The organism is Lentzea roselyniae (genome assembly GCF_039537795.1).
GTDB classification, from domain to species: Bacteria; Actinomycetota; Actinomycetes; order Mycobacteriales; family Pseudonocardiaceae; genus Lentzea; species Lentzea atacamensis.
The window spans coordinates 1-109,967 of sequence record NZ_BAABBE010000012.1; the positions used below are offsets into that span (position 1 = coordinate 1).

Annotated in this window: 123 protein-coding genes, 2 tRNA genes and 4 pseudogenes (1 of these 129 running past the window's edge); 75 read left to right on the forward strand and 54 right to left on the reverse strand. The window is 68.4% G+C overall.

From position 1 onward, the window contains the following. Positions 1-170: 170 nt before the first annotated feature. Positions 171-944, reverse strand: coding sequence for an enoyl-CoA hydratase-related protein (locus ABFX45_RS21865; protein WP_346131919.1), 774 nt, complete (start codon positions 942-944; stop codon positions 171-173). A 62-nt stretch (positions 945-1,006) separates the two neighbouring features. Between ABFX45_RS21865 and ABFX45_RS21870 the strand changes: the two genes are divergently transcribed. After that, a complete protein-coding gene (locus tag ABFX45_RS21870) occupies positions 1,007-1,624 on the forward strand; it encodes a DJ-1/PfpI family protein (protein ID WP_346131817.1) in 618 nt (205 codons plus the stop codon). After that, positions 1,611-2,045, forward strand: coding sequence for a MarR family winged helix-turn-helix transcriptional regulator (locus tag ABFX45_RS21875; protein ID WP_233440303.1), 435 nt, complete (start codon positions 1,611-1,613; stop codon positions 2,043-2,045). The genes ABFX45_RS21870 and ABFX45_RS21875 overlap by 14 nt, the downstream gene beginning before the upstream one ends. A 30-nt stretch (positions 2,046-2,075) precedes the next feature. Here the strand turns inward: ABFX45_RS21875 and ABFX45_RS21880 are convergent, their stop codons facing one another. From ABFX45_RS21880 to ABFX45_RS46550, 11 genes are all read right to left on the reverse strand, one after another. Continuing rightward, positions 2,076-2,690 (reverse strand): cyclase, encoded by a 615-nt coding sequence (locus tag ABFX45_RS21880; protein ID WP_109642935.1) that lies wholly within the window; start codon positions 2,688-2,690, stop codon positions 2,076-2,078. Positions 2,691-2,901: 211 nt separating this feature from the next. Continuing rightward, a complete protein-coding gene (locus ABFX45_RS21885) occupies positions 2,902-3,597 on the reverse strand; it encodes a sirohydrochlorin chelatase (RefSeq protein ID WP_112229089.1) in 696 nt (231 codons plus the stop codon). Then, positions 3,594-4,466, reverse strand: a complete 873-nt coding sequence (locus ABFX45_RS21890; protein ID WP_109641087.1) for an ABC transporter permease — start codon at positions 4,464-4,466, stop codon at positions 3,594-3,596. Before ABFX45_RS21890 ends, ABFX45_RS21885 begins: the two co-directional genes overlap by 4 nt. Then, complete coding sequence (locus ABFX45_RS21895) at positions 4,450-5,226, reverse strand: ABC transporter ATP-binding protein (protein WP_112229090.1); 777 nt, start codon at positions 5,224-5,226, stop codon at positions 4,450-4,452. Before ABFX45_RS21895 ends, ABFX45_RS21890 begins: the two co-directional genes overlap by 17 nt. An 18-nt stretch (positions 5,227-5,244) precedes the next feature. Next, positions 5,245-6,291 (reverse strand): ABC transporter substrate-binding protein, encoded by a 1,047-nt coding sequence (locus tag ABFX45_RS21900; RefSeq protein ID WP_109641089.1) that lies wholly within the window; start codon positions 6,289-6,291, stop codon positions 5,245-5,247. An 11-nt stretch (positions 6,292-6,302) separates the two neighbouring features. After that, positions 6,303-7,643 (reverse strand): sulfate adenylyltransferase subunit 1, encoded by a 1,341-nt coding sequence (locus ABFX45_RS21905; RefSeq protein WP_346131818.1) that lies wholly within the window; start codon positions 7,641-7,643, stop codon positions 6,303-6,305. After that, positions 7,644-8,543 (reverse strand): sulfate adenylyltransferase subunit CysD, encoded by a 900-nt coding sequence (gene cysD, locus ABFX45_RS21910; protein WP_211337685.1) that lies wholly within the window; start codon positions 8,541-8,543, stop codon positions 7,644-7,646. Then, positions 8,540-9,235, reverse strand: a complete 696-nt coding sequence (locus ABFX45_RS21915) for a phosphoadenylyl-sulfate reductase (RefSeq protein ID WP_109641092.1) — start codon at positions 9,233-9,235, stop codon at positions 8,540-8,542. Before ABFX45_RS21915 ends, cysD begins: the two co-directional genes overlap by 4 nt. Further along, positions 9,232-9,390 (reverse strand): Insertion element protein, encoded by a 159-nt coding sequence (locus tag ABFX45_RS21920; protein WP_112229091.1) that lies wholly within the window; start codon positions 9,388-9,390, stop codon positions 9,232-9,234. The genes ABFX45_RS21915 and ABFX45_RS21920 overlap by 4 nt, the downstream gene beginning before the upstream one ends. Beyond that, positions 9,387-11,066, reverse strand: a complete 1,680-nt coding sequence (locus ABFX45_RS21925) for a nitrite/sulfite reductase (protein WP_325051085.1) — start codon at positions 11,064-11,066, stop codon at positions 9,387-9,389. The genes ABFX45_RS21920 and ABFX45_RS21925 overlap by 4 nt, the downstream gene beginning before the upstream one ends. A gap of 109 nt (positions 11,067-11,175) precedes the next feature. Further along, positions 11,176-11,262: a putative leader peptide gene (locus ABFX45_RS46550; protein WP_376770691.1), complete on the reverse strand. Its 87-nt coding sequence runs from the start codon at positions 11,260-11,262 to the stop codon at positions 11,176-11,178. A 172-nt stretch (positions 11,263-11,434) separates the two neighbouring features. Here ABFX45_RS46550 and hemW point away from each other — a divergent pair, with 172 nt between their 5' ends. Next, positions 11,435-12,643, forward strand: a complete 1,209-nt coding sequence (hemW, locus tag ABFX45_RS21930) for a radical SAM family heme chaperone HemW (protein WP_112229322.1) — start codon at positions 11,435-11,437, stop codon at positions 12,641-12,643. Here the strand turns inward: hemW and ABFX45_RS21935 are convergent, their stop codons facing one another. After that, positions 12,644-12,904, reverse strand: coding sequence for a hypothetical protein (locus ABFX45_RS21935; protein ID WP_346131819.1), 261 nt, complete (start codon positions 12,902-12,904; stop codon positions 12,644-12,646). 193 nt (positions 12,905-13,097) lie between these two features. Next, positions 13,098-14,855, reverse strand: a complete 1,758-nt coding sequence (locus ABFX45_RS21940; protein ID WP_346131820.1) for a hypothetical protein — start codon at positions 14,853-14,855, stop codon at positions 13,098-13,100. A gap of 232 nt (positions 14,856-15,087) precedes the next feature. On the opposite strand from ABFX45_RS21940, the gene hrcA reads away from it, so the two are divergent. From hrcA to ABFX45_RS21970, 6 genes are all read left to right on the forward strand, one after another. After that, entirely contained in the window at positions 15,088-16,110 is a 1,023-nt protein-coding gene (gene hrcA, locus ABFX45_RS21945) for a heat-inducible transcriptional repressor HrcA (protein ID WP_346131821.1), read from the forward strand. Positions 16,111-16,165: 55 nt separating this feature from the next. Continuing rightward, on the forward strand, positions 16,166-17,317 hold the full coding sequence (dnaJ, locus tag ABFX45_RS21950) for a molecular chaperone DnaJ (protein WP_109641280.1): 1,152 nt from the start codon (positions 16,166-16,168) through the stop codon (positions 17,315-17,317). Further along, entirely contained in the window at positions 17,314-18,045 is a 732-nt protein-coding gene (locus tag ABFX45_RS21955; protein ID WP_346131822.1) for a 16S rRNA (uracil(1498)-N(3))-methyltransferase, read from the forward strand. The genes dnaJ and ABFX45_RS21955 overlap by 4 nt, the downstream gene beginning before the upstream one ends. Before the next feature lie 940 nt (positions 18,046-18,985). Continuing rightward, a complete protein-coding gene (locus ABFX45_RS21960; RefSeq protein WP_346131823.1) occupies positions 18,986-19,642 on the forward strand; it encodes an alpha/beta hydrolase family protein in 657 nt (218 codons plus the stop codon). A gap of 9 nt (positions 19,643-19,651) precedes the next feature. Beyond that, positions 19,652-20,242 (forward strand): TetR/AcrR family transcriptional regulator, encoded by a 591-nt coding sequence (locus ABFX45_RS21965; RefSeq protein ID WP_109641099.1) that lies wholly within the window; start codon positions 19,652-19,654, stop codon positions 20,240-20,242. 37 nt (positions 20,243-20,279) lie between these two features. Beyond that, positions 20,280-20,597, forward strand: coding sequence for a histidine triad nucleotide-binding protein (locus ABFX45_RS21970; protein WP_346131824.1), 318 nt, complete (start codon positions 20,280-20,282; stop codon positions 20,595-20,597). Here ABFX45_RS21970 and ABFX45_RS21975 read toward each other — a convergent pair. Both ABFX45_RS21975 and ABFX45_RS21980 read right to left on the reverse strand, forming a co-directional pair. Continuing rightward, positions 20,594-21,376: a GNAT family N-acetyltransferase gene (locus ABFX45_RS21975; protein ID WP_346131825.1), complete on the reverse strand. Its 783-nt coding sequence runs from the start codon at positions 21,374-21,376 to the stop codon at positions 20,594-20,596. The genes ABFX45_RS21970 and ABFX45_RS21975 overlap by 4 nt on opposite strands. A gap of 13 nt (positions 21,377-21,389) precedes the next feature. Continuing rightward, the gene (locus tag ABFX45_RS21980) at positions 21,390-22,136 is read right to left on the reverse strand and encodes a hypothetical protein (protein WP_346131826.1); all 747 of its coding nucleotides are present in this window, start codon (positions 22,134-22,136) and stop codon (positions 21,390-21,392) included. A 145-nt stretch (positions 22,137-22,281) separates the two neighbouring features. Between ABFX45_RS21980 and ABFX45_RS21985 the strand changes: the two are divergent. The 14 genes and pseudogenes from ABFX45_RS21985 to ABFX45_RS22050 form a co-directional block, all read left to right on the forward strand. After that, positions 22,282-22,974: pseudogene (locus tag ABFX45_RS21985) on the forward strand (PhoH family protein); the annotation flags it as partial. Positions 22,975-23,541: 567 nt separating this feature from the next. After that, positions 23,542-23,772, forward strand: a pseudogene (locus ABFX45_RS21990) (LAGLIDADG family homing endonuclease); the annotation flags it as partial. Between the two features lie 282 nt (positions 23,773-24,054). Further along, a pseudogene (locus tag ABFX45_RS21995) lies at positions 24,055-24,411 on the forward strand (PhoH family protein); the annotation flags it as partial. A 4-nt stretch (positions 24,412-24,415) separates the two neighbouring features. Continuing rightward, positions 24,416-24,976 (forward strand): rRNA maturation RNase YbeY, encoded by a 561-nt coding sequence (ybeY, locus tag ABFX45_RS22000; RefSeq protein WP_109641104.1) that lies wholly within the window; start codon positions 24,416-24,418, stop codon positions 24,974-24,976. A gap of 5 nt (positions 24,977-24,981) precedes the next feature. Next, positions 24,982-26,274 (forward strand): hemolysin family protein, encoded by a 1,293-nt coding sequence (locus ABFX45_RS22005; RefSeq protein ID WP_109641105.1) that lies wholly within the window; start codon positions 24,982-24,984, stop codon positions 26,272-26,274. Further along, on the forward strand, positions 26,264-26,602 hold the full coding sequence (locus ABFX45_RS22010) for a cytidine deaminase (RefSeq protein ID WP_346131827.1): 339 nt from the start codon (positions 26,264-26,266) through the stop codon (positions 26,600-26,602). The genes ABFX45_RS22005 and ABFX45_RS22010 overlap by 11 nt, the downstream gene beginning before the upstream one ends. Positions 26,603-26,798: 196 nt before the next feature. Further along, positions 26,799-26,921, forward strand: coding sequence for a hypothetical protein (locus ABFX45_RS22015; RefSeq protein ID WP_346131828.1), 123 nt, complete (start codon positions 26,799-26,801; stop codon positions 26,919-26,921). Between the two features lie 65 nt (positions 26,922-26,986). Then, positions 26,987-27,883 (forward strand): GTPase Era, encoded by an 897-nt coding sequence (gene era / locus ABFX45_RS22020; RefSeq protein ID WP_109641107.1) that lies wholly within the window; start codon positions 26,987-26,989, stop codon positions 27,881-27,883. Between the two features lie 163 nt (positions 27,884-28,046). Next, positions 28,047-28,805, forward strand: a complete 759-nt coding sequence (recO, locus tag ABFX45_RS22025) for a DNA repair protein RecO (protein ID WP_109641108.1) — start codon at positions 28,047-28,049, stop codon at positions 28,803-28,805. Positions 28,806-28,910: 105 nt separating this feature from the next. Then, positions 28,911-29,729 (forward strand): isoprenyl transferase, encoded by an 819-nt coding sequence (locus ABFX45_RS22030; protein ID WP_109641109.1) that lies wholly within the window; start codon positions 28,911-28,913, stop codon positions 29,727-29,729. Beyond that, positions 29,726-30,124, forward strand: coding sequence for a YbjN domain-containing protein (locus ABFX45_RS22035; RefSeq protein ID WP_109641110.1), 399 nt, complete (start codon positions 29,726-29,728; stop codon positions 30,122-30,124). Before ABFX45_RS22030 ends, ABFX45_RS22035 begins: the two co-directional genes overlap by 4 nt. Positions 30,125-30,137: 13 nt before the next feature. Continuing rightward, positions 30,138-30,572, forward strand: a complete 435-nt coding sequence (locus tag ABFX45_RS22040) for a hypothetical protein (RefSeq protein WP_112229096.1) — start codon at positions 30,138-30,140, stop codon at positions 30,570-30,572. Then, a complete protein-coding gene (locus tag ABFX45_RS22045) occupies positions 30,569-31,579 on the forward strand; it encodes a permease (protein ID WP_346131829.1) in 1,011 nt (336 codons plus the stop codon). The genes ABFX45_RS22040 and ABFX45_RS22045 overlap by 4 nt, the downstream gene beginning before the upstream one ends. Then, positions 31,576-32,280 carry a TIGR03943 family putative permease subunit gene (locus tag ABFX45_RS22050; protein WP_112229098.1) on the forward strand — a complete coding sequence of 235 codons (705 nt, stop codon included), beginning with the start codon at positions 31,576-31,578 and terminating at the stop codon, positions 32,278-32,280. The genes ABFX45_RS22045 and ABFX45_RS22050 overlap by 4 nt, the downstream gene beginning before the upstream one ends. Positions 32,281-32,334: 54 nt before the next feature. Here ABFX45_RS22050 and ABFX45_RS22055 read toward each other — a convergent pair whose 3' ends face one another. From ABFX45_RS22055 to ABFX45_RS22065, 3 genes are read right to left on the reverse strand one after another with little or no spacing between them, the layout of a single operon-like run. Beyond that, the gene (locus tag ABFX45_RS22055; RefSeq protein ID WP_109641114.1) at positions 32,335-32,736 is read right to left on the reverse strand and encodes a Fur family transcriptional regulator; all 402 of its coding nucleotides are present in this window, start codon (positions 32,734-32,736) and stop codon (positions 32,335-32,337) included. Beyond that, positions 32,733-33,083 (reverse strand): ArsR/SmtB family transcription factor, encoded by a 351-nt coding sequence (locus ABFX45_RS22060; protein ID WP_109641115.1) that lies wholly within the window; start codon positions 33,081-33,083, stop codon positions 32,733-32,735. The genes ABFX45_RS22055 and ABFX45_RS22060 overlap by 4 nt, the downstream gene beginning before the upstream one ends. Positions 33,084-33,094: 11 nt before the next feature. Next, positions 33,095-33,373, reverse strand: a complete 279-nt coding sequence (locus ABFX45_RS22065; protein WP_109641116.1) for a hypothetical protein — start codon at positions 33,371-33,373, stop codon at positions 33,095-33,097. A gap of 17 nt (positions 33,374-33,390) precedes the next feature. Between ABFX45_RS22065 and ABFX45_RS22070 the strand changes: the two genes are divergently transcribed. Further along, positions 33,391-33,768: an antibiotic biosynthesis monooxygenase family protein gene (locus ABFX45_RS22070; protein ID WP_109641117.1), complete on the forward strand. Its 378-nt coding sequence runs from the start codon at positions 33,391-33,393 to the stop codon at positions 33,766-33,768. On the opposite strand, the gene ABFX45_RS22075 is transcribed toward ABFX45_RS22070, so the two are convergent. Beyond that, positions 33,765-34,442, reverse strand: coding sequence for a tetratricopeptide repeat protein (locus ABFX45_RS22075; protein ID WP_346131830.1), 678 nt, complete (start codon positions 34,440-34,442; stop codon positions 33,765-33,767). The genes ABFX45_RS22070 and ABFX45_RS22075 overlap by 4 nt on opposite strands. Positions 34,443-34,535: 93 nt before the next feature. Here ABFX45_RS22075 and ABFX45_RS22080 point away from each other — a divergent pair, with 93 nt between their 5' ends. From ABFX45_RS22080 to ABFX45_RS22100, 5 genes are all read left to right on the forward strand, one after another. Beyond that, entirely contained in the window at positions 34,536-35,921 is a 1,386-nt protein-coding gene (locus ABFX45_RS22080; protein ID WP_109641281.1) for a glycine--tRNA ligase, read from the forward strand. A gap of 77 nt (positions 35,922-35,998) precedes the next feature. Next, complete coding sequence (locus tag ABFX45_RS22085) at positions 35,999-36,700, forward strand: hypothetical protein (protein ID WP_346131831.1); 702 nt, start codon at positions 35,999-36,001, stop codon at positions 36,698-36,700. Next, positions 36,697-37,017 carry a hypothetical protein gene (locus ABFX45_RS22090; protein WP_346131832.1) on the forward strand — a complete coding sequence of 107 codons (321 nt, stop codon included), beginning with the start codon at positions 36,697-36,699 and terminating at the stop codon, positions 37,015-37,017. The genes ABFX45_RS22085 and ABFX45_RS22090 overlap by 4 nt, the downstream gene beginning before the upstream one ends. Beyond that, positions 37,014-37,220, forward strand: a complete 207-nt coding sequence (locus ABFX45_RS22095) for a hypothetical protein (RefSeq protein WP_346131833.1) — start codon at positions 37,014-37,016, stop codon at positions 37,218-37,220. Before ABFX45_RS22090 ends, ABFX45_RS22095 begins: the two co-directional genes overlap by 4 nt. Then, complete coding sequence (locus ABFX45_RS22100; RefSeq protein WP_346131834.1) at positions 37,217-37,723, forward strand: hypothetical protein; 507 nt, start codon at positions 37,217-37,219, stop codon at positions 37,721-37,723. The genes ABFX45_RS22095 and ABFX45_RS22100 overlap by 4 nt, the downstream gene beginning before the upstream one ends. 166 nt (positions 37,724-37,889) lie before the next feature. On the opposite strand, the gene ABFX45_RS22105 is transcribed toward ABFX45_RS22100, so the two are convergent. Together ABFX45_RS22105 and ABFX45_RS22110 are read right to left on the reverse strand one after the other, a co-directional pair. Then, entirely contained in the window at positions 37,890-38,786 is an 897-nt protein-coding gene (locus ABFX45_RS22105) for a serine hydrolase (protein WP_346131835.1), read from the reverse strand. Positions 38,787-38,802: 16 nt separating this feature from the next. After that, the gene (locus ABFX45_RS22110) at positions 38,803-39,534 is read right to left on the reverse strand and encodes a Type 1 glutamine amidotransferase-like domain-containing protein (RefSeq protein WP_109641121.1); all 732 of its coding nucleotides are present in this window, start codon (positions 39,532-39,534) and stop codon (positions 38,803-38,805) included. Between the two features lie 51 nt (positions 39,535-39,585). Here ABFX45_RS22110 and ABFX45_RS22115 point away from each other — a divergent pair, with 51 nt between their 5' ends. The 5 genes from ABFX45_RS22115 (at position 39,586) to ABFX45_RS22135 (ending at position 43,961) form a co-directional block, all read left to right on the forward strand. Next, positions 39,586-40,260: a YdcF family protein gene (locus tag ABFX45_RS22115; protein WP_109641122.1), complete on the forward strand. Its 675-nt coding sequence runs from the start codon at positions 39,586-39,588 to the stop codon at positions 40,258-40,260. Continuing rightward, positions 40,260-41,498 carry a deoxyguanosinetriphosphate triphosphohydrolase gene (locus tag ABFX45_RS22120; protein WP_112229103.1) on the forward strand — a complete coding sequence of 413 codons (1,239 nt, stop codon included), beginning with the start codon at positions 40,260-40,262 and terminating at the stop codon, positions 41,496-41,498. The genes ABFX45_RS22115 and ABFX45_RS22120 overlap by 1 nt, the downstream gene beginning before the upstream one ends. A gap of 251 nt (positions 41,499-41,749) precedes the next feature. Further along, complete coding sequence (locus ABFX45_RS22125) at positions 41,750-42,757, forward strand: serpin family protein (RefSeq protein WP_346131836.1); 1,008 nt, start codon at positions 41,750-41,752, stop codon at positions 42,755-42,757. Between the two features lie 97 nt (positions 42,758-42,854). Continuing rightward, positions 42,855-42,992, forward strand: a complete 138-nt coding sequence (locus ABFX45_RS22130; RefSeq protein ID WP_170155285.1) for a hypothetical protein — start codon at positions 42,855-42,857, stop codon at positions 42,990-42,992. 450 nt (positions 42,993-43,442) lie between these two features. Beyond that, positions 43,443-43,961, forward strand: a complete 519-nt coding sequence (locus ABFX45_RS22135; protein ID WP_109641125.1) for a Scr1 family TA system antitoxin-like transcriptional regulator — start codon at positions 43,443-43,445, stop codon at positions 43,959-43,961. Here the strand turns inward: ABFX45_RS22135 and ABFX45_RS22140 are convergent. Continuing rightward, positions 43,958-44,137 (reverse strand): hypothetical protein, encoded by a 180-nt coding sequence (locus ABFX45_RS22140; RefSeq protein WP_030472123.1) that lies wholly within the window; start codon positions 44,135-44,137, stop codon positions 43,958-43,960. The genes ABFX45_RS22135 and ABFX45_RS22140 overlap by 4 nt on opposite strands. 94 nt (positions 44,138-44,231) lie before the next feature. On the opposite strand from ABFX45_RS22140, the gene ABFX45_RS22145 reads away from it, so the two are divergent. Together ABFX45_RS22145 and ABFX45_RS22150 are read left to right on the forward strand one after the other, a co-directional pair. Beyond that, a complete protein-coding gene (locus tag ABFX45_RS22145) occupies positions 44,232-44,789 on the forward strand; it encodes a carboxymuconolactone decarboxylase family protein (RefSeq protein ID WP_346131837.1) in 558 nt (185 codons plus the stop codon). Positions 44,790-44,793: 4 nt separating this feature from the next. Continuing rightward, positions 44,794-45,606: a class I SAM-dependent methyltransferase gene (locus ABFX45_RS22150; RefSeq protein ID WP_346131838.1), complete on the forward strand. Its 813-nt coding sequence runs from the start codon at positions 44,794-44,796 to the stop codon at positions 45,604-45,606. Here ABFX45_RS22150 and ABFX45_RS22155 read toward each other — a convergent pair whose 3' ends face one another. Both ABFX45_RS22155 and ABFX45_RS22160 read right to left on the reverse strand, forming a co-directional pair. Then, the gene (locus ABFX45_RS22155) at positions 45,607-46,233 is read right to left on the reverse strand and encodes a dioxygenase family protein (protein ID WP_346131839.1); all 627 of its coding nucleotides are present in this window, start codon (positions 46,231-46,233) and stop codon (positions 45,607-45,609) included. It abuts the gene before it with no gap. 95 nt (positions 46,234-46,328) lie between these two features. Continuing rightward, on the reverse strand, positions 46,329-47,216 hold the full coding sequence (locus ABFX45_RS22160) for a sigma-70 family RNA polymerase sigma factor (RefSeq protein WP_109641127.1): 888 nt from the start codon (positions 47,214-47,216) through the stop codon (positions 46,329-46,331). 26 nt (positions 47,217-47,242) lie between these two features. On the opposite strand from ABFX45_RS22160, the gene dnaG reads away from it, so the two are divergent. From dnaG to ABFX45_RS22175, 3 genes are read left to right on the forward strand one after another with little or no spacing between them, the layout of a single operon-like run. Beyond that, positions 47,243-49,132, forward strand: a complete 1,890-nt coding sequence (gene dnaG, locus ABFX45_RS22165; protein ID WP_109641128.1) for a DNA primase — start codon at positions 47,243-47,245, stop codon at positions 49,130-49,132. Further along, positions 49,132-49,623, forward strand: a complete 492-nt coding sequence (locus tag ABFX45_RS22170; RefSeq protein ID WP_346131840.1) for a hypothetical protein — start codon at positions 49,132-49,134, stop codon at positions 49,621-49,623. Before dnaG ends, ABFX45_RS22170 begins: the two co-directional genes overlap by 1 nt. Before the next feature lie 24 nt (positions 49,624-49,647). After that, positions 49,648-50,388, forward strand: coding sequence for a trans-aconitate 2-methyltransferase (locus tag ABFX45_RS22175; RefSeq protein ID WP_109641130.1), 741 nt, complete (start codon positions 49,648-49,650; stop codon positions 50,386-50,388). Positions 50,389-50,394: 6 nt separating this feature from the next. Here the strand turns inward: ABFX45_RS22175 and ABFX45_RS22180 are convergent, their stop codons facing one another. Continuing rightward, positions 50,395-50,676 carry a YtxH domain-containing protein gene (locus tag ABFX45_RS22180; RefSeq protein ID WP_109641131.1) on the reverse strand — a complete coding sequence of 94 codons (282 nt, stop codon included), beginning with the start codon at positions 50,674-50,676 and terminating at the stop codon, positions 50,395-50,397. Between the two features lie 143 nt (positions 50,677-50,819). Between ABFX45_RS22180 and ABFX45_RS22185 the strand changes: the two genes are divergently transcribed. After that, positions 50,820-50,892: transfer RNA gene (locus ABFX45_RS22185), tRNA-Asn, on the forward strand. Positions 50,893-50,958: 66 nt separating this feature from the next. After that, positions 50,959-51,816: an oxygenase MpaB family protein gene (locus ABFX45_RS22190; RefSeq protein ID WP_346131841.1), complete on the forward strand. Its 858-nt coding sequence runs from the start codon at positions 50,959-50,961 to the stop codon at positions 51,814-51,816. On the opposite strand, the gene ABFX45_RS22195 is transcribed toward ABFX45_RS22190, so the two are convergent. Continuing rightward, on the reverse strand, positions 51,771-52,232 hold the full coding sequence (locus ABFX45_RS22195) for a GNAT family N-acetyltransferase (protein ID WP_346131842.1): 462 nt from the start codon (positions 52,230-52,232) through the stop codon (positions 51,771-51,773). The two genes, ABFX45_RS22190 and ABFX45_RS22195, sit on opposite strands and share 46 nt — an antisense overlap. 105 nt (positions 52,233-52,337) lie before the next feature. Between ABFX45_RS22195 and ABFX45_RS22200 the strand changes: the two genes are divergently transcribed. Continuing rightward, positions 52,338-52,412: transfer RNA gene (locus tag ABFX45_RS22200), tRNA-Ile, on the forward strand. Between the two features lie 365 nt (positions 52,413-52,777). On the opposite strand, the gene ABFX45_RS22205 is transcribed toward ABFX45_RS22200, so the two are convergent. Beyond that, positions 52,778-53,341, reverse strand: coding sequence for a TetR/AcrR family transcriptional regulator (locus ABFX45_RS22205; protein WP_346131843.1), 564 nt, complete (start codon positions 53,339-53,341; stop codon positions 52,778-52,780). Between the two features lie 154 nt (positions 53,342-53,495). On the opposite strand from ABFX45_RS22205, the pseudogene ABFX45_RS22210 reads away from it, so the two are divergent. Together ABFX45_RS22210 and ABFX45_RS22215 are read left to right on the forward strand one after the other, a co-directional pair. Then, positions 53,496-53,609: pseudogene (locus ABFX45_RS22210) on the forward strand (SDR family NAD(P)-dependent oxidoreductase); the annotation flags it as partial. 110 nt (positions 53,610-53,719) lie between these two features. After that, positions 53,720-54,151, forward strand: coding sequence for an SDR family oxidoreductase (locus tag ABFX45_RS22215; protein WP_346131924.1), 432 nt, complete (start codon positions 53,720-53,722; stop codon positions 54,149-54,151). Here ABFX45_RS22215 and ABFX45_RS22220 read toward each other — a convergent pair. Next, complete coding sequence (locus tag ABFX45_RS22220; protein ID WP_346131844.1) at positions 54,148-54,879, reverse strand: AraC family transcriptional regulator; 732 nt, start codon at positions 54,877-54,879, stop codon at positions 54,148-54,150. The two genes, ABFX45_RS22215 and ABFX45_RS22220, sit on opposite strands and share 4 nt — an antisense overlap. A 75-nt stretch (positions 54,880-54,954) precedes the next feature. On the opposite strand from ABFX45_RS22220, the gene ABFX45_RS22225 reads away from it, so the two are divergent. Beyond that, positions 54,955-56,091 (forward strand): MFS transporter, encoded by a 1,137-nt coding sequence (locus tag ABFX45_RS22225; RefSeq protein ID WP_428834182.1) that lies wholly within the window; start codon positions 54,955-54,957, stop codon positions 56,089-56,091. 4 nt (positions 56,092-56,095) lie between these two features. Then, positions 56,096-56,956, forward strand: coding sequence for an exodeoxyribonuclease III (locus ABFX45_RS22230; protein WP_346131846.1), 861 nt, complete (start codon positions 56,096-56,098; stop codon positions 56,954-56,956). 15 nt (positions 56,957-56,971) lie between these two features. Here ABFX45_RS22230 and ABFX45_RS22235 read toward each other — a convergent pair whose 3' ends face one another. The 3 genes from ABFX45_RS22235 to ABFX45_RS22245 form a co-directional block, all read right to left on the reverse strand. Further along, complete coding sequence (locus ABFX45_RS22235; protein ID WP_346131847.1) at positions 56,972-57,619, reverse strand: protein NO VEIN domain-containing protein; 648 nt, start codon at positions 57,617-57,619, stop codon at positions 56,972-56,974. 193 nt (positions 57,620-57,812) lie between these two features. Then, on the reverse strand, positions 57,813-59,639 hold the full coding sequence (locus tag ABFX45_RS22240; protein ID WP_346131848.1) for a DEAD/DEAH box helicase: 1,827 nt from the start codon (positions 59,637-59,639) through the stop codon (positions 57,813-57,815). Next, positions 59,639-61,048 carry a ParB N-terminal domain-containing protein gene (locus tag ABFX45_RS22245; protein ID WP_109641226.1) on the reverse strand — a complete coding sequence of 470 codons (1,410 nt, stop codon included), beginning with the start codon at positions 61,046-61,048 and terminating at the stop codon, positions 59,639-59,641. Before ABFX45_RS22245 ends, ABFX45_RS22240 begins: the two co-directional genes overlap by 1 nt. A gap of 113 nt (positions 61,049-61,161) precedes the next feature. On the opposite strand from ABFX45_RS22245, the gene ABFX45_RS22250 reads away from it, so the two are divergent. Continuing rightward, positions 61,162-61,860 carry a hypothetical protein gene (locus tag ABFX45_RS22250; protein ID WP_211337691.1) on the forward strand — a complete coding sequence of 233 codons (699 nt, stop codon included), beginning with the start codon at positions 61,162-61,164 and terminating at the stop codon, positions 61,858-61,860. 60 nt (positions 61,861-61,920) lie between these two features. Then, the gene (locus ABFX45_RS22255; protein ID WP_233440165.1) at positions 61,921-62,856 is read left to right on the forward strand and encodes a NaeI family type II restriction endonuclease; all 936 of its coding nucleotides are present in this window, start codon (positions 61,921-61,923) and stop codon (positions 62,854-62,856) included. 39 nt (positions 62,857-62,895) lie between these two features. On the opposite strand, the gene ABFX45_RS22260 is transcribed toward ABFX45_RS22255, so the two are convergent. After that, entirely contained in the window at positions 62,896-63,393 is a 498-nt protein-coding gene (locus tag ABFX45_RS22260) for a very short patch repair endonuclease (RefSeq protein WP_109641228.1), read from the reverse strand. A gap of 104 nt (positions 63,394-63,497) precedes the next feature. Between ABFX45_RS22260 and ABFX45_RS22265 the strand changes: the two genes are divergently transcribed. After that, a complete protein-coding gene (locus ABFX45_RS22265) occupies positions 63,498-64,742 on the forward strand; it encodes a DNA cytosine methyltransferase (RefSeq protein ID WP_109641229.1) in 1,245 nt (414 codons plus the stop codon). On the opposite strand, the gene ABFX45_RS22270 is transcribed toward ABFX45_RS22265, so the two are convergent. The 5 genes from ABFX45_RS22270 to ABFX45_RS22290 form a co-directional block, all read right to left on the reverse strand. Continuing rightward, a complete protein-coding gene (locus tag ABFX45_RS22270; protein ID WP_346131849.1) occupies positions 64,739-66,064 on the reverse strand; it encodes a HAMP domain-containing sensor histidine kinase in 1,326 nt (441 codons plus the stop codon). The genes ABFX45_RS22265 and ABFX45_RS22270 overlap by 4 nt on opposite strands. Next, on the reverse strand, positions 66,061-66,732 hold the full coding sequence (locus tag ABFX45_RS22275; protein ID WP_346131850.1) for a response regulator transcription factor: 672 nt from the start codon (positions 66,730-66,732) through the stop codon (positions 66,061-66,063). Before ABFX45_RS22275 ends, ABFX45_RS22270 begins: the two co-directional genes overlap by 4 nt. 4 nt (positions 66,733-66,736) lie before the next feature. Then, positions 66,737-66,868, reverse strand: coding sequence for a hypothetical protein (locus ABFX45_RS22280; RefSeq protein ID WP_267900110.1), 132 nt, complete (start codon positions 66,866-66,868; stop codon positions 66,737-66,739). After that, positions 66,865-67,227, reverse strand: a complete 363-nt coding sequence (locus ABFX45_RS22285) for a hypothetical protein (RefSeq protein WP_146231845.1) — start codon at positions 67,225-67,227, stop codon at positions 66,865-66,867. Before ABFX45_RS22285 ends, ABFX45_RS22280 begins: the two co-directional genes overlap by 4 nt. A 65-nt stretch (positions 67,228-67,292) precedes the next feature. Next, positions 67,293-68,165: an NsdA family TPR-like regulatory protein gene (locus ABFX45_RS22290; protein WP_346131851.1), complete on the reverse strand. Its 873-nt coding sequence runs from the start codon at positions 68,163-68,165 to the stop codon at positions 67,293-67,295. 158 nt (positions 68,166-68,323) lie between these two features. Here ABFX45_RS22290 and ABFX45_RS22295 point away from each other — a divergent pair, with 158 nt between their 5' ends. Then, positions 68,324-68,683 carry a hypothetical protein gene (locus tag ABFX45_RS22295; RefSeq protein WP_112229131.1) on the forward strand — a complete coding sequence of 120 codons (360 nt, stop codon included), beginning with the start codon at positions 68,324-68,326 and terminating at the stop codon, positions 68,681-68,683. Positions 68,684-68,698: 15 nt separating this feature from the next. Here ABFX45_RS22295 and ABFX45_RS22300 read toward each other — a convergent pair whose 3' ends face one another. Beyond that, complete coding sequence (locus tag ABFX45_RS22300) at positions 68,699-69,475, reverse strand: STAS domain-containing protein (RefSeq protein WP_346131852.1); 777 nt, start codon at positions 69,473-69,475, stop codon at positions 68,699-68,701. 232 nt (positions 69,476-69,707) lie between these two features. Here ABFX45_RS22300 and ABFX45_RS22305 point away from each other — a divergent pair, with 232 nt between their 5' ends. Further along, on the forward strand, positions 69,708-71,888 hold the full coding sequence (locus tag ABFX45_RS22305; RefSeq protein ID WP_170166625.1) for an ATP-binding protein: 2,181 nt from the start codon (positions 69,708-69,710) through the stop codon (positions 71,886-71,888). Here ABFX45_RS22305 and ABFX45_RS22310 read toward each other — a convergent pair. Continuing rightward, positions 71,885-72,952 (reverse strand): LCP family protein, encoded by a 1,068-nt coding sequence (locus ABFX45_RS22310; RefSeq protein WP_346131853.1) that lies wholly within the window; start codon positions 72,950-72,952, stop codon positions 71,885-71,887. The two genes, ABFX45_RS22305 and ABFX45_RS22310, sit on opposite strands and share 4 nt — an antisense overlap. A gap of 34 nt (positions 72,953-72,986) precedes the next feature. On the opposite strand from ABFX45_RS22310, the gene ABFX45_RS22315 reads away from it, so the two are divergent. From ABFX45_RS22315 to ABFX45_RS22350, 8 genes are all read left to right on the forward strand, one after another. After that, positions 72,987-73,397, forward strand: coding sequence for a DUF6542 domain-containing protein (locus tag ABFX45_RS22315; protein WP_346131854.1), 411 nt, complete (start codon positions 72,987-72,989; stop codon positions 73,395-73,397). Further along, complete coding sequence (locus ABFX45_RS22320; RefSeq protein ID WP_267899892.1) at positions 73,366-73,491, forward strand: hypothetical protein; 126 nt, start codon at positions 73,366-73,368, stop codon at positions 73,489-73,491. The genes ABFX45_RS22315 and ABFX45_RS22320 overlap by 32 nt, the downstream gene beginning before the upstream one ends. Beyond that, positions 73,488-75,380: a bifunctional polysaccharide deacetylase/glycosyltransferase family 2 protein gene (locus ABFX45_RS22325; protein WP_346131855.1), complete on the forward strand. Its 1,893-nt coding sequence runs from the start codon at positions 73,488-73,490 to the stop codon at positions 75,378-75,380. The genes ABFX45_RS22320 and ABFX45_RS22325 overlap by 4 nt, the downstream gene beginning before the upstream one ends. A 21-nt stretch (positions 75,381-75,401) precedes the next feature. Further along, positions 75,402-75,950 carry a TetR/AcrR family transcriptional regulator gene (locus ABFX45_RS22330; RefSeq protein WP_109641238.1) on the forward strand — a complete coding sequence of 183 codons (549 nt, stop codon included), beginning with the start codon at positions 75,402-75,404 and terminating at the stop codon, positions 75,948-75,950. 92 nt (positions 75,951-76,042) lie between these two features. Then, the gene (locus ABFX45_RS22335; RefSeq protein WP_346131856.1) at positions 76,043-77,236 is read left to right on the forward strand and encodes a cytochrome P450; all 1,194 of its coding nucleotides are present in this window, start codon (positions 76,043-76,045) and stop codon (positions 77,234-77,236) included. Then, positions 77,236-77,430, forward strand: a complete 195-nt coding sequence (locus tag ABFX45_RS22340; protein ID WP_109641291.1) for a ferredoxin — start codon at positions 77,236-77,238, stop codon at positions 77,428-77,430. Before ABFX45_RS22335 ends, ABFX45_RS22340 begins: the two co-directional genes overlap by 1 nt. A 68-nt stretch (positions 77,431-77,498) precedes the next feature. Then, positions 77,499-78,668, forward strand: coding sequence for an NsdA family TPR-like regulatory protein (locus tag ABFX45_RS22345; RefSeq protein ID WP_487047088.1), 1,170 nt, complete (start codon positions 77,499-77,501; stop codon positions 78,666-78,668). 292 nt (positions 78,669-78,960) lie between these two features. After that, complete coding sequence (locus tag ABFX45_RS22350; RefSeq protein WP_109641241.1) at positions 78,961-81,885, forward strand: AfsR/SARP family transcriptional regulator; 2,925 nt, start codon at positions 78,961-78,963, stop codon at positions 81,883-81,885. A gap of 99 nt (positions 81,886-81,984) precedes the next feature. On the opposite strand, the gene ABFX45_RS22355 is transcribed toward ABFX45_RS22350, so the two are convergent. Continuing rightward, positions 81,985-82,785 carry an LURP-one-related family protein gene (locus tag ABFX45_RS22355; RefSeq protein WP_109641242.1) on the reverse strand — a complete coding sequence of 267 codons (801 nt, stop codon included), beginning with the start codon at positions 82,783-82,785 and terminating at the stop codon, positions 81,985-81,987. Between the two features lie 49 nt (positions 82,786-82,834). Between ABFX45_RS22355 and ABFX45_RS22360 the strand changes: the two genes are divergently transcribed. Beyond that, positions 82,835-83,470, forward strand: coding sequence for a TNT domain-containing protein (locus tag ABFX45_RS22360; protein WP_346131857.1), 636 nt, complete (start codon positions 82,835-82,837; stop codon positions 83,468-83,470). Here ABFX45_RS22360 and ABFX45_RS22365 read toward each other — a convergent pair. The 4 genes from ABFX45_RS22365 to ABFX45_RS22380 form a co-directional block, all read right to left on the reverse strand. Continuing rightward, complete coding sequence (locus ABFX45_RS22365; protein ID WP_112229330.1) at positions 83,463-83,654, reverse strand: ferredoxin; 192 nt, start codon at positions 83,652-83,654, stop codon at positions 83,463-83,465. The genes ABFX45_RS22360 and ABFX45_RS22365 overlap by 8 nt on opposite strands. Continuing rightward, positions 83,651-84,868, reverse strand: coding sequence for a cytochrome P450 (locus ABFX45_RS22370; protein WP_346131858.1), 1,218 nt, complete (start codon positions 84,866-84,868; stop codon positions 83,651-83,653). The genes ABFX45_RS22365 and ABFX45_RS22370 overlap by 4 nt, the downstream gene beginning before the upstream one ends. 19 nt (positions 84,869-84,887) lie before the next feature. Further along, positions 84,888-86,459 (reverse strand): ABC-F family ATP-binding cassette domain-containing protein, encoded by a 1,572-nt coding sequence (locus ABFX45_RS22375; protein WP_109641244.1) that lies wholly within the window; start codon positions 86,457-86,459, stop codon positions 84,888-84,890. A gap of 107 nt (positions 86,460-86,566) precedes the next feature. After that, the gene (locus ABFX45_RS22380; protein WP_215732524.1) at positions 86,567-87,103 is read right to left on the reverse strand and encodes a TetR/AcrR family transcriptional regulator; all 537 of its coding nucleotides are present in this window, start codon (positions 87,101-87,103) and stop codon (positions 86,567-86,569) included. 70 nt (positions 87,104-87,173) lie between these two features. Between ABFX45_RS22380 and ABFX45_RS22385 the strand changes: the two genes are divergently transcribed. From ABFX45_RS22385 to ABFX45_RS22415, 7 genes are all read left to right on the forward strand, one after another. Then, entirely contained in the window at positions 87,174-88,220 is a 1,047-nt protein-coding gene (locus tag ABFX45_RS22385; protein ID WP_109641246.1) for an FAD-dependent monooxygenase, read from the forward strand. Positions 88,221-88,317: 97 nt separating this feature from the next. After that, complete coding sequence (locus ABFX45_RS22390; RefSeq protein ID WP_346131859.1) at positions 88,318-88,512, forward strand: hypothetical protein; 195 nt, start codon at positions 88,318-88,320, stop codon at positions 88,510-88,512. A gap of 187 nt (positions 88,513-88,699) precedes the next feature. Continuing rightward, on the forward strand, positions 88,700-89,878 hold the full coding sequence (locus tag ABFX45_RS22395) for a nitric oxide synthase oxygenase (RefSeq protein ID WP_428834181.1): 1,179 nt from the start codon (positions 88,700-88,702) through the stop codon (positions 89,876-89,878). A 10-nt stretch (positions 89,879-89,888) separates the two neighbouring features. Further along, on the forward strand, positions 89,889-90,953 hold the full coding sequence (locus tag ABFX45_RS22400; protein ID WP_211337695.1) for an APC family permease: 1,065 nt from the start codon (positions 89,889-89,891) through the stop codon (positions 90,951-90,953). Positions 90,954-90,992: 39 nt separating this feature from the next. Further along, positions 90,993-92,090 carry an NAD(P) transhydrogenase subunit alpha gene (locus tag ABFX45_RS22405; RefSeq protein ID WP_109641249.1) on the forward strand — a complete coding sequence of 366 codons (1,098 nt, stop codon included), beginning with the start codon at positions 90,993-90,995 and terminating at the stop codon, positions 92,088-92,090. After that, positions 92,087-92,353 (forward strand): NAD(P) transhydrogenase subunit alpha part 2, encoded by a 267-nt coding sequence (locus ABFX45_RS22410; protein ID WP_045309221.1) that lies wholly within the window; start codon positions 92,087-92,089, stop codon positions 92,351-92,353. The genes ABFX45_RS22405 and ABFX45_RS22410 overlap by 4 nt, the downstream gene beginning before the upstream one ends. Next, entirely contained in the window at positions 92,350-93,708 is a 1,359-nt protein-coding gene (locus ABFX45_RS22415) for an NAD(P)(+) transhydrogenase (Re/Si-specific) subunit beta (protein WP_109641250.1), read from the forward strand. Before ABFX45_RS22410 ends, ABFX45_RS22415 begins: the two co-directional genes overlap by 4 nt. Here the strand turns inward: ABFX45_RS22415 and ABFX45_RS22420 are convergent. Further along, positions 93,674-95,647: a diguanylate cyclase domain-containing protein gene (locus ABFX45_RS22420; protein WP_109641251.1), complete on the reverse strand. Its 1,974-nt coding sequence runs from the start codon at positions 95,645-95,647 to the stop codon at positions 93,674-93,676. The genes ABFX45_RS22415 and ABFX45_RS22420 overlap by 35 nt on opposite strands. A gap of 65 nt (positions 95,648-95,712) precedes the next feature. After that, a complete protein-coding gene (locus ABFX45_RS22425) occupies positions 95,713-96,516 on the reverse strand; it encodes an SAM-dependent methyltransferase (protein ID WP_346131860.1) in 804 nt (267 codons plus the stop codon). A gap of 176 nt (positions 96,517-96,692) precedes the next feature. Between ABFX45_RS22425 and ABFX45_RS22430 the strand changes: the two genes are divergently transcribed. Genes ABFX45_RS22430 through crcB form a run of 3 tightly spaced genes read left to right on the forward strand, consistent with a single transcriptional unit; the run spans position 96,693 to position 97,823 of the window. Next, complete coding sequence (locus tag ABFX45_RS22430) at positions 96,693-97,133, forward strand: MarR family winged helix-turn-helix transcriptional regulator (RefSeq protein WP_109641253.1); 441 nt, start codon at positions 96,693-96,695, stop codon at positions 97,131-97,133. Then, a complete protein-coding gene (locus ABFX45_RS22435; RefSeq protein WP_346131861.1) occupies positions 97,117-97,488 on the forward strand; it encodes a fluoride efflux transporter FluC in 372 nt (123 codons plus the stop codon). The genes ABFX45_RS22430 and ABFX45_RS22435 overlap by 17 nt, the downstream gene beginning before the upstream one ends. After that, positions 97,485-97,823, forward strand: a complete 339-nt coding sequence (crcB, locus tag ABFX45_RS22440; protein WP_109641255.1) for a fluoride efflux transporter CrcB — start codon at positions 97,485-97,487, stop codon at positions 97,821-97,823. Before ABFX45_RS22435 ends, crcB begins: the two co-directional genes overlap by 4 nt. Here the strand turns inward: crcB and ABFX45_RS22445 are convergent. The 3 genes from ABFX45_RS22445 to ABFX45_RS22455 all read right to left on the reverse strand — a co-directional run bounded on the left by ABFX45_RS22445 (position 97,768) and on the right by ABFX45_RS22455 (position 102,343). Beyond that, a complete protein-coding gene (locus tag ABFX45_RS22445) occupies positions 97,768-99,540 on the reverse strand; it encodes a hypothetical protein (RefSeq protein ID WP_346131862.1) in 1,773 nt (590 codons plus the stop codon). The two genes, crcB and ABFX45_RS22445, sit on opposite strands and share 56 nt — an antisense overlap. Positions 99,541-99,556: 16 nt before the next feature. Next, complete coding sequence (locus ABFX45_RS22450; RefSeq protein WP_233440169.1) at positions 99,557-101,824, reverse strand: HelD family protein; 2,268 nt, start codon at positions 101,822-101,824, stop codon at positions 99,557-99,559. Positions 101,825-101,914: 90 nt separating this feature from the next. Next, positions 101,915-102,343 (reverse strand): MarR family winged helix-turn-helix transcriptional regulator, encoded by a 429-nt coding sequence (locus ABFX45_RS22455; RefSeq protein WP_346131863.1) that lies wholly within the window; start codon positions 102,341-102,343, stop codon positions 101,915-101,917. Positions 102,344-102,478: 135 nt separating this feature from the next. On the opposite strand from ABFX45_RS22455, the gene ABFX45_RS22460 reads away from it, so the two are divergent. The 3 genes from ABFX45_RS22460 to ABFX45_RS22470 all read left to right on the forward strand — a co-directional run bounded on the left by ABFX45_RS22460 (position 102,479) and on the right by ABFX45_RS22470 (position 104,020). Then, positions 102,479-103,081: a hypothetical protein gene (locus ABFX45_RS22460; RefSeq protein WP_112229143.1), complete on the forward strand. Its 603-nt coding sequence runs from the start codon at positions 102,479-102,481 to the stop codon at positions 103,079-103,081. Position 103,082: 1 nt separating this feature from the next. Then, a complete protein-coding gene (locus ABFX45_RS22465; protein WP_229813372.1) occupies positions 103,083-103,301 on the forward strand; it encodes a DUF6343 family protein in 219 nt (72 codons plus the stop codon). Positions 103,302-103,396: 95 nt separating this feature from the next. Beyond that, positions 103,397-104,020 (forward strand): TetR/AcrR family transcriptional regulator, encoded by a 624-nt coding sequence (locus ABFX45_RS22470; protein WP_109641260.1) that lies wholly within the window; start codon positions 103,397-103,399, stop codon positions 104,018-104,020. Here ABFX45_RS22470 and ABFX45_RS22475 read toward each other — a convergent pair. From ABFX45_RS22475 to ABFX45_RS22485, 3 genes are read right to left on the reverse strand one after another with little or no spacing between them, the layout of a single operon-like run. Continuing rightward, entirely contained in the window at positions 104,008-105,348 is a 1,341-nt protein-coding gene (locus ABFX45_RS22475; RefSeq protein ID WP_112229332.1) for a dihydrolipoyl dehydrogenase family protein, read from the reverse strand. The genes ABFX45_RS22470 and ABFX45_RS22475 overlap by 13 nt on opposite strands. Positions 105,349-105,369: 21 nt before the next feature. Continuing rightward, a complete protein-coding gene (locus ABFX45_RS22480; protein ID WP_109641262.1) occupies positions 105,370-105,729 on the reverse strand; it encodes a VOC family protein in 360 nt (119 codons plus the stop codon). A 12-nt stretch (positions 105,730-105,741) separates the two neighbouring features. Next, a complete protein-coding gene (locus tag ABFX45_RS22485) occupies positions 105,742-106,977 on the reverse strand; it encodes a hypothetical protein (protein ID WP_346131864.1) in 1,236 nt (411 codons plus the stop codon). Positions 106,978-107,120: 143 nt separating this feature from the next. On the opposite strand from ABFX45_RS22485, the gene ABFX45_RS22490 reads away from it, so the two are divergent. Continuing rightward, a complete protein-coding gene (locus ABFX45_RS22490) occupies positions 107,121-108,464 on the forward strand; it encodes a S8 family peptidase (protein ID WP_346131865.1) in 1,344 nt (447 codons plus the stop codon). 200 nt (positions 108,465-108,664) lie between these two features. After that, positions 108,665-109,168 (forward strand): DUF3145 domain-containing protein, encoded by a 504-nt coding sequence (locus ABFX45_RS22495; RefSeq protein ID WP_109641265.1) that lies wholly within the window; start codon positions 108,665-108,667, stop codon positions 109,166-109,168. Between the two features lie 16 nt (positions 109,169-109,184). Here the strand turns inward: ABFX45_RS22495 and ABFX45_RS22500 are convergent, their stop codons facing one another. After that, a protein-coding gene (locus ABFX45_RS22500; protein ID WP_346131866.1) for an ABC transporter ATP-binding protein crosses the window boundary here: on the reverse strand, positions 109,185-109,967 show its 3' portion. The gene runs 936 nt beyond the window's last position; only the last 783 of its 1,719 coding nucleotides appear in the window; its start codon lies beyond the right edge, outside the window — the gene reads right to left on this strand; it ends in the stop codon at positions 109,185-109,187.

Here is a 109,967-nt window from a genome sequence, read left to right on the forward strand (position 1 = left end):
CTGCGAACCGGGCGAACAGGTCGTCGAACCCGGCCCGCCACGCGTCCAGGTCTAAGATCGGCAACGCGGCCACCGTTTCGCTTCGAGTCCCAACACACCTCGAAGTTGATCACGGTGGCCGTCTCACGTCACCACGCCATCGACCAAGATCACGCCATGCGGCTGTAGTACTAGTCGGCGGGAACCCAGGAGGGCCTGCGCTTCTCCTTGAACGCCGCGATGCCCTCCTGGCCCTCCGGTCCGCCGAAGTGCCGCGCGGACAGCTCGAGCATGTCCGCGAAGACCTCGCCGAGGTTCGTCGACCGCTCCTGCTGCAGCATCTCCTTGGTGGCGGCGAGGGCGTTGGGCGCGCCGAGCGCGAGCATGTCGGTGTAGCGGCGGACCTCGGCGTCGACGCCGTCGACCGGCACCGCGGAGTTGAGCAGGCCGATCTCCTTCGCGCGGCGGGCGTCGAACGTCTCACCGGTGAGGAACAGCTCGTGGGCCTGGCGGGGGAGCAGGCGCGGCAGCACGGTCACCGAGATGACCGCGGGCACGACGCCGATCCTGACCTCGCTGAACGCGAACGTGGCCTCGTTCGCGGCGATGGCGATGTCGCAGGCCGCCACGATGCCGACACCGCCCGCGCGGGCCGGTCCCCTGAGTGCGGCGACGACCGGTTTCGGGCTGGTCCAGAGCTGCTCGAGGATCGCGGGGAACTCGTTGACGCCCTGATCTCCCGCGCTCGCGCCGGCGGCCTCCTTGAGGTCCATTCCGGAGCAGAACACGGAGCCCGTGTGTGTCAGCACGACCACACGCACCTGGTCGTCCCGCTTCGCCGCGGTCAGGTGCTCCTTGAGCTCCCTGCGCAGCTGCGCGGACAGCGCGTTGCGGTTGTGGGGGGAGTCCAGCGTGATCGTCGCGATGCCACGCTGCACCTCGTAGTGGACCAGCTCGTCTGCCATGTCGCTGACCTTAGCCGTGAGGCTCATTGACAGCATGCTGTCATGTATGACAGTCTACTGTCATGACAACGCAGACGGTGTACCTGGCTCTGGTCGACGGTCTTTCGGACTGGGAGTACGGCCACGCCGCGGCTCAGATCAACATTCAGACCTTCCAGCAGCAGCCGGGCCGTTACGAGATCAAGACCGTGGCCGCGTCGCTGGAGCCGGTGCGGACGATCGGCGGCGTGCGGATGCTGCCGGACGTGGTGATCGAAGACGTGGACGTCGACGGCGCGGCGATGCTGATGCTGATCGGCAGCGACTCGTGGGAGGCGGGGGAGAACGCGGCGCTGGGCCGGCTGGCGCGGCGGTTCCGCGAGGCCGGCAAGCCGGTGGCGGCGATCTGCGGCGCGACGATCGGGCTCGCGCGTGAAGGCCTGCTGGACGACGTCAAGCACACGTCGAACTTCCCCGGCGAGCTCGGCACGTACGGCGGTTCGGCGCTGTACCAGGACGCTCGGGTCGTGCGGGACCAGGGCGTGATCACGGCCGGTGGCGCGAGCTCGATGGAGTGGACACGCGAGATCCTGCTCGAACTGGAGGCCTACCGGCCGCAGACCGTCGACGCCTGGTACGAGTTGTACCGCGAGGACAGCATGGCGGCGTTCGAAAGGCTGATGGCGAGTGTCCAGGACTGAGGCGGGCGACGTGCTGACCGACGTCGTGATGCGGACTTTCCGTTTGTACGGAGCGTTTCTCGACGCGGCCGAGGTCATGACGAAGCCTGTCGGCCTGACCGCGGCCTGGTGGCAGGTGCTGGGCGCGGTGCTGCGCGAGCCGTTGTCGGTCTCGGGCATCGCGCGGGAGATGGGCCTCGCCCGGCAGTCGGTGCAGCGGATCGCAGACCTGTTGGTGGACAAGGGTTTGGCGGAGTACCTGCCGAACCCCGCCCATCAACGCGCGAAGCTCGTCCGGCCCACGGCTGAGGGTTTTGCCGCTATCGCCCGGTTGCGGGAGGCGCAGCACGAGTTCGCGAACCGCGTCGGTGCGCAGGTCCCGTTGGAGGACCTGCGCACGACGCTCGCCACGATGAACAAACTGATCGCGGCTATTTCCTGATGCCCGGCAGGGGTGGGGGCACCAGGTGTGTCAGCCGATCGTGGTCGTCGTCAGCACGGGGCTGGGGTCCGGATAGCCCTTCGCGGCGGCGTTGACCGGGAACCCGATGACCGTGACGACGGCGGTGAAGGTGAGGCCGGGCGTGTCGTAGCTGGTGCCGCCCAGCTTGGTGGTGATGGTGCCGGTGCCGCCGGCCTGCAGGTTGATCGTGACCGTCGGCAGCTCGAAGTCGGCGCCACCCTTGATCGGGCCGGGCACGCTCAGCACGACGTCGTTGCCCTGCAAGGCAACCGACGGCGTGCCACCCAAGCCGGCACCGCCCGACAGCGACGCGGACTGGAACTTCGAGTTGGCCGGCACCGGCAGCTTCAGCGCGAGACCCTTGATCTCACGCACCTGCCGCCCACCGGCCTCGGCGGGAATCTTGTTGGGCGCGGGGTCGATGGTGACCTTGACCGTGCCGTTGGGCGCGACACTCGCCGGAGCCGACGCGTCGACACCTTGGTCGAGCGTGAAGTCCGACGACTGCCCGGCGGCGCTCGCCCGCAGTTTGTAGGTGATCGTCTGTGGTGCTGCGGCTGACGCGTTGGTGGCGAACATGAGCATCGGTACCAGTAGCAGGGACCCGATTCCGGCTAGTTTCATGGCCTCTCCCCGATGAGTGGTCGAGGGGCATTTCCAGCACGCGGCGTAATCACCTGCCTACTCATGAGTAGGTTTCACGTCAACGGTTCACACTTCACATCGACCGAACGGCCGTGCGCATTCGATCTTGTGGCGGCGCCCGGAAGTGGAGCGTCGCTGACCCGGGCGCGCGCTCGTCGGGCGGATGGACGTGCTCGTAGATGCCTATGGCCTAGGCGGCGACGGTCTGGCGCGCCAAGGCCTCGTCGTACCGGTCCAACACCAGCTGAGCCACCTCGACGTCGTCCCCCAGCGGCCGCGCCACCACAGCATCTCCCGCCAGCGACGCCACCTTGTCCGGCAACAACCCCGGAGCCAGGAACCAGGACGCGACAGCGATCCGCGTAGCCCCTCGCGCCTTCAACCGCTCAACCGCCTCAGGCACGGCAGGCGAGGCGATCGAAGCGAACGCCGCCTCAACCCCGGCCCACCCGGACTCCCGAGCCCACCGCCGGGCCACGCGAGCCACGGCCTCGTTCGCCGGCTCGTGCGACGACCCGGCGCCGGCCAGTACGACTCCCAGCGACCGGTCCCCGAACGACACCCCGGCCTCGGACAGCCGCCTCAACGCAGCCGACTCCAGCCGCGGATCCGGCCCCAGCACGTCGGAAACCACAGCGGGAACCCGAGCCTCGGCAACAGCAGCCGGCACGTCGACCCGAGCGTGGAAAGCCTTACCCAGCAACAACGGCACCACAACAGCCGGGCCGCGCAACACATCGCTCAACCGAGGCGCGCAGAGGTCCAGGAAGGCACCCCGGACGTCCAGCTCAGGGCGCAACGACCGCACGACGTCCAGCAACGCGTGGATCGACGCGGCAGAGCGCGGATCACGACTGCCGTGTGCGACAGCGACAAGCGACGTCACAGCGCCCCCGTCAATCCGCGAGCCCGCAGTACGGCACGCTCCAGCGGCCGGAACAGCATCAGCTCGATCCCGATGCCCACCAACAGGATCAAGAAGATCGCCGCGATCACCATGTTGATGTCGTTCAACGACGACCCGTTGTGCAGGTACTGCCCGAGGCCGGTCCCCAGCTGGGGCGACGTCGCGATGATCTCCGCGGCCATCAGCGACCGCCACGAGAACGCCCAGCCCTGCTTCAACCCGGCCAGATACCCGGGCAGAGCCGCCGGCAACAGGATGTGCCGAGCCGAAGCCAGCCGACCGGCCCCCAACGCGCGCCCAACTCGGGGCAGCAGTGGCGGAATCTGGTCGATGCCGGCCACCAGGCCGTTGGCGATCGACGGCACCGAACCCATCAGCACCACGAAGTAGATGGTGGAAGGCGTCACGCCGAACCACAGGATCGCGGCCGGAACCCAGGCCACGGAAGGAAGTGACTGCAGGCCCGTCAGCAGCGAGCCGATCGCCGCGCGCACCACGCGGACCTTGGCGATCAGCAACCCCAGTGGTGTCGCGATCAGCACTGCCGCGATGAACCCGAACACCGCGCGGTGCAACGAGGTCCACAGGATGCTGAACGCCTCGCCCGTGCCGATGCTGCGGACGAGCTCGTTCCACACGGTGAGCGGGGCGGGCAGCTGGAACTCCGGCAGCAGAGCCGATGCCCACAACCCCTGCCACACGCCCAGGAGCAGGGCGAAGGCGATGATCGGTGGCACGCCCGTCTTGAGGAACCGGCGCCACATCGGCGCCTTGTGCGCCTCTACGGGCACGTCCAGCGCGTCGAGGCCGGCGCCGACCTTGTCGAGGGTGTCAGGAGGCGTGGCCACTGATGACCTCTCGGAGGTGGGTGTTGATCTCGTTGAGCACTGCGTCCGAGGAGTCCGTGACGTCCCACTCGCGCACCACGCGGCCGGGGCGCGAGGACAGCAGCACGACGCGCTGGCCCAGGCGCACTGCTTCGCGGACGTCGTGCGTCACGAAGATGATCGCGGTGTTCGTGGTCTCCCACACGCGCAACAGTTCGCTCTGCAGCACGTCGCGCGTGATGGCGTCCAGCGCCGCGAACGGCTCGTCCATCAGCAGCAGGGCGGGTGCGCCGTCCGCGGAGACGGTGGTGGACGCCAGCGCGCGAGCCAGGGCCACGCGCTGACGCATGCCGCCGGAGAGCTCGTGCGGGCGCTTGTCGGCGACGTCGCCGAGCCGCACCAGCTTCAGCAGCTCCAGCGCGCGACGCTTGCGGGCCAGGCGGCCGACGCCGGCGAAGCGCAGCGCCAGTTCGACGTTGCGGGCGGCGGTGAGCCACGGCATGAGCGCGGGCTCCTGGAACATCACGGCCGGGCGCGAGGTGTTGAGCTGCAACGAGCCCGACGTCGCGCCGTCGAGGCCGGCGACGATGTTCAGCAGCGTGCTCTTGCCGCAGCCCGAGGCGCCGAGGAGACACACGAACTCGCCGGGCTTGACCTTCAGGTCGACCCCGTCGAGCGCCACCACGGCCGAGTTGCCGTGGCCGAACACCTTGCGAACGCCGGCCAGTTCAACGGCAGTGTCCACAGTAGACAAAACAGTGGTCTCGAGCGTGGCGGTCATATCCGTGTCCCCTCAGAGCTACTTCTGGTCGAGTCCGGCTGCTTGCACCTGCGGCTTGCCCTGTGCCTGAAGAACCTTGTTCAGCACCGTGAAGTCGGCGTACCCGGCGACGTTCGCGGCCTCCTTGGCCACGCCCGCGGTCACCGCGTCCTCCGCGAGCTGCGGGAAGTGCTTGGCCTGCGCGTCGGTCGTCAGCTCGATGTTGTCCCACGCGGCGTCGAGGACCTTCTGACCGAGCTTCTTCGACGTGAGCTTTTCCAGAGCGGCGTTGACCGTGGTCTTGGCCTCGGCGGAGTTGGCCACCGCCCAGTCCGTCGCGGCGACGTGGCCCTTGAGCACGGCCTCGACGGTCTCCGGGTGCTCCTGCAGGAACTTCGTCCGCACGATGATCACCGTGGTCGGGAACTTCCCGCCCTCCCACAGGGACTTCTCGTCCAGCAGCACCTTCGCGCCCGCTTCGGCGACCAGGCGCGCCGACCACGGCTGCGGTGCCCAGGTGGCCTGGATGTCGCCCTTCTTGAACAGGTCGAGCGACTGGGCGTTCTCCACGTTCTGCACCGTCACCTGGCCGGTGAGGTTCTTCTCCGCCAGGTACTTCTTCAGCGCGACGTCCTGGGTGTTCGCGAGCTGCGGCGTGGCGACGGTCTTGCCCTTGAGGTCCTCGATCGAGTTGATCTCGGGCTTCACCACGAGCTGCGCGCCACCGGACGTGGCACCGGCGATGAGCTTGACGGCCTCGCCCTTGGACTTCGCGTAGGCGTTGATCGCCGGTCCGGAACCGATGTAGGCGATGTCGAGCGACTCGCCCAGCAACGCGTTCACCTCTTCCGGGCCGGCGTTGAACGTCTGTGTCGTGAGCTTGGTGGTGCCGAGCTCCTTGGCGAACAAGCCCTTCTCGACACCGATCAGCGCGGCGGCGTGGGTCACGTTCGGGAAGTACCCGAGGCGCACCTCGCTCGCGGCGCCCTTCGCCTGGACGGGTCCGTCGTCAGTGCCTCGACGGGTGCAACCCGACAGTGCTGTCAGTGCGATGAGCGCGATGGCGATCGCGGGCTTGAGATTCACGAGAAGGCCTTTCAAGGACCGGGGGAGACGAGGGCGCGGTTGTCCTGGGCGGCGGTGTCGCCATCCTCGGTACAGCTCTCCGCGTCCAGCTCCGGCAGCGGCGCCCCGACCAGCCCGGCGGCGAGCGTGCTGCCGTCCGAGGGGTCGATCACCAGGAAGGACCCGGTGCGCCGGCTGAAGCTGTAGTCGTCCAGCGGAACAGGCTCGGCCAGGCGCAGTGACACCCGGCCGATCTCGTTGAGCTCCAGCGAGCCGGGCGAGTCCACACTGGACAGTGCCTGCTCGTCGAAGCGGTCGCGCAGTTCGGTGACCATCGCCTGCACGGTGCGCGTGCCGTGCTTGACGAGAACCCGTGCACCCGGCCGCAGCGGCTTCTCCGCGAGCCAGCAGAGGGTGGCCTCGAAGTCGTCCGTGACGGTCGGCGCATTGCCCGCGGAGGCGATCAGGTCGCCGCGCGAGATGTCGATGTCGTCGGCCAGCAGCAGCGTGACGGACTGGCCGGCCGCGGCTTCCGTCAGCTCGCCGTCCGCCGTGTCGATCTTCGTGACGGTGGTGCGGCGGCCCGACGGCAGCACGACGATCTCGTCGCCCGGCTTGACCGTGCCCGCCGCGACCAGACCGGCGTACCCGCGGTAGTCGAGGTGCTCGGCGGTGCGCGGACGGATCACGTACTGCACCGGGAAGCGGAACGGCGCGTCGTGCGGGTCGGGCTCGACCGGCACGGTCTCCAGGTGCTCCAGCAGTGTCGGGCCGGAGTACCACGGCGTGTTCGCGGACTTCTCCACGACGTTGTCGCCGGCCAGCGCCGACACCGGGATCTCGACCACGGCGTCCTCGGTGTACCCGAGAGCCGTGGCGTGCACCGTGAACTCCTTGGCGATGCGGGAGAACGTCACCTCGTCGTAGTCCACGAGGTCGATCTTGTTGACCGCCAGCACGAGGCGCGGCACACCGAGCAGCGCGAGAACCGCGGCGTGGCGGCGGGTCTGTTCGATGACGCCCTTGCGCGCGTCGACGAGCAGGACCGCGAGCTGCGCGGTGGAGGCACCGGTGACGGTGTTGCGGGTGTACTGCACGTGGCCCGGGGTGTCCGCGAGCACGAACGATCGCTTGGGCGTCGCGAAGTACCGGTACGCCACGTCGATCGTGATGCCCTGCTCCCGCTCCGACCGCAGGCCGTCGACCAGCAGCGACAGGTCCGGGGTGGCGAGACCGCGGTCGGCGCTCGCGCGGTGCACGGCGTCGAGCGTGTCCGCGAGCACCGACTTGGTGTCGTAGAGCAGCCTGCCGACGAGCGTGGACTTGCCGTCGTCCACGCTGCCTGCGGTAGCCAGCCTCAACAGGTCGCTCATTTAGAAGTAACCCTCCCGCTTGCGGTCTTCCATGGCGGCCTCGGACAGCCGGTCGTCGGCACGCGTGGCGCCGCGCTCGGTCAGTCGTGACGCGGCGACCTCGGCGATCACCGCGTGGATGTCGGCGGCGTCGGACTCGACGGCACCGGTGCAGGAGCCGTCACCGACCGTGCGGTAGCGAACCGTCTTGCGCACCAACGTCTCGCCGTCACGCGCGGTGCCCCACGGGCCCTCGGCGAGCCACATGCCGTCGCGCAGGAACACCTCGCGCTCGTGCGCGTAGTAGATGTCCGGTAGCTCCACGCCCTCGCGCTCGATGTAGTTCCACACGTCGAGCTCGGTCCAGTTGGACAGCGGGAACACGCGGACGTGCTCGCCGGGGCGGTGCCGGCCGTTGTAGAGGTTCCACAGCTCCGGACGCTGGCGCTTCGGATCCCACTGGCCGAACGCCGTGCGCAGGCTGAAGATCCGCTCCTTGGCGCGGGCGCGCTCCTCGTCCCTGCGGCCGCCGCCGAACACGGCGTCGAACTTGTGCTGCGTGATGGTGTCCAGCAACGGCACGGTCTGCAACGGGTTGCGCGTGCCGTCCGGGCGCTCCTGCAGGCGGCCGTCGTCGATCCAGTCCTGGACCTTAGCGACCTCGAGACGCAGACCGTGTTGTGCCACAACGCGATCGCGGAACTCGATGACCTCGTCGAAGTTGTGCCCGGTGTCGACGTGCAGCAGCGGGAACGGCACCGGTGCCGGGTAGAACGCCTTGATCGCGAGGTGCAGCAGGAGCGTCGAGTCCTTGCCGCCGGAGAAGAGGATCACCGGCCGGTCGAACTCGCCCGCGACCTCGCGGAAGATGTGGATCGCCTCCGATTCGAGGCGTCCCAAGGTGTCGAGCGCGAGTGTCATCCGTGCAACCCACATTCCGTCTTCGACTGGCCGGCCCACCGGCCGCTGCGGGCGTCCTGCCCCGGCAACGGCTTCGACGTGCACGGCAGACAGCCGATGGAGGGATATCCCTCCTGCACCAGCAAGTTCTCGAGGATCCCCTTCTCGCGGATGTAGGCGTTGAACTCGTCATCGCTCCACGGCGCGATCGGGTTGATCTTGACCAGGCCGTTGCGCTCGTCCCACTGCACGATCGGCGTGTTCGCGCGGGTGGGAGCGTCCACGCGGCGCACACCGGTGACCCACGCGTCGTACTTCGCGAGCTCACGGCGCAGCGGCACGACCTTGCGCAGGTTGCAGCACTTGGCCGGATCCGTCTGGTACAGGAGGCCGAACTCGGCCTCCTGGTCGGCAACCGACTGCTCGGCCTCGGCGTTGACGATCCGCACCTCCGGGTAGACGACGCCGACCGCGTCGCGCACGCCGATGGTCTCCGGGAAGTGGTAGCCCGTCTGCAGGAACAGCACGTCGAAGTTCGGCTTCACCTTGGCGGCGAGGTCGATCAGCACGGCGTCCTGCATGTTCGACGCGACGATGTAGTTGTCGCCGAACGTCCGCGCGGTCCACTCCAGCGCTTCGATCGCCGTGGCGTCACGGAGCTCCTGTTCCGCGGCCTCGGCGACGATCTTGAGGTCTTCCTTCAGATCGCTCACTTCTTCACCTCCTGCGGCAGGTTGAGCCCGACGAACTGGACCTTGAAGACGCGGCGGCACCCGGTGCACAGCCACGCGTAGCTGGGTTCCTCCTGCGGCCGGAGGTCCTCGTCGCCGCAGTAGGGGCAGTAGAAGGGCGTCGCCCGTTCGCTCACTTGAGAGCACCCTCTTCCGCGCGGGCGACCCACTGGGCGAAGCGCTCGTCCTCTTCGCGCTGTGCCACGAAGTTCCGCACGACCCGCTCGACGTACTCGGGCAGTTCGGCGGCGGTCACCTTGTGGCCGCGCAACTTCCGGCCGAAGCCAGCGTCGAGACCGAGGCCGCCGCCGAGGTGCACCTGGAAGCCCTCGACCTGGTTGCCCTCGTCGTCCGTGACGATCTGGCCCTTGAGACCGATGTCCGCGGTCTGGATGCGGGCGCAGGAGTTGGGGCAGCCGTTGATGTGCACGGTGATCGGCGCGGTCACGCCGTCGACGATGTCCGCGAGGTTGGCCTCGAGCTTGCTGACGAGGTCGTTGGCGCGGGCCTTGGTCTCGACGATCGCGAGCTTGCAGAACTCGATGCCGGTGCAGGCCATCACGCCGCGCCGCCACGGCGACGGCTCCGACTGCAGGCCCAGCTTGGCGAGGTCCGCCTGGAGCGTCTTGACCTCGCCCTCGGGGACGTCCAGCACGACGATCTTCTGCTGCGGCGTGAGGCGGACCCGTGAGCTGCCGGCCCGTTCGACGATCTTCGCGACCTCGACCAGCGTGCTGCCGGAGACCCGGCCCGCGATCGGCGCCGCGCCGACGTAGAACAGGCCGTCCTTCTGCCGGTGCACGCCGATGTGGTCACGTTGCTGGTTCAGGGTTTCCGGCGCCGGGCCGTCGAGCATCTTGCGCTTGAGGTACTCGTCCTCCATGACCTGGCGGAACTTCTCCGGGCCCCAGTCGGCGACGAGGAACTTGATGCGCGCGCGGTGCCGCAGCCTGCGGTAGCCGTAGTCGCGGAAGACGCTGATGACGGCTTCCCACACGTCCGGCACCTCGTCGAGCGGCACCCAGACGCCGAGCCGCTTGCCCAGCATGGGGTTCGTGGACAGGCCGCCGCCGACCCAGAGGTCGAAGCCGGGCCCGTGCTCGGGGTGGTTCACGCCGACGAACGCGACGTCGTGGATCTCGTGGGCGACGTCCTGCAGACCGGAGATGGCGGTCTTGAACTTGCGCGGCAGGTTGGAGAACCGCGGGTCACCGATGTAGCGCTCGAGGATGACGTCGATCGCCGGCTGCCCGTTGATGATCTCGTCCTCGGCGATGCCCGCGACCGGCGAGCCGAGGATGACGCGCGGGCTGTCGCCACACGCCTCCATCGTGGTGAGCCCGACCGCTTCCAGCTTCTGCCAGATCGTGGGAACGTCCTCGATCCGGATCCAGTGGTACTGGATGTTCTGCCGGTCCGTGATGTCCGCGGTGTCGCGCGCATACGTCTGCGAGATCTCGCCGAGGACGGTCAGCTGCTGCGTGGTGAGCGCACCGCCGTCGCTGCGCACGCGCATCATGAAGTACTCGTCGTCCAGCTCTTCGGGCTCGAGCGTGGCCGTGCGGCCGCCGTCGATGCCGGGCTTGCGCTGGGTGTAGAGGCCGTACCACCGGAAACGTCCGCGCAGGTCAGCCGGGTCGATGGCGTCGAAGCCCCGGTGGGCGTAGATGTTCTCGATGCGGGCGCGGACGTTGAGCGGGTTGTCGTCCTTCTTGCTCCGCTCGTTGGGGTTCAGCGGCTCTCGGTAACCGAGCGCCCACTGCCCCTCGCCGCGACGCTGCTTGGCGCGCGGTGACGTCTGCGGCGGGACCATCGCCATCCTCCGGGGTTTCGAGGCGCCGAGTGCGCGTGCGAGCCCAGAGGTGCTGTGGTGGGGGTCTCGTCAGCGCACCAAGCGCCGACGGGAACAAATCAGCGCGAGGTCATGCCGTGCAACGGCACATCGCGCTGGAGACACGACGGAAGTCGACGTGGCGGCGGGCCACGAGGCGGACTCCAGTCGAAGGCATGGGACCAGTGTGCCTGGCGTCCAGAGCATGGTCCACCGCCAACCGAATGCTGGGATTCTCCTGGCGAAGTTGACATCGTCAACCGGTTTCGCTCAGTGATGCTTCTGTCACCGACAGAGATGTGTCCTGGCTGGGCACCGCCGTTCGTGGCCCGTGGTGGACACTGAGCGTCATGCCCTCCGCTTTGCCCGAAGGCGAGCCCGCGCCCGCCGACGGTTCGCTCCCCGCCTCCGCACTCGCCGGCCTCGGCTCCCGCCCGTTCGGCATCTACGTGCACGTGCCGTTCTGCGCCACCCGGTGCGGGTACTGCGACTTCAACACCTACACGCCGGGTGAGCTGGGCTCGTCCGCGTCGCCGGAGTCGTGGCTGGAGGGCCTGCGCCGCGAACTGGACCTCGCCGCGTCCGTGCTGGGATCCGCTCCGCCCGCCTCGACCGTCTTCGTCGGCGGTGGCACGCCCTCGCTGCTGGGTGCTTCCGGTCTGGCTGATGTGTTGGATGCGGTACATCAGTCGTTCGGCCTAGCTCCGGGTGCCGAGGTGACGACGGAATCCAACCCGGAGTCGACGTCGGCGTCGTTCTTCGCCGGTATACGTGATGCGGGATACACACGCGTCTCGCTCGGTATGCAGTCCGCCGCGCGCCACGTGCTCGCCATCCTGGACCGCAAGCACACCCCCGGTCGTCCGATCGACGCCGCACGTGAGGCGCGCGCGGCCGGGTTCGAGCACGTGAACCTCGACCTGATCTACGGGACGCCGGGGGAGAAGCCCGCTGACCTGTCGGCCTCGCTGGACGCGGTGCTGGAAGCAGGCGTCGACCACGTGTCCGCCTACGCGTTGATCGTGGAGGACGGCACGGGCCTGGCCCGCCGCATCCGGCGCGGCGACCTGCCGATGCCGGACGACGACGTGCTGGCGTCGTCGTACGAGATGGTCGACTCGGTGCTGTCCTCGGCCGGCTTCTCCTGGTACGAGGTCTCCAACTGGGCGACGTCGGTCTCCGCGCGGTGTCAGCACAACGTCCTGTACTGGAAGGGCGCCGACTGGTGGGGCTTCGGGCCGGGTGCGCACAGCCACGTCGGCGGCGTCCGCTTCTGGAACGTGAAGCACCCGGCGCGCTACTCGTCGCTGCTCGCGGAGGGCAAGTCACCCGCCGCCGGGCGCGAGGTGCTGTCGGACGAGGACCGGCGGGTCGAGCGGGTGCTGCTGGAGCTGCGGCTCGCCGAGGGTCTGCCGGCCGATGTGCTGGATGGCGCGGGCCGTGCGGAGGCTCGTACGGCGATCGCCGACGGCCTGCTCGAACCGCTGGACGACCGGTGCGTGCTGACGGACCGCGGCCGCCTGCTCGCCGATGCCGTGGTCAGGCGTCTGCTGCCGTGATCAGCGGGCGCGGATGTCGTGCTGGCTGCGCACCTCGGTGACCATCTGCCCCTGCTTGCGGTACGTCACCGTCGCCCACCACAACCCGTCCGGCCGCCGCGACGACTCCCAGATCAGCGTGCCCTCCCACCACCGGTCGTCACTCATGACCAGGCACGGCTTCTCCGACACCTGCGCCCTGCCGTGCCGTTCGAGCCACGCGGGCGCGCAGCAGTGGTCGCACGGCTGGAGCTGGCCGGGGCCGACGTCCGCCCACCGCACCGGGACGACCTCGTGCGTGTCCTTGCCGATCAGCCGCAGCCGGTTCTGGCCCTTCTGGAGCCACTCGCAGCCCGGATCGTTGTGGTACGTCCGGCCGCCCTTGGTGCGCAGCCCTGTTCGAGCACACCAGGTGGTGGTCGGCGCTCTTCGTCTCTCACCGCGGTCCCCACCTCAGATTCGGATGGTTTGGACCCTAGCGACCAGTACCGACAAAAACAGGGCGTGGCACCTTGATGTTGGAATAGCGGTCCCAGCCCTCTGAGATCCGCTTGAGGTAGAGGTCGGCCTGGGCGGCGTCGATCACCCAGTTCCACTCCCCGGTCGGCGGTGCCGGGTACGCCCGTACTCGGGCGGCGACGGCTTGCGCCTCGTCGAGACCGTCCCAAATAGAGCGTGCGAGCTCGGTGGACGGCTGCTGGACGTAGATCCGGTAGCCGAAGTACGCCTTGGCGACCGCCCTGTGCAGCTCCGCGGTCAGCACGGTGCGTTCGAAATAGGACTTCAGTTGCGTGTAGTCGTTGGGGCGCAGAAACTTCCGGACGCGTTCGACGTCGCGCAGGGAGGCCTTGGCGAGGTTGACGCCGTGGTTCTTCTCGATGTTGAGGTGGTCGAGGTACTCCTGCGTCATCAGGTTGCCGGGCGTGACCCAGCCGCGGTCCAGCACGTAGCCGGCCTCGCGGCGCAGGACGCCGTCGGTCTTGCAGTGCGGTGGTGCGAGGTGGTTCGCGACGTCGATCCAGTAGTGGAACCTCTTGTTCACGCCGTGGCGCACGAACGTCTCGGGCGGGTCGACCCACTTGCCGGAGACGCTGCGGTGGTAGCTGGAGCAGTACGGGTCGTAGTCCAGCCGCGAGTGGTTGGCGCTGTTGCTGCCCAACGTGTAGAGCGTCGAGGTGATGATCTCCGGCGAACGTGCGAGGGCTCTGGCGACGTGCGGTGCGGCCGGCAGGCCGTACTTGCGGGCGGCGAACTCGAAGTAGATCCGGGAGTTCGAGGCGCCTTCCGAGGCGCGCTTCAGGGCGAACAGGTTGATCTCGGTGGGGGTGTTGACGATGCGGGACTCGTCGTAGCGGTCGGTGCGGGCCACGTAGCCGATCACGTTGGGGAGCTTGCGGTAGTGGCGCAGGCGGTCGGCGTGCTCGGCGACGAACGCGTTGGCGATCTTGCCCTGGCCGTTGTACTCGCCGGCGGTGTCGTACTCGATGAGCACCGGGCGTTTGATGCGCGGGACGGTGACGTCGATCGGGTGCGTGAGGAAGAAGTCGTGGGGCTGTGCCTTGGCCATCACGCGGATGCGCTGGTTCCGGACGCGGTCGATCGCGCCGATCGTGCGTTCCATCTCGGCGGGGTAGTAGCCGAACGTGCGCAGGTACAGCAGCATGCCGCGCTCGTCGATCACGGACGCGACCTGGTCGACGAGGTGGGCGAGCTTCTCCTCGGCGGTTTTGAGGCGGGTGGAGTGCTGGTTCTCCACACGGGCGCCGGTCTCGACGAACGTCAGGATGATCGAGTCGACGTCCGGGACGAGGTCGAGCATCTGGCGGTAGTCGGCCTTGAACCACTCCCAGAACGCCGGGTTGTCGAGGTCGATCGTGCCGTTCGGGCCGGTGCGGAACTCGGCTGGGTAATAGGCGAGGTTGTAGAGGGCGTGGTCCCAGGCGGCGACCTCCCTGATGCCCGACGTGTGGGCGAGGTCGGTGAGGCGGTTCACCTGGGCCTGTCTGCGCGGGTCGCGGACCTCGCGCAGGTCGTGCACGACGTCGTGGGACAGCTGCAGGTGGTTGATCCGGTAGCGCTTCGCCGAGGCGATCACCTCGTCGGCGCCCGCGTCGCTGTCGGAGAGGATCGTCCAGCCGCGGATGTTGCGGGAGATCGAGCCCTGATCCGCAGTGGCGACGCCGGGCTGGATCAGCAGTGCCGCCACCAGGAGCAGACAGATGACTCTGCGCATGCGCACCCTCACGGGACCGGGGCGGCGGCGCCATCTACCCAACGGTTGACTGAATCGTCAGTCAAGAGGGCGGCGGAGTTCTGCGTTGTTTACATCGCAGGCGTCGCGGGTAAGAGTGATATCCAATATATCAGCTTGAACTTGAGTTCGGGTTCAGCAACGCAACAGAGCTGGCTCCCGGCAGGAAACCGCCTGGGTAAACTCGGGAGCACGGGACACGGAGGTGACAGCGGTGAACGCCGATGAGCGTCGGTTCGAGGTGCTGCGCGCCATCGTCGCCGACTACGTGTCCAACCAGGAGCCCGTCGGGTCGAAAGCGCTGGTGGAGCGGCACAACCTGGGTGTGTCGAGCGCGACCGTGCGCAACGACATGGCCGCGCTGGAGGACGAGGGCTACATCGCCCAGCCGCACACCAGCGCGGGTCGTGTGCCGACGGACAAGGGCTACCGGCTCTTCGTCGACAGGCTGAGCGAGATCAAGCCGCTCTCGCAGGCCGAGAAGCGGGCCATCCGCAGCTTCCTCGACGGAGCGCTCGACCTCGACGACGTGATGCGCCGCAGCGTCCGGTTGCTCGCGCAGCTCACCCGGCAGGTCGCGGTGATCCAGGTGCCGACCCTGTCCCGCGCGGCCGTGCGGCACCTCGAGGTGCTGTCGATCACGCCGTCGCGGCTGATGCTGGTGCTGATCACCGACACCGGCCGCGTCGACCAGCGGATCGTCGAGCTGGGTGACGTGATCAGTGAAGAGGACACGGCCCACCTGCGCGGCGTGCTGAACCAGGCCATGTCGGGGCAGCGGCTGGCTGACGCGAGCGCCAAGGTCGCGGAGCTGCCCGACGAGGTGCGTCAGGACCTGCGCGACCCGATGCTGAGGGTCGCCACGGTGCTGATCGAGACGCTGGTCGAGCACCCGGAGGAACGGCTCGTGCTCGGCGGCACCGCGAACCTCACCCGCAACGTCGCGGACTTCCCCGGCTCGCTCCGGCAGGTGCTGGAGGCGCTCGAGGAACAGGTGATCGTGCTCAAGCTGCTCGCCGCCTCCCGCGATCCCGGTCGCGTGCTGGTGCGCATCGGCGAGGAGAACGAGGCAGCTGAGATGCGCAGCACTTCCGTGGTGTCCATCGGCTACGGCAGCCGTGACAATCCGCTGGGCGGCCTCGGTGTCGTCGGACCCACGCGCATGGACTACCCGGGAACGATGGCGGCCGTGCGTGCGGTCGCCAACTACGTCGGTGAGATCCTGACCGGTCGTTGAACGAGAACTGCACCCGAGAACTTTTCTCTGAAAGATGAACACGAAAGCGAACAAGGTGGCCAGGGATTACTACGGCATCCTCGGTGTCGCGCAGAACGCGACACAGGATGAGATCAAGCGCGCCTATCGCAAGCTCGCCAGGCAGCTGCACCCGGACGTCAATCCCAGCGAGGAGGCCCGCTTCAAGGAGGTCACGGCCGCCTACGAGGTGTTGTCGAACCCCGAGAAGCGCCGCATCGTCGACCTGGGCGGCGACCCGCTCGACTCGGGCGGCGGCGGTGGACGCGCCGGCGGCGACCCGTTCGCGGGCTTCGGTCTCGGCGACATCATGGACGCCTTCTTCGGTGCCTCGTCCGGCGGCGGCCGCGGTCCCCGCAGCCGCGTGCAACCGGGTTCCGACGCGCTGATCCGGCTCGACATGACGCTGGAGGAGTGCGCGGCGGGCGCCACCCGTGAGCTCACCGTCGACACCGCGATCCTCTGCGACCGCTGCCACGGCGCCGGCACGTCCGGCGACTCCAAGCCGATCCGCTGCGACACGTGCAACGGCCGCGGCGAGGTCCAGTCGGTGCAGCGCTCGTTCCTCGGCCAGGTCGTGACGTCGCGCCCGTGCCCGGTGTGCCGCGGCTACGGCGAGGTCATCCCCGACCCGTGCCAGCAGTGCAGTGGCGACGGCCGCGTCCGCTCGCGCCGCACGATCTCCGTGAACATCCCCGCCGGTGTCGCCGAGGGCATGCGCGTGCGCCTCGCGGGCCAGGGCGAGGTCGGTCCCGGCGGTGGCCCGGCCGGCGACCTCTACGTCGAGGTCGAGGAGCACCCGCACGAGATCTTCGAACGCGACGGCGCCGACCTGCACTGCGTGGTGCAGATTCCGATGACGACGGCTGCTCTGGGCGCCACCCTGCCCCTGAAGACGCTGGACGGCGAGGAAGAACTGCAGATCGAGCCCGGCACGCAGCCGAACACGCAGCTCGTGCTGACGGGCCGCGGCATGCCGAAGCTGCGTTCCACCGGCCGCGTCGACGGCCGCGGCGACCTGCACGTGCACCTCGAAGTCGTCGTGCCCACGAAGCTCGACGCCGCCCAGGCCGCACTGCTGCGCGACCTCGCCGAGATGCGCGGCGAGAACGAGCCTTCGTTGTCCCACAACGGCAAGGGCGGCGGCGGGCTGTTCTCCCGCCTGCGCGCCTCACGCGGCAACCGATGACCCTGCCCGTCTTCCTCGTGCCCGCGCTCCCGGCGGGCGAGGAGTTCGTGCTGGACGGCCCGGAAGGCCGCCACGCCGCGACCGTGAAGCGCCTGCGCGTGGGTGAGGAACTCGTCCTGTCCGACGGTTCCGGCACCCTCGTGCGGTGCGCCGTGGTGGCGGTGGAACGGGATGCGTTGTCGCTGAAGGTGCTCGAACGCTCCGTGGAGCCAGAACCGACGCCACGCGTCGTCCTCGCGCAGGCGTTGGTGAAGGGCGACCGCGGCGAGCTCGCGGTCGAACTGGCCACCGAGGCCGGAGTGGACGGTGTGGTGCCGTGGCGCGCTTCCCGTTGCGTGGCGAAGTGGGAAGACGGCCCGCGCGGCGCCAAAGCGTTGGGGCGTTGGCGTTCCACGGTTCGGGAGGCGGCGAAGCAAGCCCGGCGCTCACGAGTGCCTTTCGTCGACGAACCCGTGACCACGGCGCAGCTTTCGCAGCGCGTGTCGTCGTCGGCGCTCACGCTCGTGCTGCACGAGAGCGCGACCGACCGACTGTCCGATGTCGACCTTCCGGCATCCGGAGACGTCCTGCTCGTCGTCGGTCCGGAAGGCGGAATCACGCCAGAGGAACTGGACGCCTTGCGTTCTTCGGGTGCCCGGATCGTCCGATTGGGCCCAACCGTTCTGCGTGCATCTACCGCTGCGGCCGTTGCTCTTGGTGCCCTCGGGGTGCTCACCTCTCGCTGGTGACCCAGTTCACTCCGAAGGTGAACATCGGATGGATTGGCTTGACGCAAGTTGTAGCGAACCGCAGGCGGTTGGGGTTACTCTAGTTGCAGAGGGGCTCAATTGGTCTAGCCGGAAACGGAGTAGACGATTAGGCCTTTCTAACCAAAGGACTCGCCGGACACCTCCCCCCTCGGTCCGGCGTCGGCGCCTCGCGGCGAAGCGACCCCCAGGCTTCGGACCGCGAGGCGCCCCTTTATCTCTCGGTCTCGCTTGCTCGGTGCCTTCGGCACCTTCGCCGCTCGTCGATAAAGCGTGTCTTGTGGGGGCCGAGCCCCCACACCCCAGCCGGGGGCAAGCCCCCGGACCCCCGGCCGCCTCGCCTTCGGCTTCGGCAGGCCATCCCCTTTCGCTTCGCGTTACGTCACGTCGCGTTGCGTCGGTCCCGCCGCGCCTCGCTTCGCCTCGCGCTGGCCTTGCCGCGCCTCGCTTCGCCTCGCGTTGCCTCACTTCGCCTTTGCCTTGTGTCCCCCGGCCTTGCCCCGCTTCGCCTTGCGCCGCCTCGCTTTGCCTCGTCTTGCGTCGCCAGGCCTCGTCGCGCCCCCGGCCTGCCAGGCCTCGCCACGCGTCGCCACGCGTCGCCTCGCCTCGCCTCGCCACGCGTCGCCACGCGTCGCCACGCGTCGCCACGCGTCGCCACGCGTCGCCACGCGTCGCCACGCGTCGCCACGCGTCGCCACGCCACGCGTCGCCTCGCCACGCGTCGCCTTGTCTCGCTTCGCTTGCGCCGCCCCGCCTTGCCTTGTGTCGCCACGTGTTGGCACGCCCCGCTTTGCTCTTGCCACGGTCGCCTTGTGTCGCCTTGCCTTGGTTGGTTTGTGTTGTTTGCGGTGGGTGCCTTGTTGGGGTGGATTGTGGGTGTTTGGGGCGTGGGTGGGGTTTGTTGGTCGCGTAGGTTCTGGGGGTGCAGCGGATTGCTTATGGGGAGCACCCCAGTCAGTTCGGCGAGCTTTGGCTTCCCGACGGGGTTGCTGAGGGTGCTGTTGTCGTCATTCACGGTGGTTTTTGGCACCAGAGGTATGGGCTGGAGCTTGGGCGGCCGCTGGCGGAAGTGCTTGTGAAGGACGGATTTGCCGTCTGGAACATCGAGTACCGGCGTGTTGGTGGTGACGGTGGGTGGCCTGCCACCGGACAGGACGTGTTGGCGGCCATCGAGGCTGTCGACATCGGACCCGTGGTGGCGCTCGGACACAGCGCTGGAGGGCATCTCGCTGTGTGGGCGGCCAGACACAGCGAGCGAGTGATCGGAGCTGTGGGGCAGGCGGCGGTGCTCGACTTCACGAAGCACATCACGTCGCGGGCGCTGGAGCTGTGTTCCGAGGAGCAGTTCGCTGAGGCCTCGCCGGCGGCGCTGGTGCCCATCGGCAAGCCGGTGATCTGCGTGCACGGTGATCTTGACGAGGACGTGCCGGTGGAGCAGAGCGTCGATTTCTGTGCTCTGGAGCCGCAAGCGGAGCTCGTCGTGGTGGAGGGCGGCGGGCACATGGACATGATCACGCCGGGCACCGAGTCGTGGGAGGAGTGCCGCAGGGCGGTCGTTCGGCTTGCGAGAGGCTGCTAGAAAGAGCCGGTGCCGAAGGTTGTCGACCACGAGGAACGTCGCCGCGAGCTGGCCGAGGCCGTGTGGCGCATCGTGCAACGGGACGGGATCGACCACGCGTCGGTGCGGGCCGTCGCGGCCGAGTCCGGGTGGTCGAGCGGGTCGTTGCGCCACTACTTCCCCACGCAGGACTCGTTGCTGGGGTTCGCGATGGAGCTCGCGTACCGGCGGTTCATCGCGCGGCTGGAGAAGATCGACACCTCGGTCGGCAACCGGGAGCTGGTGAGGGCCTTCGCCCACGAGATGCTCGCGCTGGACGACGAGCGGCGGGTCGAGGCCGCTGTGCTGTTGTCGTTCCTGCCGCGGGCGATGGTGGAGCCGTCGTTGCACGAGTTGGAGCGCTACGGCACGCGGGAGCTCTACGGCGAGATCGCTCGGGTGCTCACGGCGGCCCAGGAGGCGGGGGAGCTGCGGGACGGCGTGGTGCCGATGAAGGCCGCGCGGCGGACGATCGTGCTGATCGACGGGCTCAACATCCACCACCAGCTCGGGCCGGACGAGCTCACGGCCGAGGACATGATCGAGGCCGTCGACGAGCACCTGGACCGGCTGTTCATCTGACGAGCCGGTCGCCCGGTGCGGCACTAGCGTGCAGGGCATGTCCTGTTTGTTCTGCCGGATCGTCGACGGTGAGATTCCCGCGACGGTCGTGCACGAGACCAAGACGACGCTGGCGTTCCGCGACATCCACCCCAAGGCGCCGGTGCACGTGCTGATCATTCCGCGCGAGCACGTGCCGAACGCCGTCGACCTCGACGGCGACCAGCTCGGCGACCTCTTCGCCGCCGCGAAGGAGATCGCCGAGGCCGAAGGTGTCTCGGAGACCGGCTACCGGCTGCTGTTCAACACCGGGCCGGACAGCGGGCAGGAGGTCTTCCACGCCCATCTGCACCTGCTCGGTGGGGCACGTCTCTAGCCCAGGGCCTGCAGGATCGGTGCGTGGTAACGGGCTCGGTCGCCGGGCAGCTGGTCCGCGTTCCTGACCATCGAGGCGCTCTCGCCCCACGACTCCATGCCGTGTGCACGAACGAACGCGACCACCTCCGGATCGTGCACGTCGACGCGCGCGCGGCCGTTGCCGGCGGCGGAGTCGGCGATGAGCGCGCACGCGTCGGCGGGCGAGTCCGCGATCACCGGGCCGATCAGCAGCAGGTCGTCGGCGACGCGCCACGAACCCGTCACGCCGTTCGCGGACAGCCGCACGGATCCCATGGCGAGCAACGACTCCCACAGGAACGGGCGCGTGATGCCGGTGACCTTGGCGTCGAGCGCGACGAGTTCGTCTAGGTCAGCGGACACGGCGAGATGTGATGTATTGGATACCGGTCCCGTGAACACGCCCGCGTGGATGTCGGTGAAGCCGACGGCGCGGAAGCCCAGCTGTTCGTAGAGCGGGCGGCCCATCTCAGTCGCGAACAGTGTGGAGACGCCCGTATCCAGTACATGGGATACCAGCCGGCGGCCGTGGCCTTGGCGCGCACAACGTTCAGCCACCAGCACCATGCTGATCGACGCCAGTTCCGGGTAGCGCGTCACGACCGTCGTGCCGGCGAGGCCTTGGTCGTCGAACAGGCCCCAGCCTTCGCTGTGCGTCAGCAGGAACGCCCACTTGCTTTCCTCGCGGGGCCACGACCGGCTCTCGGCCAGGTCGGAGCACGCGGTGAGGTCGTCCAGCGTCAGTCGTCGCAGTTCCACAGATCCCCCCAGATCATCCAAGTGCGTGCGAGGCGGGCACGAAGTAGCGCGACCGGTCGCCAGGCACGTTCGCGGCGCCGCGCACCATCAGCGTGCAGCCGCCGCCGAGCTTCTCGAAGCCCTGTTCCAGCAGGAAGGCGCCCACTTCCGCGTTGTCCGTGTTCACGCGGACCTGACCGGCGCCGACGGCCACGTCCGAGATCATGCCGCAGGCCACCGAGGCGGACGGGGCGATCAACGGGCCGATGATCGACCCCACGGGGCTCGGCCGGGTGGCGATCACGCCGGACTCCGACATCCGCACCGTGTACGGCGTCGTCGGGTCGAGCATCCGTTCCCAGAGCAACGGCCGGGTGAACCCGCTCACCTCGTGGTCGAGCGCCACCAACAGGTCCAGGTCGGCCGGGGTGGCCGCCCTGGTCACGCCGGGAGCGGCGCGGAGCACACCCTGGTACTCGGTGGTGGCCCCGACAGGGTGAAACCCGAGCCTCGTGTAGAGCGGCTCACCCATGGAGGTCGCATACAGTGTCGACGCACCGATATCCAATATATTGGACATCAGCCGGGTGCCGATGCCCCGGCGACCTGCCCACGACGCGACCAGCACGCCGCTGATCGCCTGCATCTCGGGATACGGCGTCGTCAACGCCGTGCCGAGCAATCCCGTCGAGTCGAACGCGCCCCACCCCGGACCCAGCTCGAGCATCAGCTCCCACTGCGCGGGCGTCCACGCCCAACCTCGGTCCGTGATGAGCTTCATGCACTCGGGTATGTCGTCGACACCAAGCCTGCGGATCTCCACAGCCCCTGAGCACACACGGTGAGCAATCCGGTAGCCACCCATTTTCGGCCGGACTAGCATCGACGCCACCAGATCCGAGCGACAGGAAGCAGGCCGGGGCCACGTGGCCGAAGAAACACAGCAGAGCATCAAGGAAGGTCAGTCCCGGTTCGCCGTGCCCGACGGCGCGGTGCTCAGCCTGCTGGGGTCGCGAGACGAGAACCTCCGGCTCGCGGAGGAGCTGCTCGACGCCGACGTGCACGTGCGCGGGAACGAGATCACGCTGTCCGGCGCCCCCGCGGACGTGGCCTTCGCGGAACGGGTCTTCAGCGAGCTCGTCACCCTCGCCAGCCGTGGCCAGGCCATCGACCAGAACACCGTGCGCCGCACGGTCGCGATGCTCTCCGCCAACGCCGACTCCTCGCCCGCCGAGGTCCTGAGCCTCGACATCATCAGCCGCCGCGGCCGCACGATCAGGCCGAAGACGCTGAACCAGAAGCACTACGTCGACGCGATCGACAAGAACACCGTCGTGTTCGGCATCGGCCCCGCCGGCACCGGCAAGACCTACCTCGCCATGGCCAAGGCCGTGCAGGCGCTGCAGTCCAAGCAGGTCAACCGCATCATCCTGACCCGCCCGGCGGTCGAGGCCGGTGAGCGGCTCGGCTACCTGCCCGGCACGCTCTACGAGAAGATCGACCCGTACCTGCGCCCGCTCTACGACGCGCTGCACGACATGGTCGACCCGGAGTCGATCCCGCGCCTCACCCAGGCGGGCACGATCGAGGTCGCCCCGCTCGCATACATGCGTGGGCGAGCCCAGCCGATCTTCACTCCGGTGCTGACTCCGGACGGCTACCGGCCGATCGGATCGCTGCAGGTCGGTGATCTCGTCATCGGCTCCAACGGCGAGCCGACTCCGGTGCTGGGCGTCTACCCGCAGGGTGAAAAGGACGTCTACCGCGTCACGGCTCAGGACGGCTCTTCGACCCTCGCCTGCGGGGAGCACCTGTGGACTGTGCGGACTGCGTCCGACCGGCGCCGCAACAAGCCGTGGCGGGTGCTCGAGACGAAGGAGATGATCGGCAACCTGCGGGCCGCGCACGCCCGGCGCTATGAGCTTCCGCTCCTCAGCGCGCCGGTGTGCCTGCCGGAACGCGAAGTGCCGATGAACCCGTATGCCCTGGGTCTGTTGCTCGGCGACGGCTGCATCACCGGCTCGACGACTCCGTCGTTCTCCACCTCCGATCCGGCGCTCGCCTTCGCGCTCCAGGTGGCGCTCGAGCCGATCGCGGTGATGAGGAAGAACCAGGTCGACTACACGTTGAACCGCGTGAAGGCGCCTGGCGACGTGGTGACGCTGGAGAACCCGGTCACGGCGGTGATGCGTCAGCTGGAGCTGCACGGCACGCGGTCGCACGCCAAGTTCGTGCCTGAGCTCTATCTCCACAACAGCGCTGACGTGCGGCTGGCCCTGCTTCAGGGCCTGCTCGACTCGGACGGTGGACCGGTCACCCAGGCCGGTAGGACCTGCCGCATCCAGTACACGACGACGTCCGAACGGTTGCGGGACGACGTCGTCACTCTCGTTCGCTCGCTCGGTGGCGTGGCCTACTGGCGCTGCCGTCCGGCCGAGGGACGCAAGCCGGGCATGGCGAAGGGGCGTGAGGTCGGCTACCGCCACGACGCGTACGTCCTCGACATCAGACTGCCTGAGGGCGTCGAGCCGTTCCGGCTCAAGCGCAAGCGGGAGAAGTACCACGCCGCCGGTGGTGGTGGGCGTCCGATGCGGTTCATCGACAGCATCGAGCCCGCAGGGCGGACGGAAACGGTGTGCATCCAGGTGGCGGCGCAGGACTCGCTGTACGTCACCGAGGACTACCTGCTGACCCACAACACGCTCAACGACGCGTTCATCATCCTCGACGAGGCGCAGAACACGACGCCCGAGCAGATGAAGATGTTCCTCACGCGACTCGGCTTCGGCTCGAAGATCGTCGTGACCGGCGACATCACCCAGGTCGACCTCCCCGGCGGCCAGCGCAGCGGCCTGAAGGTCGTCAAGGACATCCTCGAAGGCGTCGAAGACGTGCACTTCTCGGTCCTGACCAGCCAGGACGTGGTGCGTCACCGCCTGGTCGGCGACATCGTCGACGCGTACGAGAAGTGGCACGTCGAGCAGGACACCATCGACCAGGACGGGCGACACCACGGACCCGGTGCACGCCGGGGGAACCAGCGCCGGGGACGATAGGCGCGTGAGCATCGAGATCGCCAACGAGTCGGGCGTCGCGGTGGACGAGGGTTCCATCGTCTCCGCCGCCCGCTTCGCGCTGGACCGCATGGGCGTGAGCCCGCTGGCCGAGCTGTCCGTCCTGCTCGTCGAGCTGGACGTGATGGCCGACCTGCACGAGCGCTGGATGGACCTGCCCGGCCCGACGGACGTCATGGCCTTCCCCATGGACGAGCTGGACTCCGCGCGCCGGCCCGACGCCGCGGGCCTCGGCCCTGCGTTGCTCGGGGACATCGTGCTGTGCCCGGCGTTCGCCAAGGACCAGGCCAAGAAGGCGGGCCACGGCCTGCTGGACGAGCTGCACCTGCTGACCGTCCACGGCGTGCTGCACCTGCTCGGCTACGACCACGCCGAGCCTGCGGAGGAACGCGAGATGTTCACCCTGCAGAACCGCATCCTCGCGGACTTCCGCACCGCGCGTGACGAGGCCGAGCGGGCCGCGCACCAGCGCAGCACCGACGACAAGGTGCTCGGCGCGGTCGGCCTGGACGAGCAGAAGCCTCTCCAGCATCCCGAAGAAGACTGACGCGCATGAGCGAGAACCCAGCCGGCGTCATTGTGCTGGCCGTCTTGCTCGTGCTCGCCGCCGGTGTCTTCGCGTGTGTGGACGCAGCCCTCGGCACGGTGTCACGCGCACGGGTCGAGGCCCTGCAACGGCAGGGCCGCTGGGGCACCGGGCAGCTGCTGCAGGTCCTCAACGACCGTCCGCGGCACGTCAACCTGTTGCTGTTGCTGCGCCTGTTCTGCGAGATGCTGGCGGCGGTCCTGGTCACGACGGTGTTCCTGCAGTACGTCGACCAGCTCTGGACGGCCGTCCTGTACTCGTGCCTGAGCATGCTCGTCGTGTCGTACGTGCTCGTCGGTGTCGGACCGCGCACCATCGGCCGTCAGCATCCGTACGGCGTGAGCCTGCTCGCTGCGGGCACGGTCCGTCAGCTCGGCCGCGTGCTCGGGCCGCTCAGCAAGCTGCTGATCCTCATCGGTAACGCGATCACGCCCGGCAAGGGCTTCCGCGAGGGCCCGTTCTCCTCCGAGGTGGAGCTGCGCGAGCTCGTCGACATGGCGCAGGAACGCGGCGTCGTCGACGAGGGCGAGCGCGAGATGATCCACTCGGTGTTCGAGCTGGGCGACACCATCGCGCGCGAGGTCATGGTGCCGCGCACCGAGATCGTGTGGATCGAGCAGTCGAAGTCGGTGCGGCAGGCGCTCGCGCTGTCGTTGCGCACCGGCTACACGCGCGTCCCGGTGATCGGGGAGAGCGTCGACGACGTGCTCGGCGTGGTGAACCTGAAGGACCTCATGCGGGCCACGCTCGCCGACGACGAGGACCCGAAGAGCGTCGCCGAGCTGATGCGCCCGATGAGCTTCATCCCGGACTCGAAGCCGATCGCGGACCTGCTGCGCGAGATGCAGGTGTCCCGCCGCCACATGGCGATCGTCGTCGACGAGTACGGCGGCACCGCGGGCCTGCTGACCATCGAGGACATCCTCGAGGAGATCGTCGGCGAGATCACCGACGAGTCCGACACCGACGACCGCCCGCCGGTCGAGCACCTGCCCGACGGCGCCGTCCGGGTCAGCGCGCGCCTGCCGGTCGACGACCTGGACGCGTTGTTCGGCACCGAGCTGGACGACCACGAGGTCGAGACCGTCGGCGGCCTGCTCGCGCAACGGCTCGGGCGCGTGCCCCTGCCCGGCACCGAGGCCGAGATCGCGGGCCTGCGCATGCGGGCGGAAGGCGGCAAGGACGAACGCGGGCGCATCCGCGTCACCACTGTGCTCGTGCGCCCTGTGCAGAAGGAGACAGAAGAAGATGACCACTGACATCGATCCCGAGGACGCCAAGCTCGTGACGCTCGCGCGGTCCGTCCGTGCGCGCAATGGCGCTGCGGAGGGTGCGGCCGTGCGGGACCTCGATGGCCGCACGTACAACGCGTCCACCGTCTCGTTGCCGTCTCTGCAGCTCACCGCGTTGCAGGCCGCCGTGGCCGCCGCCGTGTCGAGCGGTGCGGAAGGCCTCGAGGCCGCGGTCGTGGTGACCGACGCCGGGGCGCTGGACGAGGGTTCGGTCTCGGTCGTGCGGGACCTCGCGGCAACTGCGCCGATCATTCGTGCGACTTTGGCGGGAGAAGTCGCCGACGTGGTCCGATAGCCCCTGGGGAGCGGAGCCGTCGCCTGGTCTCGCCCACAACCCTGGGGGAAGTGCTGATGAGACGTTTGGCTGCGTTGTTCAGCGTGCTCGCGGTCGCCGTGAGCACGCTTTTCTTTTCGGTGTCGACGGCACAGGCGGCGTGGAGCAACTGGTACGGGCTGGGCGGGAGGATCTACTGGACGCCCACCGTCACGACGTGGGGCCCGGCCGGCTCGACCTCTTCACCGTCGGCCGCGCCGCCGCGTCGCGGGGGCCGAACCGCATCGACAGCTTCGTCACCGGCGCCGATCGCTGGCTGCACCAGAAGGCCTGGTCCTGACTTGATCGGGCAGTTCTGGCGGGACCGGCAACAACCTCGTTGCCGGTCCCAGGGACAATGGACCGATGGATGGTTACCGCTCCGGGTTCGCGTGCTTCGTCGGCCGCCCGAACGCAGGGAAGTCGACGCTGACGAACGCGCTGGTGGGCACGAAGGTCGCCATCACGTCGAACAAGCCGCAGACCACCCGCCACACGATCCGCGGCATCGTGCACCGCCCCGACGGCCAGCTCGTGCTCGTGGACACCCCCGGCCTGCACCGGCCGCGCACGCTGCTCGGCCAGCGGCTCAACGACCTGGTGCGCGAGACGTGGTCGGAGGTCGACGTCGTCGGCTTCTGCGTGCCCGCGGACCAGAAGGTCGGCCCCGGTGACAAGTTCATCGCCGCCGAGCTCGAGAAGGTCGCCAAGCGCACGCCCGTGGTCGGCATCGTCACCAAGACGGACCTGGTCTCGCAGCAGCAGGTGATGGAGCAGCTGCTCGCGCTGCAGAAGGTCATGGAGTTCGCCGAGATCATCCCGGTGTCCGCGGTCGACGGCTTCCAGGTCGACAAGCTGAGCGACCTGCTGCTGGGCAAGCTGCCGGAGGGCCCGCAGCTGTTCCCGGACGGCGATCTCACCGACGAGCCCGAGCAGACACTGGTCGCCGAGCTGATCCGCGAGGCCGCGCTGGAGGGCGTGCGCGACGAGCTGCCGCACTCCATCGCCGTGGTGGTCGAGGAGATGATGCCGCGCGAGGGTCGTGACGACCTGATGGACATCCACGCGTTCGTGTTCGTGGAACGGCCGTCGCAGAAGGCGATCATCCTCGGGCACCGGGGTGAGCGGCTCAAGCAGGTCGGCATGACCGCGCGCAAGCAGATCGAGGCGCTGCTGGGCATGCGGGTGTACCTGGACCTGCACATCAAGATCGCCAAGGATTGGCAGCGCGATCCGAAACAGTTGCGCCGCCTGGGCTTCTAGTGCCGCGACCACCAGCCTTCGCCGCGTCTTCCGACGCTCAGCAGGGCAACTCGCGGCACCGGCCCCACGCCGACAGACAACCAGTATGAGGACGCGGGGCCGGCACCGCGATGCGCCCGTCTGACCGGCGAAACACGGGGCAAAGTCTGGAGGTCACGGCACTATGGCCAACCTGTACCGCGACACAGGAATCGTGCTGCGCGTGCAGAAGCTCGGTGAAGCGGACCGGATCATCACCTTCCTGACCCAGCGCCACGGCAAGCTCCGCGCCGTGGCGAAGGGCGTGCGCCGCACGTCGTCGAAGTTCGGCGCGCGGCTGGAGCCGTTCTGCCACGTCGACGTGCAGTTCCACCCCGGCCGCTCGCTCGACATCATCACCCAGGTGCAGACGCTGGACGCGTTCGGCGTGGGCATCGTCAACGACTACCAGCGCTACACGGCCGCGTGCGCGATCCTCGAGACCGCTGACCGCCTCACCTCCGAAGAGGGCGAACCGGTCGTGCGGCTCTACCTGCTCGTGACAGGCGCTTTGAGAGCGTTGGCCGCTGCCGAACGGGATCCGTCGCTGCTGCTGGACGCCTTCCTGATGCGTGCCATGGCGTTCGCCGGTTGGGCGCCCGCCGTGAACGAGTGCGCGAAGTGCGGCACACCCGGCCCGCACCGGGCGTTCAGCGTCCAGGCTGGTGGCACGTGCTGCCCGAACTGCCGCCCGCCCGGCTCGGCGTCGCCGTCCGCGGACACGCTGACGTTGCTCTCGGCACTGCTGCACGGGCAGTGGGGCGTGGTCGACGAGATTCCGCACGTGGCCCGTCGTGACGCGAGCGGGCTGGTCGCGGCGCACCTGCAGTGGCACCTGGAACGGCAGCTGCGATCGTTGCCGTTGGTGGAGCGAAAGGCCAAGGACGACGGCTCGTCGGGCTGATCGGCTTTCACCGGCAGTACCCGGGGGATGGGAGAAGGGCAAGCGGCGGTAGCGGCTAATGTGGCGGCCACCGATCACGGTCCCGCTGGAAGGATGCCGAGCCCCATGCTGCGTCGCCGCCGCTCCGAGCGCGAGAAGCGCGTACCGCGCCCGCCGGAGCCGCACCCGTCCGGCGCGACGCCCCCGGCGATTCCCGCCGAGTTCGTGCCGAAGCACATCGCGATCGTGATGGACGGCAACGGCCGCTGGGCCAACCAGCGCGGACTGTCGCGGGTCGAGGGCCACAAGCGTGGCGAGCAGGTCGTCGTCGAGGTCGCCAAGGGCGCCATCGAGATGGGCGTGAAGTGGCTGTCGCTGTACGCCTTCTCCACCGAGAACTGGCGCCGCAGCCCCGAAGAGGTCCGGTTCCTCATGGGCTTCTCGCGCGACGTCATCCACCACCGCACCGACGAGCTCGACGAACTGGGCGTGCGGGTGCGGTGGGCCGGTCGCCGGCCGCGGTTGTGGCGCAGCGTCATCAAGGAGCTGGAGGTCGCGGAGGAGCGCACCCGCGACAACGACCAGCTCAACCTCGCGATGTGCATCAACTACGGCGGCCGCGCCGAGATCGGTGACGCCGCCCGCGAGATCGCGCGGCTGGCCGCCGCCGGGCAGCTCAACCCCGACAAGGTCGACGAGAAGACCGTCGCGCGCTACCTCTACCAGCCCGAGATGCCGGACGTGGACCTGTTCATCCGTCCGTCGGGCGAGCAGCGCACCTCGAACTTCATGCTGTGGCAGTCCGCGTACGCCGAGCTGGTGTTCCAGGACATCCTCTGGCCCGACTTCGACCGCCGCGACCTGTGGCGCGCGGTCGAGAAGTTCGCCGAGCGCGACCGCCGCTTCGGTGGTGCGATCGACAAGCCCGATTCGGAGGTGTCGTGAACGCGAGCGGTGAGGCTCTCGAGGCCGCGCGCAAGGCGCTGGAGCTGTTCCACGACGTCTCCGTGGACGACGACGGCGCGCTGAGCTTCCGCCACGGCGACGTGCCGTGCGCCGTGCAGGGCATGGAACTGGCCGACGGGCTGACGGTGCTCTCGCTGACGTGCGTCGTCGCGTGGGACCTGCCGGCCGATGCGGCGGTGTGGGTCGCCGAACGCGCAGGTCAGGGCCTTTTCGGCACGCTCGGCGTCATCGCGTCCGAACGGGGGACCGATGTCATGCTGCGCTACGCGTTCCCGGCGGACGGCCTCAAACCGGAGCCGCTGAGCACGCTGCTCATGCTGGTTGTGTCGACCGCCTCGCAGGTGCGCGGCGAGCTCCTCTCCCGCTTTTCTTGAGAAAGGACCCTCGATGGGTGGCGTGATCATTTACGAGCCGGAAGAGGACGCGGACGTCAACGAGTTCCCGTGGACCGTGACGTTCGAGCCGTCGGGCGGCGACGACTGGGACTCGTTCATCTGCGGCCCGTACGAGCGCGACCACGCCGTCGCGCTGGCGGAGGCCGTGGCGCTGGACGACGCCGAGGGTGGCGTGCTGGCCATCGTGAAGCCGATGCTGCCCGCCCTGTCGGCCGAGGACGTGAGCGCCACGATCGAGGAGCTCCGTGAGGCCGCCCTCGAGGAAGAGGACGACGAGGAGACCGTCAACGGCACTCCCGTCGACTTCGACGACGAGGAGGACCTCGAAGAGGAAGAGGCCGAGTTCGCCGAGCCGCCGTCGCCGGAGGAGATCCGCGAGGGCATGGCGCGCACGTACCGGCGCTTGCTGGACCTGGACGCGGAATGACGATCACCGGCGAGATCCGCTCGTCGAAGCGGCGCTCCGGCCCGCCTCGGCTGAAGATCACGTCGTTGGAGGTGCTGTGCGGGATCCTCGTTCTCGCACTGCTCTTCCAGTCCCGGCTGGTCGATCTTCTCGATGTGCCGAAGCTGCGGACCGCGTCGACGGTGTTCGTCGCGATCTGCGTGCAGGCCATGCCGTTCCTGGTGCTGGGCGTGCTGATCTCCGGTGCCATCGCGGCGTTCGTGCCGGCTTCGGCGCTGCGCAAGCTGCTGCCCTCGAAGACGGCGCTGGCGGTACCGGTGGCGGGTGTCGCGGGCGTGGCTCTGCCGGGCTGCGAGTGCGCCTCGGTGCCCGTCGCGCGGCGGCTGATGCAGCAGGGTGTCGCGCCGGCGGTGGCGCTGACGTTCCTGCTGGCGGCGCCGGCGGTGAACCCGATCGTGCTGGTGTCGACGGCGGTGGCGTTCAACGACACCCCGATGATGGTCGTCGCGCGGTTCGTCGCCTCGTTGCTGACCGCGATGGTCATGGGCTGGCTGTGGGTGCGGTTCGGCAAGGCGGAGTGGATCGCTGAGCGCGCCCTCGCCCGCATGCAGGATCATCCCGGCACCAACAAGTGGGCCGTCTTCGCCGAGAGCGCGCGCCACGACCTCGTGGACGCCGGTGGGTTCCTGGTGCTGGGCGGCCTGTTCGCGGCGGCGTTCAAGACGTTCGTGCCTGTCGCCTGGATGCAGACGCTCAGCGGCCAGATCGTGCTGGGCGTGCTGGTGATGGCGTTCCTGGCCGTGATCCTGGCGCTGTGCTCCGAGGCCGACGCGTTCGTGGCGGTGGCCTTCTCGGCGCTGCCGCTGTTGCCGCGCCTGGTCTTCCTGGTCGTCGGCCCCGCCGTCGACGTGAAGCTGATCGCGCTGCAGGCGGGTGCGTTCGGCAAGTCCTTCGCCTTCCGCTTCGCACCGGCTACCTTCGTAGTGGCGATCTTGTGCGCTGTCGCGACGGGAGTGGTGCTGCTGTGAGGCGGGAAACCCAGAACATCCTGCTGGTGCTGCTCGGCGGCGCGCTGCTGAAGATCAGCTTCTCGGGCCTCTACCTGCGCTACGTGCAGAAGGGCCTGCTGCCGCTGCTGATCGCGGCCGGCACGATCATGATCGGCCTCGCGCTGTTCGCGATCATCAGGGACATCCGCCGCGGCAAGGCCGTCTCGGACGACGAGCACGGCCACTCGCACTCGTCGCGCTCGACCTGGCTGATGCTGCTGCCGGTGCTCGCGGTGTTCCTGATCTCGCCACCAGCGCTCGGCGGCGACGTCGTGAGCTCCGCGGCGGACACGAACCAGACGCAGCGGTCCCGCAACCTGCTGGGCGAACTGCCGGCCGGAGACGTCATCCCGTTGTCCATGACCGAGTTCGTCACGCGCACGGCGTGGGACGAGTCGGGGACGCTGGACGGCCGTCGCGTGAAGCTGACCGGGTTCCTGACGCGGGCGGACGGGGACACGTTCGTCGCGCGGCTCGCGATCTCCTGCTGCGCGGCGGACGCGCGGCCGTTGAAGGTGAAGCTGGCCGGGGACGTGCCGTCGCTGCCGAACGAGCAGTGGGTGGAAGTGACCGGTCAGGTCGTGCCGAAGTCGGCGTCCGAGAAGAACTCGTGGGTGCCGAGCTTCACGGTGGAGTCGTCGACGCCGGTGCAGGAGCCTGCTGAGCCCTACGAGTCCTAGCAGACCCGTATCGTCACGCGGCGGGTGCCTTCCCGCCGCGTGACGTCGGGCGAACTAGGCGTCCTTCAGCTTGGCCGTGCACTCCGCGCACGTGCCGAAGATCTCGACGGTGTGGCTGACCTCGGAGAACCCGTTCTCGGCCGCCACCCGGTCCGCCCACTTCTCGACGGCGGGGCCCTCCACCTCCACCGTGCGGCCGCAGTGGCGGCACACGAGGTGATGGTGGTGGTGGGCCGAGCAACGGCGGTAGATGGCCTCGCCCGAGTCGGTGCGCAGGACGTCGACCTGGCCCGCGTCCGCGAGGGACTGCAGGGTGCGGTAGACCGTGGTCAGGCCGATGCCCTCGCCTCGGCGGCGTAGTTCCTCGTGCAGTTCCTGCGCGCTGCGGAAGTCGTCGAGCTGGTCGAGCAGGTTCGAGACGGCAGTGCGCTGTTTGGTGGACCTCAGTCCGGTCACAACTTCTCCTCGACGTGCGTCACCGCGTCGACCACGATGTGCGCCAGGTGTTCGTCTACCAGTCGATACACGACCTCGCGGCCGTGTCGTTCACCGTGCACCACACCCGCGGACTTCAGCACGCGCAGGTGCTGGCTGATCAGCGGCTGGGCGACGCCCAGCGCCTCGACCAGCTCGTGCACGCAGCGGTCGTGCTCGCGCAGCTGCAGGACGATGGCGATGCGGACCGGCGCGGCCAGTGCGCGCAGCAGGTCGCCGGCCTCGGCCAGGGTGTGCGCGGCTCTGCGCGGTGCGGGTGCTGGGGCCTCGCGTTCGGGGGAGTGCTCGCCGTGCAGCTGGACGGTCATGGCGGCACACCTCACCTGGTAGGGATTTTCACAACCAATTCTACGGTGATGACGAGCAGTATCAGCAGGACCACCACGCGCAACGTGCGTTGACCTGGGGAAAGTACCTTCCAGGTGGCCGCGAGCAGGGCTCCCGCACCGATGATCAGTACACCTAACAGCACTGCTCCCACCGTGCCGCCGACCAGGACACCGGTGATGAACAGCCCGAGCACGAGCAGGAACGCCACGACCGGGCGGACGCGCGCGAGCGGGCCGTCGCCGGGCAGCAGAGGGCGCTTGGAGGTCACCGTGCCATCCTTGCACCGTGCTGCTCGTGTGCCGCTTCCGCGTATCCGACCCAGAGACGTTCACCTCGCGGGTGGAGCTCGCGCTGAAGCTCCTGACCGCTCAGCCGGGGTGCGAGAAGGGTACGTTGGCGAGGTCCACCGACGAGGACGACCGGTGGGTGCTGACGGTCGAGTTCGAGTCCGTGGTGGCTTATCGGCGTGCGATGTCGCCGTTCCCCGTGCGCGAACACGTGATCCCGTTGCTGTCCGAGGCGCTGACCGACGAGCCCGCGATGTACGAGCCGACGCTGACGAGCGCCGGCGGCCAGGTCGAGACGCACACGAGCCTGCTCGCCGAGGACGCGTTCACGGTGCGGCTCGGCGAAGCGGGTGGACCGGCTACCCCTCGCAGTTAGTTCTGGGCGGCGATAGCCTCCATCTCCTTGACCCACTCCTCGTGCGAGTCGTGGGGGAGGAGCTCCAGCGCCCCGCGTGCGGCTTCGGCGGCTTCTTCCTTGCGGCCCAACGCGTGCAGCGTCTTGGCCTTGCCGCTCTCCGCGTACGCCTCCGGGGTCTTCTCGAAGGCTTCCAGCGCCTCGTCGAAGCGCTCGTTCTCGTAGTAGTACCAGCCGAGGTTGTTGTGCAGCGGGCCCAGCCACCTCGACAGCTCGGGGTTGGCCTCGACCAGTTCGAGGCCCTGCTTCGTCCACTTCTCCGGGTCGTCGACCAGCGACGCCATGTGTGCGGCGTCGACCGCCAGCGACAGGTCACCGCGCGTCTTGGCCAGGATGAACGCCGCCACGAACAACGGTTGCGCGGCCTCGGCATCGCCGCCGGAGCGGTGCAGTCTGCCGCGTTCGAGCAGTACCCGCACCCGGCCCGTCGAGTCGGGGGCGATGAGGGTCTCCGCCTCGTCGACGAGAGCGTGACCTGCGGCGAAGTTCTCCCGCAGGCCCTCGACGCGGGCTAGCTGCGTCAGCACCTCCGCGCGCTCGTCGTCGGTCTCCACGTTGTTGAGGAGCGCACGGAACCTCGCCTCGGTGCCGTCCAGGTCGGCGAAGTCCCACAGCTCTCGCAGCCGGTCTTCCATTCGTGCAGCGTAAGGCTCCGGTCGCCCGTTCGGGGCGCAACGTGACGGGCTAGGCTGACACCCCCGAATCTGATTCCCCCGATGGAGTTCCCGTTGGCCGCCGATCGCATCGAGACCGTTGTCAGCCTCTGCAAGCGCAGGGGGTTCGTCTACCCGTGCGGGGAGATCTACGGCGGTACCCGCTCGGCGTGGGACTACGGACCACTGGGCGTCGAGCTCAAGGACAACATCAAGCGCCAGTGGTGGAACTTCATGGTGCGCGGCCGCGAGGACGTCGTGGGCCTGGACTCGTCGGTCATCCTGCCGCGTGACGTGTGGGTCGCCTCCGGTCACGTCGAGGCGTTCGTCGACCCGCTGATCGAGTGCGAGTCCTGCCACAAGCGGTTCCGTGCGGACACGCTGTCGGAGGAGTACGCCGAGCGCACCGGCAAGGACGTCGCCGAGGGCGACGTGTCGGACGTGCCGTGCCCCAACTGCGGCGTGCGCGGCAAGTACACCGAGCCGAAGATGTTCAACGGCCTGCTCAAGACGCACCTCGGTCCGGTCGAGACCGAGGAGGGCCTGCACTACCTGCGCCCCGAGACCGCGCAGGGCATCTTCACGAACTTCCTGAACGTGCAGACGACGTCGCGCAAGAAGCCGCCGTTCGGCATCGGCCAGATCGGCAAGTCGTTCCGCAACGAGATCACGCCGGGCAACTTCATCTTCCGCACCCGCGAGTTCGAGCAGATGGAGATGGAGTTCTTCGTCGAGCCCGGCACGGACGAAGAGTGGCACCAGTACTGGATCGACGAGCGCACCCGCTGGTACACGGACCTGGGTATCGCGAAGGAGAACCTGCGGCACTACGAGCACCCGCAGGAGAAGCTCTCGCACTACTCGAAGCGCACCGTGGACATCGAGTACCGCTTCCAGTTCGGCGGCCAGGAGTGGGGTGAGCTCGAGGGCATCGCGAACCGCACCGACTTCGACCTCACCACGCACTCGAACGCGTCGGGCGTCGACCTGTCGTACTTCGACCAGGCCACGAACTCGCGCTACAAGCCGTTCGTCATCGAGCCGGCAGCCGGCGTCGGCCGCCCGATGATGGCGTTCCTGCTGGAGGCCTACGTCGAGGACGAGGCCCCGAACGCCAAGGGCGGCGTGGACAAGCGCGTCGTGCTGAAGCTCGACAGGCGGTTGGCGCCGATCAAGGTCGCCGTGCTGCCCCTGTCGCGCAACGCGGAGCTGTCGCCCAAGGCCCGCGACCTGGCGACGGCGCTGCGCCGCAACTGGAACGTCGACTTCGACGACGCCGGTGCCATCGGCCGCCGCTACCGCCGTCAGGACGAGATCGGCACGCCGTTCTGCGTGACGGTCGACTTCGACACGCTCACCGACCTCGCCGTGACGGTGCGGGAGCGCGACACGATGTCGCAGGAGCGCGTCGCGATGGACCAGCTCGAGTCGTACCTCGCCGCTCGCCTGATCGGCTGCTGATCGCGGCGTTCGGCTGCGCTCACCCTCACGGATCGTTACCATCCGAAGCTCTTTGGTGACATCTCGTAGGGGGAGCGTTGGTTGAGGACAACCGCAGGTGGGGCTTCGAGGAAGCAGAGGACTGGGAGTACGAGGCCGGACGGCGAGCCACACCGCCTCCCGCCGCCGAGCAAGAGAACGACGATGCTGATGGGTGCGTCGGCACAGATCCGAGCGGTGCCGTGTCGGTGATCGTCGAGCTCGACGGCCGCGTGCGTGCGGTCCGGCTCGCCGCGCAATGGCGCGACAGCCTTGATCAACGCGGTTTGGACGCGGCCGTGCTCGGCGCCGCCAACGACGCGACCATGCTGGCTTTGTCGCGCGGCGTGGAGGCCCAGGGGGATCTGACGGCGGCCGAGCCGGCCCCGGCGAGCGGCGGGGTGGACGAGACGCCGTTGACCCGCGAAGACGCGATGCGGCTGTTCGACGCCGTGAACGCGGAGCTCGCCACGTTCACCGCGGCGCTTGACCAGACGGTGAACGCTCCCGTGCAAGCTGAGAGCCGCGGCGGGCACGTCCGTGGCACCACGCAGTTCGGCAGGGTCGTGCGATTCGAGATCGAGGACCGGTGGGTGCACGCGGCTCCCAACCCCGAGATCGAAGGCGAGCTCACTGAAGTGCTGCGCGCATTGCACGACCGCGGTATGCCTGCACCGCAGCCGGTCGGGCCCGCTATCGCAGAACTCCAGGCGTTGGCGAGTGATCCGGCGAGGTTGCTGCGGAAAGTGGGGCTGCGGTGAGTGATCTGACGGTCGCGCTCGAGGCGATGCGCGCGGACGCGGGACTGTGGTCGGCCGCCGCCGACGGTGTACAGGGTCCGCAAAGCGCCATCAGCGGATTGACCTTGACCGGCCACGACGTGTCCATGTGGGCGGTCGACCGCGGCCTGGACCGCACGTACGAGAACGGACGGGTCGTGCTTGAGGATTTGCTGCGCCAGGCGATGACGGCGTTCAACGGCCTCGGCGACAGCTTGCGGGCCGCGGCCGACACCTACGAGCGCGAAGAAGACGCGAATCTCCACGAGATGAACCGGCTCACGGGGGAGCTCAAGTGACCAATCCGCTGGTGGTGGAGGCCAAGGGCAAGGCCGACTTCATGGCGCTGGAGTCGCACACCAACACAATCGAGACCGAGCAGAACGCGATCATGCAGAAGATCCACGACATCGGCCGCAACTGGACCATGCCCAACGTTGGTGACATGGGCGATGCCAGCGTCACTGACGGCGACGGTTCGGACTGGAAAGTCGGCAATTGATCATCATTGGTCAGGGGCCGCAGCCGCAGTGGGTGTGGGTTTCCGCTGCGCGCGTTCAGCGGATCAGGGCACGGCTGGCGGTGACGGGCCTGCCTCTCATCGGTATGGCGCTGGTGTTCGGGATCGTGCTCGTCGCTGTAGGGCTGAACCTGCCGACGTCCCACAACCCGCTCAACCTGCTCGGAGTGGTGATGGCAGGGATCGCTGCGTTCTGCGCTCTGCTGTCCGGCTTGAGTCTCGCTACCGCCCGATCCTGTGCACGAGGTGAATGCGTCGACATGAACGGTGCTCGCCTGGTTCGCCGCTTGCTCGGGGTGTGGTGGGGCGGCGCGATCTTCTGCGCGATGGCCGCCTGGTTCTCCGAGGTGATGACGTTGAACAGCGAGGTGCGACCGGTGCCGTTCACGGCAGGGTCGGCGGTGTATCTCGCGTTGCTGGCCGTGGTCGTGGTGCTTGGCGGAGTCGCGTTCTTCACCGCGCGCAGGGTGCTTCGGGTCGCCTGAAGCCAACATTTGGAGCGTTCTCGCCCGGTAAAGGCGGGACGGAGGAGTGGGTCAGAGGGGCGCGGCGGTGTGCTGGTCTTCAGTGCGGTCGTGCTCCTCGTGATCGCGCTTCTGATGGTGCGCGGGTTCACCGGCGAATGGGACCGGCCCTGGCGGGCACGACGGGTCAGCCGTTGACGCCCAGCTTCGCCAGCAGGGCCGTGGAGACGGCGTTGATCGACTGCCTGGCCGTGGTCCAGGAACCCGTCGGGCTGGTGGTGAGGACGGCGACGGCGTAGCGGTTGCCGAGGACACCTGCGCTGTGCAGGTAGACGTCGCTCGGCAGGTAGTACATCCAGCCCTGCTTGGCGTAGGCGCCGGTGACACCGAGCAGGCCGAAAGCCTGGTTGAAGCCATCGGCGGCGGTGGGCGTGGCGGACGACAGCGCTGCGACGATCGTGTCTCGCACCGGCGAGCCGAGGATGTACTGGTAGAGCCGGACCATGTCGTTCGCGGTGATGACGACCTCGCCCCACTGCGACGGGTCTTCCGGCGCGTGGGTGCCGGTGAGTCCCGCTGCGGTGGCGACGTGGCCGATGGCGTCCATGCCGTCGAACCTCGTCCACAGCACGTCCATCGCGTTGTCGTCGCTCACGCTCAACGCGCGATGGATCAGGTCCTGGTCGTCGTCGGACAACGGCTGTTGCAACGCGTCGACGGCGAGGATGAGCTTCGACAGCGACGCCGAGTAGAACGGCTGGTCGCCGTGTTGCGAGACCGCCTGGCCGGTGTCGAGGTCGAGGACGGCGACGCCGACGTCGGACGCGACGCCCGCTGCAGCGATATTCGATATATCAGTCGGCGATATATTGGATACCGCAGACCGCGAGCCCGTATCCGATATATCAGGACTCGTATGCGATATGTCAGGTGCGGTGTGCGATATATCGGGGCTGTCGCCGGTATCCAATACATCAGGACCGCGCGATATATCAGTGGACGGCTTCGCGTGCGCGAGGCACGGCGCGGCGTCCGGGACGACGTAGACGGCCGCCGCGAGGAAGAGGATCAGAGCCCAGCGCACACATCCAAGGTCCGTCTCACAGGAGCCTGGTGTCGAGCTTTTCCTCCTGTGCGGTTGCTGAAGAATCCTCCCTGACCACCACGTACGCGCCGGAACCCTGACGTTCCGTCACCGCCTCGACGAGCTCGGTGCCGCGGTAGAGCAGGCCGACGCCGTCGTCGGTGCAGTAGGTCGTCGGCAGCACACCGGCGGCCACCGCCTCGTGGATCTTCGGGCGGCGCTGCTCCTCGGAGTCGTAGTGCACGCCGTTGCCGTAGGGCAGGAAGCCGAGGCCGTTCGTGACGATCCGGAGGTCCCGCCCGAACGAGTCGGTGGCGCCGCCCACGTGCCAGCAGATCGAGCCCGCCGACACACCGCTGAGCACCACGCCGGCCTCCCACGCCTTGCGGAAGACCGCGCCGAGGCCGTGCACCTCCCACACCGCCAGCAGGTTCGCGACGGAGCCACCGCCCACCCAGACGACGTCGTGCGAGAGGACGTAGCTCTCGAGGTCATCAGTCGGCGGCATCGTGAAGAGGTTCAGCATCGACACGTCGACGCCCGCGACGCTGCCCGCTTCCGCCATGTTGGCGTTCATGTGCCGCTGGTCGCCGCCGGCGGTGCCGACGTAGCAGAGCCGCGGCCGGCGCCCCTCGACGCCGGACAGGTCCAACGCGAAGTGGATCAGTTTGCCGAATTCCAGGAAGGTCCGGCGCCCCGCGCGCAGGCCTCCGGAGGTGGCGAGGATCGTGGGCTGCTCAGCAGGCATGACGAAGATCCTCGCAGGGGCGTCAACGCGACGTTCCTCCGGTCTGGAAGCATGCAAAGGGTGCGGACCCCACCACTGAAACCTCTGGCCAGGATTCGTCGCATCGTTTTGCGCCTGCTTTTCGGCGCATTGGTCATCGGTGTGCTCGTGGTGGGCGGTACGGCGTTCCGCGTGTGGCAGGTCGCGCGCGTCGACGACTGGACCAAGGCCGACATGGCGATCGTCCTCGGCGCCGCGCAGTACAACGGCGTCCCGTCCGACGTGCTCGCGGCCCGGCTCGAGCACGCGCTCGGCCTCTACCAGGAGGGCGTCGTCGGCTACATCGCCACCACCGGTGGCCGCCAGCCCGGCGACAACTTCACCGAGGGGCAGGTCGGCAAGCTGTGGCTGGTCAAGCGCGGGGTCCCGGAGGACCGCGTGCTGCAGGTCGGTGAGGGCGCGGACACGCTCGGATCGCTGCGGGCCGTCGCCTCGGTCGCCCAGGAACGCGGCCTGAAGACCGCCGTGATCGTCAGCGACCCGTGGCACTCGCTGCGCGCCCGCACGATGGCGGAGGACGCCGGGCTGCGCGCGTGGACGTCACCGACGCGCGTGGGCCCGAACGTGCAGACGCGCGAGACGCAGTGGTTCTTCATCAAGCGCGAGACCGGGGCGTTGCTGTACTACCGCCTGATGAAGGCGCACGCCGGCGTGTTCGACGAGCTCAAGCTCCCTAAAATCGGGTGATGGGATACACCGGCCACGACGCGGAGCGCCTGCTCACCGAGGAACCGAAGAGCGCCGCGCTGCCGGGTGCCCGCACCGACACCCGCACGCCGTTCTCCCGTGACCGCGCGCGCGTGCTGCACTCCGCGGCGTTGCGCCGGCTCGCGGGCAAGACCCAGGTCGTGGGTCCCGGTGAAGGCTCCGAGGTCACCGGTGTCCCGCGCACGCGTCTGACCCACTCGCTGGAGGTCGCGCAGATCGGCCGCGGCATCGGTGAGGAACTGGGCTGCGACCCGGACATCGTCGACACCGCCGGTCTCGCGCACGACATCGGCCATCCGCCGTTCGGCCACAACGGCGAGAGGGCGCTCAACGAGCTCGCCGGCCCGTGCGGCGGCTTCGAGGGCAACGCGCAGACGTTCCGCATCCTCGCCCGCCTTGAGCCCAAGTCCGCGCACGGGCTGAACCTCACGCGCGCGGTGCTCGACGCGTCGACGAAGTACCCGTGGCCGCGCACGCCGGGCACGGTGAAGTTCGGCGTGTACGACGACGACCTCGAAGTGTTCGAGTGGATGCGTGCGGGCGCACCGGACCGTGAGCGGTGCATAGAGGCGCAGGTGATGGACTGGGCAGACGACGTCGCGTACTCGGTGCACGACGTCGAGGACGGCGTCCTGGCCCACCGCATCAGCCTCGGCGCACTGGCCCGCCCGGACGAACGCGCCGCCATCGCGTCACTCGCGGCCAAGACGTTCTCCGACGAGTCCGTCGCCGCGCTCGAAGCCACCGCGGAGGAACTGATCACGCTGCCCGTGATCGGTTACTGGACCGACCACGAGTACGACGGCTCGCTCGGCGCGCAGGTGGCGTTGAAGAACCTCACCAGCGAACTGGTCGGCCGCTTCGCCTCGGCGGCGGTCACCGCCACCCGCGAGGTGCACGGCGACGGCACCCTCACGAGGTACAACGCCTCCCTGGAGATCCCCCGTCAGGTGGCCGCGGAAGTGGCGCTGCTCAAGGCGATGGCCGTCCGCTACGTGATGAGCGACCCGGCCCGCCTCGCCATGCAGGCCGCGCAACGCGACCTCATCGCCGACCTCGTCACCCGGTTGATGGAACGCCCGACACTGCTCGATCCCGCGTTCCGCCCGGTGTTCGCGGCCGCTTCCTCTTACGAGGCACGGCTTCGCGTCGTCATCGACCAGGTCGCGCTGCTCACCGACGCACAGGCCGTGGCCCGGCACCGCGCATCGGCGTAGCTTCGAAGGCATGGCGGACGAGAGCAGACCGCCAGGCCGAAGATGGCCCTGGCGGAGACCGACCAGGGAAGCCGTGCCCGTGGGCTTCGACGACGAGGGTGACGACGACGGTTCGGCCGGTGTGCGCGAACCCCGCCACCCCAAGCCACTCGGGCCGATGGGAGGAGCGGGGGAGCGGCCCATCCCGGAAGATCCGATCGTGATGTCACTGCCAGATCCCCGCCACTAGTGTTTGATTTTGGGAGCTCCTCGTGACCGATCAGGCCGACTTCGCTCTGACCATGCACCGCGTCGCCGTACCTGATCCGTCCTCCAACGCGTGCTGGTCGCCGTTCTCGGTGGCCAGCGCGCTCGCGCTGGCCCGCGAGGCCGCCCGCGGAGAGACCCGCACCGAGCTCGACCGGCTGCTGACGGACTTCGACGCCACCGATGCCCTGGGCGTGCCGGAACTGGCCGTCGCCAACACGTTGTGGGCCGACGACGACCTGGCCCTGAATCCGGACTTCTCGCTCACGAAGTCAGTGCGGCGCACGGCGTTCTCCGATCCCACGACGGTCCGCAAGCTCGTGAACACCGACGTCGCCGAGACGACCCGCGGCCTGATCCCCGAACTGCTGACGAACCCGCCGTCCCCGGACGCCGCGGCGATCATCGTCAACGCCCTGTACCTCAAGGTGGGCTGGCTGAACCCGTTCGCCGCCTGGGAGACCGCGCCCAAACCGTTCCACTCGCCCCGCGGCGCCGTGGACGTGCCGACGATGAAGGTGACCGAGAAGTTCCGCTACGCCCACCGCAACGGCTGGCAGACGGTCGTGTTGCCGGCCGCGTCCGGTGTCGAGGCCGTGATCCTGTTGCCGGACGAGTCGCTGGAGCAGCCGCTCGACCCCTCGGTCTTCGAAGCGACCGCCAGGACCAACCTGGAACTCTCACTGCCCAAAGTGGACGTTCGGGAGAAGTTCCAGCTGAAGAGCGTGCTGGAGCGGCTCGGGGTCCGGCGCATGTTCTCGCGGAACGCGGACTTCAGCGGCCTCTCGCCGGACGAACGGCTGTTCGTCGACGACGTGATCCACGAGGCCGTGCTGCGACTCGACGAGGAAGGGCTGGAGGGAGCGGCGGCCACCGCCGTCACGTTCCGGACGGTGTCGATCGAGATCCCGACCGAGCCGATCGTGGTGAACGTCGACCGGCCGTTCCTGCTCGCCGTCCGGCACGCCCGCTCCGGCGCGATCTACTTCCTCGCGCAGGTCGCCCGGCCGTGACCAGGCTTTCCGGGGGACTTCTTTGACTGATCGGACCGGCTTCGCCTGAAGCTGCACCGCGTCGCCGTCCCTGATGCGTCCGCGAACGCGTTTCTCGATGGCCAGTGCCCTCGTCCTCGCCGGGGAAGCCACCCGCGCCGAACTCGACGCACTGCTCGGGGTCTTCCACCCGGTGACGCGCTGGGCGTGCCCGAACTGGCCGTGGCGAACACGCTGTGGGCCGACGACCGCCTGACCTTGAACCTGCGCTTCTCGCTGGCGTCCTCGGTGCGGCGAGGAAGCGACCAGGGGCCTGATCCCCGCGCCGGACGCCGCCGTGCAGGTACCGACGATGACGTTGACGGCAGAGTTCGGCTACGCGCGCCACCACGGCTGGCAGACGATCGCGCTGCCCGACGAGGCCGGGATGTAGATGCTGGTGCTTGATGCGGATGGGTGTGCGAGCGATTGGGCGCCGCCGCGACCGCGGCCGTGCTGACCTGCGGGGCGAGGCCGAGGCGTCCCGCAGACCCGATCGTGGTGCAGGTGGATCGGCCGTTCCTGCTCGCCGTCCGGGCACGCCCGCTCGGGCGCGATCCACTTCCTCGCGCAGGTCGCCCATCCGTGACCATTTGACGGGACTGTTCGCCCTGATGGGCGAGCGTTTCGCCCGGCGAGATCATGATCATGCCTTTACCGTTCCAGCATGACCCAGCACGGTGCCGACGAGCAGCTCGTCGTGCTCGCCGCGGCCGGCGCGACGCAGATCATCTGCTTCAGCGGCGTCACCATTCCCGTCCTGTTGAGGACCGAGTGCTACTCGAAAGCGCTGGCCGCCGCACTGGGCCTCACACCGTCGCCCGAGCTGCATCGCGATGGTGAGCTGCCGCCGTGCATGTTCTTCATCCACGAATACGCGCTGCGCACGGTCGTCGGCAACAATCGGCTGATGGAGGACCAGGTCCTGCACCTGCTGTTCCACGCGCCGTCGATCAGGATCGTGCCTGCCAGCGCCGGCGGCGCGGCGGCGATCGGGCTGGACTACGCGCTGATCCAGTACGAGCACGAGCCGCCGCTCGTCTACCTCGCGAACTGGGCGCTCGTCACCGACGCGGCCACCGTCGAACGGGCCGTGCTGGTCTTTCAGCGCATGCACGCCATCGCGCTCGACAACGAGAAGTCGCGCGACCTGCTCATGGACTACGTGGCCGTGTACGACCGTTAGTTGGGGGTGTTGCGACGCAGGAAGAGCCGCATTCCGTCTTCGCCGGGGAGCGCGCACAGCAGCAGGCGGACGTTCTGATGACGCACCGGCACCGCACACGAGTCGCCCGCCAGCAGTGTTCCCGCCAGCAGGCCGGCCGACTCGTGATCGATGTCCAGCACGAAGTCGTTGCTCATGCGAGGACCCTATGAGCTGCCCGCCTCGCAACCCAGTCACCCAAAGGTGTCGCATTCTCTGTCACGTTCGAGCGAGCTGCGTCGTCCAATGGGCATGACGAGGATCAACGGAGTCACGAAGAAGGACGCGGGCCTGCTCACCAAGGCCCTGTACTGGTTCGCGCGGCGCGAGTTCGGGGCGGTGCCCGAGCCTGTGACGGTCATGGCGCACCACCCGAAGCTGCTGATCGCGAGCGGCCGGCACGAGCTGGCGGTCAAGAAGGCGGCTCACGGGCCGTTGTTCGAGCTCTGCGTCTACCGGACGGCGGTGAAGCTCGGCTGCTCGTGGTGCGTCGACTTCGGCGCGATGCTGATGAAGCACGGGGGCCTGGACATCGAGCGGTTGAAGCACATCGACTCGTACGCCACCTCACCGCTCTTCACCGACCTCGAACGCAAGGCGCTCGCGTACGCCGACGCGATGACCGACACGCCGGTCAGCGTCACGGACGAGCAGGTCGCCGAGCTGGAGAAGCTGCTGGGACGCAAGGAACTCGTCGCGCTGACCTACCAGATCGCGCTGGAGAACCAGCGGGCGCGGTTCAACAGCGCGTTCGGCATCAAGGACCAGGGATTCACCAGCGGCGACGCGTGCCGGGTACCGGCAAACTAGACCGGTGGAGAAGATCACCCTGACGGGTGCCCAGGAGACCATGCTCGCCACGTTGTACGGCCGGGCGGTGGACAGCGGACGGGCCACCTCCGTGCTGCACGACGACGAGGCGAAGCGCGCCGTAGACCGCATCGACTACGACTTCGCGAAGACCGGGATGAACACGACGGCTGCGGTCGGCGTCGCCATCCGCGCCAAGGTGCTCGACGACTGGACCCGCGAGTTCCTCCAGCGCAACCCGTCCTGCACGGTGCTGCACCTCGCGTGTGGCCTGGACACGCGCGCGCATCGCATCGAACGGCCGGACACCGTGCGCTGGATCGACGTCGACATGCCGGACGTCGTTGCGTTGCGGCACAAGCTGCTGCCTGAGCCGCAGGGCGACTACCGGCTCGTGGCGTCGTCGGTGACCGAGGACGCCTGGCTGGCAGAGGTGCCCGCCGACCGTCCGGTGGTGGCGGTGTTCGAGGGTCTGTCGATGTACCTCACGCGCGACGAAGGCCACGCGTTGATCAGAAGGGTCACCAGCAGGTTCGCCAGCGGCGAGCTGCTGTTCGACGTCTACGGGTCGTGGGGCATCAAGCTGCAGAAGCTCGTGCCCGCCGTCCGCAACGCCGGAGCGACCCTGCACTGGGGTGTGGACGACCCGCGCGAGGTCGAGGCGCTGCACCCCGGACTGACCACTGTGGACGCCTGGCGCAGCGTGGACCTGCCGTACCTGGACGCGTTGCCCAGGTCCGGCAGGATCCAGATGAAGGTCGTCAGCGCGACCCCGAAGCTCAGGGACGTCGGAAAGCTGCTGCGCCTGCGGTGGTGACTAGCGCTCGACGACGAAGTCGAACTTGGCGGTGTAGCGGTTGCCGACGAGCGGGCCGAGCTCGACCTCGCACTCGCGGTCGAGGTAGGCGTCGCGCCGGTTGAGCCAGGCGACGTTCATCCCGTACGCCCTGAGGTTGTCCGGGAAGAACAGCTGCGTGGTGAGGATCGGGCCACCCCGCGCCTGCACCTTGACGTGGATGTGCGGGGTACGGCCCGGATAGTCCTTCGGCACGACCGTCTCCAACACGTACGCGCCGGACGCGTTGGTGAACTGGTGGCCGCGCATCTTGAACGTGGTGTTGTCGTACGCGCCGCGGTCGTCCGCCTGCCAGAAGTCCAGCAGTGCGTTGGGGATGGGCGTGCACTTCATCGTGTAGACGAAACCGGTGATGCTGAGCACGACCCCGGTGACGCCGGGCGTGCGCAGGTTCGTGCGCTGCGGGGAGTTCCGCTTGAAGTAGGGGCCTTCGACGTTCGACGGGGTGTCGTCGTCCTCGACGCAGGCCGGTGTGAGCGGGAGAGGGGCGCTGCGGGCGGTGGTGGTACCCGCGGCGGTCAGCGCGATCGCTGCCGCCGCACCAGTCGCCATGAACGCCCGGCGGGTGGGCTGGTCGTGTTCGGGCATGATCGAACTCCGGTGGTTGCAACCCGCGGCAGGGGCTTGGGCTGGACCAACGGCTAAAACGTTAGCGTCAAAACGATCCCGGTACCAGCGGCGGTCTAGACCAAAAAGTCGACGTGGCCGAGCTTGTCCGGGTTCGCGATGTCGTAGACCGCGCTGACCTTGCCCTCGTGCACGGTGAACGTCATGACGCGCTGCGCCGCCTCGCCCTTCGCCGCCATGATCAGACCGAGGTCGCCGTTGACCTGCACGGGCCGCATCTCCGGGAAGTCGTTCTCGAAGCCGTACTTGCGGATGAGGCCGAAGAAGAAGCGGGCGACCTTCTCCGCGCCGGCGACCGTGTGGACCGCGGTGCGGACCTTGCCGCCGCCGTCGCCGATCATCACCGCGTCCGGGTGCAGCAGGCCGAGGACGGCGTCGATGTCGCCACCGGCCATGGCCTGGAGGAACTTCTCCAGCACCTCCTGCTGCTCGGCCAGCGCCGCGCGAGGCGGCGGCTCCGCACCCGCGACGATCTTGCGGGCGCGCGAGGCGTGCTGGCGCGCGGAGGCTTCCGAGACGCCGAGTGTGTCCGCGATCTCGTTGAACGACAACGAGAACGCGTCGTGCAGCACGAACGCGACGCGTTGCTCGGGGGTGAGCCGGTCCAGCACGACCAGCGCGGCCATGCGCACGCCGTCGGAGCGCACCACCGACGCCAGCGGGTCGTCCTCCTCACCGGTGGTGAGCAGCGGTTCCGGCAGCCACGAGCCCACGTAGGTCTCCCGGCGCACGGCCGCGGACCGCAACCGGTCCAGGCAGATGCGGCTCACCACGGTCGTGAGCCAGCCGCGCACGTCCCTGATGCCCTCTGCCGCGGAGAAGCGCAGCCAGGCCTCCTGCACGGCGTCCTCCGCGTCCGCGACGCTGCCGGTCAGCCGGTACGCCACGCCGATGAGGTGGGTCCGGTGGAGCGCGAAGTCGTCGGCCGTGGTCACGGTTGGCAGTTTGCCAGGGGATTAGACTCGAACGCGTGGCAGGACGCATCAGGGAGAGCGACATCGCATTGGTGCGTGAGCGCAGCCGCATCGATGAGGTCGTCGGCGACCATGTATCGCTGAAGAGAGCCGGCGGAGGCGCACTCAAGGGGTTGTGCCCCTTCCACGACGAGAAGACGCCCTCGTTCAACGTGCGCCCGTCGCACGGCACGTTCCACTGCTTCGGCTGTGGTGAGGGCGGCGACGTGATCGCCTTCGTGATGAAGGTCGAGCACCTGTCGTTCGTGGAGGCCGTCGAGCGGCTCGCGGACCGGGCGGGCATCCAGCTCACCTACGAGGGTGGCGGCGTCACGATCCAGCGCGACCGGGGCACGCGCAGCCGGCTCCTCGAGGCGCACAAGGTGGCGGCCGAGTTCTACGCCGAGCAGCTCGCCTCACCGGAAGCGCAGGCGGCGCGCGAGTTCCTGGCCGAGCGCGGGTTCGACGAGGCCGCGGCGCGCCAGTTCGGCTGCGGGTTCGCGCCCGGCGGCTGGGACAAGCTCACGAAGCACCTGCTGGGGCGCGGTTTCGAGCTCACCGAGCTGATCAAGTCTCAGCTCACCAAGGAAGGCCGCCAGGGTCCGATCGACCGGTTCCACCGGCGGCTGCTGTGGCCGATCAAGGACATCGGTGGCGAGGTCGTCGGGTTCGGTGCCCGGCGGATCTTCGACGACGACCCGATCCAGGCGAAGTACCTCAACACCAGCGAGTCGATGATCTACAAGAAGTCGCAGGTGCTGTTCGGGCTCGACCAGGCCAAGCGGGAGATCGCGAAGCGGAAGCAGGCCGTGATCGTCGAGGGCTACACCGACGTCATGGCGATGCACCTGGCCGGCGTCCCGACGGCGGTCGCGTCGTGCGGCACGGCGTTCGGCATCGACCACATGAACGTGCTGCGCAGGCTGCTGATCGACGACGACGTGAACGGCGAGGTCATCTTCACCTTCGACGGCGACGAGGCAGGCCAGAAGGCCGCGCTGAAGGCGTTCGAGGGGGAGCAGCAGTTCTCCGCGCAGACCTACATCGCGGTGGCGCCGGACAACATGGACCCGTGCGAGCTGCGGCAGGCCAAGGGCGACGTCGCGGTGCGCGACCTGGTGGCGCGGCGCACGCCGTTGATCGAGTTCGCGATCAAGGCGCAGCTCAAGGCGTACGACCTCGACTCCGTGGACGGGCGCGTCGAGGCGCTGAAGAAGATGGTGCCGTTCGTCGCGCAGATCAAGGACCGCGCCAAGCGGGACGGCTACGCGACCCGGCTCGCCTGGTGGGTGGGCTGGGACGACGAGGCCATGGTCGTGCGGCGGGTGCGGCAGGTCGCCGGAGGCAAGGCGCCGGTCGCCACCGCGCAGCGCGTCGACCCGAACCAGATCGCGCTGGGCGTGGACGTCGACGGACCGCCGCGGCCGAACCCGCGCGACCCGCGGCTGGTGCCGGAGCGCGAGGTGCTCAAGGTCGCGCTGCGGCTGCCCGAGTACGCCGGTCCGCTGTACGACTCGCTGCCGGACGAGGCGTTCACCGAGCCCGCCTACGTGGCGCTGCACCGCGCGATCCGCGAGGCCGGCGGCGCTTCCTCCGGGCTCGCGGGCACGGCGTACCTGGACGCGATCTCGCAGGCGTGTTCGCACGCCTCTGTGCGGTCGGTGCTGACCGAGCTCGCGGTGGAACCGTTGGCCGTCAAGCAGAACGACGAGTTTCGCTACGTGTCGATGGTGATCGCACGGCTGCAGGAGGTGCAGGTCGGCAGGCAGGTCGAGGACGTGAAGTCTCGGTTGCGGCGGCTGTCCCCGATCAAGGACGCCGACGAGTACCGGGCGCTGTGGGGCGACCTGGTGGCGCTGGAGGAGTACCGCAAGGCGCTCCTGCAGCAGAGCGCTGGAGTGCTGTAGTGGGGCTGTTTCGCCGGTTGTTCGGCTCTGGCGCGCCGGACGGGTTCACCGGATCGTTGGAACCTGACGAGACCGTGATCGCTTCTGCTCCCGTGCAGGACGGTCATCTCGTCGTCACGTCGCTCGGGCTGTGGGTGCCGGGTCCCCGTCGGATCGGCTGGCACCTGATCAGCAAGGTGAAGTGGGAGGGCGCGCTGCGGGTGGTCGAGGCGCACGAGGCCGGGCTGGAAGGCCCGGTCGTGCTGCTGGAAGACCTTCCCGCGCAACGGTTCGCCCTGGACGACCCCGGCCGGGTGCTGCGGGCGATCAGCCAGCGCGTCGAGGGCTCGATCCGGCACCGCGAGCGCGTCGAGTCGCCCGGTGTGTGGATCCTGCAGCGCAAGATCCCCGGCCAGGACGGCGTCGTGTGGCAGGCGCGCGGGGACGCCGGGGTGGAGTTCGCCGCTGTGCGGGTTGCCGTGGCGACGTTCGCCGCGAGGCTTGCAGGCTAGCAGTACGCGTGTACTGTTAGCCGTATGTGGGATCCGGCGCAGTACTTGGCCTTCGCCGATCACCGGGGGCGGCCGTTCTACGAGCTTGTGGCGCGCGTGGGAGCCGAGTCCCCGCGCCGCGTGGTGGATGTGGGCTGCGGACCCGGCAATCTGACCTTGTCGCTGGCGTCGCGCTGGCCTTCGGCTGTCGTGGAGGCGTTCGACTCGTCCTCCGAGATGGTCGAGGCCGCTCGTGCCGCCGGCGTGGAGGCGCGTGTGGACGACGTGACGACGTGGGAACCGTTGCCGGACACCGATGTCGTGGTGTCCAACGCGGTGCTGCAGTGGGTCGCGTCACATCCCTCGATCGTGTCGAAGTGGGCGACCTCGCTGCCTGCGGGCGCGTGGCTCGCGTTCCAGGTGCCCGGCAACTACTCCGACCCCTCGCACCGCTTGATCCGCGAGGTCGCCGGACCGTCGCTGGCGCACGTCTTCCGTGCGGAGAAACCCGTTCTGGACCCCGTGGAGTACGCCGAACTGCTGGCAGGCTGCTCCTCTGTGGACGCCTGGGAAACCACGTACGTGCAGCGGCTCTCCGGCCCCGATCCCGTGCTGGAATGGGTCACCGGCACGGCTTTGCGGCCGGTGCGCGCGGCACTGTCCTCATCGGACTGGGAGGCGTACGTCGCGGAACTGGCGCCGCGGCTGCGCGAGGCGTACCCCGAGCGAGCCGACGGCACCACGTGGTTCCCGTTCAGGCGGATCTTCGTGGTGGCGCAGGTGTGAAGATCATCACGCCCGAGGCGTGGCCGTAGGCGCGACGGTGCGGCCGTTGGCCTCCTCCTGGTGGCGCCACGGCGCCTTCTCGGCGGCCTTCTCCGCAGCGTCCGCCGCGAGGTCTTTTGCCTGGTGAGCGGCCTCGAACGCCTTGTCCTTGGCCTGGCTCGCCGTCTTGCGCACCGTGGGGTTCTCGATGAAGCGGTGCCACAGGCGCACGATCTGGTCGTAGCGCTCACGTCCGGCCTTCGCGCCGAGCACGTAGCCGATCGCCGCACCGACCAAGATGCCCTTCATGCGGGTCTCCTCTCACATCGTGCCTGGTCAGGGCCAATTTTGCCGCAAAGTGGGGGGTGGTTGCAGAACCCGTTTTGAGGCTCATGTAGAGTTACCCACTGTCAGGAGGAACCAAGCCTGACAGGCAAGACACAACAGAACATTCCCCCATAGCTCAATTGGCAGAGCATGCGACTGTTAATCGCAGGGTTACTGGTTCGAGTCCAGTTGGGGGAGCTTCCAAGACCCTAGTCATCCGACTGGGGTCTTTTGGTTTCGGGGGTCCTGCGTGACTTTGGGTCCATGCCCCGGTTCACGAACCTCCGCCGCATCTCGTCGCTCGACCCCGTCGCCGACCACGAGGAGATCGTGCGGATCTCCGCCGGCCTGGAGTTCCCGTGGGACTACCAGAAGTCGCTGGAGCTGGCGCTGTTCCGCACGTACTGCGTCCCGACGATCTCGGGCCTGCTGGAGCGCACCGGCGAGTTCGAACGCCGCCCGCAGAAGCGCTACGACGACACCGCCGTGCTGATGGCGGAGCTCGTCGAGCACGGCTACGACTCCCCGCGCGGGCGTGAGGCGTTGCGCGTCGTCAATCGCCAGCACGGCCGTTACGACATCTCCAACGACGACATGCTGTACGTGCTCTCGACGTTCATCTACGACCCTCTCGACTGGATCCAGCAGTACGGCTGGCGGCCGTTGACGCACAACGAGCAGCTGGCCGCGTTCCACTTCTACCGCGCGGTCGGCTCTCGCATGGGGATCCGGGACATCCCGTCGGACTTCGGCGAGTTCCGTGCCTTCAAGACGGCCTACGAGAAGCAGCACTTCGCGTTCGCCGAGTCGAACCACCGCATCGGCCAGTACACGCTGGACCTGTTCTGCTCGTGGTACCCGCAGGTGCTGAAGCCGGTGGTCTCACGGGCCGTGGTCGCGATGCTGGACCCTTCGATGGTGCGCGCGTTCGGGTTCGCCGCGCCGCCAGCCTGGGTCGGGGCTCTCGGGCGGCTGGCGTTGCGCGTGCGGGCTCTCGTGGTCCGCCGGATGCCCGTGCGGAAGACCTTGAAGCTCACGAGCACGCCCAACCGCACCTACCCCGGCTATCCCGCCGGCTACCGGCCCTCGGACCTCGGGGCGATCTCCAACACCGCGCGCTGACCGTTGAGCGTGAACCCCAGGGCCTTGAGGAACTCGTTGCCGGGCTTGAAGTCCGTGAGACCCACGTGCACGTGCGTGATCCCCGGGTAGCGCTCGGTGAGCGCCCTGGCCATCTCGCTGCCGATGCCCCACCTCCGCAGATCCCTCGGCACGAGGAAGAACCGGATGCTGGCGTGCCCCGGTTCGGGGTGGTCCAGCACCAGGTCCACGAACCCGATCATGCCCTGCGCCTCGGCGACCAGCAGCTGCTTCTGCTCGAACCGCGCACCCTCCGGCAACGCGTAGAAGAGGCTCTGCACGTCACCGGGCCCGGACGGGTGACCCGTGGCAGCCTGGAACCAGTCGTCGCAGTCGGCGAACAGCCGCAGCACCTCGGGCTCGTCCGCCGGAGTGAAGTCGCGGAGGGTCAAACGCACGCGTGCAGCCTATGTGTCGCTCGCCACGGGGGCGCGCAAGGGCCGTTCGGCGTGATCGGTATCCTCCACCACGCAGCGTTAGCGTGTGTGGTTCGCCGCTGCGAGGGGGCAGTAGCTCAACCGGTCAGAGCAGCAGACTCATAATCTGTCAGGTTGTCGGTTCGAATCCGACCTGCCCCACGGACTTGGGCGGCGTATGTCCGCAGCACGCGCGGACCTCAGGCGTCCGTGGCTGTCTTCTGGGGGGCGACCCCCAGGCCCCCGCAGGCTCGGGCGCTTTGCGCCCTCGCGAGTTGCGAGTTGCGAGTGCGCCACCGCGCGTCTTGGGTCTGCGAGGCCTTGAGGTGTGTGCGGCTTCGGGGATGTGCGGCCTTGCCTACGCGGCTTCCGGGGGTGTGCGGTCTTGGGTCTGCGCGGCCTTGGGGGGTGTGCTGCCTTGGGGCGTGTGCTGCCTTGGGACTATGCGGAGTTGGACTGCGCGGTTTCGGGGGATGTGCGGCTTTGGGGCCGCGTGGTTTCGAGGGTGCGTGGCTTTGGGAGTGTGCTCACGGGGATTGAGTGCGTAGGCCTTCGACGTAGATGGACAGGAAGCGTCGCCATTCGCTGGGTGAGTCCCTGATCACCTGGGCCATTGCCCTGGTCAGGGTGGCCATGTCCGCGATCGAGTAGTCCGGGCGGAGGACGCCGCCCTCTACGCCGCGGGCGATCAGGATTTCGGCGTGGCCTGCGCCTCGGTGGCAGGCTGAGACGACTTCCGGGGCGTTGGGCAGGTCGCGGGCCAGGACGTCGTTGAGCCCGCGGTCCTCGGCCTGCAGGGCGTAGAGGTCTTCGAGGTAGCCGGCGAAGGCTTGCCACGGGTCGGGGGTCGCGAGGGCCTTCTCGCCGATGACGTCCAGGGCGGCCAGGCGTTCGGGGAAGATCGCCGCTACGAAGGCCTCGCGGGTCGGGAAGTGTTTGTAGAGCGTGCCGATGCTGACCTCGGCTCGGCGGGCGATGTGTTCGAGCGGCACGTCGAGGCCGCGTTCCGCGAACAGTTGCGCGGCTGCTGCCAGCAGTTTCTCCCGGTTGCGTGCCGCGTCCGCACGCAGGGGCCTCGACGCGGTGACCATGCGCCGGATCCTACTCAGCGGTTAAGTCGAGAGTTGCCTCGACTTTAGTGGTAGCGTCGGGCCTGGAAGTTGAGGGTGCCCTCGAATTAGCGTGGAAGGACGGAACCTCATATCTCCCACCGCAGTTGTGCTCGGGGTTGGGCCTGGGCTGGGTATGTCGATCGCGCGCCGGTTCGGGCGCGAGGGGTACGACGTCGTGCTGGTGTCGCGGAGCAGTGCGCGGCACGACGGGTACCTGGCCGAGCTCGCCGAGGCTGGAGTGAAGGCTAAGGCGTTTGCGGTCGACGTCCGTGATCGCGAGCAGTTGTTGTCCACTTTGGAGGAAGTCGGGCCGGTCGGCGTCGTGTCTACGGGCCTGGTGCCACGGATCTGGGTGACATGCCCGCGGAGATCACGTCGACCACCTCCGAGGAGGCGCACGCGGCCATGCAGTGGCTCTACCCCGCCATCGACGTCGTCGGTCGAGTGTTGCCCGGTGTGGTCGAACGCAAGGGTGGCCTGTTGTTCGCCGGTGGGCTCAGTGCGGTGCGGCCGATGCCGGTGCTTGGTGCGCTTGCCCTTTCGTCGGCAGCGTTGCGCAACTACGCGTTGACGCTCAACGCGGCGCTCGCTGACAAGGGTGTGTACGTCGGCACGCTCACGATCGGTGGGGTCATCGAGCGCGGTGACATCCACAAGGTGGTGGAGAGCAAGCCCGAGCAGTTCGGCAACCTGGCCGGGCACACCCTCGATCCGGACGACATCGCCGAGGTCGCGTGGCGGATGTTCGTCGAGCGGGACCGGGCGGAGGAGGTGTTCTCCGTGATCTAGAGGTAGGAGCCGGGGGTGTGGCCGAGCGAGCGGCGGAAGACGTCGATGAACGCGCTCGCGGTGGCGAACCCGCACTGCTGGGCGACCGCGGTTACCGGGTGGCCTTCGGCCAGCAGGCGCAGGGCGTGGTAGAGGCGCAGTTGCGTGCGCCACTGGGGGAACGTCATGCCCAAGTCCTCGCGGAACAGTCTGGTCAGCGTCCGGCCGCTCGCGCCGGCTGCCCGGCCCAGTGCTTCGAGACCGCGTGAGTCCGAGGGGTCGGTCTCGAGCAACGCGCAGACGGTCGCTAGCCGCGGGTCGTGTGCGGAGGGGACGCGCACGGGGCGTTCGGACGCGGTGGCCAGCTGGTCGAGCAGCACGGCGCGCATTCGTTTGCCGGCAGGGGTTTCCCGGTCGTCCAAGCCGGTGTAGGCGATCAGCAGTTCGCGCAGGAGAGGGGAGACCGCGAGTGCGGTCGGCTCGGGGAGCCTCAGCGGGTTCTGCGTGAGGCCGAGGAAGTGCAGCCGGGTGACGCCGTACGCGCGGTGGGAATGCACTGTGCCGGCAGGGATCCACAGCGCGCGGTGGGCAGGTGCGATCCAGCGGGACGACTCGGTGTGCACGGCCACGACGCCGCTGCTGGCGTAGACGATCTGGTTCTCGTCGTGCCAGTGCGCCGTGACGCTGGCGGCGGCTGCCAGCTCGCGGCTCGTGGTCGGCGCTGCCGGCAGGTGGCGAGAATTCGACATACATCGGCAGAATATCGGAATCGCGAACGGCGCTGCCGGCGCCACGATCGGTGTGTGAACCACTCGAAATGGCGAATGACGGTCCTGGTCGCGGGTCACGCGGTGGACGACCTCTACCAGGGAGCCGTGCCCGCCATCGTCCCGTTCCTCGTCGCCGAACGGTCCTACGGTTACGTCGCGGCGGCAGGCATCACGGTCGCCGCGACGTTGCTGTCGTCGGTCGTGCAACCGTTGTTCGGCGTCCTGACCGACCGGCGCGCCATGCCGTGGCTGGTCCCGGCCGGCATGACGGTCGCGGGCGTCGGCATCGGGTTGTGCGGCCTGGGTGACTCGTACCTCTTCACCTGGCTCGCGATCGCGTTGTCCGGCCTCGGGGTCGCCGCCTACCACCCGGAGGCGGCCCGGCTCGCCCGCCGCGTGTCCAGGGACGGCCACATCGGGATGAGCTGGTTCGCGCTCGGCGGCAACGTCGGGTTCGCGCTCGGGCCGGTGCTCGTGACGCCGGTGCTGGCGTTCGGCGGCCTGCAAGCCAGTCCGCTGCTGATGATCCCCGCCCTGATCGGCGGCGCCTTGACGTTGGCCCTGCGTGGTGTCCGCGGCGAACCCGCGCACGTCGTGGCGCACACCGGGCGGGACGACTGGGGGCAGTTCGGGCGGCTGACCGTCGTGGTCATCGCGCGCTCGATGGTGACGTTCGGGCTCAGCACGTTCCTCGCCATCTGGGTGACGCAACGGGTCGGCGGTCTTGTCGCGGGGTCGGCGGCGCTCGTCGTGCTGTTCGGCGTTGGTGCGGCGGGCACGTTGCTCGGTGGTGTGCTCGCCGGGCGATGGGGCCGGATCCGGGTCGTGCGCGTGTCTTACGCCGTTGCTGTGCCTGCGGTTGCGGGCATCGCGTTGGTGCCGGGACCGGCTGTGTACCTGATGGTGGCGCTCGCTGCCGTGGCTCTCTACGCGCCGTTCTCGTTGCACACCACGCTCGGCCAGGACTACCTGCCCAACCGGCTCGGCACCGCGAGCGGTGTCACGCTGGGCCTCGCGGTCAGCGTCGGCGGGGTGGCCGCGCCGGCGGTCGGTGCGATCGCGGCGGTGACGAACCTCCAGTGGGCGCTGCTATCCCTCACGGTGTTGCCGGCGATCGCCTGGGTGGCCGCCCGCGGACTGCGCCGGCCCGCGCCGTTCGATGCGCGCTTGAGCCTCCGTGACTACGGTTGAACACGTGCGAGTGGCGACGTGGAACGTGAACTCGGTCAAGCAGCGCGTGCCGAGGCTGCTGCCCTGGCTGGACCAGCGCAAACCGGATGTCGTGTGCCTGCAGGAGACCAAGCTGGCCGACGAGGCCTTCACCGCCCTGCTCGGCGAACCGCTGCGGGAGCGCGGCTACGAGATGGCGCTGTTCGGCGAAACGCAGTGGAACGGCGTGGCGCTGCTGTCCCGCGTGGGCCTGGACGACGTCGCGGTGGGGGTGGCCGGCGCACCCGGTTTCCCGCACGTCGAGGCCCGGGCCGTGGCCGCCACGTGCGGCGGTGTGCGCGTGCACTCGCTGTACGTGCCGAACGGTCGCGAGCCCGAGTCGGACCACTACAAGTACAAGCTGGAATGGCTGGCGGCCCTGCGCGATGTCCTGGAGGCCGGGCCCGCCGACGCCGTGGTGTGCGGTGACATCAACATCGCTCCCACCGACGCCGACGTCTTCGACCCCGAGGCCTACGTCGGGCACACGCACGTGACCGAGCCGGAACGTGCCGCGTTGCAGGCGATCCAGGCGCTCGGGTTCCACGACGTCGTGCGGGAGCGGTGGCCTGATGAGCGGATCTTCAGCTACTGGGACTACCGGGCCGGGATGTTCCACCGCGATCTGGGGATGCGGATCGACCTGATCCTGGCTTCGGCCTCCGTCGCACCTCGGGTGAAGGCGGCCTGGATCGACCGGCATGCGCGGAAGGGGACCGGGCCCAGCGACCACGCGCCGGTGATCGTGGATCTGGACGAGGCTCCGGACGGGGACATCGGGCCCGTGGTGCCGCCGCCTTCTTCGCCGGGTGTGAAGAAGAAGGTCAAGCTGCCCCAGTCGAAGTAGGGCGCGTCTGCTCCTTCACCCCGGCCAGCCGACAGCACCAGTCAGGATCGCGGGACAGTCGTCGTACCAGACAGCCGCGAACGCTGGGATGCCAGGTTTCAGCACCTCTATCGGTACCTCGAGCTGGCAGGATGCCCACCGCCCAGCTGAGGTGCGGTCGGCTGGAGCCTGAGCGGAGATCCACTCGTTCGGCACGGTGGCGATTGCGGCTGGTCTGAGCTCGTCGGTGAGCCGAACCGCGACGAGATGCCATTGAGCGTCCCTGCGCATCGTGTCGAATTCGTGCCTGGACAGGTGAACGGTCAGACGTCCTCGGCGGAGCGTCGACTTCACCTCCAGGTGCACCGCAGTCGGATCGGTGTGGACAGCGATGTCGTACCCGTATCCGTCCGATACCGCTGCGACGTGCTCCACGCTTGCCGGGATGCTCTTTGCCAGGAGTTCCACCAGCGCGATTTCTCCTGCGGCCCCAATGCGCTGGCGGTGTTCGAGGTCGACTTTCCCCCACAGCACGGCTATCTCGCCATGAGCTTCCACCGCCGAGAGCCCGAGCAGCTGAGCTGCCCGCAGCGCGTCCGCTGGCAGTTCAGACGGCTCGCGGACGAGGAGGTCGGCATTCGCGAACCACACCGCCGAACTGCTGGTGATCGCCGCCGAGAACACCCTGAGTTCCGCGGGACGGGCGCACTGCAGATCCGTGAGCAATCCGGTTTCCCGCAGCCAGGCGTACGCCAGTTCGTACTGGGTCGGGGTGATGTCGCTGTAGCCCGAGTGCGTGATGAAGAGCGCACGGCAGCGAGCTGCATCGGCTTGAGGAAGCAGCTCCAGCCACCGGACGGCCGCGCGCAAGATCCGATCAGCGGGAATAGCCACGAAGGTGCCCCAGCAACGCTTGGAGATCCTGTTGGTCGAGACCGCCGCCGACCGCCGGTTCTTCGTCGAGGTCCGCAAGCTCGTGCACAGCCGGATCGTCGAGCACACGACCCATGAACTCCAGCTTGTCGCCGAGCCGCGCGGTGACGATCTCGTCGATGCTGCCCTCTGTCGCCAGGATCGTGATCCTCGTTTCGGTCTCGGGCGGGAGACCGAGCCGGTGGATGCGGTCGAGGCTTTGCAGGAAGCGGCCAGCCGCAAAGTCCCGGTCCACGTAGACGGCGTCATGACAGTGGTGGTGCAAGCTGATTCCCTCGCCGAGCGTGGCGGGGTTCGACAGCAAGACCATGCAGTCCGGGTCGTTGCGGAAACGATCGATCTCAGCTTCGCGATCTTCCGTCCCGCCGTGCACCATCGCGGGGTTGAACGCGCTGAGCAGCCGTTGAAGTGTGTTGAGGCTACGGATGAATGTGGACCACACGAGCGTCTTGCGACCGTTGGCCGCGTTCTTCGCGACGATCGCCAAGGCTTCCTGGTACTTGGGTGACAACTCGTACGCAGGCAGGTCCTGCATCAGCTTGAACAGTGGTGTGTCAGACGGAACGGTGAGCGGCGGCACCTGGTATGCCAGCGGTTCGTACCTCGTCGTGCCAACAGAAAGCAGGGCGGGACTGGTCGCGGCCATCAGCATGTAGACAACGATCTTGCCCAGTGCGGCGAAGTTGCCTTCCGCGCCAATCGCACGTGCCGAGAACCGCCCGCACAGCGCCTCGTACACCTCCTGGTGCAGCGGTGGCATTGGAACCGGAACCATCTTGGTCTCCGGCGGAGTGAGCCCGAGATCAGATTTGGTCGTGCGGGTGAACAGCGGCCGGAGCACCCGGCTCGCTTTGGACAGGTCACCTCCTGCCACGGCCTGAAGGACTTTCTGCCGGCCGTGGCCCGGCCAGACGAACCCGAAGAGGTTTTCGAGGTCTCTGACCCCATTCGGGGCGGGTGTGCCGGTCAGGATGAGGCGGTGGCGGGCGCGCGGCCCGAGCGCCAAACACGCTGCCCCGTAGGTCCCGTCCGCACCGAGCTTCATCCGGTGCGCCTCATCGAGCACCAGCATCGATGGTCGTGCGCTGAGCCACTGGCCGAGTTCGTTCACGGCTGGCGCGAGCCGTTCGTAGTTCACGATGAGCGCTTCCGCGGCGGGATCCGGCTCCCGGGAGAACACATCGACACGCAGAGGCGCAGCGAAGCAAATCTCGTTCTCTTCCTGCCAAGCCTCATAGCATGACTTCGGGCCAACGATGAGGACTCGCTCGATCCCCTTCGTCTGGCGGAGGGCCTGGAACACAGCGAGAGCGACGCGAGTCTTTCCCGCGCCAGGTACGGAAAAGTTCGCCCCGTGCCGCAATGACAGGAGCTTCGCGATGTCCCTGCGCTGGAACGACGTCAGGTCGCCAATCCAATCCGGACCGGTCAGCATGGTGACATCACTGACGGAGATCTCCGCTGGCTGAACCTCTGCAGTCAAGCGGGCTTCGACGGCTTGTGCGTCCGTGTTGGAATCGGTCGCCAATGCGGCAAGCTGAGGATCCCAGGAAACGCTCGTCTTCTCGGGCCAGGTGGAGAGCGCGACGAGGTTCGTGAGCAGATCGTCGATGTCGACGTCCATTGTGCTCGCCGACCGCTGCACACCGCTGCGCAACCGGAGCGCGAGCCTGCGCAGGTCGGCTTCGTATCCGCTGCCGGCTCGCAGGCGTGCCTTGGTCACCTCGTCGCCGAACTCGATCGTGAGGCTCGGCATGGCGATCTCCGGCATCACTGTTCCCGCGCCGCGTCGAGCAACCACGCGACGCCGTCGCCAGGGGCGCTGAATGTGCGTCCTGCCTGCTTGGCGAGATTCGCCAGGCTGGCGCGCAGCGTCAGCAGGGCGTCGTCGAAGGCGTCCTCGTCCAAGGCACGCCTGGCCTTCGCCTCGGCGAACTCCGTCACGCACTGGTTGACCTGGTCAGCGGCGTCCGTGAGGCGCTCTGAAACCGCGATCTGCCGCTTCAGCCGCCTCGCGTCCTGCCCGGCGCGGTCTACGGCCTTGTCGAAGGCGTCCCGCGCCGATTTGATCAGCTGATCTGCCTTCGACACCTGGTCTGGGGAAACCTTGTCGCCGGCCTGCGCGATGGCCTTCGCTTGGAGCAGCAAGTTCGTCAGTTCGCGTGTGGTCTTCGCTCCAGCCGTACCATCTGTGACCGTGACGCCCGGCAAACCGGGGATGCTGACACTCGCAGGTTTCTGCACGGCGGGCTTGAGATCGTCCGGGAGGGTTGAGTCCAGGTAGTGGTCGTGGAAGTCAGCCTGTGCCAAGCGCAGGTCGGTCTTCGCGTAGTTCAGCACGACCATTGCGAGCCGGGATTCCTTGAGCTGCATGGCCGCGTCCGGGTCCGTCTTCGCCAGCTTCTCGTAGTCGCGGTGAAGTTCGCGGAGCTTCTCCTGGTGGTCTTCGAAGTCGACCAGCTTCAGCGTTGCACCGCCGCCCGTCGCACTCCGCTCAATGGCCTCCATGATGAGCGCGTAGACCCACCTGTCCTTGCGGAGCGTGGTGATCTTGATGTTGAACTCGCGGGCGACGTCGTCCTCACGCCGGCCTTCCGCCAGCTGCTCCTCGATCGCCATGAGCCGGTTGATGTACGAGTACTCGCGCCTCTTGTCGCGGCGTAGCTGCAGCGCGAGCTCCACCCGGTTGATGTCACTGCGGGAGGTGTCCTCGGGCAGGACACCAACCCTGATGTCTTTGACACCGAGTTCCTGCAGGGCCGCGCGCCGGGTGTTGCCGTCGACCAGGATGCCTTCCCTGGTGATGATGCCCGGTTCCTTCTGCTGGAAGTCGTCCAGCTCCTCCATCAACGCGGTGTAGTCGGGATCCAGCTGGCTCGGGTTCGACGGCCGGCGGGTCAGCAGATAGCGCAGGTAGTCCTGGCTCTCGCTGCTCCAGGGGTCTTCGTCGAGCGCCTTGTCCCGTACCGGGTCCAGAGTGCGCTGGGCGCGGACCCGGTGCGTGTCCGGGTTGAAGTACAAGAGCTCTACCGGCATGGAGATGACGTCGAGGTGCTTCTGCTCGCCGCGCCAGTCCACGGTGACCTTGGCGCCTCTTTCCTTCAGCGCCTGATCCAGCCGCTCCTCGACGACTGAGCGGATGTGGTCACCCTGCGGTGGAACACCGAACTTGCGAGACATGCACTGGCCTCCAGCCGGACTGTCTGATCTTGCCCTGCCCGCATCATCGCAGGAACCCCTGACAATGTTGCGGCTCTTGATCCACAATTGGTGAATCCGCCGCGAGAACTGGAGTGACGTTGGCGATCCCGGAGTGGAACGATCCGTCGTTGAAGGCCGGCACCATGGTCAGGGGCGCATTGTGGCTGTTGCAGCAGGTCGGCGAAGGCAACAGGTTCACCAAAGAGCAGCTCCGGGCGGCTCTTCCCGGTGTGTCGCAGGTCGATCGCCGCATTCGTGATCTGCGCGCTTACGGCTGGGTGATCCTCACGAACACCGAGGATGCGACGCTCACCGCTGGCGACCAGCGGTTCGTGAAGGCAGGAGTTCCCGTATGGGATCCGGTCGCCAAGCGCGCCGCATCACCGCAGAAGGCACTTTCCGCCAAGGAGAAGAAGGCGGTGATGGCGCGTGATCATTACATGTGCACGAGCTGCGGTATTTCAGGTGGCGAGGAATACTTGGACGACTCGAATCAGACGGCCGTGCTGTTGGTGACGCGGCAGGAGGTCGTCATGCCGGATGGTGAGCAGGAGATCCAGCTGACCACCGAGTGCAAACGATGCCGGGCGGGTGCGGATGACGAGCCGGTCAGGGCCGATGACGTGGTGGCGGCTGTCCAGAGCCTCGACCAAGCCGATCGCGCGCGGTTGCTGCGCTGGATGGGCCGCGGCCGACGTGGTTCGACGCCGCTGGAGCGCGCGTGGAACTCGTACCGGCGGCTGCCCGCCGAGGCCAAGGACGCGGTAAGAGCGGATCTGCTCGGTTCGTGAGGCAATGGTGGATGACAGGCGCATTGCTCAAGATCACATCTGAGTGCAGAGGACAAGATCGTGGTGAACCCAGCCGCCGTTGCCGACGCGGAACTCGAACTCGTCCGGTCCGAGTTGTATCGGCTTGACCCCGACGGACAGAGGTTCGCCAACGTTCTCAGGGCTACCTATGACCAGCTGTACGACGGCCAGCGGACGGGCCGGTGGAACTACGATCAGCTGCACAAGACCGAAAAGACGCACATGGGCACGTTGGTGGAAATCAACCTGCATCGTGAGTTCGGCTTCGGTGACGGTGATCAGACCGACTACGAGATCGCGGGCGTCCAGGTCGACTGCAAGTTCTCCAAGTCACGTGGTGAATGGATGTTTCCTCCGGAGTCCTGGAATCACATCTGTCTCGTCGTGTGGGCGAGCGACGTGCAAAGCGCATGGTCGGCAGGCCTTGTCCGGGTCGATGGCAATCAGCTCACAGTTGCTTCGAATCGCGACAACAAGAGGCGGCTGACGGCACAGGGCAGGGCGGCTGTCGTTCAGTTGTGGCCGGACCGTCGTGAGTTGCCGAAGAACCTGCTGCTGCACATGGAGCCTGAGGCTCGTGCCCGTGTTTTCAACGCAACCGCGAAGAGAGGGAACCGGCACGGGCAGGCCCGCGTGAACCAGTTGTTCCGGGAAGTGCAGGGCGTACTCGTTCCCAGGGCCGTAATAGCAACCGTTGCGCAGCAAGATGACTTCATGAAGCGCGTGCGGGGTTCGGGAGGTGCCCGGAGCTACCTGCGTGATGAGGGCATTCTCGTTCTGGGGCATCAGGACAACGACCCGGTGGTGGCACGCGATCTCGGCCTTCCGGTGCCGCGCAAGGGCGAGGTTGTCGCAGCACGGGTGGTGCCGGCTGGTGAAAACGCCGTGCTGCCATCCGCGGAAATTGGAGGGCGACGCTGGGTGGTTGCGTCGCCCTCGGACCCTGTCTGTGAAGCGCCCGCTATGTCGCGCTAGCTGGTTTCCGCGTGTCCGGAGCCCATTGCGCTCAAAGTGTCAGACCTCGGAGGTAGGGTCGAACTCATGTTCGGTCTGCTCCAATGCGGCTACGACGGCGCCGACGGCCTCCGGCACCTGCTCGTGCTCCCAGAACCGCAGGACTCGCCACCCTGCGGCGCTGAGCGCCTCGTTCACCGTTTGGTCGCGTTCCATGTTCCTGCGGAGCTTGGGGGCCCAGTACCACTCGTTGGTGGTGGGTTGCCGGCCGTGTTCGGGGCAAACGTGCCAGAAGCAGCCGTCGACGAAGATCGCGACCTTGCGCGCGGTGAAAACGATGTCCGGTTTGACGCGGATCCCGTCGTCGAGGCGGAGCAGGTGGTCCTTGCGGTAGCGGTACCCGAGCTTGAACAGCGCACTGCGCAGTGCGATCTCGGGCTTCGTCTCGGAGCGACGGTTCGCGCTCATGTTGCGGGAGCGGCCTTCGTTGAGCGGCGCCGGGTAGAGACCAGCGGCGTGGGCCCGCTGGCGGGCTTCCGCCCTGCTCTTATCAGACATCTGAGGTCACCTGTGAACCCAGCTGCTGGGGGACGCTGAACACCGATGGACCATACTGCACCCTGTCATTCGCCTGATCGTTCCCGCGCTAGGGAGGAGCTCCTGTGCAGAAACCCGAAGTAGTGGAGATCTGCGCTGGAGCCGGAGGCCAAGCGCTGGGGCTTGAGAAGGCCGGGTTCAAGCACCGGCTGGCCGTTGAGCTCGACGTGAACGCTTCGGCGACGCTGCGCCGGAACCTTCCGCACGCGGAAGTGGCGACCGGCGACGTCGCGGATCCCGAGGTGTGGAACCCGATGGAGCATCTCGGGGTGCCGCTGCTTGCTGGTGGTGTTCCGTGCCCGCCGTTCAGCATCGCTGGCAAGCAACTGGGCGCGAACGACGAGCGTGACCTCTTCGCGTGGGCGGTCGAGCTGTGCGACGTGATCAGGCCTCAGGCTCTGATGCTGGAGAACGTCAGGGGTCTCAGCATGCCCCGGTTCGCTGGTTACCGTCAGCACGTCCTCGACCGGCTTGGGCAGATGGGCTACGTCGCCGATTGGCGGCTGCTTCAGGCATCGGACTTCGGAGTGCCGCAGCTCAGGCCGCGGTTCGTCCTTGTTGCACTGCAAGACCAGTACGCGCCCTACTTTGCATGGCCGGAGACTCAAGCCGCGGCCCCGACGGTCGGCACGGTGCTGCGAGACCTGATGGCCTCACGGGGCTGGGAAGGCGCGGACGACTGGGCGCGCCGTGCGAATGGCATCGGCCCGACCATCGTCGGCGGCTCGAAGAAGCACGGCGGAGCGGATCTCGGGCCGACGAGGGCGAAGCGTGCGTGGGCAGAGCTCGGCGTTGACGCGATGGGTGTCGCTGACGAGCCGCCAGCTCCCGGCGACGTCTTCAAGGTAGGGCCCAAGCTCACGTGTGAGATGGTCGCCCGCATCCAGGGCTGGCAGGACACGGACAAGTGGATCTTCGAAGGACGCAAGACGTCCCGGTATCGCCAGATCGGCAACGCGTTCCCGCCCCCGGTCGCGGAGGCGATCGGAGGCTCGATCCTGCGGGCGCTGCAGAAGTCGGGCAAGCGGCGTGAACGAGACACGCACACCGAGCAGGATCCGATCTACCGCGTGCTGCGGGACAGCGGTGAGTTCATGACGCAACGGCAGCTTGAGAAGGCTGTAGGCCGATCCTTGGAGTCCTACGAGCTCGAACGGGCAATCAGTGCTCTCAGCAGGGACTTCACGGTCGAGGTGCGCAACGGTTCCAGCGCGACGGCCTACCGGCTCGGCACGTTCAAGGGATTCGTGGGACAGGACGATCACCTCAGGCACGAGTTGTTCCTGAAGCATCGCGCCAAGATCAGCTAGTTCTGCCGCTCAGGGCAGAGAAAGTCAAGCTGCCCAGGCAAAGTGACGGTGAAGGCGGCCCCGCCCTCCGGCGCCGGGCCCGCCTTGATCGTCCCGCCCATCCGAGTCACCAGGCCGTGCACCAACGCGAGCCCCACCCCGGTCCCGACCGGCCGCGACTCCTGGTACCGCGCGTGCAGCACGCCGCGGTCGAACGCCACGGCGTAGTCCTCCGGCGCCAGCCCCGGCCCGCCGTCGCGCACCTCCAGCACCGACGACAGAGCGAGCACGACAGGTCGGCCGGCCGGGGTCACGCGCAGCGCGTTCTCCATCAGGCCGTCGATGACCTGGCGCAGGCGACGGGCGTCGGCCCGCACCACCGGGGACGCGGTGACGTCCAGCGTGAAGAGGACGCCGCGTGCGTGGCAGCGGGCGTGCCAGACCTCGGCGGCCGAGCGCACGACGGGTTCCAGGGCCACGTCCGCCCGGTCCAGGCGGAAGTCGTCGGCGCCCAGGCGGGCCAGGTCCAGCAGGTCGGTCACCAGGCGGTCCAGGCGGCGGGCCTCGTCGAGGATCACGGTGCCGACCGGGGCGACCTGCTCGCCGGTGACCACGCCGTCCGCCAGGGATTCCGCGAAGCCCGTCACGGCGGTCAGCGGGGTGCGGAGTTCGTGGGAGACGGAGAGCAGGAAGTCGCGTTGGCGGGATTCGCTGCGCTGCAAGGCATCCGCCAGTTCGTTGACGGACGTGGCGACCTCGGCCAGTTCGTGGGTTCCGGAGACCGGGACGCGGAGGTCCCGGCGGCCCGTGCTCATCGAGTGGGCCACGGAGGCCACTCGTTTCAGCGGGCGGGCCAGGAACGTGCCGAGGGCCAGGCCGGCCAGGCAGGCGACGACGAGGCCGATGCCCAGGGCGAAGATGATGTTGCGGACCAGTTTGCGGTACGTGTTGCTCGTTTCGGTTTCCTGCACCAGGGCGAAGCCGCCGGCTCCCGACGCGCGGGCCTCCACGTTCAGGCGGCCGCTCACACCGGTCACGGGCTGGCCGTTGAGCACGCGACCGACATCGGCCTCATGGGCTGCGCGCACCGCGGCCCTGTCCGTGCCGGACAGCTCGCCGGACGGGGAGATGCGGACGATCGCGATGCCCTGGCCTTCCAGGACCTGTTCGACGCGGTTGTTGGAGATCTGGCCCGCCACCACGTCGGCCTGGGAGCGCAGGATCTCGCGGCTCACCTGTTGCGAGGTCGAGAGGACGAGGCGGGTCGACACGACGCCGGCGACCAGGACGGCGACGAACGCGACTCCCAGGCACAGCAAGGCGATCCGGGCGGCCAGGTTCATGACGCGTCCGCCGAGTAGCCGACGCCGCGCACTGTCCGAATTGGACTCGCTGCGCCGAACTTGGCTCGCAGCTGGGCGATGTGGACGTCCACTGTGCGCGTGCCGGCGACGGACGCATAGCCCCACACGGCGCTCAGCAGCTGCTCACGCGAGAACACCTGACGCGGGTGCTTCATCAGGTAGGCGAGCAGGCCGAACTCCGTTGAGGTCAAAGACACTTCGGCAGAACCGGCGAACGCGCGCCGTTCACCCACGTCGATCCGCACGGAACCCACCTGCAGCACTTCCGGGGCAACGCCGGAGGAGCGGCGCAGGACGGTCCGGACGCGCAGAGCCAGTTCGCGCGGGCTGAAAGGCTTGGTGATGTAGTCGTCGGCGCCCAGTTCCAGGCCCAGCAGGCGGTCCACCTCGTCGTCGCGGGCCGTCACGAACAGCACCGGGGTCCAGTCGCCCGCGGCCCGCAGCGCGCGACAGACCTCGATGCCGTTCATGCCCGGCAGGCCGACGTCCAGCACGACGGCGACGGGAGAGAGGGTGCGGACCGCGGCCAGTGCCGCGTCCCCCGAGGACTCGACCTGCACGCCGAAGCCGTCGCGCCGCAGGTACAGCGCGACCAGTTCGGCGATCGCCGGTTCGTCCTCCACGACGAGCACCAGGCCACGTTCCACGCGTTCACCCCGGCTGGTTGATGTCCGACTCGATGCTGTTCAGCGTTGATTCCACATCATCGAGGTCCGGCGCAGGAGTCTCACCCCGGCACGCCGTCAGCGACACCACCAGCAACGCGGCGGCAACCCACCTCACTTCGACCCGCAGTGCTCGGACTTGAACTTGGCGACCCGCTCGCCGGCCTTCGACAGCTTCACCAGCTGCGCGTCCCGCAGCTTCAGCCGGGCGTCCAGCACGTCCGCACGGGCCGTGTTGCCTGCCGCGCGAGCATCGGCCGCCTTCTGCTCGATCCACTTCTTCGAGCCCAGCGTCTCGGGGCTGCCGTTGATGCGGTCGGTCAGCGCCTTGACCCTGGCCTCGACCCGCGGCACCCGCTGCGAGCAGATCTGCTGCACCTTCTCCGGGCTGATCGTGATCGGTTCCTGCGCGGACGCGGTCCCAGCGCCCAACAGCAGCATCCCCGCCACAAGCCCGCCGATTCGCGAAATGTTCATGGCACAGAACGATGACCGAGCACCATCAGAACCGAGTCCGCCGAATGTTCGGGTTCTGCAAAGACTCAGCGCAACAAGACCCCGCGCGCGGCCGCCGCCTGCATCATCGGCCGCATCCGGTCCCACACCCGTTCGGAACGCAGCCCCTCGGCGGCGTTGATCGCCTGCATCGCCACGGTCTGGCCCTGGTCGTCATCACCGTCGAGGAAGTGGCACGAGGCCAGCGCGATCAGGCAGAACGTCCAGCTCCGCGCCATCGCCGGCCCGAACTGCTCGATGGCGGACGACAGCGCGGGGATCGCGTGCCGGGTGTCACCGAGCTCTGCGTAGACGGTTCCGATCATCGCCGTCAGGTCGGTCTCGTCGTGGAAACGGGCCCAGTCCGGCACGTGTGACAGGTCCGCGCGCGCGAACGCGTCCTGTGCTTTGCCCAGCGCACGCAACGCCTCGGTGGGACGGGCCTGGCGGGCGTAAGCCCATGCCTCGTTCGAATGCATGATGCTCGACGCCAATGGCGCAAACGCACCCCTCTGGAAGTACGCCAGCGCATCGCCCGGTGCGCCGTGGTGCAGATGTACGCGCCCACGCCGGTAAACGATGTTGGTGGTCAGGTCTTCGTCGTGGCGCGCGAATTCCAGGGCACGATCGAAGTGGTGGTAGGCGGCCCCGACCTGGCCGCTGTCGAACGACGTCCACCCCGCCAGGTTGTGCAGATCGGCGACGGCGGACAGCAGCCGCGCCCGCACCACCTCGGAAGCCGAAGCCGCCAGCAGCTGCTGCGCCCAGTAGATCCGCACGACGACGGCGTCCCTGCACACCCCTCCGCCGTACTGGTAGTCCACCGACCTCAGCGAATGCGTCTGCGACTCCAGCTGGTCCACATCGCTCATCCCGATGCGGGCGGAGTGCGGGGGAGGGAAATACGCAGGATCAGCCATCTGGAATACCTCTGCGCCGCGTCGACTGTCCGAAGCGTAGGGCGCGCACGTCGGAGTGAGAAGAGGGTTCCGTGCCGCTTGGAATTCGGCCGAAGCGGCGATTAAACAGGTATTTATGCGGGTATACCTGGGATGGTTGACGGTGCAAGGTGCTGAGTATGAGGCGACGCGCGCACCTGCGGCTGGTGACCTCCTTCGAGGCCGAAGACGCGACTCTGACCGCTGTCCTCGGCGCCGAGGACCTGGCGGAGGAGCTCGGTCTCGACCCCCACGCCCGAGTGACCTGCGGTTGGCATCGCTGCTGGTTGCACCAGTGTGTGGCCTCCCCGGACCACGTCATCCCCGTCACCGGGCATCGCTGGTGCCGGCCGTGCGGCAGCCCTCTCGAGGTGTTCGTCGACGAGACGACCGCACAACTCTTCTGTCCGACGTGCGGCACACGCACCCCGGACACGGCGGCGAACCGTCAGGTCGTGCGCGCGTGCCGTACCAGCATCGCGGCTGCCCGCGCCCAGTAGAACGACCCGGAAGTCTTAAGCCTGGTGGGTGAAGACGGCGGCCTCCGAAAGGTAGCTCGGGGGCCGCTGGCTGTCCTCCGGTACGTCGAGCAACGCCCACATGATGCTCCGCCCGCCACCGGCCGGCGTCTCTCCCATGGTGAAGTTGCAGACGGCGATCGACGCGACGTTGCGCCGCATCGTGTGCCACTGCCTGAGGTCGAAGCGTGTGGTCGTGCGTACGGCAACGGACATCTTGTCGTTGCGCATGCGCAGCAACAGCGCCAACGGGCTCTCGTCCTCGACGTGCGACACGAGTTCAACGGCCACTTGCGGAGCGACGTCGAGCAACGACTGGACGCCCCACCGTTCGCACGCGCGCTCGGTGATCCGCTCGGCCACGTGCGGCAGGCAGCGGCACGTCGGCAGCGCCGCGTCCACCCGGTCCTCGTGCCGCAGCCGCACCACGGAGGCCAGTGCGGCGGCGGTCGTCTGGTGCATCGGGATGTGCCGGGGGAGACCGCGTGACTCCAGCACCGACCGCAGCAGATGGTCACTGACGACCAGGCTCAGCGAGATGCCCGGCCAGCGCGCCGCGGACAGCCACACGACGTCGAACACCACGAGCAGCGCGGGCGACTCCGCCACGAGGCCGTCGAGCTCCACGACGACGCCGACGAGCTCCTTGGTGGCGCAGTCGAGCAGAACGTCCTGCACGCGCATGTAGGTCGACCAGTCGAGGCGGCCGCTGAACCGGACGACGAGCACACCGTTCTGCTCCCTGACGTCCACGTCGAGGCTGTCACCGGCCATGATTCCCTCCCGCAGGCACGTCCCCGGCCGTCAAGAGTGGCAACGTGACCATGAGAGCCCTAGGGGGTAACTACCCGTGTTTCACCGTTGGTGCCTCTGGGGGACCGCATTGCAGCGGGAGATCGCGCCGACCTAGGGTGCCGCTGTGGGCGGTTCGCTTTCCCCGGGCAGCAAAGGCAATTTGCCTGCTGACACAACTACTTTCGTCGGCCGCAGGCACGACGTCACCGAGGTGAGAAGACTTCTGTCCGAGTCTCGCCTTGTCACTCTTACGGGTGTTGGCGGCGTCGGCAAGACCCGGCTGGCGCTGCGGGCCGCCGCGGAGACGCACAGGGCCTTCCGCGACGGCGTGTGGTTCGTCGACCTGGGGGGCGTCACCGACCGGGAACTGGTCGTGCACACGGTCTTGGGGCAGCTGGGTGTCCACGACGACACGGTCCGTCAGCACCGCACCGTCCTGGTCGAACACCTGCGCGACCGGCAGGCGCTGATGGTCCTCGACAACTGCGAGCACGTCGTCGAGTCCACCGCCGACCTCGTGGACGTGTTGCTGCGCAGCGCACCCGGTCTGCGGGTGCTGGCCACGAGCCGCGAACGTCTCGGCGTCGACGGCGAACACCTCTGGCAGGTCGCGCCACTTCCGGAGGACCCCTCGCTGACCCTGTTCGCCGAACGGGCCGCCGCCGTCGAACCGGGATTCGCCGTCAGTGCGGCCAACCGCGACAAGGTCGCCCAGATCTGCGCGTTGCTCGACGGCATCCCGCTGGCCATCGAACTGGCCGCCGTGCGCCTGCGCGTGCTCACGCTCGACCACCTCCTGTCCAGATTGGACAACACGTTCCGGGTGCTGGTGGAGGGTAAACGCGGCGGTGTCCCGCGCCACCAGACGCTGCAGGCCGCGGTGGACTGGAGCTTTCACCTGTGCACCCGGTCCGAGCAGATGCTGTGGGCACGGGCGTCGGTGTTCCGCGGCACGTTCGACCTGGAGGCGGCGGAGCGGGTCTGCTCGGGTGACAGCGTTGCGCCGGACGACATCGTGCACTCGCTCTCCGGCCTGGTCGACAAGTCGGTCGTGGTCGCGGAGCAGCACCCGTCCGGCACCCGCTTCCGGTTGCTGGAGCCGTTGCGCCAGTACGGCTTGGAGAAACTGCGGGGCGCCGGTCGCGAGCAGGCCGTGCGCGAACGGCACCGCGACCACTTCATCGAGTGGGCCGAGCACCGGGAGAAGGAGTGGTTCGGCCCGCGTCAGCCGCAGATCTTCCTGCTCACCCGGCTGGAGCACGCGAACCTCCGTTCGGCCCTGGACTTCTGCTTCGAGCAGGACGGCGAACGCGCGGTGTACCTCGCGGCGACGCTGTGGTTCTACTGGGCCGGCTGCGGCATGCTCGGCGAGGGCCGGTACTGGCTGGACCGGGCACTGGCCGACGCGAAGCCGGGACCGGAGCGGGCGAAAGCGCTGTGGGTGAACGGATACGTGGCGACGCTGCAGGGCGATCTCACCCCGTCCGCGCGGATGCTTGAGGAGTGCCGCCAGTACGCGCTGTCCGTGCCCGACGAGACCGCGCTGGCCTACTCGACGCACCGGCTGGCGTGCGCCCTCCTCGTCGGTGACGACCTCGACCAGGCGGAAGAGCTGTTCGAGGAGGCCATCCTCCTGTACCGCGGCCAGGGCACCGTCAACAGCCACACCATGCTCGCCGGCATCGAACTGGCGATCGCGGCGACGTTCCGGCACGACTTCGCCGCAGCCGAACGGCTCTGCGTCGAGGCGAAGGCCGTCGGCGAGGAGCACGGCGAGCTGTGGGCGCAGGCGTACGCGATCTACGTGCTGGCGTTGTGCGCGTGGGTCAGCGGCGACTTCGCGCGCGCCGACCAGCTCGGCCGGGAGTGCCTGCGGATCAAGCGCACGTTCCACGACCTGCTCGGCATCGTCCTCGCGATCGAGGTGCTGGCGTGGATCGCGGCCACGCAGGGCAACGCGGTGCGCGCGGCGACGCTGCTGGGCGCCACGAGCGAGATCTGGCAGTCGGTCGGCTACCCCATGTTCGGGTCGCGGTACTTCGGCGCCCCGCACGGCGAGTGCGAGGCCGCGACCATCTCCGCGTTGGGCGAGCAGGAGTTCCGTGCCGTGTTCCGCAAAGGCATGGACCTCGAGCTCGAAGAGGCCATCTCGTTCGCCATCGGCGAGCAACTGGCCGAGGAGACGCCGACGAGCGCCGCGCCGACCCCGCTGACCAAACGCGAGCAGCAGGTGGCCGACCTCATCGCCGGTGGCATGTCGAACAAGGAGATCGCGGCCAAGCTGGTGATCGCACGCAGGACCGCGGAGGGGCACGTTGAGCGGATCCTGCAGAAGCTCGGCTTCACCTCACGTGCCCAGATCGCGACCTGGGTGACCGAAAGACGTAGTTAGTCGATGCACGGAACGCCGTCGTCGGGTGGTGGAGGAGGCGGTGCCGTGGCCAGTTCGTTCACCTTCTCCCGCACCTTGGCCGGGTCGACCTTGTTCACGTCCTGACCGCCGATGTGCGCGCCACCCTCGACCGGCAGCGTGTCGAACCGCACCTCGGTCGGGAGGTTGCGGGCGAACTCCGTCAGGTCGAACCCCGCGTCGAGCACGACGTCCTGCTTCGCCGTGTCGATCATCGCCTGCACCACCGTGATGTCCGCGCCCTTCAACCGGCGGGCGACCGACGCCAGGAACGCCTGCTGCCGCCTGGTGCGGTCGAGGTCGCCTCCCGGCAGGCCGTGCCGCTGGCGCACGAACGACAACGCCTGACCGGCGTCGAGGTGCTGCGGACCGGCCGGGAAGTCCGCGCCGGACAACGGGTCCTTCGTCGCGTTCTTCAGGCACACGTCCACGCCGCCGAGCCCTTCGGCGATGTGGAAGAACCCGATCAGCGAGATCTCCACGAGGTGGTCGATCGGCTGGTTCAGGAACGTCGACACGGTCTGCACCTGCGCCCGCCGTCCTGCCTCGCGCCCGGCGCGCTCCAGCGTCCGCTTGTCGTGCGTGCCGGCGGCCTGCAGCCGCTCCTCTTCCGCGACCTTGGCCCGCCCGTAGGCCTCCTTGATCTTGCCTTCGCCGCCGGACGACAGCGGCACGAGGTTGTCGCGCGGCACGGACATCGCGACCGCGGGACCGGAAACGGGGATGTGCAACAGGATCAGCGTGTTCGCGTTGTAGCCGCCGCGGTCGCTCTCGCCCGCCTGCATGCGCCGCAGCACATCGTCCGGCAGCGGTTCGCCGTGCAGGTCCAGACGGGTGGTCAGGCCCATGATCAGGATGTTGCGGCCGGACTCCGACCGGGGTGCGTCGTCGGGGATCGCGTAGGACCTCTCGACGCCGGACGAGATCGTCGACACGGTGGACCAGGCGAAGCCCGAGACGACGAGCACCGCCGCGCACACGGCGATCCACGCGGTGCGCATCAGGACGAGAAAGGCCGTGCGGTGATGGCGGCCACGTGATTGCATGAAAAAGACACCCCCAAGGCTATTCTAGGTGGTCATGGGGGTACAGCTGCCGAGTCTGGCGGCGCTCGCGGTGCTGGCGGTGTTCACGCAGGCGGGGATCTGGGTGGACGGGGACAACCTCGGCTGGCCCTTCGGCGTCTGGTTGGTGACGGGTGCGGTGCTGGCTTCCGCGCTCGTTCGCCGCGTGGGGTTGTGGACGGTGGCACCGGCGCCACCCGTCGTGTTCTTGGTCGTCGCCGTGGGCAACGCCGCCTGGCGACGTCAGTCACAGCGACAGTCGTTCTGGGGGAACAGCAAGGAGTTCGCCGCGGACGCGGTCCCGTGGTTCGTCAACGGGTTCCCGTGGCTCGCGGCGTCGGTCGGCGCGGCCCTGGTGGTCGTGGTCGTCCGGTTCGTTCTGGGGGGATGGGGAAATGCAGGTCTTCGTCGACGCCAACGGCGGTAGACGGGTAATCGCGCGGCTGGTCAGCCTGACCGTCGCAAGTGGACTGATGGTGTTCGCCGCCGTGGTCGGCGGCACGCTGCTGGAAGTGTGGTGAGACGCGCTCCGCGGCTGCACTGGATCTCGATCCTGCTCGGGCTGCTCGTGCTGATGAGCGTGGTGTCCTTCCACGCCTACACCGCGATCAGGCCCGAGTCGGTGCAGCACACCCGCGAACACCGGGAGCTGCCGGAACGCACGCTCGCGCTGGCGTTCCACGGTGGCCCGGATCCGAAGTGGACGCCCCGGTTGCTCGACGTGCTGAGAGAAGTCGACGTCAAGGCGACCTTCTTCGTCATCGGCACGCAGGTCACCCGCAACCCGGAGGTAACGCGCCGGATCGCCGACGAGGGCCACCAGATCGCCATCGACGGCTTCCGCGCCGAGGGCGACCACGGCAACCCGCTGAACCTCGCCTTCGCGCAGGCGGCGCTGGCCGACGTGCTGGGCGCACACACGCCGCTCGTCGGCGCGCCCGCCGAGGTCGACAGCGGCGACCGCGACCACCAGGACATCGGCACGCTGGTGAGGATGTCGCTGCGGCACGGTGGGGGAGTCGTCCGGCTGCACGACGACGGCAGCATCGGCGCCGACATCACCCGTGAGCTGGCCAAGGCGCCGGGCTACCGGTTCGTCACGGTGACGGAGGACCGCCTGGTCGAGGCCACCGCGACCGAACGCTTCACCGGCGCGGTCACCACGTGGTCGCAGCGCAACGGCGGCATCGTGCTGATGCTGCTCGGCACGGCGATCGCGATCGCGGCACTTCTCGGCATCCTGCGCACGCTCATGCAGCTCGGCCTCGCGCACACCGACCGCCGGCTGCGGCGGGAGAGCGAGCAGTCGCCGCCGCCGTGGATCACCCCGCCGGTCTCGGTGATCATCCCCGCGTACAACGAGGCGGTGAACATCGCGGCCACGGTGAGGTCCATCGCCGCGAACAACCACTGCGCCGACGTCGAGGTGATCGTGGTCGACGACGGCTCGACGGACGGCACCGGCGACCGCGCCGAGGAGCTGGGCCTGCCCGGCGTCACGGTGATCCGCCAGGCCAACCAGGGCAAGCCCGCCGCCCTCAACACCGGCATCCGGAAGGCGAAGCACGACGTGCTCGTCCTGCTCGACGGCGACACGATCTTCGAGCCGGACACGATCGGTGAGCTCGTGCAGCCGTTCGCGGACGCCCAGATCGGCGCGGTGTCCGGCAATGCCAAGGTCGGCAACCGGCAGGGACTGCTGGGGCGCTGGCAGCACCTGGAGTACTGCGCCGGGTCCAATCTGGACCGGCAGATCCTGCACGCGTTGCGCTGCATCCCGACCGTGCCGGGCGCGATCGGGGCGTTCCGCAAGGCCGCGCTGACCGACGCCGGCGGCGTCAGCGAACACACGCTGGCCGAGGACACCGACCTCACGATGGCGGTCACGCGTGCCGGGTGGCGGGTCGCGTACCGGCAGCAGGCGAAGGCGTGGACCGAGGCGCCGAGCACGATCCGCGGACTGTTCCAGCAGCGTTACCGCTGGTCGTACGGAACTTTCCAGGCGATGTGGAAACATCGCGGAGCGTTGCTGGAGAACGGCCCGATGGGCCGGTTCGGACTCATCTACCTGTTCGCGTTCCACCTGCTGCTGCCACTGCTCGCGCCGGTGATGGACCTGTATGTCATGTACGGGTTCCTCGTTGCGGACGCACCCCTCGCCGCCATCGTGTGGACGGTGTTCCTGCTGATCCAGACCGCGAGCGCGGGCTACGCGCTGCGGCTCGACGGCGAGTCGCTCAAGCCGCTGTGGGCCTATCCGCTGCAGCAGATCGTCTACCGGCAGCTGATGTACGCCGTGGTGATCCAGTCGTTGATCACCGCGCTGCACGGCACGCAGCTGCGGTGGATGTCGGTGCGCCGCACAGGTCTTCTCACGGATGCTCCCGGCGGTACGGTGCACGTCACCTGATTCCGGTTTGGAAGGAGCACGGTGGGTCGCACGCCTTTGGACGCGCCGGAGCGTCTGCGGGAGGTCTTCTCCGCCGTGCTCGACGTGCTGGCCGAGGTCGGCTACGCCCGGTTCAACATGGACCTGGTCGCCGGCCGGGCCCGTGCGAGCAAGGCGAGCCTCTACCAGCGCTGGCCGTCGAAAGCGCGGTTGATCACGGACGCGTTGAAGGCGAACCTTCCCGTCCTGCCGCAGCCGGACGAGGGCACGTTCGCCGAGGACGTCCGGCAGATCCTGCGGTCGTGGGGTGAGCCGATGCCGTTCGACACCGCGGGGATCTTCCTCGGGCTCCTGGAGGGGAGCCGCCAGGACGCCGATCTCGCCTGCCTGCGCGAGGAACACATCGACCGCGCCTACACGGAGCACCTGCAGGTTGCCGTCGACCGGGCGAAGGCGCGTGGAGAGCTGCCGGAAGATCTCGACGCCGGCATCCTCATCACGGCGCTGATCTCGACTTTTGTCCTGCGTTCCGCCGAACAGGGCGTGACCGACAGCATCGTCGACGGCCTGTTGAGACCGCTGATCGGCTGACCTGGCCCGAACAACCTCGTCAACGCGTAGTTTCTTCGCTACGTTCGGTCATGGTTCCAAAAGAACGGTTCTGTTCTGTTGAGGGGGACTCCGTGACTGAAGCTGCCGTCTGCCCAGTTCCACACGAGAACCGCGCGCATCCGCTGGGTGCACCCGCAGGTTTCGAGGAGGCCATCGGCAACGGCCCGGTGAAGATGATCTGGCCCAACGGGGTCGAGGCCTGGGTCATCAGCAGCTACACCGGGGTCCGGCAGGTGCTCTCCGACCAGCGGTTCAGTGCTACGAGAGAGGGCGGCCCCGAGATGCGCACCGTGGGCGAGCCCATCCTCGGCCGCCCGCAGCCGGGCAACATGAACGTGATGGACGGCGACGAGCACCTGCGGCTGCGTCGCCCGCTGTCACGGGCGTTCATGGTCAAGAAGATGAACGAGATGCGGCCGCGCATCCAGCAGATCGTCGACGACCACCTCGACGCGATGGAACGCCGGGGCGCGCCGGCCGACCTCGTGCCGGCGCTGTGCCTGCCGGTGCCGTCGCTGGTGATCGCCGAGCTGCTGGGCGTCTCGCCGGAGCACCAGGAGCTGTTCCAGTCCACCGCCAGGGAGATGTTCGGCAAGAACGGCTCCAAGGAGGTGTACGACGCGAAGGCCGCCGAGCTGGGCGAGGTGCTCGTGAAGGTCGCGGCTGAGAAGAAGGCGTTGGGCACGACCGACGACATGATCGGCCTCATGGTCAACGAGACCGATTTCGACATGGAAGAGATGTTGATGCTCGCCATCGGCCTGCTCGCGGCGGGCCACGAGACGACGTCGAACTTCTTCGGCCTGTTCGCGCTCACCCTGTTCGAACGGCCTGACCAGCTGGAGATCCTGCAGCGCGACCCGAGCCGTGCCGACGTGATGGTCGAGGAGCTGCTGCGCTACACGATCGGCCGCCTCGGTGGCGCGGGGCTCGCCCGCAAGGCGGTCGAGGACGTCGAGATCGACGGCGTGACGATCAAGGCGGGCGAGTGGGCGACCGTGACGTTCCGTGCCAACCTGGAGGAGACGCTGTGCCCGAACGCCGGTGAGCTCGACCTGGAGCGCAAGGCGGTGTCGCACCTTGGTTTCGGCTTCGGTCCGCACCAGTGCCTCGGCGCCAACCTCGCCCGCGCGGAGCTGCAGATCCTGCTGCGCTCGCTCTTCACGCGATTCCCGAACCTGCGTCCGGCGATCCCCGTCACGGAGATGGACTTCCGCGAGGACTCGATCACCTACGGCGCGGCCGCCATTCCGGTGGTGTGGTGATGACGGTCCGGATAGACCGGACGAGGTGCATCGGATCGGGTCAGTGCGTGCTCGCCGCACCGGACGTGTTCGATCAGTCGGATGACGATGGTCTCGGCGTCGTTCTGGTCCCGGAACCACCCACTGACTTGCTGCCGGGTGTCCGTGACGCGGTGGACAGGTGTCCCTCTCAGTCGGTGAGCCTGGAAGAGTGACTTGATCGGCCGTTCCGGTGAGGTGTCGTCACTGGAAATTGATTCAGCTCTTTTCCGCCGACACCTCGATGGCCCCTTTCCGATCACGCTGTCCGTCCAGAATCGTAGGCGCGACCACCACGGCGTTGTGGTGGTCGCGCCCGCGTGTCCGCGGAGGGTCGAAGGACCCTTCCCGACCAGGTCGAACAACGGGATGGTGGCGGCGGCGCGGTGAGTACCGGCGGTGTGTAACGGGTATCTGTACAGCGGGTGCCCGGCGCACGTCAGGAGGACCAGCTATGTTCAACGACGACGCATTCCCAGCTCGCGTGGACAGAACAGACGTGCGGCACGTGGAAACGCTGACGAGTGCCCTCCGGGCGCTCGATTACGAATACGGCGGCGGCGCTTGCCGGGATGCCTGCGTCGCGTTGTTGAACTGGGCGAACCCGCTGCTCGACGCCCGCTCGTCCGGACCGGTGCTGCACCGGCTGCAGGTCGCCATCGCGGACCTGCACAACCTGGCCGGCTGGGCGTCGTTCGACATGGGCCTCCTGGAGTCCGCGCACGTGCACTTCGGCCGGGCGATGGACCTCGCACGGGCGTCGGGAAACTGCGCGCTGGAGGCCAACATCCACTACCGGATGGGCCGCGTGCACCTGCATTACGAGCTGGCCGAGGACGCGTTGGCGTCGTTCCAGCGCGGTCTGCCGATCGCACAGGCGAGCGGGTCGACTCTGGCCGTGTCGATCCTGCACGCCAACGAGGCGTGGGCGTTCGCGAAGATGGGCGCGGAGAGGCAGGCGTTGCGCCAGTTCGCGCGCGCCGAGGAGGAGTTCGAGCGTGCGTCCGGTGAGGACACGCCACCGTGGGCGCGCTTCTTCGACCTGGCCGACCTGGTGTCGATCGGCGGCATGGTGCACACCGAGCTCGCCCGCACGTGCGACGTGAAGTACGCGCGGTCCGCGATCCCGTTGCTGACCAGAGCGATCTCCTCCGGGGGAGAGGACGCGTCGCGCAGTCAGTCGTTCCGGCTCGCCGCGCTGGCGATGAACTACCTGGTGCAGAACGAGACCGAGCAGGCGCGCGACATCGGGGAGCAGGCGATCGCGGTGTCCGGCCCGATCCGCTCTGCCCGCACGCGGGACCGGATGCGGCCGCTGAAGCAGGAGGCGGACCGGTTGCGCGGCAACGAGGCCGCGGACGAGCTGTCGTCCCGTCTCGGGGCGTTCATGATGTCGTCGCGGGGAGCAGCCTGAGGCTTGGTGGAAGGGCGCCGCCGGAACCCGAGGAGAGGTTTGGGCTTCGGGTCCCGGCGGCGCCGGTGCCCGGACGACGCCCAGCTGGGGGGCCTTGACGCCGTCCGGTGTTCTGGGGTGATCAGCAGCGGATGCCGGTCCTGCCGACCTGCGTCACCGGTCCGCGTCCGGAGGCGCTCTCCGCCTGCGAGGCGGCGGCGATGGAGGTTGTCCGCTTCATGGGCGAGAAGCATCACGTGACCCGCTGACATTTCGCTGACACCTTGGGTTACCGGCTGGTTAGGATCGGCACATGCAGCGGCGGTGGGGGTTCAGGGTTCTAGGATCGTTGCAGGTCATCGACTCGGGCCGGGTCGTGGAACTCCGCTCGGCCAAACAACGTGTCCTGCTCGCCGCGTTGCTGATGAAGGCCAACGCGCCGGTCTCGTCGTACGAGCTGATGGAGCACCTCTGGGGTGAGGAGCCGTCCGGAGCGGCGCGCGCGACTCTGCAGACGTACGTCATGCGGCTGAGACAGTCGCTGGACGATCTCGCGGACCGCAAGCTCGTCCGCACGTGGCCGACCGGCTACTCGATCCACCTCGAGGACGACCAGCTCGACCTGCTGACGTTCCAGCGCCTCCGTGCCGAGGCCAAGCGCGCACCCGACCTGGAGACCGAGGCCCGCCTGCTCGGCGAGGCCGCGGCGTTGTGGCGGGGTCCCGCTCTCGACCAGGTGTCGTCGCTGCGGATGGAACAGACCGACGTGCAGCGCCTCAACGAGCAGCGCTGGGAGGTGCTGGAGCGCCGCAACGACGCCGAGCTGCAGCTGGGCCGGCACGACCAGGTCGTCGACGAGCTGCGGTCCCTGGTCGCCGAACACCCGCTGCGCGAACGCTTCTGGTACCAGCTGATGCTGGCCCTGCACCGCGCCGGCCAGCAGGCCCAGGCGCTCGACGTGTTCCGCCGGGCGAGCGACGTGCTCGCCGACGAGCTGGGCATCGACCCGAACGCCGAGCTTCGCGCTCTGCACATGGAGGTGCTGGCCGGGTCGTCGGCGCCGGTGGCTGTTCAGGCCGGTCCGTCGTGGCTGCCGCCGGCCGTCGGGGACTTCTCCGGGCGCACCGACGAGGTCGTGCGACTCACGGCCGGGTTGCGGGCCGGTGGGACGTGGACGATCACCGGGCCCGGTGGTGTGGGCAAGACTTCCCTGGCCGTGCACTGCGCGCATCTCGTGCGGGACGCGTTTCCGGACGGGCAGCTGTACCTGAACCTGCGCGGTGGTGAGCAGAAGCCGGTCGGGCCGGCCGCGGCACTGGACCGGCTGTTGCGCGGCCTCGGCGTTTCCGGTGGGGCCATTCCGTCCTCTGTGGACGACCGGGTGGACCTCTACCGCGATCTGCTGTCGGACCGGCGGATCCTGGTCGTGCTGGACAACGCGATCAACGAGGCCCAGGTCCGGCCGTTGCTGCCGGGAACCACCTCGGGTGCCGCGCTGGTGACGTCGCGGGCGGCGCTGGCGGGTCTGGAGGCGGCCCACGTCGTGCCGCTGGACGTGTTGCCGCCCTCGGACGCGCTGGCGATGCTGCGGGCAGCGGTCGGTGAGGCACGCTGCACCGCGGAACCCGGTGCGGCGCAGGACATCGTGGCGTACTGCGGGCAGCTGCCACTGGCGCTGCGGGTGGCGGCCGCGCGGCTGGTGGCACGGCCGCACTGGCAGCTCGCGAAGCTCGCGGGCCGGTTGTCCGACGAGCGTCGCCGGTTCGACGAGCTGTCGCTGGGCGACCTGGACGTCCGCGCATCCCTGGCCCTGTCCTACGACGGCCTCGACGAGTCGCACCGCACGGCGTTCCGGCTGCTGTCGCTGGTCGACACGCCGGACTTCCCGGCCTGGGTGGCGTCACCGTTGCTGGGGCTCGACCTCGACGACGCGGAAGACCACGTCGAGGCCCTGGTGGACGCTCGTCTGGTCGACTACGCGGGCCGCGACGCGCTGGGCCAGGTGCGGTACCGGCTGCACGACCTGCTGCGCGCGTTCGGCCGGGAGGCGGCGGACGAGGACCCGGCCGCGGCGCTGAAGGCGTTGTTCGAACAGTGGCTGGACCTGGCCACGCGTGCCGACGTCGAGCTGCCGCACCAGGCGATCCGCCTGGAACCCCTTGCGCTGGAACGGTTCGACCTCGGCGACGCGGCCGACTGGTTCGACGCGGAATGGCACAACATCCACGCCGTGCTCACCCAGGCCGCGTCCCTCGGCCTGTCCTCGCTGGCGGCAGAGCTGGCGATCCGGTCGTCGGCGTTCTGCGATCTGCGGGCCCGGTTCGACGACTGGGAGCACATCAACGATCTCGGCCTGTCGTGCGCGCCCGCGGATCGCAAGCCGATCCTGTTCCAGCAGCGCGGGATTCTCTGCGCGCGGTTGCACCGGTATGCGGAGGCTTCCTCGAACTTCGCCGCCGCGCAGGAGGGTTTCGCCGCGGCCGGTGACGTGTGGGGCGAGGCCTATGCCTGGTACGGCATGGGGTGGATGCACGAGTGGAGCGGGCGGTCGCTGGAGGCCCGGTCGGCGCATCGTGAGGCCATGGCACGGTTCGTCGCGTCCGGGAACCCGCACGGCGAGGTCGAGGTGCTGTGCTCGCTGGGGGCCATCGAACGGCGGGCCGGCGGGCTGGCCGCGGCGCAGGAATACCTGGAACGGGCGCGGCGGGTGGCCGCGCAGCTGGGGGACGAGCAGAGCGAGCTGATGGCGACTCTGGAGCTGGGACGGCTGCACCAGTTCACCGGGGAGTTGCAGCTGTCGGCCGGGTTCCTGCGGTCGTGCCTGGCCGCCGCGCAGAAGCTCGGGGACCCGGACTGGGCGGCGAACATCCGGTTGTTCCTGGCGGACACGTTGATCCGGTCCGGGCAGGCAGGGCCGGCCGAGGAGCAGCTGCGGCAGGCCTGGGAGTTCTTCGAGGAGCACGACGACCGGCAGGGGCGGATCTGGGTCTGGCGGCTGCGGTCAGGGCTCGCTGCCACGCCGGAGGAGGCGTTGCGGCTGGCCTCGCTGGCGATGGACCAGGCCCGGGAGATGGACTCGCCGCCGGAGTTCGGGCGGTCGTTGCGGGTGCTCGGCGACGCTTTGGAGCGGGCCGGAAGGGTTGAGGAGGCTCGGGAGCACTGGAGGCGGGCCGAGGAGACGTTGACCGCGGCCGGGTTCCAGGCCGAGGTCGACGAGCTTCGCCTGGCGACGTCCTAGTGCCGTGGCAGTCGGCCTTTGCCCCGTGTTCGGCGGTCAGACGGCCGCGAGGTGGCCCGCTGAGCGTCGAAGACGCGGCGAAGGTCGGCTGTCGCGGCACTAGCCCTGGTTCTGGCTCAGCACAGTGTCGACCGTGACCCCGGACGCCACGATCATGCTCAGCAACGGGTCCGGCACCTGCCGGTGGAACTGCACGACGTAGTTGTCGGCCGTCGAGAACACGGCTTTCGCCATGCCTTGCCACGTCTTGGTGATCCGGGCGACCTCGGTCTCGGTGTGGTCGCGCAACGAGAAGTTCCAGGCGCGGAAGTTCTCCGCGTAGATGCCGCCCACCTTCATCCCGTTGCACACGAAGGCGAAGCGGACCTTGCCGAACACGTTCTCCTGGATGATCTCGCCGATGGGCATGCCGTCGCCGCGCTCGACCATGACCTTGGACTTCCACACGGTCGCCGGCCGCACCAGGCGGAGGAGAGGACGGCCGTGCACGTCCCGGATCTCGAGGCGGACGTCCAGCATCGAGTCGAGCTTCGTGAAGGCGCGCAGGGCTTTGGCGGCTCCGGTCTGGCCCACCTGTTCCACGGTGCCGATGTGGCGGGCGTGCTGGTCGTAGATGACGTAGGAGTTCGACATCTCGACGAGTTTGGCCTTCTGGTTCACGACCAGGACCGGCTCGGTGAACAGGGTGCCTCCGCCGCCTGACACCGGGTTCTGGATGCCCGCGCGTTGCACCTGTTGCGCTACGCGGTCCTGGCCGGTGCCGCCCATCTCCACCTCCGCGTGGTGGGCGTCGGTCTGTTGCTGGCGCGGCTGGACGTGCGGGGTCCACTGACTGCCGTCCCACCACCGGACGAACCGCGGGTCGGCGTTGTCCGGGTACCAGCCGGGCGCGAAGTTCACGCGGACGAGGGTAGTGCGGAAAGCGCTGGCACGCGCCAGGATGCGAAGTATGTTCGCAGGCAAACGGTTCTTGGCGGCGTTCTTCGCCGCGACGCTCGTCCTGTTCGGCCTCAGTGCCGGAGTCAGCACCGCTCAAGCGACCGCCGAGGCGTGTGCGGGCGCCTATCAGGGTGACAGTCGGCTCGGGCCCGAGACGTTACCGGAGGTGTGGCAGCAACCCGTCGGGCCGCTCGTCGCCGGGTACAAGAGGTTCGGTCACCTCGACAAGGAGGCGTTCCTCGCCAAGTACTGGAACGGGACGGGCTGGAACTACCCGCCGCAGGACGGGTTCTGGCTCACGCCGGGAGGAGAGCCGATCAAGTACAAGCGGACCCTCGGCGTGCACACGAAGCTGGACCGGTTCGGCAGCGAGTACGGCGGGTTCCTGGCGTACAAGGGCTCGCACTACTCGACGCGGGCGATTCCGCCGCAGAGTCTCTACACGTTCGATCCCGCGTACCGGTGCAACTACCACGCCTACCGGGTCACGAAGGCCTTCGCGGTGTGGGAGGGGCCGATCGCGCCATGGTTCGAGCAGCCCGGCGGTGGCCTGCAGCAGAAGCTCGACAGGGCGCTGGTGCCAGGCGACGGGGCACTGAACGTCGCCTGGCTGCTCTCCAACGGTTACCTCGTGCGGATCAACTGATCGTGATCGCGCTCGCCGGGCACAGGCTCGCCGCTTCCTTCGCGGTGGCCTCGTGCTCGGCGTCGGGGTGCTCCTGCAGGAGAACGACGGTGCCGTCCTCCTCGTTCTGGTCGAAGAGGTCCGGATCCGTCAGGACGCACATCCCGGAGCCGCAGCACTTCGACTGATCGACGGAAATCCTCATGACGACCACGCTACTGGCAGCGAGTGGACTCCGTAGATCCCCATGTTCGTGCGCAGCGGCACCTCCTCCGGCTCCACGTCCAGCCGGAGGTCGGGGAACTCCTGGAACAGCTTGGAGAACCCGATCCGCATCTCGATGCGGGCGAGCTGCTGGCCCAGGCACTGGTGGATGCCGTGCCCGAACGCGACGTGACCCGACGCGGGGCGGCGCAGGTCGAGCTCCTCGGGGTTGCCGGGGAACTTCTCCGGGTCCCGGTTGGCCACCGGGATGTGCAGGAGCACGGTGTCGCCGGCCCTGATCAGGTGCCCGTCGATCTCCACGTCCTCGAGCGCGGACCTCATCGGTCCGAAGTGGATGATCGACAGGTACCGCATCAGCTCCTCGACGGCGTTGTCGATCGCCTCCGGCTCGTCCTTGAGGATCTTCAGCTGGTCCGGGTGCTGCAGCAGCGTGAACGTGCCGATGCCCAGCATGTTCGCCGTGGTCTCGTGTCCGGCGAGCAGGAGCAGCATCGCCATGTTCGACGCTTCCTCGTCGGTCGGCTCCCCGGTGGCCAGCAGGTCGCTGATCATGTCGTCGCCGCCGGGGTTGGCCTTCTTGCGGTCGATCAGCTCCCGCATGAACAGCTGGATGCGTTCGAACGCGTCCATGGCCTCCTTGAACGTGGAGTCCAGGCTCAGCATCTTCGCCGTGTCCTCCTGGAACCTGTGCCGCTCGTCGTAGTCGACGCCGAGCAACGCGCAGATCACCAGTGACGGCACCGGAAGCGCGAACTCCTTAACGAGATCCGCCCGGTTGCCGAGCGACCGCATGTGCTTGAGCTGGTCGTCGACGATCGTGCCGATCCACTCGGACAGCTGGTTCATCCGCCGGACCGTGAACTGACCCTGCAGCATCCTGCGCAGCCGGGTGTGGTCCGGCGGATCCTGGTTGAGGAACATGCCCGGCTGGGGCTTGCGCTTCTCGTCGTCCTCCGGCAGCTCGCCCTGGAACCGCTTGTCGAGCAGGTGGAACCGGTCCGGTTCGTTGCTGAACGCGGGGCTGCCCAGGATCTCCCGCACCTGGCGGTGACCCGTCACGAGCCAGCCCAGGTGGCCGTCGGAGAACTTCAGTCTGCTGATCGGCGCCTTGCCGCGGATCTCGCTGACCTCGGTCGGCGGATCGAACGGAGTGGCGCGCTCGGTGGGCAGCTCTTCGGAGATCAGTTCGGTCATCTCGCACACCTCCCAGTGCTCAGTAGAGGACCGCTTTCGAAGCTACAGAACTTTCATGACTCTGTGAAGGTGAACTGAGCGTGACGATCCGCCATGAAACGAAATCTGTCCGCATCTGTCTGTCGTGGGTCGCGACGGCCACGGCGGCCTTCGTGTGGTGGAGCGCCTCGGTCAGCTCGTCGACCAGGGCGATCGACAGGTGGTTGGTCGGTTCGTCGAGCAGAAGCACGTGCGGGGCACTGCTCAGCAGGATCGCCAGCTCCAGCCGCCTCCGCTGTCCAGTCGACAGTCGGGAGACCGGCCGCGCCAGGTCTTTCTCTCCCAGCAGGCCGAGGTCGTGCGCCTGTGGGCAGAGCCGGCGCGCCGTGGCGTCCTCGTTCTCGAACGACGACTCCTGGGCGAGCAGCGCCACCCGGCCGACGTGGTGAACCGTGCCGTGAGCGGGCGTGATGCGGCCCGCGAGGACGTTCAGCAACGTCGACTTCCCGGCGCCGTTCGCGCCGGTCACCAACAGCTTCTCGCCCGCGCCGAGAGAGATCGGCTCGATGAGGTTCAGCCTTCCGGGTACTTCCAGCGGCGTCGCGTGCAGCAGGTCGCCGTCGGCCTCCAGCTCCGGCGGCTGGAAGCGCAACGGTGGCGGGGGAGCGTCGACGCGCTGGTCGTCCAGCTCTTCGAGCCTGCGGGCGACGTTGCGCATCTTGTTCGCCGCGCGCGTACTGCGCTTGTGCTTGAACGCTCCCTTGGGTGGGCGCCACGCGTCCCTGAGGCGTGACTGGGCGCGTTCGACCCTCTCGGTCAGCTCGTCGTGCTCGGCTTCCTCCTGCGCGAACCGCTGTTCCCAGCGCTGGCGTTCGGCGCGCTTGGCCTCCTTGAACGCCCGGTAGCCGCCGCCGTGCAGGTGCACCTCGCCGTCCGGTGACGGGTCGAGGTCGAGCAGCTGCGTGCAGACGTCGTCCAGCAACGTGCGGTCGTGGCTCACGAGCACCACGACGCCGTGGTGCTGGCGCAGGCGTTCGGTCAGGAAGTTCAACGCGTCCGCGTCGAGGTGGTTGGTCGGTTCGTCGAGCAGCAGGACGTCCGCGCGTTCGGCTAGCAGGCACGCGAGCCGGACGCGATAACGCTGTCCCACACTGAGTTCCGCGAGTTTCACGGTCCTGGCGTGGTCGGCGCCGAGTGCTTCGAGCGCGATGGCGGCACGGCGTTCGGCGTCCCACGCTTCGATGTCCTCGGCGTGGGCCAGCGCCTTCTCGTAGCGCTGCTCGTCGAACGGCTCCGCCGCACTGTCCAGTTCGGACAGTGCTTCGCGGCTTTCGCGCAGCGCTTCTGACAGCAGGTCCCCCACCGTTTCGCTGTCGTGGAACGGCATTTCCTGCCGCACCAGGCTCAACGAACCGTGTCGCGTGACAGTTCCCTGGTCCGGCACCAGGTCGCCGGCGAGCAGCCGGAGCAAAGTGGTCTTGCCGCGGCCGTTCTCGCCGATGACGCCGAGCCGTTGGCCCGCGGAGACTTTCAGCGAGATGCCGTCGACGACAGGGCCGGCTTCATAGCCCTTGGTGAGGTCATGGGTCGTCAAATGAACATGCGAGCGCATGCGGATCCTCTTTTGGGTACGCGAAATCAGGACGTGATGCGTGGTGGCACACGTCCTGACTCAGAGGTAGAAGACCCCGTACCCGAATCCCATGAAACCCACGGTACCTACGGTCGCAACGCTTTTTCGACGGCCTTCCTGAGGTCCTGGAAGCTCTCCTCGGTGCCGGGCACCGGCCCGGTCGTGCTGCCGCCGCCGACCAGCCGGTAGAAGAGCAGGCCTTCGATGAACGCGGTGATGTGCGCGCCGGAGCGTTCCGGGTTCTCGTGACCCAGCGCCTGCGCAAGTGCGGTCGCCTGTTCACGCGGCGAGTGCACGAGGATCGACTTCAGCTCGGGGTGGTGCGTCGCCTCCAGCATCGCCGCGTACCGGGCGAGCGTCCGGTTCCGTTCGACGAGCCAGTTGTCGATCGTCCGCGCGATGCTGCCCGCGAGATCGGCCGTGTCGAGGTGGATCTCCTGCTGCTCCTGGACGGCGAGCCGTTCCACGAACCCTTCGATCAACGCCTTGCGGGTGCGGAAGTACGCGCTCGTGGAGCCCTCCGGCAGTCCGGCCTTCCTGTCGACCGCCCGGTGGGTCAGGCCACGCATGCCGAGTTCCGCCACGAGCTCGATCGCGGCGTCGGTGATCAGGTCTTTCCGCACTGTGCCCCTTCTCTCTCTACAGCCGTAGTCTACAGGTGTAGAGTCCTCTACAGATGTAGAGGAGGCGGGGATGAAGGCGATCGTGGTGGGTGGCGGCATCGGAGGGCTCGCGGCCGCGGTGTCGTTGCGGCGCGTGGGCTGGGAAGTCCAGGTGCTCGAACGCGCTGCCGAGTTCGGCGAGGTCGGCGCGGGGATCGGCGTGATGCCGAACGCGTTGCGGGCGCTCGAGTGGATGGGGGTCGCGGACGAGGCTCGCAGGCTGGGCACTCCGCGCGTGTCGGGTGGCGTCAAGGCGTCGGACGGGCGCTGGCTGACGCACCTGCCCGACGTCGGGCAGGAGAAGATCATCGCGATGCACCGGGCCGATCTGCACGGTGTGCTGCTGCGCGCGTTGCCGCCGGAGATCCTTTTCAACAACGTCGAGGTGACCAGCGTTGAGGAGCTGGACGCAGACCTCGTGGTGGCGGCGGACGGCATCAACAGCCGCCTCCGCGCGGAGCTGCTGCCCGACGCGCCGGGACCGGTGTACGCGGGGGCCACGGCGTGGCGAGGGGTGGCGCCGGGTCCCTTCGAGCTGCCGATCACGCAGACACTCGGTCCCGGCGGCGAGGCGGGCATCCTGCCGCTGGGGGACGGCAGGGTCTGCTGGTACGTCGCCGCGGTGGCGCCACCGTCGGCCGCGCTGGACCCGGTGGAGCTGTTCGCCGGTTGGCACGACCCGATTCCGTCGCTGGTGTCGACGACTCCAGAGATCATCCGGCACGACATCCACCAGCTGCCGCTGCTGCCGACGTTCGTGCGGGGACGCGTGGCGTTGCTCGGCGACGCGGCGCACGCGATGGTGCCGTACCTGGGCCAGGGGGCGTGCATGGCGCTGGAGGACGCGGTGACGCTGGCCGCGTGCGACGGTGATCTCGCCCGGTACGACGCGTTGCGCCGGCCGCGCACGCAGTCGGTGTGGCGGAGCTCGCGGATGGCGGGGAAGTTCGGGATCGAGGTGACCTCGCCGGTGGCACTGGCGGTGCGGAACTTCGTGTTCCGCGCGCTGCCGGGGCAGGCTGCTGTGCGCGGGATGACGCGCTTCTCCTCGTGGGACGTACCCGCGATGCCACGATGATGTCGACTTGCGCGCCCCGCCGCGGTTGCGGCGGCCGGACGAGGACGTGCTCCGGCAAGTACACAGTGGACGTTGCCGGGCACACGGTGACATGCCGGTGCGTTCGGTTCCTTCCGATCGCAAGGCGGAGATCGAGGTGCTCGCGGCCGACCGCGAGGTCGTCGTTTCCCAGTCCTGGCCGGACATTCTGCTCTTCCGCGCCGGTGGGTTCGCCTGGCCCGTGCGGCCACGGGTGAACTGTGCCGTCGCGTCCCCGGCGAGGTTCACTCGAACGGGTCGAATCCAGTGGTGAACTAGATCACTGGTCAATGTTTGGTGTCAGCGCGATAACAGTCGAAAACCACCCTTTGTCGCGAGGATTGTCACCCGGTTGCGGTATCAAGTACTCGCTGAGCGTGTCGGACGCGGTCCAGTGATCCAGACGGCGTAGCGCGACAGGCGGTTTCCGGTACACGAAAGCGCAACTACGGTGCCTCGCCATGACCCCCGTCCCGACTGATGTGATGCCCCGTTCCCTCACGGCGCTTCCCCCGGCGCAGGTCGAGAGCACCCACGAGATCGACATCGCCGAGGTAGAGGACTTCGTCCGCCAGCACCACGCCGAGCACCCCGACCTGGGGCCGGTGGAGGCCAGGCTGGCCGAGGTGCACGCGGAGATCGCCGCGACCGGCACCTACCGCCACACGACCGCCGAACTCACCTTCGGCGCCCGCGTGGCCTGGCGCAACAGCTCACGCTGCATCGGCCGCCTGTACTGGCGGAGCTTGAAGGTGCGCGACCTGCGGGAGGTGTCCGCCCCCGCCGACGTCGCCGCCGAGTGCGTCGAGCACCTCAGGGTGGCCACCAACAAGGGCAAGATCCGCCCCGTCATCACGGTCTTCGCCCCTGCCGAGCCCGGCCTGCCCGCACCCTCGATCCTGAACGAGCAGATCGTTCGCTACGCCGCCTACCGGGGTTCGGACGGCGGCGTGCTCGGCGACGCGAGGAACCTCGCGCTGACCGAGCTCGCGTTGAAGCGCGGCTGGCAGCCACCGGCGTCGCGCGGCCCGTTCGACGTGCTGCCGCTGATGGTGTCCTGCGAGGGCCACGACCCCGCACTCGTGGAGATCCCCGCGGACGCCGTGCTCGAGGTTCCGTTGTCCCACCCGGAACTCCCGTGGCTCGCGGCGCTCGGCGTGAAGTGGCACGCCGTCCCCGCGATCAGCAACATGCGGCTGCGTGTCGGCGGTATCGACTACCCGTCGGCGCCCTTCAACGGCTGGTACATGGGCACCGAGATCGGCGCCCGCAACCTCGCCGACCACGATCGGTACGACCTGCTGCCGTACATCGCCAAGCGGATGGGCCTGGACATGTCGTCGGAGGCGACGTTGTGGCGCGACCGAGCGTTGATCGAGCTCAATCGCGCTGTCCTGCACTCGTTCGCGGAGGCCGGGGTCACGATCACCGATCACCACACCGAGTCCAAGCGGTTCCTGACGCACCTGGAGAAGGAGGAGGCCGCCGGCCGATCCTGTCCTGCCGACTGGTCGTGGATCGTGCCACCCGTGTCGGGCGGGCTCACGCCGGTCTACCACCGCTACTACGACTCAGGTGAACTCCTGCCGAACTTCTTCCCGGCCTCCTCGCCGGCGAAGGGCTGCCCTGTCGCACACTGACCGGGTGCAGCTGACCAGGAGCCTGACCCTGACCGATGCCGTCTTCGTCGGGCTCGGCTCGATGATCGGCGCGGGTGTGTTCGCGGTGTTCGCCCCGGCCGCGGCGGCGGCCGGGTCCGCGCTGCTCGTCAGCCTCGTCATCGCGGGTGTGATCGCCTGCTGCAACGCGTTGTCGAGTGCTTGGCTGGCCGCGAAGTACCCGCAGTCCGGCGGTACCTACGTCTACGGCCGTGAACGGCTCGGCCGGATCTGGGGCGACCTGGCCGGCTGGGCGTTCGTATTGGGTAAGACGGCGTCGTGCGCGGCCATGGCGCTGACGGTCGGCGCCTACGTCGGTGCGCCAAAACCCGTCGCGGTGGCGGCGGTCGTCGCGTTGACGGTGCTGAACCTGACCGGTGTCCAGAAGTCCGCGCTGGCCACCAGAATCATCGTGATCGCGGTCGTGGTCGTGCTGGCCTTGACGGCTGTGACAGCTCAGGACGCGGCGGAGCCGGCTGACTTCCTCCCGACCGGCATCCTTCCCGCCGCCGCGTTGCTGTTCTTCGCGTTCGCGGGCTACGCGCGCATCGCCACCCTCGGAGAGGAGGTCAAAGAGCCCGAGCGGACGATCCCGCGTGCCGTGGTCATCGCGTTGGCGATCACGCTGGTCGTCTACGCGGTCGTTGCTGTCGTCGCGTTGAACGCGCTGGGCAGCGACCTCGCCACGAAGACCCTCGCGGACGTGTCGCCGACGCTGGCACCCGTCATCCGGGTCGCCGCCTGCCTGGCCGCCCTCGGTTCGCTGCTCTCCCTGCAACTGGGGGTCAGCCGGACCGCTCTCGCCATGGCTCGCGACCGCAGGCTGCCCAGGCAGCTGGCCGACCTGCGGGTCGCCGAGATCGCCACAGGACTCGCGGCGATCGCGCTGGTGATCGCCGTAGACGTCACGCGGGCGATCGTGTTCAGCTCGTTCTGCGTACTGCTCTATTACGCGATCGCCAACGCCAGCGCGTGGACGCTCGGTAAGCGCGTCGTGCCGGCGCTTGGGCTGGTGGGGTGCCTGACGCTCGCCGGAGCGGTTCTCTGGCAACTGTGATGTGGCCCAGGTCACCTTTGATCGCGTAACGTGCGTACGGTGAGAGTGGGAACACCCGCAGAGTCGCGGCCCGCCGAGCGTCGTGTCGCCTGCGTACCGGACACGGTGTCGGCGCTGGTCGACGCCGGGCTGACCGTGCACGTCCAGGAAGGCGCCGGCCGGCACGCCCACGCCCCCGACGCCGCCTACCGCGCGGCGGGGGCAACCGTGACGCCCGAGGATCCGACACCCGAGTCCGACGTCGTCGTGTCCGTGCAGCCGCTGACCCTCGACCAGGCCGCCAAGCTCAAGCCCGGCGCCGTCACGATCAGCTTCCTGCAGTCCGCGAACGAGCGGGACCTGCTCGAGGTGTACCGCGACCGCCGCGTGACGTCGTTCAGCTTCGACCTGCTGCCCCGCGTCACCCGTGCCCAGAGCGCGGATGCCCTGTCCTCGCAGGCGTTGGTGGCCGGCTACCGCGCCGTCCTCGTCGCCGCCGAACGACTACCGCGCTTTCTGCCCATGTTCACCACGGCCGCCGGCACCGTACCCCCGGCCAAGGTCCTCGTTCTCGGCGCCGGTGTCGCAGGCCTGCAGGCGATCGCGACGGCACGCCGGCTCGGCGCCGTCGTCGAGGCCTACGACGTGCGCAAGGCCGCGGGCGAAGAGGTTCGCAGCCTCGGCGCCAAGTTCCTCGAGCTGGACCTGGAGACGCAGTCCGGCGTCTACGCGTCGGTGCAGTCCGAGGAGTTCCTGGAACGCCAACGGGAACTCATCGGCGAGCACGTCGCCGCCTCGGACATCGTGATCACCACGGCCGCGATCCCCGGCCGCAAGGCCCCTGTGCTCGTCACGACCGACATGCTCAAGGCGATGGCGCCCGGTTCCGTGCTGGTCGACCTGGCCGCCGAGTCCGGTGGCAACTACGCCGGATCCGTTGCGGGCAAGGAAACCTGGGTCGGCGAGGTGCTCGTGCACGGCGCGTTGAACCTGCCGTCGTCGATGCCCGTGCACGCGAGCCGCCTGTACGCGCGCAACGTCCTGAACCTGCTCAAGCTGATGATCGTGGACGGGGTGGTGCAGCCGAACCTCGACGACGAGGTGCTCGACGGCTGCTGCCTCACCCACGACGGTCAGATCCGCAAGGAGTTGCCGTGATCGACCTGCTGACGATCTTCGTGCTGGCCGTCTTCGTGGGCTTCGAGGTGGTCTCGAAGGTGTCCACGATCCTGCACACACCGCTGATGTCCGGTGCGAACGCCATCCACGGCGTGATCCTCGTCGGCGCGATCCTGATCACGGGGTCCGCCGAGAGCACCCTCGAGCTCGTGCTCGGGCTGCTCGCGGTCTTCCTGGCCACGGTCAACGTCGTCGGCGGCTTCGTGGTGACCGACCGGATGCTGGAGATGTTCCGGAAATGATCGCCCAGCTGATGTACCTCGTCGCGGCGCTGTGCTTCATCCTGGCGCTGAAGGGCTTGAGCTCGCCCAAGTACGCGCGCTACGGCAACTTCATCGGCGCGTTCGGAATGCTGGTCGCCGTCGTCACCGCGTACGTGCACGGCGTCGTCCACAACGGACTGTGGATCCTGCTCGCCGTCGCGCTCGGCGTCGTCGTGGGCATCCCGGCCGCGCGCTCGGTGAAGATGACCGCCATCCCGCAGATGGTGGCTCTGTTCAACGGAGTCGGTGGCGCCGCGGCGGCACTGGTGGCGCTGGCGGAGTTCTTCGCGGTGCGCGATCCGGGTTTCCTGTTCCTGCTCGCGACCGTGCTCACGGTGCTGATCGGTTCGGTCAGCTTCTCCGGTTCGGTGGTGACGTTCCTGAAGCTGCAGGAGCTGATGACCACCAGGCCGGTGTTGCTGCCGGCGGGGCAGCAGCTCGCGATCGCGGCAGGCGTGTCGTCGGTTGCCTTGTGCGCTTTGGTGATGACGACGGAGATCGGTCTGCTGCTGTGGCTGCTGACCATCGCGGGGCTCGTGCTCGGCGTGCTGTTCGTGCTGCCGGTCGGCGGCGCGGACGTGCCGATCGCGATCTCGCTGCTGAACGCGTTCACCGGCCTCGCGGTCGCGGCGTCCGGGTACGTGCTGGCGAACACGCTGCTGATCGTCGCGGGCACGCTCGTCGGCGCGTCCGGCACCATCCTGACCCGGTTGATGGCGCAGGCGATGGGGCGATCGCTCGCGAACATCCTGTTCGGCGCGTTCAAGGCGACAACCGTTGCCGCGCAAGGAGAAGAGCAGCGCACGGTCAAGTCGGGCACGGTGGAGGACGTCGCGATCCTGTTGGGATACGCGAACAACGTCGTCGTCGTACCAGGTTACGGCCTCGCGGTCGCGCAGGCTCAGCACGCGGCGCGCGAGCTCGTGTCGCAGCTCGAACAGCGCGGAGTCAGCGTGTCGTACGGGATCCACCCCGTGGCGGGCCGGATGCCGGGGCACATGAACGTGTTGCTGGCCGAGGCGGACGTGCCGTACGAGCAGCTCAAGGAGCTCGACGACATCAACCCGGGGATCACGTCGGTCGACGTGGCGCTGGTGGTCGGCGCGAACGACGTGGTGAATCCTGGAGCACGTGACGAGCCGTCCAGCCCGATCTACGGCATGCCGATCTTCGACGTCGACCGCGCGAAGTCCGTGGTGTTCATGAAGCGGTCGATGCGGCCGGGCTTCGCGGGCGTGGACAACGAGCTGCTCTACAACCCCAAGACGACGTTGCTGTTCGGCGACGCCAAGGACTCGCTCACGAAGCTGCTGGCGGCGGTGAAGCAGCTGTAGTGAGCAGCTTGGTCACCTCGGCCGCGGACAGGGCGGGCAGCAGCCCGATCACGCCGTCCGCACCGATGGACCGCCAGTGCTCGGCGTCGGAGAGGGTGCGCACCTCGTCGACGCCGAACCGCACGCCGAAGCTGTGCACGGTGGTGATGAGGTCGCGCATCGCTTGGCGCAGCGGGGATTCCGGGCTCGGCGCGGGTGCGCGGGTGATCACCGTGCGGACCGGCACCTCGGTCAGCACCGCCAGTTCGTCGTGCCCGCCGCGGAAGCCGTCCAGCGCCGTCACGATGCCGCTGTCGTGCAGCACGACCGCGTTGTCGTCGCCGGCCAGCACCGACGAGATGTCGAGCGCGATCCGCAGCCGTTCCGCCGGCAGGCCCGTCTCGTCGAGCGCGCGTTTGACGTCGGCGACCAGGTCCTCGTCGCGAGACTGCAAGGCGCCCAGCGTGATGTGCAGCGTGGGCGCCCGGTCGCCGAACTCCGCGACCCATCCCGCGGCCTGGGCGCACGCCTCGCGCAGCAGCCACTTGCCGATCGGCAGCGACAGGCCCGTCGAGTCCGCCAGGGCCATGGTGTCGTTGTGGCTCAGGTCGTCCCAGTGCAGGCGGGCGACGACACCGAGCACCTCGCGGGTCTCCAGGTCGTGCACCGGCGCGTAGACGATCTCCAGCTCACCGTGTTCCCACGCGCCCGGCATCGACGCGGCCAGCGCGTACTTGCCGCGGCGGCGGGCGTCGTCGTGCGGGTCGTGCAACGCCCACTGCCGCTTGCCGCGCGCTTTCGCCTGGCGCAGCGCGGCGTTCGCGCACCGCATGAGCTCGGCCGCGGTCACGAACGCCGGCGGCCGGTCCACCACACCGATGCTCGCGGACAGCGCGATGCCGTGATCGTCCACAAAGGTCGCTTCGGCGAGCGTCGCCTGGATCTCCTCGACGGTCGTGGTGACGTGGTCCGAGATCGTCATCATCGCGAACTCGTCGCCGCCGATCCTCGCGACCAAGGCTTTCTTCTCGGCGGCGAGCGTGCCGAGCCGGCTCGCGACGATCTTGAGCAGCTTGTCGCCGGTCTCGTGGCCCAGCCCGTTGTTGACGACCGAGAACGCGTCCAAACCCAGGTGGTACAACGTGATCGCGTCGTTGCCGAGCCGTCGCTCGACCTGCGTGATGAAGTGCTGGCGGTTCGACAGCCCTGTCAGGGAGTCGTGCAGCAGCTGGTGGTCGAGGCTGCGTTGCAGCAGGTGCAGCTCGCTGATGTCCTCGACCATCGTCACGTGGTGCGTCGGCTCGCCGTCCGCGTCGCGCAGCAACGAGGCCGCGAGGTGTACCCACACCGGCTCGCCGTCCTCGCGGATCAGCTTGCGCTGGTCGCGGAACCTGTCGACGTGGCCTGCGCGCACCTTCCGGTAGGAGCCCGCGAGCGCGGCCCTGTCCTCCGGGTGGAAGAAGTCGATCAGCTCCCGCCCGATGAGCTCGGTGCCCGCCCTCAGCCCCACGATCTCGGCGAGCGTGTCGTTGGCCTCGACGCACCTGCCGTCGAAGTCGATGATCACGATGCCCAGCGCGGAGGACGCGAACACCTCCTGGAACCGAGCCTGGCTCACCTTCAGCGTGCGCTCGACCCGCTGCTTGGCCCGCACGATCGCGACCTTGATCTGCTCCTGCTGGTCGAACGCGTCCATCCGCATGTAGTGCGCGTACGCGGAGCTCAAGCGGGCGAGCAGCGGCAGCTCGAACGTGGGAAAGAGAACCTCGATCGTGGCACGCAACGAGTCGGGGCCGGTTGCGTGCAGTGACACCAATCTATCGGCTACCGATTCAGGTGACTCAGGCAGCTCCACCAGCGAATCGAGCAGCGCCTGCTCGATTTCGGCGTGGGACAGCGGGATGTACGCGGTCGACGTCAGCGCGTGCATCCAGCGGGCGGCGAGCTCCGGAAGTTCCATTCTGTGTGCAGAGCGTACGGAATAGCCGCCCCCTGGCCAACATGAGCGAGGGCTCTGGATCTTCGCTAGGCCTTGTGGCCGACAGCCGCGTAAATGCCCGCCTTGTCCGGATCGTCGGTGTTCGTGCCCTCCGGCCGCCACAGGGGCAGCGGCACGATTCCCGGCTCGACCACGTCGAACCCGTCGAAGAGCCCTTCGATCTCCTGCTTCGTGCGCGGAAACATCGGGTTCTGGCTCTTCTTCATGACCTCGACCACGCCGGCCATCTCCTCGGGCTGCAGGTCCTGGGTGAACTGCGAGAACGCCAGGTAGCTGCCGGAAGGCACGGCATCGCGGTAGGTGGCCACGACCGCGCGCGGATCCGCCTCCGGGGGCACGAAGTGGAAGACGCCCACGGTCAGCACGCCGACGGGCTGCGTGAAGTCGATGAGATCGCTCTCCTGCGCGGCCTTCAGCACGGTGACCGGCTTGGTCATGTCTTCCTGAATGATCGTCGCGTGCGCGTCGCCCTCCAGGATGAGCTGGCTGTGCGCGACCGCGACCTCCTCGAAGTCCACGTACACGACGCGGGCGTCCGGGTCGGCCTTCTGCGCGATCTCGTGCACGTTGCCGACCGTCGGGATGCCGGAGCCGAGGTCGAGGAACTGCCGGATGCCGTTGTCCATCATGAACAGCACGGCCCGGCGCAGGAACGCCCTGTTCAGCCGCGCGATCGTGCGCGCGTTCGGCTGTGCCTGCAGGAACTTCTCGGCCAGTGCCCGGTCCGCCGCGAAGTTGTGCCCGCCGCCGAGCAGGTAGTCGTAGAGGCGAGCAGCGCTCGGTTTTCCGGTGTCGAGGCCTTCAGGAACCCAGCTCAACCGTTCAGACATGGCCACAGGCTACTGATGTGCCACACGGGTGCGGCAGGGGTGTAGCCCCTTTTGGCCCATCGAAATCCGCTTCGGTCACTGGAAAGCGTGAATTGTCGCAATGATCCGCGGGACCCGGTACGGGGCCGCGATCCTGCCCATTGGGACGGGTACTGCCGCGAACGTAAGATCTCCGCATGTCAGACGAAGCCCGCACGCTCACCGACGTCGTGACTCGCCTGCGCCGGGCGTTGCGGACGAGCATCCGGGCGGACTGGCCGTGGGAGTCCCTGCCGATGGCGCAGGTGGAGCTGCTGCAAACCCTCGCGGAACGCCCGCCGATGAAGGTCGGCGACCTCGCCGCGGTGCTTCGTCTCGCCCCCAACACCGTCTCCGGCCTGGTGTCGCAGCTGATCGACTCGGGCCTCGTCGTCCGTGGCGCGGACCTCAGGGACAGGCGGGTGGCGCGGCTGTCCGTCTCATCTCGTGGACACGAACAGCTCCTCGTCTGGCAGCGTGAGCACGAGAAGAGAATCGGGTCCGCCCTGTCGAAGCTGGAGCCCTCGGAGCGCGAGGACGTCGTGCGCGCGCTGAAGGCCTTGGACCACCTGGTTGAGCACCTTGCCGAACCAACCTGACCCGATCGACCCCGACGTCGACCTGCACGTCCCGGCCCAGCGTCAGGAACTCCACCTGCCGTTCGTGGCGCTGGTGTCCTTGGGTGGCGGGCTCGGCGGCGTCGCGCGCTACGGCTTGTCGTCGGCCGTGCCGGGTACGTGGGGGTTGTTCGTCATCAACGTGCTGGGCTCGTTTCTCATCGGTGTGCTGATGGGACTCGTCCCGAAGCCGTTGGTGCGGGCGTTCTTCGGAGTCGGCCTGCTGGGAGGGTTCACGACCTTCTCGTCGTACGCGGCGTCGTGGTCGTGGGCTCTGTTCGCCACACCGGTTTGTGCTGTGCTGGCAGCGTTTCTCGGGCTGCGGGTGACGCGATGACCGTGCTCGCGGTTTTCCTCGGTGCTGCCCTGGGTGCTCCTTGCCGCTACCTGCTCGACCGGTTCGTGCAGTCACGGCACTCGTCGGACTTCCCGTGGGGCACCTTGACGGTGAACGTCGTGGGGTGCTTCCTCATCGGGTTTGTCGTTGGCACGTCCTGGATGCCGTTGCTCGGGGTGGGGTTCTGCGGCGGGCTCACGACGTACTCGACGTTCAGCTACGAGACGGTGAAGCTGCTGGAGACGCAGAAGTACCGCGCGGCACTGCTGAACGTGGTGGTCAGCGTGGTGCTCGGGATCGGCGCGGCGTCGCTGGGGCTGGCCTTGTCACGCTGACGCTCCCCGCCAGCCAGTTCTTGAGGAACGTGTCCACCTCGGGCGGGAACGAGGCTCGTTCCAGCCACCGCAACGCCTCGCTCTTGCCTCTCCAGTTGCGCCTGCCCGCCATGAGCGCGGCGGGGACGGGCGTCCACTGAGTGCTCACGTTGTCGTGGAACAGCAACTCCGCGAACGGGAGTGCCAACATCACCGCGAGTGCATCGGTCTTCTTCGGGTTTTGCTGGATCTTCGTGACCGACAGGAAGGCGAAGTCGGTCACGTTGGCCCATGGCGTGGCGCACTCCGTGATCGCGCTGGCGACGGCGTCTCTCGAAGCGGTGTCGACCAGCGTGGTTTCCTGTCCCAGCAACTCCTTGCCGTGGCGCAGACCATCGTGGAACTGCTCAGCCACAAGATCGAAAACGGAGACGAAGCGGCGGCGCAACTTCTGGAGCACCACCCCGGCTACCCATCCGGGGATCACGAGTGGTGGCGAGAAGCTCGGCCGCGGCTGCTGACCCGGTACCAGAACCGCATGGCCGAACTGCGCCGGCACGCAGCCTGGGGCGCAGTCGGCTCCCGCGACGACCCCGCTGCGCTGCGGAACATCGTTCAGAAGTTCGGCGTGGCCGCGCTCTACGTCGGATACGGCTACGGCCTCGTCCGTGCGGTCAGCTTGGCCGATCAGCGGGGCCTCGTCGTAGCCGATCTTCCGCGCGGTGACGAGGATCGGTACGAGTGGGTGGAGGTGGGCGAACCCTTCGACCAGCGCCACGACTCGGCGGCGGGGAACGTTCGCGGGCGCGGCGAAGTACATGCAGCTGAACAGTGCTCCGTCGACGAACATCAAGTCCGCTGGCCGGTAGAGCGCCCGCTTGGTGATCGGGTATTCCAGCGTGGTGAGCAACGCCGCCTTGGTGATCAAGCGGACGACGCGGGTACTGGGGTGCATGTGCCGCAACGCCCTGGCGGCGAAGTTGAGACCGTCCGGCTGGACCGCCTCGGTCAACAGTTCGTCGACGCCGTCCTCGACGTTGCGGTCGTACAGCTGCAAGGCGATCTGCGCGACCACCTCCCACTGGTTGATGTGCGGCAGTAGCGCGGTCCACAGCTCCTCGGCCGTCCGGTGGGTTGCTCCCGGGTTCGGCGTCTTCGTCGCTGCGAGCGTGGGTGGAACGTAAAGCTCGTCGTAGCGCGCGGCCCTGCTGACGCCGAGGTGAGGCAGCCGGATCTTGTTGTGCAGAGCGGTGACTTGGCTGCGCATACGTGCCGCGAAACCGTGGAACTCGGCAACAGACCTGAGCCTGCCGAGCAGACGACCCGTCGCCGTCGCAGCGGCGAGCAGGTCGTTCTCGTCGACGACGACGCCGTGGGTGCTGTACCACGACACGACCTCGTCGCAGGCCGCGAGCAGCAACCGGTGGACGGCACCGGTGGTCCGGGTGAGCAGGTCGCCCGACAGCCCGGCGAGCCGAAGCCCCTGGTGCAGCTGCTCCTCCACCTCCGCGCCGGCGGCGCGCTGGACGCGGACCTGGGTGACCACGGCGGCGAAGTCGGGAGAGTCGAGGTAGGCGGACAGCTTGTCCGCCTCGGTACCGAGGTCCTGCAGCAGCTCCTCGGTCTCCTGGGTCGGAAACGGCGCCCGGCCTCGGTACCGGGTGCTCACGAGACGCTTCGAGAGCTGGTCGCTCACATCGACGACGACCCGGATGACTGCAGACTCGATGCTCGCCATCCGGGTCTCCCGTTCGCTACGAAACGTCCTTCAGCCGGGATAGCACATCGGGCAGCGTTCCGGTGTGCACGACGCCGAGTCGTTGCGTGGCACGGGTCAGCGCGACGTACAGGTCCGACGCGCCGCGCGGCGACTCCTCCAGAATTCCCACCGGGTCGACGACCACGACCGAGTCGAACTCCAGACCCTTGGCGTCGGTCACCCCGAGCACCACGACCTGGGCCTCTTCCAGATCGTTGCCCATCGACGACCCCGGCACCGCCGAGACGATCGCCGAACCCACCGGCTGCACCAGGGCGGCCGGCACGATCACCGCGATCTTGCCGTCGCCGACGGCCTCCACCTCGGCGGAGATCAGCCCCGGTACCTCGGACTCGAACGACGGCACCCGCGCGACCCACGGCGGCACACCGGTCTCCCGCACGGACGTCGGCGGCACCAGGGAAGCGTCCACGGAGGCGAGCACGTCCGAGGCCACCTCCATGATCTCGGCCGGGGTGCGGTAGTTCACGGTGAGCTCGGTCAGGCGCCAGCGGTTCTGCACGTACGGCGACAGCACGGTGTCCCACGAGGTCGCGCCGCCGATGTCACCGGTCTGCGCGATGTCGCCGACGACCGTCATGGACTTGCTCGGGCAGCGGCGCATCAACGTGCGCCACGCCATCGCCGACAGCTCCTGGGCCTCGTCGACGATGATGTGACCGAACGTCCACGTGCGGTCCGCGGCGGCACGTTCCGCCGCGGTCTCGTAGCGGTCGACGCCGTGGCGCTCGGCGAGGCGGTAGGCGTCCATCAGGTCCGTGGCCATCAGGATCTCTGGGTCCGCGTCGTCCTCGAGGTCGAGGATGTCGAGGACGCCCTGGGCGTACTCGATCGCCTGGCGGCGCTGGCGTTCGGCGCGGGCCTTGGCCTCCGTGTCGTCCTCGCCCAGCAGTTCCGCCGCCTCGTCGAGCAGCGGCACGTCCGCCGGCGTCCAGTCGTCCGTGGTGCGCTGGAGCAGATCGCGTTCCTCGCGGGTGAACTTCGACATCGCGCGGTTGCGGCGCTTCGGGTTCGCGTACAGCTCGGACAGCAGCGAGAACGGCGTCAGCACCGGCCACAGCGACGAGATCGCGGCCTGGACCTCGTCGGACTCGCGGAGCTCGCGGCGGATGTCGTCCATGTCCGCCTTGTCCAGCAGGTGACCGCCGAGCCGGCTCGCCACCATCCCCGCCAGCGTCGAGACGATCTCGCGGGCGAACGTGCGGCGGGCCTCGTTGTGCGGGCGGCGGGTCCGGCGCGCCCTGCCCCGCGCGTCGGAGATCGCGCGGCGGTCGAGGCGCAACACGTCGTTGTCGAAGCGGATGTCGACGAACGCGGGCGCCTCCTGGCGGTCCCGCACCGCCGCGGCGATCACGTCGGCCATCTGGATGCGGCCCTTGACCGCCGCCACCTCGGCGGACTCGCGGCCGGTGGCCGTCAGGCCGGGGTAGAGCTCACCGACGGTGGACAACAGCACGCCCGTCTCACCCAGCGACGGCAGGACCTGACTGATGTACCGCAGGAACGTCGTGTTCGGGCCGACGACGAGAACGCCGCGTTTCGCCAGCTGCCGGCGGTGCGTGTACAGCAGGTACGCGGCACGGTGCAGGGCCACCGCGGTCTTGCCGGTGCCGGGACCGCCCTGCACCACGACGACGCCGTTCAGCTCGGACCGGATGATGATGTCCTGCTCGGCCTGGATCGTCGCGACGATGTCGCTCATCTGGCCGGTGCGCGACTCGTTCAGCGCGGCCAGCAGGGTCGCCTCGCCGGTCAGGCCCTCGTTGCGGGACGGCTCGACCGAGTTGATGTCGAGCACCTCGTCGTCGAGGCCGATGACCTTGCGCGAACGGGTGCGCAGGTGCCGGCGGCGCCGGACGCCGTCGGGGGAGGCCGCGGTCGCGAGGTAGAACGGCCTGGCGGCGGGTGCCCGCCAGTCCATCAGCAGCGGCTCGTATTCCTTGTCCTCGTCGAAGAGACCGATTCGGCCGATGTAGAAGCGGTCACCGTTGTGGAAATCGAGCCGCCCGAACGCGAGTCCGTTCTCCACCGCGCTGTACTGAGCCAATTGATCCGTGTACATCGCGACGGAGGTGTCGCGCTCGGACCGCATCTGGTGCGTGCCGCCGGTTTGTCGCAACGATTGTGCGAGTCGTTTCGACGTCTGTTCGCGGAGGTCGTCGAGCCGGCCGTACAACATGGCCACGTATTCCTGCTCCGGCTCCATTTCGGCGAGCCGGAGGTCATCGGAGGGGCTTGACAACTTGCCTCATTTCTCGATACTGTGGCCTATCAGGTTTCGGCCTGTTAGACCCATTCCTGCCCGCGCCGGGTTCGCGTGAGCGCAGACTGTCTAATCTACACGCAAATCAGCGTGATGCAGGTACGCCTTCCGCAGCAGTGTGGTGAGTTCAACCCGTTCCTGCGACGTCAACGGCGCCAGCAGCTCCTCCTCGTGCGCCCGTGCCGCCTCCAGGCGGTCGCGCAGGGCCTGCCCGCCCGCGTCGGTGATCGACACGGTGAACCGCCTCCGGTCCCGTTCATCCCGCCTGCGCTGGGCGAACCCGCGCCGCTCAAGATCATCGAGCACCGACACCAGGTCGCTCGCGTCCATCCGCACCCGGTCGCTGATCCGCTTCTGCGCCACCGCCTCCTGCTCGGCCAGGAACGCCAGCACCGTCACGTGCGGCGCGCGCAGGTCGTTGCGCGCGAGACGGCGGGCTTCCCTGACCAGCTGGAGCATCAGGTAGCTGGGCAGATGCAGAAGCTGATCAATGCTCATGTACTCAGCATAGGAAAGATCTGTCCCCGGATCGTGGATAGCGCTGCGTGATCAACCCCCTCGGACAGGGGCCGTGCGGGTGAGCGTTGGGGTGACGTTTCTCCGCAAACCACCTGGAAGCGGCAAGGTGGGGGTATGACGCGTGCGGAGATCGTCCGCCTCGCCCGCTGCGTGATGCGCAGGCCGAGGTGGCAGCTCGTCCTCGCGGTTGTGCTCTCCGCGTGGACGCTCGCCTGGGTGCTCGGTCAGCTCGCCCACACCCCGCTCACTCCACTCGGCGTACTGCGCTGGACCGGTATTCCCCTCGACGCGGCCTCCCTCTGGGCGCAGGAGCGCAGAGACGTGCTCGTCTGGCTCGCCACCCTCGGCGGGCTGAGCTGGGCCGCCACCACCGAGCGGGGTCAGCTGCCCGCGCTCGCCGGGTGGTTCGCGGTGCTGATCGCGGGAGAAGCGGCCGGGTACGAGCACGCGGTCCAGCGGGCGATGCTCAGCATGATCGTGTTCCTGGTCGTCCTCGCGGCCGTCTCGCTGACCGGGCGGCGCGCGTTCGTCGTCGACCGCGTCGCCGTCATGCCCAAGGACGTGATGCGAGCCGGCATCACAGCCGCCGTGCTGACCGCTGTCGTCCCCCTCATCGCCCCTGGTCTGGCCGTCACGCGTCTCGTTAGGCCCTATGTGACGAAACCCCCTCGGCAGCTCAGGCGGGTTGAGGCGCCGCTGCTGAGGGAAACCGGGTGAGGTGAGCGACTACCTGCCACCCCCGGCGCCTCCGCGCAGTGCTCTGACACTGCGGTTGTGGCTCGCCGGATTCGGCCTGGTCTTCAACTCGGTCGCGGGGTGGCTGGCACTCCGAGCTGACCTCGTCTGGCTCGCAATCGTGCTTTTACTACTCGCCGTTGTCTGCGTTGTCGACTTCGGTTGGGTACTTCATCGCAAACGCCGCGGAGATCCAGGCTGAAACCTGTCGGGAACCTGTGCTTGGGCTTAACGGGTCGTATGGATAAAGATGTTCGAGTGCATGAAGACCCGGCTAGGGGCAGGTTAGCCAGGGTGATGCGTCGACAGCCGGTGCAACAGCGTGGCGCGGCTACCGTCTCCGCGATCCTGGACGCTTGTGCGAGCCTGCTGAACGAATACGACTACGACGACATCACCACGGCGCGCATCGTCGATGTGGCCGGAGTGCCCATTGGTTCCTTCTATCAGTACTTCCCGGACAAACGATCCGTTGTCCACGCACTCGCACTGCGCGGTATGGAGACGTATCTGCGCGAGGTCGAGCAGCTGTTCGCCGCCGACCTGATCGCGGACACGTGGCGTGAGGCGATGAACCAGATCGTCAGCGTCTACCTGCGCATGCTGACCGACCTGCCCGGCTTCGGCAGGGTGCGGTTCAGCGACATGCTGGACAGCCACCGGCTCGACTCCAGCGTCGACCAGTACGAACTGATGGCCGAGCGGCTGGCGGAGATGTTCGTCGACCGGTTCGGCGTGCACGGCGAAGCCCCGGTGATGCTGACCTTCCGGATCGCCGTGCAGACCGCGGACGCGTTGTTCAAGCTCGCCGAACGCGTCGACGCCGACGACCACGCGTACGTGGTCGGCACGGCGAACGAGCTGCTGGCCGGCATGCTGGCGCCGATCTTCGACCAGCAGCCCGCACCTCAGAGCCCGTAGGCCTCCAGCAGCCGCAGCCAGACCTCGCTGATCGTCGGGTACGAGGGCACCGCGTGCCACAAGCGGTCCACGGTGACTTCCCCGACGATCGCGACGGTGGCCGAGTGCAGCAGCTCGGAGACGTCCTGGCCGACGAACGTGACACCGACCAGCGTCCGCGTGCGCTCGTCCACGACCATCCGCGTCCTGCCGTGGTACCCGTCCGCGTGCAGCGACGACCCGGCGACCGCGATGTCGAGGTCGACCACCCTGACGTCCCGGCCGGCCTTGCGCGCTTCCTCCGCGGTGTGACCGACGAACGCCACCTCGGGGTCGGTGAACACCACCTGCGGCACCGCCACGTGGTCCGCCCAGGCCTGTCCCGCCGACCACTGCTTCGGCTCGAACCCGCGCGACCGCTCCAGGATCGCCGTGCCGACCGCCCGGGCCTGGTACTTGCCCTGGTGCGTCAGCAGCGCGCGCCCGGTGACATCACCCGCCGCGTAGAGCCAGCGTCCGTCCACACCGGACACCAGTCCGGAGTCGTCGATGGTCAGAGGCTTGCCGTCCTTCGTCGCCGGCACCCGCCCTGTCGCCACGAGGATCTCGGAGCCGTGCACGACCCTGCCGTCCTGCAACGTCAGCGCACCCGGCGCGATCGCCGACGCGCGGGCGTTGAGCAGCACCTCGACGCCGTCCTCCTGCAGGCCCTCGACGACGAGCGGCCCGACGAACTCCTCCATCCGCGGCAACGGCCGATCGCCGGACACCACCAGCGTCACCTTCGACCCGAGCCGCGCCCACGCCTGCGCCATCTCGACGCCGACGACGCCACCGCCCAGCACCACCAGGGAATCCGGAACCTCGCGCGCTGACGTGGCTTCTCGCGACGTCCACACAGGAGCGTCGGCGAGGCCTTCCAGCGGCGGCATCTTCGGGACGCTGCCGGTGCACACCACGACGGCCTGACGCGCGCGGTGGACGTCTCCTCCCACCGTCACCTCGCGTTCGCCGGTGACCTCACCGTCGCCGCGGATGACCGTGATGTTCTCCGACTCGGCCCACTTGACCTGACCGGAGTCGTCCCAGTTGGACGTGAACCCGGTGCGCCTGGCCAGCACCGCGGCCGGGTCCAGCGACCCGGCGTTCACACCCTGCACGCGCCGGGCGGCCGCGAGCGCGTGACCGGGCCGGAGCAACGCCTTCGAAGGCATGCACGCCCAGTACGAGCACTCGCCGCCGACCAGCTCCTTCTCGATCATGGCGGTGGACAGCCCACCCGCGGCCGTCCGCCACGCCACGTTCTCACCTACGGGGCCACCACCGATGACGATGACGTCGAAGTCCATGCGGCCCACATTAGGCCGGAACTAGGACAGCCACACGAGGCAGAACGGATGCCCCACGGGGTCCGCGTAGACCCGGAACGTGTCGTCGTTGTCCTTCTGCAGCAACCGGGCCCCCAGCTCCAGCACCCGCGGTTCGGCCTTCTCGACGTCCTCGACCAGCACGTCGAGGTGGAACTGCTGCGAGCCGTGCGGATCGGGGAACGTCGGCGGCCGGTAGTCGTCGCTGCGCTGGAACGCGAGGCGCGTCCCGTTCGCGACGATCACCACCCAGGTGTCGTCGCCGCCGGCGAGGCGTTGGGCGCCGAGCAGTTTCTCGTAGAACGACGCCAGCTCGGAGGGATCAGGACAGTCCAGAACCACAGAACGAAGTTGTCCGACCATGCCCTCCACCTTCTACCGGGTGGTGGGCAGCCGCAACGCCTGCTTTGCGATCGCATCGAGCGACTGGTCGCCCGCGCCACCTGACCACACCACGAACGCCAGCTGCACGTGGCTGCCCTTGGCCCCGCTCGCGAACGCCGCGTTCTCCAGCGGTTTGCCGTCCATCCCGTGCACGCCGCCCGACCCCGGCGCGGTGACGACCTTGTGGAACGCGGTCGCGCTCGGCGCGTCCATCAGGTCGAGGTCGGCCACGAGCACCGTCGCCTGCTTGCCCTGCACCGACGTCTCGTAGGTGGCGCGCAGCAGCGCCGAGCACTCGTTCGCGATCAGCCACGCCTTCGCGTCGCCGAACGCCTGCGCCTGGCAGTCCTTGTCGCTCTTCACGTCCTTGGGCACGAACGTCGTGCCGTCCACGACCACCGTCGTCGGCGACGTCGCCGACGGTGCCGGCGTCGCGTCGGCCGGCTGGTCGTCACCGGGCAACGCCACCAGCAACCAGACGAAGAGGAGCGCGGCGACCAGTCCGCCCAGCGCGAGGTACTGCCAGCGAACCGCCTGGTGCAAACGCTTGCGCGGCAGTGCGGGCTTGGCCTGGATCTTGGGGATCAGCATCGTGCTGGCGGCCGCGAGGTCGGGGGAGACGGCGTCGCTGAAGCCCTCGCTGAGCAACGTCCGCGCGTCCGGCGGCGTGCCGGTGGTTTGAAGAATCGCGAGGAGCTTCATGGCGTGGTCGGCCGTGCACGGTACCGACGACGTCGCGAGCTCACGGGCCGCGCTGAGCAAAGTGGACGGTTTGGGATGCAGCACCCGCACGCCGCGGTTGAGGTCGGAGGTGGGCTGCACGACCTGGCTCACGAACGGGCCGACCGCCACGACCGTGCTGACCGGCAGCGGCTCGGCGCGCATCGCCTGGATCCGCTGCGCCACGGCGGTCGCCGCGGCCACGGCCTCGGTCGCGGGGTTCGCCGTGCCGTCCTGGCTGACCAGCGGCCACCCGTCGATCTTCCACTGACCGCCGAGCGGCGCCTCGAGCTTCACCGCGGGGTCCGGAAGATCGACGCCGACGATCACCAGCACGCCCTTGGGCAGCACGACGATCGCGTCCAGCGGGACGGGGCAACCGGGCGGTTGCACACCGACCAGCGCCACCCCGCCGAGGACCTCGGTACCCGCCCCGCACGCCGTCAGGGCGGCACGGACGTCCGCCCCAACGGCCGAAGGCTCAGCGCCCAGACGGATCAACCGCACGAGTCCCCACCTTTCCGCACGGGTGGACACGGTAGCGGTCCGGGGTTGGTCAACCGCATCCAGTCGAGACGTTGCGTGACACCCGTCACCGAAAAGTGGATCACTCGTTAGATGGATTGCCTGCCTATGTTCACGGAGGGTCCATGTACAAACGCGCCGCACTTCTCGCCGTCGTGCTCGTGGCCGCATCAACCCCTGTCGCGGCTGCGCTGCCGACCTCGACCGTCTACGTCCACGGTGCCGACATCGCCGCCGCGGAACAGGCGGTCGCGGCCGCCGGTCTGCAGAAGATCACCAGTTTCCGCAAGATCGGCGTGGTCGCCGCGCGGGGTGACTCCGCGCGCATCTCATCGGCACGGGCCAAGGCGGGCGTGACGCGCGTCGAGGTCCAGAAGCCGATCAAGTTCCTCGGTTCGACCTCGCACACCGCCACCCGCGGTCTCGACGCCCGCAACAGCCTCGGGCTGACCGGTGCGGGCGTGTCGGTCGCGGTGATCGACTCGGGCGTCGACCCGACGCACCCGTCGTTCAGCGGCGGCAAGATCGTCCGCAACCTCAAGAGCCTGTGTCTCGACGGGGCCACTGACTCGAGCTGCATCGTGCCGGTGCCGAACTTCGTCGACACCGACACCACGTCGCTGGGCGGCCACGGCACCCACGTCACGGGCATCGCGATCGGCAACGACGTGCAGCTCACCGGTGGCCCGGTGGTGCGCGGCGCGGCGCCGGGCGCGAAGGGCGTCGTGATCTCCACCGGAGCGGCGATCCTCATCCTCGGCGCGGACGCCGCGCTGAACTGGGTGCTGGAGAACCACAAGGCCCCGTGCGGCGCAGGCGTGCCCGCGTCGACGTGCCCGCCGATCAAGGTGATCAACAACTCGTACGGGCCATCTGGCGGCGGTGCGTTCGACCCCGAGTCGGTGACGGTCAAGCTGCAGCGTCAGCTCGTGGCCGAGGGCGTCGTCGTGGTGTGGGCGAACGGCAACGACGGTGGCGACGGTTCGGCGAACCTGTCCAACCCGCCCGGCACCGACCCGACACCCGGCGTGATCTCGGTGGCGTCCTACAACGACCTGGAGACCGGCACCCGCGACGGCGCGCTGTCGAGCTTCTCGTCACGCGGTCTCGCGACGAACCCCGCCACGTGGCCGGACATCTCGGCGCCCGGCGAGAACATCACGTCGTCCTGCCGCCTGTACCTGCCGATCTGCGCGACCGGCCTGGCCCCGCAGAACGGGCCGGGGCTGCTCGACCTCGGCACGTTCAACACGATCAGCGGCACGTCGATGGCGGCACCGCACATCGCCGGCATCGTCGCACAGCTGTTCCAGGCCAAGCCTTCCGCGACCCCCGCCGACATCGAGCGGGCGCTGAAGTCCTCGGCTCACAAGTACGGCACCGGTTACCAGCCGGTCGGCCCCTACACCTCGTCGTTCGACAAGGGCACGGGCCTGGTCGACGTGGTCGCCGCGGCAAACGTCCTCTAGATCACGATCACGCATCGCTCGACCGGGGAGATCGGGACTTAAGACCTGTATCTGCCCCGGTCGGGTGATGATCGAGCTGGTTCTTATGGCGGACATGCCTCAAGTCGAGGCAGAATGCAGCGAACGGGGTTTCACGGTGATCACCTCACTCGGCAAAGGCGTAGGGGAAGACGTCCCTCGTCGAGTAGCGGAGGTCAGCAGTGAGCACCCGTGGCAGCACCAGTGGCGTGGTCTACGTCCACTCGTCGCCGTCTGCGGTCTGTCCGCACGTCGAGTGGGCGATCTCGGGCACCCTTGGCGAACGAGTGGACCTCAGGTGGGCAGCGCAACCCGCGGCACCAGGCCAGTTGCGCGCTGAATGCGCATGGACGGCGGAGGCCGGCACCGGCGCGAAACTCGTGGCTGCGCTGCGCGCGTGGCCCATGCTTCGGTTCGAGGTGACCGAGGAACCGTCCCCAGGTCAGGACGGTGAGCGCTTCTGTTTCGCACCCGTTCTGGGACTGTGGCACGCCCGGACTTCGGCCAACGGCGACATCGTCGTCAACGAGGACCAGTTGCGTGCTCTCGCGGCGAGATCGCGGGGCGGTGAGTCCTTCGCACACGGGGTGGACGAGCTGCTCGGCGCGGCGTGGGACGACGCGCTGGAACCGTTCCGCCGCGCAGGCGACGGCGCGCCCGTGACCTGGTTGCACCGCGTCGGATAGTCCTGAGTGGACCCCGCTACCGTTTGGGCAGCGGGGTTTCCTCGTGGTACGTGGGGTCCCAGGCCAGCATGAGCTGCCCGTAGAGCGGGGACGTCCTGAGCAGGTCCTCGTGCGTGCCGAGCAACGGCTTGCCGCCGTCCATGACCAGCACGCGGTTCGCGCGCAGCGCCGAGCTCAGCCGGTGCGCGATCACCACGAGAATTCCGTCCCTTTGGGCAAAAACTCGTTCGACGCGGGCTTCCGCGGCCGGGTCCAGGTGTGAGGTCGCCTCGTCGAGGATCACGATGCTCGCGGAGGTGACGTGCACCCGCGCGAGTGCCAGAAGTTGCGCCTCACCGGCGGAAAGTCCTTCGCCCGCGTGGCCGAGGGTGGCGTTCAGGCCACCGAGCCGGTCCAGAATTGGTTTGGCGCCAACCTTCTTCACCGCTTCGAGCAGTTCCTCGTCAGTCGCCCACGGTGCGAGCAGTGTGAGATTTTCCCTCACGGTGCCGGTGAAGAGGTACGTCTCCTGCGGAATCAGCGCGATCGCGTGGTGCCGCACCTCGGGAACGACCAGGTCGACCGGTGCGCCGCCAAACAGGACGCGGCCGAGGTCCGGAGGCATCAGGCCGGTGAGCAGACTGGCCATTGTGGACTTGCCGATGCCGGACGGCCCGACCACGGCCAGGTGGTCGCCGGGACGCAGGGTGAGTGAGAGGTCTCGCAGCACCGGCTCCGCGTCCTGGCTCCAGCCGAACGTGACGTCCCGCAGCACCACCTCGCCGTTGGACGGGACCTCGGTGCCGATCTTCTTGTTCGT

Coding starts and splice junctions, on each gene's coding strand:
- ABFX45_RS21880 (WP_109642935.1), bottom strand. CDS start 2,690: ATGAAACTAGCCGGAATCGGGTCCCTGCTACTGGTACCGATGCTCATG.
- ABFX45_RS22385 (WP_109641246.1), top strand. CDS start 87,174: ATGAAGGCGATCGTGGTGGGTGGCGGCATCGGAGGGCTCGCGGCCGCG.
- ABFX45_RS22075 (WP_346131830.1), bottom strand. CDS start 34,442: ATGGAAGACCGGCTGCGAGAGCTGTGGGACTTCGCCGACCTGGACGGC.
- ABFX45_RS22260 (WP_109641228.1), bottom strand. CDS start 63,393: ATGTCTGATAAGAGCAGGGCGGAAGCCCGCCAGCGGGCCCACGCCGCT.
- ABFX45_RS22395 (WP_428834181.1), top strand. CDS start 88,700: ATGACCCCCGTCCCGACTGATGTGATGCCCCGTTCCCTCACGGCGCTT.
- ABFX45_RS22060 (WP_109641115.1), bottom strand. CDS start 33,083: ATGACCGTCCAGCTGCACGGCGAGCACTCCCCCGAACGCGAGGCCCCA.
- ABFX45_RS22310 (WP_346131853.1), bottom strand. CDS start 72,952: ATGCAATCACGTGGCCGCCATCACCGCACGGCCTTTCTCGTCCTGATG.
- ABFX45_RS22240 (WP_346131848.1), bottom strand. CDS start 59,639: ATGCCGGAGATCGCCATGCCGAGCCTCACGATCGAGTTCGGCGACGAG.
- ABFX45_RS22110 (WP_109641121.1), bottom strand. CDS start 39,534: ATGCCTGCTGAGCAGCCCACGATCCTCGCCACCTCCGGAGGCCTGCGC.
- ABFX45_RS22430 (WP_109641253.1), top strand. CDS start 96,693: ATGTCAGACGAAGCCCGCACGCTCACCGACGTCGTGACTCGCCTGCGC.
- ABFX45_RS22360 (WP_346131857.1), top strand. CDS start 82,835: ATGTTCGCAGGCAAACGGTTCTTGGCGGCGTTCTTCGCCGCGACGCTC.
- ABFX45_RS22300 (WP_346131852.1), bottom strand. CDS start 69,475: ATGGCCGGTGACAGCCTCGACGTGGACGTCAGGGAGCAGAACGGTGTG.
- ABFX45_RS21895 (WP_112229090.1), bottom strand. CDS start 5,226: ATGACCGCCACGCTCGAGACCACTGTTTTGTCTACTGTGGACACTGCC.
- ABFX45_RS22130 (WP_170155285.1), top strand. CDS start 42,855: ATGGCCAGTGCCCTCGTCCTCGCCGGGGAAGCCACCCGCGCCGAACTC.
- ABFX45_RS22115 (WP_109641122.1), top strand. CDS start 39,586: ATGCAAAGGGTGCGGACCCCACCACTGAAACCTCTGGCCAGGATTCGT.
- ABFX45_RS21955 (WP_346131822.1), top strand. CDS start 17,314: ATGACCCTGCCCGTCTTCCTCGTGCCCGCGCTCCCGGCGGGCGAGGAG.
- ABFX45_RS22175 (WP_109641130.1), top strand. CDS start 49,648: ATGTGGGATCCGGCGCAGTACTTGGCCTTCGCCGATCACCGGGGGCGG.
- ABFX45_RS22290 (WP_346131851.1), bottom strand. CDS start 68,165: ATGGCTGATCCTGCGTATTTCCCTCCCCCGCACTCCGCCCGCATCGGG.
- ABFX45_RS22245 (WP_109641226.1), bottom strand. CDS start 61,048: ATGTCTCGCAAGTTCGGTGTTCCACCGCAGGGTGACCACATCCGCTCA.
- ABFX45_RS22475 (WP_112229332.1), bottom strand. CDS start 105,348: ATGGACTTCGACGTCATCGTCATCGGTGGTGGCCCCGTAGGTGAGAAC.
- ABFX45_RS22215 (WP_346131924.1), top strand. CDS start 53,720: ATGCCCGCGGAGATCACGTCGACCACCTCCGAGGAGGCGCACGCGGCC.
- ABFX45_RS21865 (WP_346131919.1), bottom strand. CDS start 944: ATGGCAGACGAGCTGGTCCACTACGAGGTGCAGCGTGGCATCGCGACG.
- ABFX45_RS22345 (WP_487047088.1), top strand. CDS start 77,499: ATGGCCCCTTTCCGATCACGCTGTCCGTCCAGAATCGTAGGCGCGACC.
- ABFX45_RS22350 (WP_109641241.1), top strand. CDS start 78,961: ATGCAGCGGCGGTGGGGGTTCAGGGTTCTAGGATCGTTGCAGGTCATC.
- ABFX45_RS22470 (WP_109641260.1), top strand. CDS start 103,397: ATGCGTCGACAGCCGGTGCAACAGCGTGGCGCGGCTACCGTCTCCGCG.
- ABFX45_RS22295 (WP_112229131.1), top strand. CDS start 68,324: ATGAGGCGACGCGCGCACCTGCGGCTGGTGACCTCCTTCGAGGCCGAA.
- ABFX45_RS22365 (WP_112229330.1), bottom strand. CDS start 83,654: ATGAGGATTTCCGTCGATCAGTCGAAGTGCTGCGGCTCCGGGATGTGC.
- ABFX45_RS21925 (WP_325051085.1), bottom strand. CDS start 11,066: ATGGTCCCGCCGCAGACGTCACCGCGCGCCAAGCAGCGTCGCGGCGAG.
- ABFX45_RS22010 (WP_346131827.1), top strand. CDS start 26,264: ATGACCACTGACATCGATCCCGAGGACGCCAAGCTCGTGACGCTCGCG.
- ABFX45_RS22445 (WP_346131862.1), bottom strand. CDS start 99,540: ATGGCGAGCATCGAGTCTGCAGTCATCCGGGTCGTCGTCGATGTGAGC.
- ABFX45_RS21980 (WP_346131826.1), bottom strand. CDS start 22,136: ATGAAGCTCATCACGGACCGAGGTTGGGCGTGGACGCCCGCGCAGTGG.
- ABFX45_RS22155 (WP_346131839.1), bottom strand. CDS start 46,233: ATGCCCGAACACGACCAGCCCACCCGCCGGGCGTTCATGGCGACTGGT.
- crcB (WP_109641255.1), top strand. CDS start 97,485: ATGACCGTGCTCGCGGTTTTCCTCGGTGCTGCCCTGGGTGCTCCTTGC.
- ABFX45_RS22455 (WP_346131863.1), bottom strand. CDS start 102,343: ATGAGCATTGATCAGCTTCTGCATCTGCCCAGCTACCTGATGCTCCAG.
- ABFX45_RS22205 (WP_346131843.1), bottom strand. CDS start 53,341: ATGGTCACCGCGTCGAGGCCCCTGCGTGCGGACGCGGCACGCAACCGG.
- ABFX45_RS22225 (WP_428834182.1), top strand. CDS start 54,955: ATGACGGTCCTGGTCGCGGGTCACGCGGTGGACGACCTCTACCAGGGA.
- ABFX45_RS22120 (WP_112229103.1), top strand. CDS start 40,260: ATGGGATACACCGGCCACGACGCGGAGCGCCTGCTCACCGAGGAACCG.
- ABFX45_RS22145 (WP_346131837.1), top strand. CDS start 44,232: ATGACGAGGATCAACGGAGTCACGAAGAAGGACGCGGGCCTGCTCACC.
- ABFX45_RS21870 (WP_346131817.1), top strand. CDS start 1,007: ATGACAACGCAGACGGTGTACCTGGCTCTGGTCGACGGTCTTTCGGAC.
- cysD (WP_211337685.1), bottom strand. CDS start 8,543: ATGACACTCGCGCTCGACACCTTGGGACGCCTCGAATCGGAGGCGATC.
- ABFX45_RS22415 (WP_109641250.1), top strand. CDS start 92,350: ATGATCGCCCAGCTGATGTACCTCGTCGCGGCGCTGTGCTTCATCCTG.
- ABFX45_RS22180 (WP_109641131.1), bottom strand. CDS start 50,676: ATGAAGGGCATCTTGGTCGGTGCGGCGATCGGCTACGTGCTCGGCGCG.
- ABFX45_RS22270 (WP_346131849.1), bottom strand. CDS start 66,064: ATGAACCTGGCCGCCCGGATCGCCTTGCTGTGCCTGGGAGTCGCGTTC.
- ABFX45_RS22190 (WP_346131841.1), top strand. CDS start 50,959: ATGCCCCGGTTCACGAACCTCCGCCGCATCTCGTCGCTCGACCCCGTC.
- ABFX45_RS22320 (WP_267899892.1), top strand. CDS start 73,366: ATGCAGGTCTTCGTCGACGCCAACGGCGGTAGACGGGTAATCGCGCGG.
- ABFX45_RS21970 (WP_346131824.1), top strand. CDS start 20,280: ATGTCCTGTTTGTTCTGCCGGATCGTCGACGGTGAGATTCCCGCGACG.
- ABFX45_RS21940 (WP_346131820.1), bottom strand. CDS start 14,855: ATGCGCAGAGTCATCTGTCTGCTCCTGGTGGCGGCACTGCTGATCCAG.
- era (WP_109641107.1), top strand. CDS start 26,987: ATGGATGGTTACCGCTCCGGGTTCGCGTGCTTCGTCGGCCGCCCGAAC.
- ABFX45_RS21905 (WP_346131818.1), bottom strand. CDS start 7,643: ATGAGCGACCTGTTGAGGCTGGCTACCGCAGGCAGCGTGGACGACGGC.
- ABFX45_RS22375 (WP_109641244.1), bottom strand. CDS start 86,459: ATGCGCTCGCATGTTCATTTGACGACCCATGACCTCACCAAGGGCTAT.
- ABFX45_RS22370 (WP_346131858.1), bottom strand. CDS start 84,868: ATGACCGAACTGATCTCCGAAGAGCTGCCCACCGAGCGCGCCACTCCG.
- ABFX45_RS22040 (WP_112229096.1), top strand. CDS start 30,138: ATGGGTGGCGTGATCATTTACGAGCCGGAAGAGGACGCGGACGTCAAC.
- ABFX45_RS22425 (WP_346131860.1), bottom strand. CDS start 96,516: ATGTCTGAACGGTTGAGCTGGGTTCCTGAAGGCCTCGACACCGGAAAA.
- ABFX45_RS22480 (WP_109641262.1), bottom strand. CDS start 105,729: ATGGTCGGACAACTTCGTTCTGTGGTTCTGGACTGTCCTGATCCCTCC.
- ABFX45_RS22045 (WP_346131829.1), top strand. CDS start 30,569: ATGACGATCACCGGCGAGATCCGCTCGTCGAAGCGGCGCTCCGGCCCG.
- ABFX45_RS22005 (WP_109641105.1), top strand. CDS start 24,982: ATGAGCGAGAACCCAGCCGGCGTCATTGTGCTGGCCGTCTTGCTCGTG.
- ABFX45_RS46550 (WP_376770691.1), bottom strand. CDS start 11,262: ATGCCTTCGACTGGAGTCCGCCTCGTGGCCCGCCGCCACGTCGACTTC.
- ABFX45_RS22220 (WP_346131844.1), bottom strand. CDS start 54,879: ATGTCGAATTCTCGCCACCTGCCGGCAGCGCCGACCACGAGCCGCGAG.
- ABFX45_RS22285 (WP_146231845.1), bottom strand. CDS start 67,227: ATGAACATTTCGCGAATCGGCGGGCTTGTGGCGGGGATGCTGCTGTTG.
- ABFX45_RS22315 (WP_346131854.1), top strand. CDS start 72,987: ATGGGGGTACAGCTGCCGAGTCTGGCGGCGCTCGCGGTGCTGGCGGTG.
- ABFX45_RS22030 (WP_109641109.1), top strand. CDS start 28,911: ATGCTGCGTCGCCGCCGCTCCGAGCGCGAGAAGCGCGTACCGCGCCCG.
- ABFX45_RS22135 (WP_109641125.1), top strand. CDS start 43,443: ATGACCCAGCACGGTGCCGACGAGCAGCTCGTCGTGCTCGCCGCGGCC.
- hemW (WP_112229322.1), top strand. CDS start 11,435: ATGCCCTCCGCTTTGCCCGAAGGCGAGCCCGCGCCCGCCGACGGTTCG.
- ABFX45_RS22140 (WP_030472123.1), bottom strand. CDS start 44,137: ATGAGCAACGACTTCGTGCTGGACATCGATCACGAGTCGGCCGGCCTG.
- ABFX45_RS22340 (WP_109641291.1), top strand. CDS start 77,236: ATGACGGTCCGGATAGACCGGACGAGGTGCATCGGATCGGGTCAGTGC.
- recO (WP_109641108.1), top strand. CDS start 28,047: ATGGCCAACCTGTACCGCGACACAGGAATCGTGCTGCGCGTGCAGAAG.
- ABFX45_RS22490 (WP_346131865.1), top strand. CDS start 107,121: ATGTACAAACGCGCCGCACTTCTCGCCGTCGTGCTCGTGGCCGCATCA.
- ABFX45_RS22460 (WP_112229143.1), top strand. CDS start 102,479: ATGACGCGTGCGGAGATCGTCCGCCTCGCCCGCTGCGTGATGCGCAGG.
- ABFX45_RS22420 (WP_109641251.1), bottom strand. CDS start 95,647: ATGGAACTTCCGGAGCTCGCCGCCCGCTGGATGCACGCGCTGACGTCG.